We start from the raw sequence: 115343 nt of genomic DNA, 5'->3' as shown, positions 1-115343 counted from the left end.
TGGAGCGTTTAAGGATTATCCTTTAGGACCTGAAAAAGATCCACTTGTGATAAAAATTGCAGGTAAAATATTCGCTCTTTTTTACGAGGAAAAAGGATACTTGAACCTAAAATGCAACCCAGTGATGGCGGACAATTTGAGAGAGCAGCATGAGGACATTCGACCGGGGTATCATATGAACAAACAGCATTGGAATACAATTATACTCGGGGGTTCTTTAGCAGAGTCGGCGATCTTTGAAATGATCGACCATTCTTACGATTTGGTTGTTAAAAGCCTTCCTAAGATTATTCGGGAGTCTATTTAGATGCTAGATATCAATATCATCGACGCCATTTTTTCCTTACCTGCGTGACTACGAACATAATCGGGATATATCCATAAATAAAATAAAGTCCGACGTCTGAATAACACTCGGAAATCCATAGAAATATGCTGTGATCCTTCAGAAAATACTCTAATATCAAAAATCCGACCAGAAAAGTAAGCAAACTCGCACGCGGTTTGATCTGAAAAATGGTTTTCATTCCACGGCATGCACACCATAATCTTAAAGATATGCCTGATAGATTTTTTAGCAACCACAATGAAATCGCTAGATATTCTACTCTCTGGAACACAGGTCCCTCAATGATCTTGAGCATATTAAGCGTTGGCCAAGAGATTTCACGAAGCTGCCCTTCGCTAAAATACATAAACGTTATGATGATGATCATCAAATACATTAATGTAACAAAAAGTACCATCAAATGTGCCCATTTTTGAGACTTTGCCGGTGATTTAATGAATGGGTAAAAGAGCAGCAGTGCTTCAAATCCCAGGAATTGAAATAGCATGCTTTTAGAAGAGAGCAATATATCCGTTATTGAATGGTTAAAAAGAGGCATCAAGTTTAACGGATGCGTATACGGCAAAACTGACAAATTCTCTGGAATAATAAATATAAGTGTCATTAGTAATCCAAAAAAACTTAGTCCGGTAACGGACCGAAACCCGCCTGATACGGTATAGTATATAAACGACACTAAAATGGCGCTGATGGGTAAAATTTTTATTGACGGAAACACCCAGATTTGAATAACTTCAATATAGGCATAAAATTCAATATAAGCTGCGAAAAAAAAATAAAGAACGATTGCGAAATTGAGTATGTTCCCTACAATTTTCCCGAAACATGTAATGTTGATTGCAGTAACATCTACACCTTCTTGATTAGAACTTAAAATTTTATAAATCATCCATAAAATTAAATGAATGCTAATCCCTACTAACACAACAGAAATATAAGCATTATATCCGGCGAGTTCGGCCATTTCATGTTGGAAATTTAGCACTCCGACCCCGACCATACTGACATACATGAGAGGAACAATTAAGAAGGGAGATATTAAGTATTTTTCGTCAACAGCATTTTTCATATGCGAACCACCTCACTCACTAAACTGAACTTCCAGGCACATCTCAAGAACTACCTGTATTGGGGATTTCAACCTGAACACTTACTGTTGTTTTTATTTCTTGATACACTTTTTCGAAATCTGGAGCACTCCATTCCTTTGACCGACTTCTTACTAAGTCGCCAAGGCCGACTGGATCAACCTTATTTTCTTTCAATAGTGAAAGTAATTTTTCAATTTCCTTTTTTAAATAAGAACCCATCGTTTTTTCAAGTTGTGTAAGCTGCTCTTTTGAACTCAAATCCATCCAACTCGGTATATCCTGAAGTTCTGTCACCAATTTCAACCGAATTGAAATGGAAGGGACTGGTTTAACTTTGTTCACAGTATAGTGTGCCTTTGAATACATGCTTCTCAATGAAATAATATCATCGCCCTGTTTGTCAGATGTCCTTCCTGTAACTGGAACCTTGTAGGTTCCATTCTTTGAGTTCTGAATAAGCATTTTTAATAAGAAAGCATCCTTCATGCTAATTTCGGTTATGTTTTGATCACTTCTAAATAAAGCCAAACCATCGATTTTTACTTCTCCGTGATCTATTTTAAAATATGGTAAAAACATGTCTCGTCCTGCACCATAATAATTAAACAAGGATACATGTAGGTTCATCATCGGTAAATTTCCGTTTTTTATGTTTTGCTCAATCATATCCGATAAAAAAAACGGTTCGTGAGATTTTTTGGTGACTTCCAACAGTTCCGAAGTGTCCCGATTCACGACTCCAAGTTGAAGCCTTGATGAAATTTTAGGATCACGAAGTAAATTATGGATTTCAGTCCCGATCCCTTTTTCTGCAAGCGTTTTTCCGAATAACACCATCCTTAGCTGTCCCTTTTCAAGGAGACGATTTGTCCGCGTATTTAGTCGTGGCTGAATGCCATTATTAGAGTTGGATTCCGTATGTAAAATTTGGAGTTCTGTTTTTTCCTGTTCTTTATAGTGAGCAATTAGAGCAGCGCTTTCTATGCCATTCGCAACAGTATCAAAGCTAATTACATGGACAAGACAAATCTCATTCACAATTTTTGGATCAGCACAAGCCGATAAAACTGCGCACAAAATGATAACCGGAACAATTTTCCTCCCCATCATAATATCTCTCTTTCCTAATTTATTCTTCATCAAGGTCATTTTTCTGTTTAACTGATTTAGGCAAATACCTAACTGAAGATTTTGGTCTTAAATGTTGAGGTCTTTTATTCAGAATTTGAAAAGATGAACGGATAAAACCATCTTTAAAAGACATAATCCTTAATGGAAAAATCGGAACAATGTAAGGAGAGCCTAGTGATTTTAAACGAATAATATGGACAAACAGAAAGCCCAAACCGATAAATATACCAATTCCCCCCCATAACGCGGCTAGAATGATGATAGGAAATCGTAAAAATCGTATCGCATTTGACATCTTATATATCGGTGTCGTAAATGAGGCTAAAGCCGATAGCGCGACAAGAATTAGCAAAATGTTACTTGTTAAAGCTGCTTCAACTGCAGCTTGACCGATTACAATTCCTCCAACAATACCTAAGGTTTGACCAATTTTTGTTGGTAATCTGGCCCCAGCTTCTCGGAGAAACTCAATGGTTATTTCTAAAAAAAGCACCTCAAAGAAGGGCGGAAATGGAACATTCATTCTGGAAAAAATGAGGGGGCTTAGCAAATCTTTTGGAATGACTTCATAATGATAAGTGGTTATCGCAACATACATTGACGTGGTAAACAGTGAAAAAATGACACCAAAGATACGAATCAATCGAAAAAAAGAACCTAGTATCCATGGCAAATAATAATCCTCCGGGGAAATAAAAAAATCAAACAATGTAGAAGGCCCAAGCACAAAATAAGGTGATCCGTCGCTAATGATCGCAACTTGCCCATTAATAAGTGAATACACCACTCGGTCTCTGCGTTCCGTGGATACAAACAATGGAAATGGCGTCAATGAATTGTCAGATATCATTTGGTCCAGGACGGACGAATCAAATACGACATCGTGGTCAATGCCAGAGAGCCTTTGCTCAACTGTTTGTACATTTTGTTCATTTGTCACGCCATCGATATAAATAACTGCGACTTTTGTTTTTGAAGTTGTTCCAACAATAATTTCTTTTATAATCAAGTTTGGTATATTGATTATTGTTCTTAACAACCCGATGTTTGTATCCAGATCCTCTATGAAACCGACTTTAGGGCCGACTACGCTAAACTCGTTTTCTGTATCATTATTTTTTCGCAATCCATGATTGTCAGCTAAATTAACCAAGACACACTTTTGTTCGTTACCATGAAGTTGAACGATCGCATATCCCTTCAGCAGTTTGGATTGAATTTTCGTTAAATCGTCTGTAATATCGATATCATTAATAGGAATCCAAGCTTTAATATCCTCGATATCCTTGATTTCAGAATCCAATGCGCGATTCTGCACCACATGAATCAAATGTTGCTGCATCCACTTCGCATCGATTAAGGTACTATAATAAAAAATACTCACTTCTTGTTTACCAAGTACAATCGTTGTTGTCTTAAAGTCACTCGATTTACTGGATAATTGTAATAATTGATCGAGGCTTTTAAACTCTGTTTTCATTGTGAATAAAATCCTTCCTGGCTGGAGTTCCCAAATGGCCTTATGGTAACCATCTAATTTTTTGTAACAAACTCCATTTTTATACATTATTTGCTTCGCGAGAGAAGAACTTGGCACTCCGGCATACCCTGACGGCTTCACCGCTTCTCTTTGCCGCAAACTCTCTTACGTGATGCTCTGCTGTCTTAGCTCTTCATGCGATCGCATCGCTTTCCTCTCTCCTTTTGGTTCGGGCCTTCCGTTTCCGGCGTCCCGTCTCCCCCAGATAAGAACGTCATCTTTCTGCCCGCAACCACTGAGGGCTACAAGTCCAGCTCTTGGCTAACGGTAAGCGTTCGCCAGCCTCCGTTCGGGGCTTTCACCCTAGAGATGACGCTCATGCTGGGCGTACAACAACAGGAAGAGCTAGGATCCACGTGGATCCTAGCTCTTCTCATTCGTGTCCTCATTCGGCGCCAAGTCGGTGCGGAGCCTTACCGTGACAGTCGTCCCGGCGCCAGGCTCCGAATAGATCGCAATGCCGTAATCATCGCCTGCATACAGTTTGATCCGCTCGTTGACGTTGTACAGTCCGTAGGAGCTGCCGTTCTCGAAGACTGCCGACTTGGTTTCAGACGGAGCCGTCGTGAGAAGCTTGTTCGCCAATTCCTCATTCATGCCGATGCCGTCATCGGAGACGGTCAATAGCAGATCTCCCCGATCCTTGCAAACCGAGATGACGATCGTGCCCCGATTGTCCTTCGACTTGCGAATCCCATGCAGAAGCGCATTCTCGACGATCGGCTGCAAGGTCAGCTTTGGCATCCGGCAGTCTTCCAGTCCCGGCTCAATGTCCAGCCGGAATTCGAACGTATTCGGGAAGCGGGTCTGCTGAATCTCCAAATAAACCTGCACCAATCGCAGTTCGTCCTCCACGCTGACGATGCTCTGGCCCTTGTTCAGACTAAGCCGGAAATACTTCGCTAGACGTTTGATCATCTTACTGATGTCCGCGGCACCTTTGCTGATCGCGATCCAGTTGATCGTATCCAGCGTATTGTACAGAAAATGCGGATTGATTTGCGCCTGCAACGCTTGCAGCAGGGCTTCGCGCTCGTGAAGCTCAGCTTTGTACTTTTCTTCCACCAGCGTGCGCACGCGCAGAACCAGCTGATCAACACTGCGCTCCAGCATATGAAAGTCCCCGTTCACAGGCGGCAACTCGTGCAGCCCTTCCATTCCCTCCCGCTGGATAACGGTGTTGACCTGATTCACCCGCCGGTTCACCCCTCGCACAATGATGGCGAGAAGGGCGAACGGCAGCACGAGAAACAGCGCGACGTATTCAAGCAGCGAAGTCAGCTCCGACCGCTGGGTCAGCTTCGCGGCATGCTGCGACAGCTGTGATTCGGTGCCCTGCGCCACCAGCCTCCAGCCGGTCGGATGCAGAGTCGTGAACATAACATCATTCCCATCCCGCTTGAAGGAGCCGCTGCCCTCCTCCCCTTTCTTCAGCACGCCCAACAAGTCGGCGTCGGCCTGCGTACCGATCAGCGACCGGTCGGGATGGTAAACGATGATGCCTTTGGCGTCCACCAGATAGACCTGCGTTCCCGGCGACAGCTGCAGCGCCGACAAGATGTCGATCACAAGTTTCTCCTGCACGTCGATCATGAGCACACCCGACACCTGGTCGTAATGAAATGGGTCGCGCAGCATCCGAGTAGCCGAAAATATATTCACACTACCGGCGTCCAGATACGTCTCCTGGTAATCGTTCGTCCACACGATGCTGCCATTCGCTTGGATGATCGAAGAATACAAGGGGCGGTCCTTCAGGCTTTCGAGCGAGAAAAAATTGATCCGCTCCGCCGCATACAGCTTCGACTTGTCGACGAATAGACGGACTCGGTACACGTCGTTATTCGACTGAACCGTATCGACCAAGTAGCGCAGCTCCTTTATCACGTCCATCTGGATGCCGATCGACCTGTCGTCCGGCCCGACAGACAAATACGCTTGCAGCTTGGGATTCATGAAGGCTACGTTGCTGATGTCCTCGATATGCTCCAGCCGATAGGATAGGTTGCTGCCAGCCTGTTTCAGCGTCTGCTGCGTCGTGCGGATGATTTCGTCGTGCAGAATCGATGCGGAACGCTCGTAATAGCCGTACAGGAAGACGCCCGCCGGCACGACGATCAGCAGCAGATATGTGAGCAGCCACTGCCTGGGGATTGAGAAGCGGCGGACGAAGCGGCGAAAGCGCCCGGCACCGGAAGATGCGGCAGGAGCGGTGGACTTGGCCCTGTTACGCATAGTTGTCACGGTAGGCACTTGGCGTCATTCCCGTCGCTTTCTTGAACAGCTTCGTGAAGTAGCTCGGGTCCGTGTAGCCGATCGCATGGCAGATGTCGTAGAACTTGTGGTACGGATCGCGCAGCAGCTCCTTCGCCCGCTCCACCCGCACCTGCGTCAAATACTCATTGATTGTCTGACCGGTTTCCTGTTTGAAAAGCAGGCTGACATAAGTCGGTGTCAAATACACCGCCTTGCCGATATCGGCCGCGGTTAGACCGCTCTCTGCATACCGTTCGTCGATAACCGCCCGCACCCGTTCAACCAGATTCGCGAGCTTCCCCGTCCGCTTCTTGCCGATGCGTTCGCACGCCACCGACAAGTGCGATTCGATCATCTGACGCATCTCGCCCAGCGTCTCTCGCTCGAACAGCGAATCCCACAATACAGATTCCTCCGCGTCCCACTCCGGCGACTGTGCGTTCAATTCGAGAAGCAGCCGGGAAGCCGCAAGCACGATCTGCAGGCAGACGTTGCGGCCATACTTCAGCCCGTCTCGGCGGTTGCGGTTCAGATCGGCGAAGATTCGGTCCAGCACTTCGCCAAGCTGGTCCCCATCGGCGGCCTTGAGCGCGGAGAGCAGTTGCTCGTTTAGCGCCGGATCGAAGGTGCTGTGCTGGCCACTTTCGGTCTCGGGCGTCTCAAGACTGTCCATCGTAATAATTCGGTTCTTGCCCAAATACCATTTGTGATCGGCGGCTTCGCGCGCTTGCCGGTACGAGTGGCGCAGGCTGGTCAACCACTCAACCTGGTCACCAATGCCGATCGTCACGCCGATCTTCAGCCACCGCTCCAAATTGTCCCGGATATCCGCGGCCAGCGTGATCAACGTCTCCACCGATTCCTCGGCGCCGCCCGATCCGGCTGTCCGCAGAATGCCGACGAATTCGCCGCTGCGATGCTCGAACACGTAGCCGACCATATAGCGCTCCGTCAGCTCCTGGCAGATGTTCAACACCGAGTAAGAGAGCAGTTGCCAGTCTCGCTCCGACCGGTTGGCCAGCACCTCGGCCAGATCGTCGACGGAGATGACCATCACCCAGTAGGCGGCGTCCGTAGGCAAATCCAGCCCAAGGAAGGCGATCCGGTCGCGCAGCCCAGTCGGCTCCCTATCGCCGATGAGAGACAGCAGAAACTTCTCGCGAAGCAGCGGCATGCCTTCCTTTAATTTGACCTGCAATTCCTCCGTCATCCGTCGCTCTGCCCGTTCAGCGTCCAGTTCCGCGACGACGCGGGCCATGACGCCGCGCAGCTCATCCAGATCGACCGGCTTGAAAATATAGTCGACCGCGCTGACCTTAAGCGCGGACTTCAAATAATTGACCTCATCATGGCCGCTCACAAAAATAATTTTGGACTCCGGATAACGCTCCGACAGATGCCGCGACAGCGAGATACCATCCATCTTCGGCATGCGGACGTCAGTCAGCACCAGATCGGGGCGCTCCCGCTCGATCATGCTCAGTGCCACGTCTCCGTCGTCAGCCTCTCCCATCACCTCGACGCCGAAGGAGGACCAATCGAAGTAGGATTTCAATCCGGATCTCACTGTCGGCTCGTCGTCCACGATCAGTAATTTGTACACAGCTATTTCCTCCCTTTCCACCGCCCAGGACCGATCCGTCAGTCAGCGGCTGATAAACCTCACACCTTGATTTTCCAATACTGCATACAGATTGTCCATAGGTATATTATGCATCGACAGCTCGTCTTTGAGAGACAGGGTGGCTGCGATTCCTGCGAGACGATGACCGCCATGAATGCGCCCTACCTTGCCAATCGACCCGACGAATTCACAGTGGTAGAAGACCTGCACCTGATCCTTCTTCATTTTCTCGTTCAAGTATTGACCAAGCAGAAACGGTGAAAATTGTAGCGTGAGACATATCGTAATCGGGCGGTGTAGATGCGTTTAAACTTCAAGATGAGAGGAATACTGCACTTGGTTTATAATCATCGTACCTCCAATGCAAATGAAGCGGCAGGCTCGTGAACGAGCTGCCGCGGCTTTCTTTGCTATTTTTTAGTCTTTGCGTACCAGTCGTTGACTTCCTTCATGCTGTCCTCCGCTCCTGCCGCCTTGTACTTCGCCTGGAAGTCCGCGATTCCAGATAGTTGCTCCGCACCTGCGATGAGTTTTATCGTATATTCGCTCACCATCGCTTCCAACGGTCCATTGTTCTTGGAATAATTTGGAAGATACGGCGCAAGTCCCAGCGGATTCGCGATCTTCACGGCATCCGGCTGCTTGTTATTCAGGAGATCGAACTGCTGGAACAAGGCAGGATCCTTACGAACGCGGGCTTGCCAATACTGCGGATAGTTCGCTTCGTCCATTCCCGACATGTAGTTGTTTGCCGGGGCGCGCTCGTCGTTGAAGATCGGCAAGATTGGCATATAGGCGCCGTTCTCGACTTTATAATGCTTGCCTTCTTCTCCAATAGACAGTCCCTTGAATGTCACCGGATCCAGCGTGGCGTTGATCCACTTGATCGCATCTTCCGGGTGCTTAGACGCCTTTGGAATAAAGGTTAGCCTGTCGAAACCCGTATTGGCCGATAAGCCCGCCTCCCCGTTCGGCCCCTTCAACGCGCCGAGAAATTCGAACTTGGCGTTCGGATCGGTCTTCTGCAACGCTTCGTTAATCTTCGGAATGTCCGCCCAGTGGGCGATCATCGCGCCGGCTTTGCCGCTGGTGAACTTCTCCATGGTCGTGGCGGCTTTGTTGACGACGAATTGATTGTCCAGCAAACCTCCCTTGTACAGATCCGACACATAGGTGACATAATCCTTGAAAGACGGGTCAAGTGCCCGAGGAACGAGTTTTCCTTCCACGTCGTTCCAGGCGCTCGCCAATCCGAAAGCGCCCACGATGTCATCGAGCATCGCCTTGTCGCCGCTGATCGTCAGCGGAACGTCCTGGTCGCCGTGGCCGCCCGGATCCTTGTCCTTGAAAGCCTTCAAGACGGCCTTCAATTCTTCCGTCGTCGTCGGCATCTGCATGCCGACCTTCTCCACCCAGTCCTTGCGGATCAGAATGCTGGAGCCGATCTTGTACGACTGAATTGAAGGAAGCGCATACACTTTGCCGTCGATCTTCACCGCGTCCAGCGACTGCTGCGAGATAGCCTTCTTGATATTCGGTCCGTACTTGTCGATAAGCGGTGTCAGATCCGTCAGCGCACCTTGATGAGCATAATCCGAATATAGCGCCAAAGCTGCTGTATCCGCATAATATTGAACGGTGTCGTAATCTTCGCCCGATGCCATCAGTAGATTGAGTTTTTCAGGCGCCTTGTCCTTCGGAAGCGTATCGTACTGCACTTTGTAGCCCGTCTTATCCTCCAGAAATTTCGCCACCGGATGCGCGTTCATGTCTTCAGTTGAATAAATACCAAGCCGTTTCAATGTCGGCTTGTTCACTTCGGAAGCCGGGGCAGAAGCGCTGACGTTTGCGTCGTTTGCTTCGCCGTTCGACCCGCAGGCTGCGAGCGTCATGGCGAGGAGCGAAACAGCCGCCGTCGCTTGGAACACTTTCATGCTTTTTCTCATTGTTTGACCCTCCTGAATGTAGTATATATCATTAAACTCCTGGGTTAACCCAGGAGAATTAATGCAACACCGGGCTTACCCTTTGACCGAACCGATAAGCACTCCTTTAATAAAATACTTTTGTAGAAAAGGGTATACGAGCAGGATCGGAATGGCGGACGCGATCACCGTCGCTGAACGAACGCCTTCCGCCGGAACGTTCAACAGGTCGTCACCGCTTTTTTCCATCGAGGACGTGTCGGCGTTCACAATGATGTCCTGCAAATACAATTGAAGCGTCTTGAGCGATGTGCTGTTGATGTAGATCATCGGTCCAAAGTAGTCGTTCCAATAATGAACAGCGTAGAATAGTCCAATGGTAGCCAGCACGGGGCCGCTCAGCGGAAGAATGATGCGGAACAGAATTGTCATATTGCGCGCGCCTTCCAGCTTCGCGGATTCCTCAAGACCCTCCGGGAGCGTCTCGAAGTAACTTTTGATGATCAACATATTAAACACGCTGACCAGTGCCGGAAGGATGAGCGCTCCGAGGTGATCGAGCAGGTTGAGTTTCCGAAGAAGCAGGTAGTTCGGAATAGTGCCCCCATGGAACATTATCGTGAAAATAAATAGCACAATTATCACGCCCATGCCAGGCAGATGCCGCTTTGACAGCGGGTAGGCTGTCAAAGCGGTCACCAACAGGGATGCCAATGATCCAATAACAGTCACGAGCACTGAGATGTACAGCGAGTGCAGGAATTGATGGTTGGTGACGACGTAGCGCATCGTATCCAACTGAAACCCGATAGGGAAGATCCCGACCTTCCCTGCCACGATTGCCCATTCCTCGCTGAACGACTTGGACAGCACGTTGACGAAAGGGAGCAGCGTAATGAGCCCCATGAAGACCAGAACGACGTAGATGACGGTATCGAGCGCGCGGTCTCCGATTGTTTTACTTTGCATAACTTTTCAACCCCTTACCAAATGCTTCGCTTGAGAAATTTGCGACTTACCATGTTTCCGATGATGATGAGCAGAAAGCCGATCACGGAATTGAACAGCCCGACCGCCGTGCTGAAGCTGTAATCCTGCTGCCCCAACCCAATGCGGTACACATAAGTGCCGATGACGTCGCCACTCTTGTAGACAAGCGGGTTGTACATCGTCATGATTTGTTCCGTCCCGGCCTCAAGCAGACTGCCGATGCGCAGGATAAACATAAGCACAATTGTACCCATGATGCCCGGAAGCGTAATCGAGAGCATCTGCCGGATGCGACCCGCGCCGTCGATCGCCGCAGCCTCGTATTGCTCCTGATCGATGCCCGCCACGGCTGCGATGAAGACGATGGCGTTCCAGCCAGCTTCCTTCCAACCAGCCGTGAAGACGATCACACTGCGGAACAGATGATTGTCAGTCAGAAACGAGATCGGTTGACCGCCCAGTGCTTTAATCACCTCGTTCACAATCCCACTCGTCGGCGACAGTATGTTAATGAACAGGCCGGAGATAATGACCCAGGATAAAAAATGCGGTAAATAAATGATCGTCTGAATCGTCCGTTTGAAGAACATTTTCCTAACTTCATTCAAAAATAGGGCAATAACAATTGGGACCGGGAACAGAATGACGATCTTGTACAGGCTGATAAGCAGCGTATTGACAAACACCTGGTAAAATTCGTCTGAGCGGAACAGCCTTGCAAATTGATCGAGCCCGACCCATTCGCTGCCTGAGATGCCGCTGAAAATATTGAAGTCCTGAAAGGCAATTACAACGCCGTACATAGGCGTGTACTTAAATAGCAACAGGAATACGATGCCCGGCAGCAGTAAGGCGTACATGTCCAGATTGCTTCGAATCAGCCGCCAACGGCGGCTCCCAGTCTTGGCGCCTATCGTCTCCGGCTTCTTGCCGATCAGGATGCCAGCTTCCTTCAACCTCATCACCTTCTCTTGTCTAGTGTGTTTTAATTATAAGATATCGCTTTTATCTGGTGTAGAAGACAATCCTTCAATTTCTGGTGATATTCAAAAAAATTGCAAAGAACCCGTAGTCGGGACGTATCTAAAGTGTCGGCCTGTGGGTTAAGTGGCTCATGGATCCGCAACAATAGGAGAATTCTTGCTTGTTTTTGATATATTACCCCATGTGTTACGTAGTTGAAGAGAAGGAAGGATCAGGAACAAAACAAAAAAAGACCCCCTAGCTCAGGGGCCTAAATGGAATACATAGCCTGTACCGTAAGGCAGACGACCACAAAGTATCTTGTTGCGTACATGCACGAGAATGGCATTCAAAGCAGAAATGTAAACTATCTGACGCGCGTAGGTGCACGGTACAGAATTGACTGTATCGTTAAAAATGCGCCAGGCAGTTGTCCATCATTAATAAAGCAAGTCAATACCGATTTTGTTCAGATCGAGCGCTCGACTTGAAGCAATTGAGGCTGCCCCGGTTGAATCGTGATTTCGATCAGTCCTTCGTTCTTCGATGTTATCCATTTTCCATCGGCTACATTTCTGACCCTCGTACCCTCTAGAGTTATCGTTTCGACTGTATCTCCGAAATTGGCGGCAAGCGCATAAATAGAGCCATCGGCGCCTTTCATAATAACGCCTCTGACACAACCTTCGGGATAGATGATTTGCGAAATGAAGCCATCCGTTTCCGCAGTTTTTTTCGTGCCAGTATGGTCCTCATCGGCCTGAATAACGAATCCGGCGTCGATCAGCTTCTTGCCGGCATTGACGACCTTCAGTCCCTGTTCGTACGGACCGCATAGTTCGTCCGCGTACAGACCGCCTTCCGTCCCGGCATTTACAAGATTCTCCCTCAGTCCGATCTGCCTGCGACCCGGCCGATAGATGGACAACTCCTCTGGCCCATACGCGGCGATAACGCCAAGACGGTCATCTACATTCAACCATACGGAGCCGGTGCGAATGAGCTCCTCGCCGCTTCCCTGTCCTTCCAACAAGCGATGCTCGTCTCCGTAAAAGTACGTTCGGCTGTTCCCATTGAATATGTCGTTCGGGATAAGCAGATGAAAACCCTTCACCTGCTTGACGTACGTGCTGTGCTCCAGCGCCTCGGCATGTTGAAGCACAATCATATGCTTGTCATCTGGCAAGGCGGCGCAGACAATCCGGTTTCGCGCAATGTTATGATTCGGCTGCCCTTCTGCCAGAAGCCCCTGCGTATGGATGAGAAGGCTCCCCCAAGTAACGAACCCGCCAGTGAAGACATTGCCATCGTGCTGTTCCAACCACTGTTCGTTCACCCGCCCGAGCCCGGTAATGCGGCCGGCCATGTTTTCTTTCCACTCCGCCATATCGCTGCAATCGGGCGGCAGGCAGATCCCCTGCGGCTTTTCCCCCGATTCCCAAACCCATGACGCGATCCGCCGCTTGCCCCGATGCAAATAGGCTCCATGGTACTCGTCATGCCACGACTGGCTGCCATCCGGCTCCGTCTGGACAATTGGCTGCAAAGGAGCTTGCTGTCCATTATCCCCAACTTTGGCGGTAAATTTCCCCCAAGCCAGCCCCATTGACAGAGCCGATGCCCGATCGGATTCAAGGCGAGTGTAATAAAGCGGAGACATTTCTTGCATCGAGTCGCACCGCCTCGAGAGGAATGAACCATCGTCGCCTGCGTCCATCTCGGTCTTGATTTGCTGCAGCCAGCCTTCTTCGAACCGGTCGCAATCCGGGTCGCCCAGCACGTCCTTCATCATATGCCATACGGGGATCACATAATCTTGACAGTACGTGTAGCGTATCCGAGTGTCTCCTCCGATCCTCAGCAGCCTACCGTCAGGAAAGGTGCATAACTTGACGACATCCCAAAGCTCACGCACGTGACGATACAGTTCTTCCGGGGCGTTCGTTCCTTGGCTGCGGTACATAAAATGAAGCATCGCCAGGTTTGACAAACAGATCACCATGTAACCCACGTTTAAGTATCCATGATGGTTAAGCGCCATCGATTCAAAAAAATTAGCGCCTGCGAACCGTTCCGATATTTTCTTCCCATTCATAATCGTTTCATCAAACGCATCCGAGGGAACCGATACTCCATTAATAAAAAATGTGCGCGCTTTCTCCAAGTACAACTCGGCCCCCGGACAATCGGGATACCACGCAGCCGTCCGAAACAGCAACGCCCCGTTCCAAATGTTGCTCTCGGGCTTATTCTTCCCGTCTTTGTTGTATAAGCCGCCTTCGATCTTATAATGATCGAGAAGCCAGTCGCTCTCGGAAATGAGCACCTTGCGAAGCAACGATTTATCCCCTTCTGTCAGGTAAGATTCTATCGCCTGAACACCGTGCATCATCCGTTCGATGCCAAGCGCACTGATCCAGGTATGGCCCCATTTGGTGCCGTCAGTACAATGGTAATCCCCCTCAATATGTGACTGAAGGGAAAATCTCAACAGTCTCAGCGCGAGCGCTTTTACACTCTCTTTGGAGAATGTCTCATCCTCTCGAAAGCGCGGATCGGCAGCCAGCATCGCGAAAGCAGCGAAGGCCTTTTGGTTCGTCTGGACCCCCCAACCGTTTTCTCCGGTGCCATAGTAAGACAAACCGGGCCGATCCGGACAGTCGTACAGATAAGGACTCGTGGATCTCGCCCATTGCTCTAGTAAATTTAAATAAGTGATACTACGATCACCATTAGACATGCAACTCACCCCGCGATTTCGTACAAATATAATGATTATTGTTTTTCATATAGAAACTTTATCAACTTTATTTTAAGAAAAACATGCATAATATCTTTAATAATTGTACGATAGTTAGATTTTTGATAAGATCTCTGTAAACACTTTCTTTTCAAGCGACACAAGCTTGGCAGAACGAAGTGTACCACTCGTCCAAGGAGGTAAAAGGCTGTGATTCATGTCGTAAACGTGAAAGAGATGAACTACCCCAAGAATTGGGAGGGCTACAAGTCGATAAGCGATATCCCACATCATCTGCTGATGTTTGTCGAAAAGGGTGAGTGCTCTTATTGGATTAACGACACTCACATTACAGTCAAACAGGGGGAGGTTCTGTTTATTGGGGAGCAGTTGTCCCGACAGGCAGAACCTGTCAAGCATGCGCATACCAAGCTTTCGATTCATTGGACGGGTGACGGCCTCTTTCAGCATTTCTCCCATTTGCAAGGACAGGCATTATTGTTTCGGACCGCATCCTTGTACAACTATTTGAAGCAGACATACGCCCAAATGTTTCATATTTGGACCAAGAAGGATATGTACTACAAAACGCTGTGCGAAAGTATGCTGCTCGAGGTAGCTGTGCGTGTTCATCAGGAGCATTGGATTATGCAGAGCACAGGCAAACAGGCACGCGTCGTTCAACAGGTCCGCGATTATATCATGGAATATTTCCGCGAGCCATTATCCATCGAGGAGTTAGCCCAGCTTGTGCAGCGTAATCCCAGCTATCTTATTACAAGTTTCAAGTCGTACTATGGCATGGCCCCCATTGAATATATGCACCGTGCCCGGATCACGAAGGCCGAGGAACTACTTCTGACGACAGAAACTAACGTCGAAACGATCGCAATTGAGCTCGGCTACTGTGATGTCTCTTACTTCAACCGGATGTTCAAAAAACTAACCGGCATGACGCCTTCTTCCTATCGAAGGCAGCTGTGACATAGTTTGATTATCCCATCCACTATTCAATCAAGCCTGTAATGCCAGACCGAAACAGCCTGATCCTCAATTTTTAGCAACATAGTGTTTTCCTGCTCCCCTGCTTCAGGCTCTCCACCCTGCCCAGCAGCCGGATTCCTTCCTGCAGACGCCCTCCTCCGAATACTTTCCGAATTGATTTTGCCATTTACGTCCTTCATGCCTGTTAATCCGTTCGCAATCACCAGGCCGCCTTGCTGCACCGGTACGAACATGTCTGAAAAGAGGAGGTAGGCGCCCGTCATTGCGTCCGCGTACATATTCCGGTTTCGCGGATTGGACGGATCATTCCCCTCCCCTTCTACTTGTCCGAGTGCCTACCTCTTTTACGTATCTAAAGTTATCTACACAGACACCTGTACCCATCGTCCAGACTCATGACTTTTTAGGATCGCCTCCGTAATACACATAGAGTAATGCCCTTCAGCAAACGTGGCGAAGTTGGGTTTATCCCTCAATGGCTTTTTCCCGTCCCTGATGTAACTGTAAAATGCAAGCATCATATTCTTAAGGGCGTCTGGCCAGCCTTCATTATGTCCCCCAGGGTGATGGATGCTTGCGCGTGCTGCCTCCGAGAACAAGGACGGATCGGCTATCAGAATTTCATTCGCTTTATCCCGATAACCCATCCATAGCTTCTCCGGTTCCTCTTGATTCCAGCTTGCTGATTTTAGACTGCCGTTCAATTCGAAGCTAAGTCTGTTCTTACGACCTGCGCTTACCTGGGAAACCGTGAACACTCCCTTAGTCCCATCGTCAAAACGTAAAAGAACCGAAGCATAATCTTCCGTATTTATGCATACTTCCTCAAAAACTGGGCTAGCTTGAATCTCACTTCCATATGAAGAAGTATGATGTACCGGCCTTTTTCGAACGGGTATTACTGTTGCCAGATCTGCAAAAACCTCAACTATTTTTTTCCCGGTCACAAACTGAACGGTGTCGCACCAATGGGAACCAATATCCGCTATCGTCCTTGATTTCCCGCTTACCTCCGATAAAAGCCGCCAATTAAAATCGGTTTCATAGAGAAGCCAGTCCTGCAAATAGCTTCCATGAACATGATTCATTTTCCCGAGTTCACCATTCCGTATCCTAGTAGCCAGTTCTTGCAAAATTGGAAACTGTCTGTAGTTAAAGTTCACGCCGTGAACGATTCCATGCTGTTCAGCCAGTCTTAGCAGTTCGGCAGATTGGTCACTGTTAATAGACAATGGTTTTTCGGATAAAATATGTTTACCTGACAAAATAACGGACTTATTTATCTCATAATGGAGATGGTTGGGTGTGCAGTTATGAATCACTTGAATATCGGGATTCCGAAGCATCTCCTGGTAGTTGCCATATGCTATAGGAATGCCCAGCTTCGCCGCTTTCCTCTCCGCTGCCTCCTGATTGGATTCAGCCACAGCCACTACCTCGGCATATCCAATACGACGAATAGCTTCAATATGTGTTGGACCTATAAAACCGGTCCCGATAATTCCGACTTTGATTGTTTTCAAAACATGTCCTCCTCTAACACCGTATTATGCGTGTCGTTGGACGGCATCCATGATCATTTTGAAAACGGCTAAATCTTGTTTAAAATCTTCAGGTGTAGTTTTAGGCTCTAGATCTTGGGTAATTACATCGTATAAGTATTTAAGTTCCAGTGTGTAAGGGTCTGTAAAGGTTGGTCTTATCACGGATTCCGTAAATTTTTCTCCAACCGTTTCGCTGATGTGCAGCTCAGTGGGAAGATGTCTAATATAAGGCGTATTATATTGTACCTTTACGGATTTATGGCTCGAATAGACCTCCACATGGGCGTCGAATCTCCCTTGTTGGTCCGTACCGGTTTCAAATGTTACCGAAAATTGGTCATAGTCAAAGATCACGCTTAGGAAAGTGCTTCCGTTATTCGTTACCTTTGCACCGACAACGCCTTTAGGCATGCCAATCGCCTCCCGCATAACAGAGAGATCGTGACTGGACAGTCCACAAAGCAATCGATATAAACTAAAGTAAGGGGAGTTCGCATCCAGGCCTGTTGCTTCTGTAACCAGTTTTGCCGCTCGATTTCGTTTATCCGCCTTTAACTCCTCGGGTATATCGTCAAAGCTGACTACGTGGCTTGTAGATTTGACGAAAAAGCTGTTGGGCCCGATAATATCCCGGACTCTGGCATATTGAATATTACCTATACCACCAATCTCCTCCACTGCTTGCACAAAGGAAGCGGCATAACGTCTCATATAACCAACCATAATTTTCACATTATTTCGCCTCTGGGCATCAATGATGGCATCCGCTTCTTGTTCCGTGAGACACATAGGTTTTTCGATTAACACATGTTTTTTCTGATTGGCTGCCGCAATAGCGCACTCTGCATGATATTCATCGCTGTTCAAAATGAAAATAACGTCGAGGTCGGATTGCTTCACGATTTCGGTTGCGTCCGTATATTGATTTTTAATGTTATATTTTTCACCTACATAGGACACAAGCTTAGGGGATATATCGCATATTGCCCCAATACAATAATGATCCGGAAGCGAATCCAATACCGGCAAATGAATAACCTGGGCTACTTCTCCAAGACCAATTATGCCTACATTAAGAATTTTTTGTTCCATTGTGCATTCTCCTCACCAGTAAGGTTTCCAGTTTCTTAACAGCCGGACAAGCGCTTCCAAATAGAAATAGTCTCCCCAAATACAGCATTCGTCCACACCGTCATTAATCGGCTTGGAGTAAACCCCGTGAAGAAGAATTCCGTTCGACTCGGGCGTATCTTTTGTTGTATAACCCTCAACCAAAGATCCGAGAATGCCTATAGCTGCGACCTCATACAATCGTCTCATTCCGTCTGTTAGCGGAAGCTGGGCTGCAGTATCAATCATACCGCACACTGCGATGGCTGCAGCAGAACTGTCTTTCTCCTCAGCTCCGGAGGTAAAAATTAAATCCCAATGACAGACCAGATCTTCTGGGAGTCGGTTTAGGAAATAATGGATGAGTTTCTTATTAAGATCGAGCAACGACTGGTCTTTGGTATACCTGTAACTTATAGGAAATCCATATATCCCCCAAGCTTGTCCTCTCGCCCAGCAGGAGCTGTCTGAGAAACCCTGTCCAGTCTTGCCGAATAGTGGGTTACCTGTTTCTACATCGAAATAATAGGTATGATAGGTGGAAGCGTCATCCCGGACGATGTAACGAGCCGCCTGCTCGACGTGCTGCTTGGCAATCTCGTAATACTTTGGATCGCCGGTTACTTCGGATGCCCAGTATAATAAGCCCAGATTCATGTTGCAATCAATGATCATCCGCCCTTGTTGGTGGCTGGCAACGTTCAAATCCCCCCATGCCTGAATCATCCCAGCAACCTTCACAAAGCGCGTAGTAAGGTGTTCTGCCGCCATAATCGCTGTCTGCTTGGCTGTTTCATTGCCAGTCAGCTTGTAGGCAGCAATACAGGATAAGCTATAAAGAAATCCCATGTCATGATGATCCACATTCAGCTTGCGCTCGATCCTCTCCTGGTAGCCGGGTAGTTGACTTTCGGCAGCAGATGCATATTTGGCATCGCCAGTTATCTCGTAAGCCAACCATAGCATCCCCGTCCAAAATCCGTTTGTCCAATCCATATTGTCGATGACCGGATAAACAAGGTTTTTACTTGCCGCTGCCGGAAAACGTCCATTAAAAGCCTTTAAATTCTCATCAATCTTGTAAAGAACATGCTCCATCGCATGTTCAAAAAATGCTTTATTGTAAATCAATTTGTCCGAAAATCGTTCCGGTTGCCTAATGCCTTCATCCTTAACTCTTGACGTTTGCATAGTCCAGCTCTCCTCTCTCTTCTTGAATTCTTAAAATGTTTATAGATTATTTCGCACAAATATAATGATAATTGTTTTTCATATGGATACTTTATCAGCTTTATTCAAAGAAAAACATGCATAATATTTTCGTTAATTGTACGATAATTAGGTTTTTGATGATTCTAGCAAAAAAACATCGTCTTTAAAAAGACGATGTCCTTCAGCATCCGCTTTTACTTCGGATAGCGCGACCTACTTATCTCTAATATAACTGTTCCTTTTACAATTCATGCGTCCCCACATCCTCATTTTAAGCTTGCTCTGCTAGCAAGTTTCCGGCGTCTCTTAGCAAATATTCGGCCGCTTCCCTTGAAATGTGCTTGCCGCTCTGCGCCTTCACGTGGTCCGCAAACGCTGCCAGTGCACCCGCAGCCAATTGGCTGCGCAGGCTCGTTGTGATGCCGGCGTTATCGATTAATTTCATCTCCGTGAAGCGCTGTACCAGCTCATCGAGCGCCATCATGCTCGCCGTCGTCTCGAACCGGATTGTTTGGATGCTCGTATTCCCCGCCTGATCACTCGCCGCTACTGTTATCGAATGCGGGCCGAGTGGCAGCGTATAGAGAGGAATCTTGGTGCCGGATTGAAAGCCGTATGTATCCAAGGTGAGCGTCGTATTGCTTTCGTTGATTCCTGACATATCGTCGTTTACCACAATGCCAGGCGTCACATCCCCTGCGTCATTGAAAATGTCACCGTCATTGATCCCACTTACAGCGATCTCCGGGGCAGTCGCGTCCAGATCAATACTGATCGCTTTCGGAATTTCCATATTGCCTGCATGATCTCTCGAACGATATTGGATCGTATATTTGCCGTCCTTGTCGATCATGATCGGATCCTGATAGGGAAGCCATGTCGTCCCGCTGTCAAAACTGTACGTCGTTTCGGCAATACCAGACAAGTCGTCATCAGCGTTCAGACGGACTTCGACAGGATGGGTGTACCATCCGTTCTGTCCATCCGGCACTTCCGGCTGCATCACTGCCGTCGTGGTCGGCGTAGTAGCAGTCAATTTTACATAGTCTATTCTAACAGCATATGACTTCGATGGAGCAGTCGTTCCCGTTACATTAAACCGGAATGTCTGAGAACCCGTAGTACTGATCGTTATAGAACCCAGATCCACTTCAAATACCGATGCAGAACTTGCATAGGTATTTATCGGCAACCCAAAATTCGTTCCCCCGATATTCGTCTGAAAAATACCTCCGCTGCTACTTCTAATGATTCCAACCTTAACATTATACGCACCTTGATTGATATTCTGACTAAACAGCCCATAATCACCTGCTCCATTAGCATGGATTAATCTGTATTTTCCACCACTTGAACCTGTGAATGTCAAAGATTCTGTTTTAATTGATGAAGTCCATGATTGACTTTCGCCTTCAAACAGTCCCGGTGTCGGTGTTGGTGTAGGCGTTGGTGTAGGTGTCGGTATCGGTGTTACTGGAGGCCAGATGCCACTCATAAAACTAAGATAATTGGTTCCCCAATTTAAGTTACCATTATTGTTAGGATTTCCTGCATCATCGAAGAGGGAGTTTTTATCTGTTGTCTTTTTTTGCCATACCCAGGCCGTAACGCTGCTTCCCTTATTCATTGCGGCATTAAGAAATGGTAAGGTATCACTTACAGTATTTGCATTATTAGGTCCTACTTCACCAAATATGACCGGCAGGCCTGCATCCTTAACTGTTTGGATTCTTGTCTCAATCACACTTTGCGTATCAACATGCCATTGTTCATACGCATGCAAATCAAAAAGGATATTGGAACGACCGTTCAACAACGTCTGACCTTTTGTTAACAGAACACTCTCCGACTGCCCCCATCTGCTTCCCGGAACAAGAATGATACCGGTAAATCCAGTGTTTCTTATATTATCGACCATATCCTGCATATCACTTAACCATTCATCATCCGTATAGGCTGTATCGTTATATGGTTCATTCCACACTTCAAGCCATACGTCGGATCGGCCTATGAATTTAGTGGCCCATTCCGCCATTTTGGCTTTATAATCGGCGTAATAGGATGTCTTTGACGGATGTTTGCCTGAAAGATAAGTTGGCTGATTGCCATCCCAGTAAAAAGGAGTGAATATCGTCACCAGTCCTGCATTCGCATTATTATTTGCAATCAGTTCCAAGGGTCTAAGCCATTTCCCATGACTATCCTGTACAGGAGTGGTTCCGTTTACGGGTGTTTCCGCCATGTTTTCAATGAACTCTCTTACAATTCTTCCTCCAGCCGTATATATTGGACTTGGATCTCCGCCGTCAAAAACATGCATTGCATTCACACCGCGCAATGTAATTGGTGTACCGTTTTTTAATATATCCGTTCCCGAGATACTGTACGTATCTGTTGCCGCATAAGAACTTTTAAAGCTAAATACGGGTAGGATAAGAATTAAAGCGAGCATCCATGTAAAAATTTTAAAACTTCTTTTCCTTGAATACATACTTTATGCACTCCTTTTCCAATTAGAGTCTGTCTTCAAATTATGAACAAAGCAAAGATAATGGTAATGCCCATTCAACGATGATAACGCTTTCTTTTAATTGAAAATTTTATTGCCCCCCTCATTGTCGCACATGAATCGGATGAATTCTCCGATTGACTTCGGCTTTACCGACTTAAATGAAACTATGTTTATTAAGTTTAGAAATATCTGACAACGTTATTCTAACAACAACCCACAGAGATAAACATATATAATATTTCTTATTTAGTACGATGTTTAGGTTTCCGTCTTTACAAATATCCTTTTATTTTTATTTTATCCTGTGCTTTTCGAGTGGAAGAAACGGAAGAAGATTCACTAGAGATGACGCCCCTGCTGGGCATACAACAAACAAGCCGGCGAGGAAAAATTCCCCTGCCGGCTTATGCTCTCAATTACACGATTATGGCAGACGATAGTTCAAATCGTCTCTGCCCATCCCGCTTTCATTCGCTTTCGTTTATGGAATCGTCCTTTGCAAAGAAGGCCCGTGTATCCTTACGAATCTGCACAGGCAAAACACGATCCAACTCCTCCTCCAGCCAAGATAATTTCTTAGTGCGCAAATAATTCTGCATTAGCTCTTCGGCTTCGAGCATAACAAGGTTAATTGAGCAGGAACCTGTAGAAACCGTACAGTCAGAACAGTCGCGAGTGCGATATAGATAGCCCTTATCCTTAATATTCTGGCATTGGAAAATCGGCTTCTTACCCTCAACTGCCTCGACCACATCCCAGAAGGAAATTTCGTCCGGATCCCGTGCAAGCATAAATCCACCTTTGACACCAGGAACCGATGAAATGATCCCCGCTTTAGCAAGCTTTGTAAATATTTTAGATAAGTAAGTCTCCGGAATACCTTGAAAAAATGCAAGCTCCTTAATACCAATCTTTGAACCAGTTGGAATTAAATAAACTAGACAATGCAGTGCATACTCGACTCCGATACTATACTGCATAATAAATCCTCCCATTGTATTATGCGTAAATACTTATAAATTAATGATAACCGCGCCAATTGTCAACTATAGATCCTACCATAAAAATGGATTTGACTTCATATACAGATTACAGTATATTGGAGTCAATTATTATCGGCGATTAATATTGTCGCCAATTTAGAGCATTAAGGAGTGGTAAAATGGAAAAATTACTTGTTATCAATGCGCATGCCAATGTGGAATTCGCTGATTCCGTTAGTCTTGAAGTCGGCAAATATTTTATTGAAAACTACCGTAAAATTAATCCGGACGAAATAATTGAGCAAATTGATCTTTATGACGAAGACATTCCGGAAATAAACAGCACCGTTCTAAAAGCTTGGGAGAAATTGGCGTCGGGCGGAGAGTTAACGGAAGAAGAGAAACGAGTTACCAATAAAATGAACGAAATTTTGCAGCAATTTAAAAGTGCTAAAAAATACGTGATCATCATGCCGCTTCATAATTTCAATATCCCCTCCCGGCTTAAGAATTACATGGATAACATCTTGATCGCCCGTGAAACCTTCAAGTATACAAAAAGTGGATCAGTTGGTCTACTAACTGACGGACGTAGTCTACTCTTGATTCAAGGTAGCGGCGCTATCTACACGAATAACGACTGGTACACAGATAACGAATTCTCACACAAATACCTCAAATCTATGTTTAACTTCCTAGGCGTTGAAGATTACCAAATTATTCGTGCTCAAGGTACAAGCAGGCTTGACAAGGTAGACGTTTTGGGTAAAGCAAAAAAAGAGGCCCTTGAAGCCGCAGAGCGACTGGCAAAGAAAGTAACAGTCTAGCCTAGAAGATAAAATAAAGCGATCGTTTCCCAAAGGAAATGATCGCTTCCTCTTAGTCCTAGAAGCCGCTAAGTACTTGCAAATCCCTCTTTTTCCTGTACGGATTTTAAATTATTTATTGCAATTAATAACATACCAACAATCGTCATGAGTCCCCCAAGCATCTGTGACATCTCCAAAGCATGCCCCAGGATAACTGAGATCATAGCTGTAAAGACAGGAATTAGATTCATCGTTATGCCGGCTTTGCCCGCACCTAGTATCTTAACTCCTTGATTCCAAAATATAAACGAACAGACTGATGGGAACACTCCCATATAAATAACCCCAATGATCCCCAGTGAAGTTATTTTGTAGAAGTGAATCGGCTGGAAAAATAAAAAAGGAATCATCAGAACAGCACCGACCAGTGCAATCATCGCAACCAACGTCACAGGTGGAATGCCTTTAGCTTTTTTTAAAAGCAATGAATAAGCTGCCCAACATAAGATGGCCAAAAGCATGATCGCATCGCCCTCGTTATACTTAGTATGAAACAACTGCAGCATGTTGCCTTTCGTTAACACAATCAAAACACCAATAAAGGAGGTAATTAATCCAATGAACTGAATGGCACTTACATTCTCACTCAGGAAAATTAACGAAAATAGCATAATCAAGCCTGGCGTTAGGGTAGTAAAAAGAGCGTTGTTTGTCGCGGAAGTGAACTTTAATGAAGCATACGATAGATAGGTGTAGAGGACAATGGATAAAACAGCTAGCAAAATGATCAACAGCCAGTTATTCCTCCATATTTGATTCCATGAGGGCTTTTCAATAAACTGCGCAATAGGAATAAGAAGAATCAGACCAACAACCCACCTTAGAAAGACAGTCCATTCTGCAGGTAATTCAGTTACAATCAATTTTCCAAAAATAATATTACCGGCCCAGAACAGATTAGCCCCGATCAAAAATGTCCATGCTTTATATTTCACCATAATTGTTCACCTTCGCTTTTCTGGAAATATCATATTTAAAGAAAAGAGACTGTCGTTGAGACAGCCTCAATCTTAAGCTTATTTAAAAACTTTTATACGTTCTTGTATCGGATTAAACTTCTTTTCACCTGCAGCTGCTGATGGTTTGCCGAACGGCATTTGAGCAATCAGTTTCCAGCTTTCCGGCAAATTCCATTCCGCTCTTACCCGTTCGTCAATTAATGGATTGTAATGTTGTAGGTTTACACCCAGCCCCTCAGCCTCCAGCGCCATCCAGATCACTAATTGGTGCATTCCGTTTGTTTGCTGTGACCAAATCGGGAAGTGTTCTTCGTATGACGGGAATTGTTTCATGAAACCTTCTACAATTGACTGATCTTCAAAGAAAAGTACTGTACCGTATCCGTTCCGAAATCCATTCATTTTTTCCTGAGTAGAAGAAAATTGTTCAGCAGGAACGATTGTTTGGAGAACCTCGGTCGTAATATCCCATAATTTGTTATGTTGTTCACCCAAGAGTAGAACAATCCGGGTAGTTTGATTGTTAAACGCCGATGGTGTATGTTTAATGGTTTCCTCGATGATTTCTTGGATACGTTGATCTGAAATCGGTGATCCTTTACTAATTCCGTAAATGGAACGCCGTTCGCGTAATGCGGTGAATAAATCTTTCTTCAAGGTTTCCATGATACCTCTCCTTACTATTTTTTGATTGAACCGGAAAATATCAATTAAAATTTATTTGACCCACTTCACAACTTCTTCAAACGAAAGGCGTATTCTCGGTCCCGGCTCTTTTTTCCGATAACCGAATGCAATCATAACTGAGATCGTAAAGTGTCCGTCCTCCAGCAGCCCCTCCTCGTCCAACAGTTGATTCATTTTATCAATATCGAACCCTTCGATTGGACATGAGTCAATACCAATTAGCGCTGCAGCCGTCATCATATTAGCAAGCGCTATATATGTCTGCTTGATGGCCCAGTCGGTTAGAAAGCGCTCATGATCCAGGAGTTTGAAATCATTTCTCTGGAACTCTTCAAAGATTTCAAGATGCCTTGCCAGTCGCTCCTTCGGAACAGCTTTAGACTGCTGCTCCTTCTGGAAGGCGGAGTCGTATCTCATATCCAACGGGGTCCGAGACAGAATAATAACGAAATGACTGGCTTCCGGTAGTTTGCTGGCCGCTCCGTACGAAACTTTTTTTATTTTGCTTAGCAGTTGTTCGTTTTGAACAACAACAAATTTCCACGGCTCAGAGCTAAACGAACTGGGCGAGAGCCGGCCCGTTTCCAAAATAAATTCAAAATCGTCATCTGAAATGATTTGGTTAGGATCAAATTCTTTCGTTGCATGCCGAAAATGATGAGCTTTTAATATTTCTTCTTTGGTTATTGTCATGATATATTCTCCCCTTTATAACAAAAATTGATTTATAATGCTTACAAATAAATGATGCAAAAACGTTACAACTTTCTTAACTCCCGCAAAATTTCCTCGGGACTTTGACGCTGCATGAAGTTTGGATTGACATAAGCCGAGCGGATAATGGCACTCTCATCGATCATGAATGTTGCCGGAACCGGCAAAATCCATTTCGAAGTATTGTTGTACTCTGCAAGATCGAGTCCGACACCTTCCATGATTTCCTTTACTCCCTGCGGAACATCGAAGAGCAACTTGTACTTGGCCGTTACCAAGCCATTCGGATCACTAAGGACTTGAAATTTCAAGCCTTCTTTCTCCTGAATGGATAACGAATGATCCGGTTTTTGCGGGCTAATGGCTATAAGTTGCGCTCCTAACTCCTGTATTTCCGGCAGTATCTGCTGGTAAGCCTTTAATTGCATGTTGCAAAACGGACACCATCCGCCGCGATAGTAGACCAGCACAACCGGACCTTTCGCGAGCTCTTCATATAAAACGACATCTTGGCCGAGTGCGTTTGTTAATTGAAAGTCCGCTGCCTTCTCACCTGGCTGCTTCCCGGAAGCGACCCCTGATTTCTGAAGATCCTCGATCATTTGACTGAGTTTGATTTGCGCTTCAAAGGGTGAATTGGCTTTAAACTGCTGTGCGGCTGCCTCCAGCTGTTCGGTTAAATTTGGGTTGCTCATTGTCTATAACCTCCACTATCGATTGATAGCTTGATTATATTCCTAAAAAAATCAGAGTTCTGTAATGTAAATGACAGATGCCGGTTCAACTACCGCGTTAATCTTTAAACTAAAGCATCGACTATTGAGTTATCACTCTTTACTTTGTCCTGGATGGAAAGTGAAAATTCGTTCGATTAATAAAGTAAAAATTCAAACGTGATAGGAGAGAATATCAATGAGGATACTCGTTTTAGGAGGAACAGCGTTTTTCGGTCGTCGCTTAGTCAAATTATTGCTTGCGGAAGGTCATGATGTGACCATTGCAACAAGAGGTCAGACACCGGATGATTTTGGCAACGCCGTGACCCGATTAAAGGTAGATCGGACCAATCAGAGTGCTATGAATGAAACGTTCGTCAATTGTTTTTACGATGCTGTTTACGATCAGATCTGCTTTAATCCACAAGATGCCAAAATAGCCTTAGAAGCATTTGGCGATCGCGTTGGGCGATACATTTTAACCTCGAGCATGGCTGTTTATCATAGTAAAGATACCGAAATCACCGAAGACGATTTCATTCCGGAACAATACAGTTATGATTTAGACGCTCAGACATATGACTATGCGGAGGGAAAACGCCAAGCTGAAGCCTTCTTCTTCCGGAATGCGCCATTTCCTGTCGTTGCGGTTCGCGTAGCCATGGTCGTATCGGGAAGTGATGATCACACAGGCCGTTTTGATTACTATGTGACCCATGTGGCTGAGCAAAAATCTATCGGCGTGTTGGAATCCGAACACCCGATTTCTTATGTGACTGCGTGGGATGTAGCCGAATTCCTTCATTTTATTGGAGCCAAATCCAATTTTGTCGGACCCATCAATGCGGCGAATAGCGGTTACTTAAGCATCCAGGAACTCTGTAATGAGATAGGGGAATGCTTGAATACGCCCCCACTGTTTCATGTCGGCCGACATGAAGAACAAACATTATCCCCCTACGCCATGTTTCCTTACACTTGGAAAATATTGAATGCTAGAGCAGCATCTATAGGATTTGAATTTCCGCCAATTCAAAAATCGATTTCACTTATGGTCCAGGACAGTGTTTTTAAACGGGAACGAAGCTTACAGGATGAACTTGATACATTTCAGGCTCAAAACCAGATGTCGCCAGATGCCGCGGCGACATTTGCCAGATTACTTCAGTACCTTCGAGATCAAGGTGCAGGCAAAGGACTGAATATCGGAGATAAGGCTCCAGATTTTACCCTGAAGGATGCTACGGGCAAGGCCGTCTCATTATCTGAAGAACTAGCCAAAGGTCCTATCATTCTCGTGTTCTATCGGGGTGAATGGTGTCCATATTGCAATCTTCAGTTAAAGGCCTATGAGCGTATCATGAATGAGATTAAAGCTGCTGGTGCACAATTGATTGCGATTAGCCCACAAACACCGGATCATTCGCTTTCGATGAAAGAAAAACATGAACTGAGTTTCTTCGTCCTTAGCGATGCCAACAACAAAACAGCGGAAAACTATAATCTTAAATACAAGCTACCTGACTTTATGCAAGACATTCAGAAAAGTTCCGGTTTTAATTTACATCAATATAACGGTGACCATACATTTGAGCTTCCTATCACAGCCACATATATTATCGATAAAGAAGGAACCATCATAGCCGGTGCTTCAGATTTAAACCATAGAACGCGGATGGAACCGTCCGAAGCCTTAAAAAAAGTTCGCTCGTTACATTCATGTTATTGCAGCGAACGCCAATGACTTTGCTAATCTATTTGGGAGGCCCGATATACCCGATGAACAAGCTTTGGTATTTATCGCAAATAAGTATTTTTGAAGAAATGTCACGAGAAGAAATTAGAGAAATCGATCAGCTAGATACCATCCATCATTTCAATTGGATCGCAAAAGACACATTGGTGCAAACCCCGGAGTCAACGCGTGAGGGACTTTATTTTGTCAAAGAGGGAAAGCTTAGGCTTTACAAACTGAACGAAAACGGCAAACAGTTCACGCTTGGCATTCTCACAAGAGGAAATATATTCGGAGTGCTAAATTCATTCTCGTTCGGAACTAATGGGATTTATATTGAAACGATGGAATCTTCGCTTATTTGTACCATGTCCGAGCCTCAGTTCGAACGTCTGATGATTAATCGGCCTCAACTTGCGCTCAAATTCCTTAAGGCCCTCAGTGACCGGTTAAAGGAGCGAGAGGAACAATTGGAGCAACTTGCGCTTCATGGTCTTAGACAACGTTTGCTCCATCTCCTTTCCACACTTAGCGCAAAATTCGGTGTCATTCAAGACGGATATGCACTGATCGATCTGCCTCTTTCACATCAAGAAATTGCCAATATGCTCGGAGCTAGCCGAGAAGCGGTAAGTGGCGTGATGAGCGAGCTTGCCAAGGAAGGTGTCATTAAGACATCACGCTTGTCTGTTCAACTTGCTGTTACAATACTTGAAGAACATGTTTCTCGGAACACTGCACATTAAAAAGCAAGACCATCGGAAATCCGGTGGTCTTTGCCTTTAATGAAATGATATTGCCATCCTGTGTCGTAATACTGACTAAAATGCCTTACGTTCTTTGGGTGATTCCGAGTACTTATGAAGAAAGGATTCGAGAATGTTTGTGTAATATCTATTGAACTGATTATCGTAGTGAAGCAAATACTCAATAATCTCTTTGTCGCTTAGACAATTTGAGCGGTATATTCGTGGCAACCTGAATGCTGAATAGATATCGGAGATCGCCGCAATACACCCGATTTCACTTTGCTTCGTGGTACCATGAGGATAGCCGCTGCCATCAAGTCTCTCATGGTGTGAGCAGCAAAATTGGAGGATATCCGAACCAAAGTCAAGATCTTTTAAAACGTCATGCCCAACTTTCACATGTTCCACAACCAGCATTCTTTCATCAATGCTCAGACCCTGTGAAGATTTCAAAATGCTATCGGGCATTGACAATTTTCCTATGTCATGTAGCAAACCAGCGAGAAACATCCGTTCTGCATAACGGCTTGTGAGATGAATGCTTATATTTATGTGGTAGGCCATATATGCAACAACCAGAGAATGATCAGCGGTTTCCTGATCACGGCAATTCATGGCTACGAACAGCGCCTTACCTTTCTCCCACTCAGGATCACCTTTGTATTTTCTGAACAACTGAAAAAACAAAGATTGAGAATCTAGCAACACATCATCCATGTGGCACCTCCTAGCAAAAAATTATAGAAATATTCTGCTGCAGCTTAAGAAGAAACATGGTTACAAAACAGGAGATTTTCCCAATGATCCGTTTGATTCTGAGACAATGATACAACACATCAAATCGTTTATAAAATGATTATTAATTATAGGAGCATACCAACATTGATATGAATAGAGGACTAATGCAATTATTTGTTAAGATATCCGATACGAAGAACTTCACAAAAGCAGGAAAAGAGCTCTATATGACGCAGCCTGCAGTCAGCCGAGCAGTCGCAGCACTTGAAGCAGAGTTGGGTGTAAAGCTTATTGCCCGCGATCGTCGTTGTGGAGTTTATTTCACAGATATCGGGGAACGTATTCTTGGATTATTCAAAGAGATATTGACCTACTTTGAGCGGATTGATCAAGAAGTTGCTCGAGAAAAAGGACGAGATACGGGCATTGTGAGGATTGGTGTTTTTCCCTCAGCCTCCTCATTCTTCATTCCCAAAATCATAAGCAGCGTAGCTGAGAATTATCCGAAAATTGAATTCATACTTCATGAGGGGACCATTGATGAAATAAAGGAAAGGCTTACTTCAAGAGAGGTTGATGTTGGACTTATCGTACCTTCCGGTCGTGATGAACTTATAACATTCCCTTTGTACCGTGAAGAAATATACACGGTATTAAATGAGAATCATGCTCTTGCTGCAAAGTCCGTTATTCAGGCTGGCGATCTCATGGACCAACCGTTAATTATTTGCAAATATGATTATAAGCCTCCCGTGAGGGATTGGTTTAAGCATTCAGGAATACAACCTCAATTTAAATATGTTCTCAATAATTACATGACAACATTAAATATGGTCCAAGAAGGATTAGGTATTGGACTAATGTCTGAACTATCTACAATAAATCTACCGAATAAAGTCATCATACGTAAATTGGATCCGAAATGGTATCGTGAAATTCATCTTGCCGTATCCTCATTAACAGATTCATCGATCGCTTCGCAGGTATTTATTAGAACGGCGCTTCATCTATTCGAAAGTCGATCAAACCTTGAAAATTCTCTAGTCAAAAAGCTGGGTCATCAAATAGTCCCAAGAGACGATTTTAGGCACATATAAAAAGCCTACGCGTTCCTATTTTTGATACAGAGATGAAGATATGATTTTAGTATCAATGAGTGGAATTGTATAAAAACCCTTTTGATAACTGATAATTGTACATATTAGAGGGCTTTTCATGTCGTTGTACTGCGGCAAGTACATACATACAACGACAAAAAAGCACCTAGTTTAGCGACAAGAAAATGCCTTCCTAATGTGCTGAGAATGTAGTTGTTCACACCATATTACCTATGTTAGGAGCTAACTAAATAGATAAACCAAATGCCGCAATATACGCGGCACTTAATTACAAGAATTTTATCCGTTTTTACTTTGTAAGCTCCCGGAGCCAGCCTTCTTCTCAGCCGCTTCCATGGCTGCTTCAACCAGTAGCCTGAGCGACGCGCCTCCCATTTCATACACGTCATGCATGGCAATGGCATACCGGCTCTCCCCAGTCCAGCAGCCGATGGCAGAAAACGATCCGTCCGCCGATTCAAGCCATACATCCGTCCGCCGATTCATCCTGCCTTGGGGCGGCCCCGTGCAGACATATCCGGGCGTGGTCCAGCATTTTTCGCTGACATGTAATAAAGGGCCGATCTGTGTTGGGGAATGCCGTTTGATCTGTGCATATACTTGCTCCAGTATGGCCGTAAAACCAATTTCCGATCCGGCAAGGCCTTCCGGCGAGCTGACGATCGCCAAGACAGAACATTCCTCGTTCCTAAATGCCGGATGGATCTCACAGTCCACATGCGCACCGTCCAAATCGAATGAAAACCGTTCCTGTTCCAGCCTTGGCGTTCCCATGTTGTGCAAACCCTGGTCGCCTTCTTCTGTGATAAGATCTGGCCGAAGCACTGTCATAGTCCATAAAGCGTGTCTATCAGCAGGATCGACCGATCTCATATCCAGCAGCTCACGGGCAAGTACGGCCGTTTCGGTGCAATCCGCAACCGTTGCGCTCTCAATAATCCGAATTCCTTCCCGTGTGGCCAACCGAACCCCCACAACCCGGCTGCCGTCTCCCTCTCCTTTGAGAACCAGCCCGGCAGGGAAAGCCTCGAAGAGAACATCGACGCCTCGCTCTGCGGCAAATTGGTCAGCTAGAAGCTGGGTCCAGACTGGCTCCATACGGTCCCCCATTAAGGCTCCGCAATGGGCCAATCCTTCCAGCCACGAATGTACCAGGGGAAATCGGGAACCCAGTTCCCGTATACCCTTCACCGGCATGCGGGTTAGTCCGATCTCATGGGCAAGGGAAGTGCCGCTGCAAGCCAGCGCAACGCTGTGTCCCTGTTCGGCCAAGGCGCACGCATGAAACACGGCGGCCACCCCACCGCCGACAACTACAGCATCATATCGGGTCCGTTTCACAGCGCATCTCCTCCTTCCGCGCATTTTGCAGGTTCTCCCGAATGATCCTCTATCTGCCGCAATGCCGCCTCCGCCGCCCACCTGACAGGCAAACGTTCATCCTTAAGCCAAGACTCACACAGCTCGCGCCCTTGCTTCATGCCCAACCTTGTCAAGACCATGCCGATGCGGATGTGCATATTCCATCGGACGGACAGCTGGACTTCGGCCTTATCCGGCATGTAATTGGCGCCGGTTTCTGGCCGCGCCGCCCATTGGAGCAAGCTGTCCGCCAGCTTCTCCCGCTCCTGTGGATCCGTTTTGTCGCAAACCGTCGCCAGATACTGAAGCAGGATACTGTTAATGCCTGTATCATAGTTAGACTCAATCAGAGCATCCGCAATTTCGAGAGCGGTTACTGCGCCGCTGCGCATAAGCCGGAGCGACGCAAGGGCGGCGATCCATTCCGGATAGGAAGCATGGGCTGTTCTACCGTTTATTCTTGAACGGAACATCCTGAGTAATACGGGTTCCGCTTCCGGCCGACCGATTAGAGCCAGCGCCAATGCCGCCGTCCGGCATGCGGGGGACGGCGCTTCCGATGCAAGCTGTCTGTCGATAATCTTCAACAGCGCCTTTGCCGCGTAATCATCCAGCAGTTGCAACCACCAGACCGCCGCCGCTTGTTCTTCCGTGCCCAAATACATGACCAGAAGCTCCGCCAGACAGGCTGCTTCCTGTGGCAACAAATTCCGCACATACTCGGGAGATAGCGGCCGCTGCGAAAGCTCACCCGAATGGAATTGCAGATTGGTGGTATCTGTATCCGTACGGCTTAGGTCCTGCGATTTCAAGATGCCCAGCTCCGTCAGCCTGCTCTGAAGCGCCGCAACGGACAGCAGCCTGGGAACCGTCGCCAGGCGCACTGCCATTGCCGCGGCAACGCCTGCTGCTTCGCCAATCTTTTGAATATCGCGCTGCATACGGACGGCCATCGACACGTCCCGGTCTACGGAAAAGGCCCGGCTTGCTACAAGCAAGCCGTCGATTCCGCGAGGCAGCAGGCTGCGGTACGGAATGTCGCACCAATATCCATCTTTCTCCATCCTATCCAGGATGACGAGCCAGATCTGCGCAAAATCCGATTCATTCCCGAGATCGCGCGCATGGGTGTCATAGTAGGAATATGCTCTGGAAATTACATCTTCAAAGCGGCGGTCGTGCAAAAAATCGTTTATCGTCAGCACGTAGTCTCCGACAATGTGCCGGCCTTCTCTTATCCCGAGTTTCGGTGCGAGAGACACCATATGAATATCCGCTTCCTTGCGCTCCAAGAGGTTAAGAATATGCCGTCTGCCCTCCCGATACGCACGGCTTACATCCTCTACGCTGGGAGAATGGACCCAGCCTGCATCGAAGTTTTTTAAATGAATCCGCAGTTTGCCGCTTTTTGGATTGAACAGCATAATACGGGGGCACAGGGAATAGGAGTGTGAAACCCGATCGAATGTCCTTCCAACCGAATAGAAGGCGCCCGCCATCGCTGAAACATCGCCTTCCGCCGTGCAGTCTACCGTAACTTTGGCGCGGATTTCCTTTAATCCGTCCAAGCCGGCTGCTAGCACGCCAACGACAGCCCCCTCCTCCACTAGCACGTCATAGATCAGGTGGCCAAGCAATACGTGAACTCCACCGTCCCGGAGCAGTTCACTGTATACCGAGCGCTTTGCCTCCGGATGTGAAAGCTCCTCTCTGCCTCCGAAGAGCTTCTGTCTGGACATCACCCGCCGGTCCACCTCGTTCTGGATGCCGCCACGGGACCCGAAATGATAGACGCAGACGTTTGCGCGAACGGCAACGCCGCCAACTCCGTCGTCCATTTCCAAGAGTACCGTGCGCGCGCCGTCCCTGGCGGCGGCAAGGGCTGCATTGCAGCCCGATGTTCCCCCGCCGGCAATCAGCACATCGGCGGTTATAACCTCCATGATTGCGCTCATTTACTTTTCATCTTCACAATGTATTCATTCATTTGCTTCACATAGTCGTTTCCGCCGTTTTTGTACCAGCCGTCCAGCAATTTGTCAAATTCGCTTATCGGCTTATCGCCCATAATGATTTGCAAAATCGTTTGCTGCCACGTTTTGGTGTAATCCATATAATCCGGTTTTTTGGCCGCGGCGGGAATAAAAGCATTGTCTTTTGCCGGTACCACCGTCTTAATGGATTTCTCCAGCCACGGCACGATTTTGTTGCGCTGCTCGTCTGTCAGACTGACTGTCAGGAAGAATGAGATATCGTTAGCCCGCCGCATGGTGGACTTGCGGAATTCCGCCTCAACGGCCGGAGGATCGGTTGGCGCCTTTTTGCCGTTTGCTACGATATAATCAAGGCCCTCGTACCCGGCAGCCGTCTTCCCCCACATTTCGTCGGAAATCCAGGAATTTAGCACATCAACGATCTTTTGCGGATTTTTCGCGGTGGACGTAATCCCCCAGAATCCCCACAGCCCCGTGGACGAAGCCTCAAGCGACCCGCCTTTTACTTCCCCCTGTTCATTCTTGACAAACAGATAAGTCAATTCCGCAGCGGAGGTTGTTTTCTTCAGATCGTTGATCAACCGGTCGTAATGCCCGGAGAAGCCCGGGAATACTCCGGTAAGTCCTTTGACGAAGCGCTCGCGCTGCTTGTTGTAATCGTTGGTTGCCGAATCCGGATCAAAATAGCCGCTTGTATACATTTTAGCGCTGAATTCTAGCGCTTTTTTGAAATTATTGCTGTTTCGATCATAGATCGGGTTCATGTAGTCATATTCGCCACCGGCCGATGTTTGCCAACCCGTCAGGTTAAAGGCGCCTGGAACAATCGGATCGAGAACCTTGTTGCCATTGTAGGCGCCGCCGTAACCGTAAGTATCGTTCTTGCCGTTGCCGTCGGGATCGCCGGTTGTAAATTTCTCAAGGATCTGGGCAAATTCATCAAGCGTAATCTCGAAATTGTCCGGTACCTTAAAGCCGATGTGGTCCAGCCAATCTTTGCGGAAGAAATGGGCGTCGTTGCGGACAACGGATGTGCGCGGAATACCGTAAATCTTATCGTCTTGATTGATTTTCAATTGATCCCACGATGCCTGATAGGTATACTTTTGCAAATTTTCGGAGTTTTTGATGTATTCGTTCACCGGTATAATAATGCCGTCCCTGACGGCGTTTTGAAAGCTCTGATTGGACGTGCCGGGAAACATGACCACATCCGGGTACGTACCGGAAGCCAGCATCAGCTGCAGCCGCTCGCTGTATCCCGTGGCCGGCGGAACTTCAAATACAAGCTTCACATTATTCAGCTTCTCGATTTCCTCAATAAACTTCTTATCGCTTTCCGTTTGATTCGGCTTCGTATAGTTGGCCATAATTTTGATTTCGACCGGCGCTTCGTTGCCCGCCGCTTTGCCGGACGGTGCTCCGCTAGGACCCGATGAGTTCGCCGGAGCGGCGCCATTACCGGAACATGCCGCAATTACAGACATGGCGGTCAACAGCGCGGCCAGACTAGATTTTTTTCTCCATTGCATAGTGAACCCCTCCAATAGAATATGGTTTACAATACCTTTGCCGGCTTCCGCAATCACCCTTTTACGGAGCCAAGCATGATGCCTTTGACAAAATACCTTTGCAGAAACGGATAGACGCACAGGATCGGAACCATGACGAGCACCAGCGTGGCGTATTTGATCGTTTCGCTTGTCATCATTTCCGCTCCCATCTCGGCTGCGTTGGCCGAGCGCGCCATCGTGCTTGCTCCTTCTATCACCTCCCGCAAATACAGCATCAGCGGCCAGTTGTCCGTGCTGCGAATGTAGACAACGGCGTTGAAGAAATTATTCCAATAACCCACCGCCGAGAACAGGCACAGTGTCGCAATGATAGGTTTGGATAATGGAACTACGATTCGGAACAAAATATAAGGATCGGATGCTCCATCGATGCGGGCGGCTTCCTCGATCTCTTCGGGAAGAGACTCGAAAAAACTTTTCATCAGAATCAGATTGAATCCGGTTACCAACGCCGGCAAAACAAGGGAGGCAAGCGTGTCTAACAAGCCCAGTGAACGCATCAGGTAATAGTTCGGAATCAGTCCCCCGTTGAACAGCATCGTAAATATGATCAGCAGCATCAGCGTTTTGCGTCCCTTCAATACCTTCTTGGACAAGGGATAGGCGGTTAAAATATACAGCAGAATGCCGACACCGACGCCGCAGACCGTGACGGCTATCGTATTCACATAGCTTCGCCACAGCATTCCGTTCTTCATGATTTCTTTATAGGCCCCAATTGTAAAGTCTTTCGGCCAAACCATCATCGGATTATGCACATAGGCGCTGTAAGTGCTTAAAGAAACGGAAATAACGTTGAGGAATGGGTACAGCATTAGGGCACATACGAGCGTAATGAGAATGTAAATCACGACGTCCAGCATTTCCAGCTTTTTCCGGGACAACATCGATCACCTACCATAATTGATTTCCGAAAACTCGGGCCACACGATTCGCGATCAGCACCATGACCAAACCGACAGCAGCCTTAAACAAGCCTACGGCCGCCGCAAAGGACATACGGCCGTCAATCAGGCCAATCCGGTACGTGTACGTTTCAATGACATCCGCCACCCCATAGGTTGCCGGATTGTACAACAGGAATACTTGCTCGAACCCGTTGTCGAGCACATGTCCCATTTGTAGCACCAACAATACGGTAATGGTCGAGGCAATGCCTGGCAATGTAATATACCGGATTTGCTGAATGCGCGATGCTCCGTCCAGCTTGGCGGATTCGTAAAGCGAAGAATCGATGCCGGTTATGGCCGCCAAATAAATAATCGTGCCCCAGCCCGCCCCTTTCCAGATCTCCGCCGACACCAGAATCGAGCGAAAGTATTCAGGCTTCAGTAAGAACGGAACCGCTTCACCCCCCAATTGCTTGATCACGAAATTGACCGGCCCGGTGGAGGGCGAGAGGAAGTTGATGACCATCCCTGACAGCACCACCCACGAAATGAAGTGGGGCAGGTATAGAAGGGTCTGGCTGATCCGTTTGAACACCAAGTTGCGGATTTCGTTTAGCATAAGTGCCAGGATGATCGGCGCGGGAAACCCGAACACAAGATGGTAGAAGCTCAATATTAGGGAATTGCGCAGCACATGGTAAAAATCGGAGGAACGGAGCAGGTATTCGAAATTCTCGAATCCGATCCATGGGCTTGCCCAAATTCCCCGAACAAGACTGAAATCTTTGAATGCGATTATAATGCCGAACATCGGTATATATTTGAATACCAACAAATACAGACAACCAGGAACCAGGAAAAGATACAGCCATTTGTATTGGATCATATGCTTGGCGAAGAGCACGTAGCGGCTTGACGGGCTGATCTCCATGGTACTGGATGGCGCAGTTTTTTCTATATGCGGCACGTTGGCGCCTCCTTTCGTATTGTGTCTGATCACCGTCCTGTGCTTTCTATGATATTTTTGATTGCGTTTTCAAACAATCCCTTCCACTTTACATTTAAGACCGTTTATTTAGCTGCAAATGAAATCCTTTCATTCCCATGTATAAAAGAAAAAACGGAGGCAATCAGCCTCCGCCGTTCAGTCTATGTGCAATTCGGGCAGCGTCATTTCCACAATCGTCCCCACATTCGGCTTGCTTCGGACGTTCAAGCCGTACTTTTCGCCAAAAGCGAGTCTGATCCTTTGGTTCACATTTCGGAGGCCGATATGCTCGTTCTCCTGCAAATGGTCCTTGCGCAAGCTTTCATTCAACGCCAAAAGCACATGCGGCGGTATGCCCACACCGTTGTCCCGCACGCGGACCGTAATGACATCTCTTCTTGAAAAAATGCGGACGTTGATGACGCCTTTATGCTCACTTTGCTTGACGCCGTAATAGATGGCATTTTCCACAAGCGGCTGCAGAACCAGCTTGACAATGCGACTCTCCATCAATCTCTCTTCCGCAACACATTCGAAAGATATGTCCTTATATCTCAATTTTTGCATCTCCATATACAGCTTGACATGCTCAAGCTCCTGACGGATAGGCACCAGATCTTCCTCGGTTTCCAGCGTAAGTCGCAACAAAAATGAGAGGGAGCGGATCATTTGCGAGGCTTCATTTTTCCCATTAGTCAGCCTCATGACTTTCCAGTTGATCGAATCGAGCGTATTGTATAGAAAATGCGGATTGATCTGAGCCTGCAGCGCAACCGCCTGGGCTTTGCGAAGTAGCTTATATTTCTCCTGCAGCTGTTCTTCTTTACTGTGGCTTTGGTCAAAGGAAGCGGACAGGTTGGTCAGAATATACCCCGTTTCGTTCCAGTCCGGGCGCTCGGACTTACCGAGCATCACGAAAGGATTTCCTTTATTTTCGATCAACGACAGGATTTCATGGATCGGCCGATAGCTGCGGAAGGCGATTACAAACGCCAATATGATTGCGGTGCAGGCGCTTACCGTCAACAAAACCGCCATCAGATGAACCATCCTCGACCGTTCGCGATGGTAGCTCTCGAGCGAAGTGACGGATACATAGCTCCAGTCGTGAACCGCCTTGGATGGCAGCTTGACGAGAACTTGGCTATTCCCGTTCAGCTTCGCGATGTGGGACACCGTATCGCCCTGCAAATACTCCGCCAGCACGGGGGCTGTCTCTTTAAAGGTCCGGTTCAGCAAGGAAACATTGCCGCTATACATCATTTTGCCGCCATCGTCCAGCATATACATGTGCTTCTGCTCATTGCCGCCAAGCAAGTCGCCAAGACTGTCCAGATTCATATTTATGGCAACAGTGCCCTCGTCTCCGCTTCCCGAAAGGGTTCCTTGCACCCGGTTGACAAAGCTGAGCAGTGGTTTCCGGCTTTCGTCCCCCACGTCAGCCGCCCAGAAATGATGATGCTCCTGCATGCTACGAATATGAGGCCAGCGGGCATAATAATCGTCTGTTTGCGTTGAGCTAAAGCCTGCGGTCAACAAAAAATCGTTCAGCTCTGAATAGATAAAAATCGAGTCCAGATAAGAGTTGGTCAGCTTCACGGTTTGCAGCATCTGCTGAATTCGCAAAATTCTTTGCGCATCCGTATAGCTGAGCGGAGAAGACAGTTTTCTTGTCAACAGAATCGCAACATCCGGATCCACCTTAATCCGGACGGACAACTGCTCCGCGTCGGACAGAATCAAATCCAGAGACTCCCTGATCTGCGCCAGCTCGCTATGAGCGGAGTTTTCAATTTCCGCCCTCATATTGGCATCGTTATGGGAGTAGACATAAACACTTATGCCAACCAGCGGAACAATAATCAGCGTCATAATGAGCACGAGGTTTCTCAAGAGGATGCTGTTGAATTTATAGTGGCGGATGTAGCGCCAATAATTGATGTCCAGTTTCTTCATAGCCGGTCTCTGTATTCCGACGGTGTATGGCCGGTATGCCGCTTGAACAGCTTGTGGAAGTATTTCGTATTTTTATACCCGATCAGAAACCCAATTTCATACACCTTGTATTTGGGATCCTTCAAGTACTGCATCGCCCTCTTCATTCTGATGTCGATGCAATAGTCCGAATAGGTTTGCCCCGTCTCCTGCTTGAACAATCTGCTGAAATAAACCGGATTCAATCCCACGTACCCGGCCACCTCGGTCATGGAAGGGTCGGCTTTGAAATGCTCCTCGAAATAGCGCTTGGCCTGTCGGATGATCATGCGCTCATCCTCCTGCGGTTCATCTGCTACGGTTTCCCCGGTAACTCCGGAGGTTTGCGCAACCGCAGCATCTCTTCTTTTCCGCTCGATCAGCTCGGACAGGCTGGGATAAAGCTCCGCGTGCTCAAGCTTGACAGACAGTCCCAATAGAGAAGACAAGGCGCCTTGTATATACAAAAAGTATTGCTCAGATCTCTTCTGCAGAAGTTCCTCCGTCATGTCAGTCAAGGCGTTGCCGATGATCGTAAACCGCCTATCGTCCAAATGAATGCATGAATATTGAATCTGTTCCCGCTCCTTGGTCACCGTGACGCTTATGGCTTGACAGCGGTCCTGGCTGCTCTTGCCGCCAGTTTCGGATGCTTCGGACCATTCGGCGCCAAACAGGCAGCATCTGTTGGCTGGGGCATCGGCCGGCAAACCAAGCAAATGCAGTTGTTTCTTCCAATCATCTCCGCCCCGAACAGTGTCTCCTCCACGCAGTAATTGGGAAAAGAACTGCTCCATCAGGAGAGGACGCAGCATTTTGACATGTTGACGTTCCCTCTGCTCCTGTTCCCGGTAAAGCTTGTCTTGGTCCAACTCTTCGCTTATTTTGCGGAAGACCTCCGACACTTCTTCAATGTCTGTAGGCTTCAGCAAATAGTGCGACACATTATAGCGAATGGCTTCCCTTGCCAGCTGAAACTCCCGAAAACCGCTTAAGATCACTACCTTGACAGGCAGCTTTTGGCTGTACACATATTCCGCCAAATCGATTCCACTGGCATAGGTCATCTTGATATCCGTCAATACCACATCCACCTCATGCTCCTGCAAATAACGGATGGCGTCCTTCCCATCTCGGAACATACTGACCACCTCAAAGCCGAGATCCGGCCAATCGATCAGATCGCGCAGCCCTTCCCTGATCTCCTCTTCGTCATCGACAATAATCAGCCTGTACATGTGTCCCCTCCCTAGCAGAAATGGCAGTATTGCGGAAGCGCTATCAATCTTCCTTTCATTATAAGATTGCCACTTTCTGCACGACAAGACAACAAATTTTACTTTTAGGGATTCAAATTCAACCTATATTAAACAGGCCGTCCGGTCAAACCGGAGGCCTGTTTAAGCTTTGGAAATTTTATATATTCTTATCAGGCAGCTGGGACGCCAGGCAAACGAAGTATTCTGACAAGAACAGCTGTAGCTTCAGCGCGGGTAGCTGGCTGTTCGGGACGGAAGCTGCCGTCGGGATACCCGCCGATGATTCCGCTCTCCGCCGCTGCAGACACGGCCTCACGGGCCCACGGAGCAACGCTGTCCATATCGCCAAAAGTTGCGGATCTATTGTAGGTTGCCAGCAGTTGAACGGCCCGTGTCAGAAAGACCGTCATCTGTTCGCGTGTGATCCATGCATCAGGGGAGAAACTGCCCTCGCTTGTTCCGTCAATCCATCCCAGACGACGGGCAGCGTCTACCTCCGGACTTGCCCAATGCCCTGTCATATCAGCAAATTCTGCATTTTCTCCCGGTTCAACTCCGAGCACCCGAACCAGCAAAGATATGAATTCAGCCCTCGTCATGCTTTGATCCGGCCGCATGCTGCCGTCGGGATAGCCGCGGATAATTCCTTTAGCCGCCAGCTCTTTGATCACGGCTTCTGACCAATGTCCCGCTACATCGGTGAATACCAGAGCTTTGCTGGTCTCTGCAAGTTCCTCGACATCGGCGGGTTTCCCGTCAACAGACTCCTTATCTTCCCCTTTGCCTCCATTCCCTTCCGGTTCAGGGACTTCCATATCTTCCGGCGAAGAAACGGGAGGAGTTTCGATATCCGGAGTGTACAGTCGGAAGCGGTTCGAACGCATGACGGTTTCATTTCCCGCCGAATCGGTGGCGTGGACAAACAAGTACCAATCCCCTTCTGCGCCATGCAAGGCAATCTCATCGGAAATGCCGAAATTCTTCCATTCAGCATCGTTTCCGGGCTCCGCCTCCGCGGCCATCCATACATAGGCCAAGCTGGCCTCATCCACTCCAGATCCATCATCGCGGACCAAAATCCTGGTGGATGCAGTGGTTCCTTCAGCTTCCGCTCCATCCGGCTGGAATTCAATGATCGGAGAAATCATATCCAACCGAATTTCAAACGGCTCTGCAAGCCACTCTCCCGTTTCATCCTCCACACGGAACCATAAAGTAGAGATGCCTTCCCTGGCGATGAGCAGAGGAGTCTCATAAGTATGCCAGATGTCCTGACCGTCAATCACATAAGTAACGGAAGTGACCGTCGATCCAAACCTGTTTTCCGCATATACGCTTGCCGTGACCGGCAGTCTGCTCCATTCCCCAGGGACGTAGGCTGATCCGTTGTCAGCGGTCAGCGAGGCGGTCAACTTCAGCCCGCTTTTGCTTATTCTGACCGTGCGCCGCACTTCCGTCATGTTGCCGAGTTCATCGGAGGCCCGGAACAGCAGTGGATAATAACCGCTCTCCTCCAAAGGAAAGATGCCTTCGTTGTCGAGGGTTAACCAGCTTTCCCCGCCATCCTCCGATACCTGGATGGAGGTCAGCCCGCTTGCCCCATCGGTGGCATATACGCTGGCAACAACTGTGTGGGCCGTCCATTCGCCGCCGTACACCTCCCCGTTGTCAAGGAGCGTATCCACCGTGAGGTCCGGCGGCGTATTGTCCAGCCGGAAAGGCTGCGAACGTTTGTGATACCGCAAACCCGCCGCATCCTCTGCGCGTACGTGCAAGTACCAGATGCCGTCCGCTCCGGCAAGCTCGAATTGCTCTCCCGGGGAGAGAACCGTCCATTCTTCGCTGTCTCCCGGCGTCTCTTCCGTTTGCGACCAGACTCCCGCGATAGCCGTACCTCCGTTTGCAGCCGTCACATCAACCGTTGCCGTCTTAGTCCATCTCTCCATGCCGTCCGGCTGCAATATGGGCTCTACCGGCAGAATTACAGTGAAAGGATATTGATGTATCTCCGCATGCTGCTCGGCCGTGGAACCCGGATAACCGTAAATCGTCAATCCCGCCGCATTCAGAGCGAATGGCATACGGTCAAACGCCGTTTCCATCCCCGCCACCACAACATGCTCCAGCTTATTATAGCGGAAGCTGGCGTCGTCAAGCCGTTCCACACCGGCCGGAATGGTCACATCAGTCAGCTGATTGCCGCGAAATGCTGAATGGCCGACTGTTGCGACACTGTCGGGAATGGACACACTTTTGATCTCTTTGTTCTGGAAGGCTGACGCGCCGATGGCGGTTACCGGGTATCCGGCGAGTGTGTCCGGAATGACAACGTTGCCCAGCCCCGTATAGCCGACAATCGTTGCCGCATCCTTCGCCGCATTAAGCTCATATTTCCAGTCGCCGCTGCGCCCGGCCTTCTGATTCCACGCGCCGGCAACATGGGGATACACCGTCAGCGTGATTTCATAATCGGCCACCTTGTACTCCTTGAGTGGCACAGTAGAAGTGGGGGGAATGACAAGTATGGTCCTGTTGCCGCTGGCCGCTTCCGTATCCAGGATAAAGCTGTTCAAGCCAAGCACTTCTCCGGTGCTCCGGTTGCGGATTTCTCCGGCTACACGTAAGCCGTTCAGACTGTCATTGGCCGGATCAAATGGCAGTTCTGCATTTGGCACCACAAGCCGGAGCACCTTCTGCGAAGGGCTCATGCCTGCTTGGGACACGGTTGCGTCAACCGGCTCATTGATCGGAAGCGGACTCCAGAATGCCGGATATTCGACGGCAATGTCGAAATCATAGTACTTGTATTCCTTCAGCGGCACTTCCGGCGTTGGTTCAACCACCAGCACGGTAGTCCCGTTGGAACGGATTTCGTTGCCTCTGATAACGGAGTCCAGCTGCAGGACAGACTGATCCGACTGACTCGTTAACGTTCCGCTGATTTTCAGACCGCTTAACTGGTTTTCCGTCAACGGCTGCGGGAAATCGGACTGGGACACCACCAGCCGGATTTCGTTCCGGCTGGAAGCCATACCGGCCAATGTTACTGTAACCGGAAGCGGATTGTAGGCCAGCACCCGGTTGCCGGGAACGGTGACGGCCAGTCTCACGTCATGATCGGTGTATGCTGCCAACGGCACGGACACGGTAGGTTTGACGACCAGTGTCAGTGTCCCCGTATCGACACCGGCATTGACTTCGCTGGACACAATTTCACTGATCAGCCGCTTGACCGAGCCATCCGTCTTATTCGTCAGCGTTCCCGTTATGTTCATCCCTTTCAGTCCGTCCGCTGCAGGGAGCATCGGGTAAAAGTCCTCTACGGGCACAACAAACCGGAGCGTTCCGGTTGAAGGACTCATGCCGCTGCGCAGCGCCTTGGTATCCAACTCCAGATTGGGCCCAAGCTCTTTCGCTTTTTCCGTGATTCCCGGATGGGCAAAATCATAGGGCTTCAATTCCCCTCCGCCCAACGCCTCTATGGAGCCGCTGGTTTTCTCGGCTGATATCTCGTAACGGAATATCTCGCCGGGATTGTCCACCTTGATCAAAAATTCATAAGGGTAACCGACCTTCTCCTTTGTATAAGACACATCGCCGATCGTATAGTTCAGCGTAACCTTTTGGGTCGTGCTGTTCATATCTGATACATACACATAAGCGTAATAATGATCGGGGGCAACCTGAATCACATGCCCTTTTCCGCGTATATGCTCGCTGGTATTGCCCTCCGTATAATTGGAGTAATCAAAATCCGGGTTCGCAAATGCCGGCGTGCGCACACCTGTCAGTTGCTTGATGACAACGGATTTGATTCCTTTTGCCGGTATGTCGATCAGGAAGGAGCCGTTGACAATGCTGACGGTTGACGTGCTGCCGTCCGCGTCATAAACGGTGGCCATCCCCGTATAATCGGGATTGGCCTTATGGCCCAGGTGAACCGAGGTTTGAAGCGGCTCGTTGCCCTCGTTCATGAGCGCAAGACCCAGGACGCCGTCTTTGCGGGCGGCGATGTAATTGATTTCCTTCGAATCCGGCACGATAATGTCCCGGTCAAGCCACAGCCACATTCCCTCCTCATCGTAGAAGGTTCCTGGCGCATGGCCGTACTGGTTGGACGCAAAATAGGCATACCCCGATTGATACAGCGACGGGAATGAAATGTGCTGCTCCGATTTGACCCAGGTGCTGTTGATCAGAAAGTCCTCCAGCATGCTGATAAAGATCGGGATATGGTGCCAGTAGATCGATGTATAGTCAGGTCCGGTATACGGGTAATTCTCCTTCATCTGATGAAAAATGATGCGGTCCTGGTAGTAACCGGGATAGTTGCCGAAGCGGCCGATCATCGCATTGCGCGCCATCGTGTAGAAGAAGGGATCGCCGGTATAGGCGGAAAGCTTGGATAACATGCCGGCCCAGTTGTTCATCGTGATGACATTGCCGTGTCCCGGAGTTACCATATGCTCGGTGCCCATTCCGACCCGTGCCCCCAGCCAGCCGGGAGCCGTTTCCGTCTCCAGCGGAAGGTCCAGCTCCTGGGCCGGCTTGGCTTCGCCGTCCACATTGCCGAGACGCCACTGTTTGTCGCCGTGCCACCAGAATGAATATTTCTCGGCATTCAGCAGGCGTGGACCTGTCTTCTCCTGGGTAACCGTATAATCCGTTTCCGCGTATTGATCGTGATAGCCGGTGTTCCAAAGCCCGGTCAGCAGCAGTTGGGCACTTTGCTCGGCCGCATCCAGATAACGCTGTTCTCCCGTCGCCTCATAGGCGGCAATAAACGCTGTCACCATCAAAGTATAATCGCTGAATATGAAACTACCTAGAAACTGGGTTTCGCGGTTGACACCCGTATTCGGATTATTGGCCAGATAGCGATCAGCAAGCTCTACGAGATTATCCAGATATTGCGGATCGTCGGTGTATTTGTATAGGCTGGCCTGATCCGCAATCCCTGTCAGGTTGGCCTGCTGGGAGGAGACATCCAGCGCATGGTCCAGCAGAAACGGCATTCTCCCCTGAGTCATCTCGTACAATCCGCCGTACACATGGGCCGGATAGAACTGGACAGGTCCGCCGATGGGCGTAGGCAGTACGCTGGAATAGCTGGCGCCACCCTTGCTGTCGGTTATTTTGAAATGCTGCTTCAGACGGCTCAGCATAAAGGCAAGCGTAGGCACGGCGCGTCGTTCCAATATGCTCTCGTCCTCCGTCAGCAAATACCGCTGCAAGGCCGACATGCCGTTAGATAAGGTGGTCATATCCTGCTCTTCCATATTGTAATGGGCCATGTTGACCGGATCCCAGCCTCCGTAATCGTCATCCATCATCAGGTCAGTGGCGTTATAAATCGCTTCGTTCAACGAGTGAAAATAATTGGTCCGCAAATCCCTTACCTGGAACAAATCTTCACTGACATGTCGGAAGGTATCATACCAGGAGCCTTGTTTATATAGAATCCGATACGATACCGCATAGCGGTCTCCCGCTTCAAACAGACTGTGCTCCGTGCCGAACATCGGTGCTGTAAACTGGGGTCTTACGTTGCCCTCCGGCCCCCGCAGAACCAATCCGAACGACGAGGTATCCGGGTATGCAAAATCCTGCGGCACGGATGTTGGGTCCATCACAATCCCCGCCGTCATTTCTTTTCCCTGAAACCGTTCGTTTCCTTCCGCATAATGAAGCGTCCCCATCGGCGTGAACAGATAAGCTTCCGGAATAACCGCCGGAGACTCGGGAACCGTCTTTTTGACATAGAGCAGCGGAGCAGTTACGGTTTCATAGTCCTCATATGCCGTCTCATTGCCGTTAAACAGCAGGAAGGAGTACGCGCCGTCCTCTTCAAATTCCGCATCCAGGGTCACCTTGGGATCGTCGCTTAAATCGTCGAATTCGATGCTCACCTTCAAGTCGGCCTCCGTATTCGGGAATTGGAGGTCAATTCTGCTTGGACTCGCCTGTTCGAAGCCGCTCGGTATGAACCATACCGGCATGCCTGTGCGGAAAAAGTCATCCACCACCATATTGACCGTATCTTCACCCACCTTCAATTCCTGCTTGAACTGGGCAAACTCTCCGGTTTGCCCGACAAGCTCGCTGCCGGATGCGGCCATCATCAGAAACCCTAACTCCTCCGTCCTGGTTTTGACCTGTACCCACTGCCCCTCCTCATGAATAAAAATTTCATTCTGCACCAGGGGCCCGTTTTCCCCCTGTCCGCGGTAAAATACAATTTTAAACTTTTCATTTTCGATCACAGCCGTCTCTTCGGCCGCCATGTCTGCCGCTAACGCCCACTGCGGAAAGTTGGCGTCAGGCAGAAAGGAAAACGGATCTTCGGGCTCAGCCAACTGCCTCAGTTCGTCCAGGTTTTCAGGCGGCACAAGCGAAAGATCCTTGGTTAAGAAGAAGCCTTCACATCTGGCGTAGAAGCCGGATGTATCATGAAGGGCCAATTCATGCATACCGGCATCCAACGAAAATACTCCTCCGTCGCTCCAGCGAAAACCTTCCTGCCCATGAGCGCCGAATGTACGGCTCAACCGCTGGCCGTCCACACTTGTCTGAAAAGTTCTTGTACCTGGCTGATTGGTGGCATAATCCCGATCCCGCACCCACAGCCTGTATTGGCCGCCGGATTGAATGTTCACCTTGGCCACCGCCGGTTCCCCTTCATCTCCGTTCCCCTTCATCTCCGTTCCCCTCTCCCGGCATGGACGCCGTCGCCCGTCCGGTCACATACTCTCCAGTCAACGTCCACGAGCCAAAAGAAATAAAGTTGCGCGGAATAATGTAATAATGCTGTTTTTCACTGTCCACATCGCCAGGCGCCGCCTCAGCAACAGACATCCCCGGTTGCCCAAACGGCCACAGCCCAATCAACATAGCTGCAACCAGCCCAAATGCCAGCCCCTTTTTCAACATCGTCCTCTCCTGCCTCCGCAATGAAATTGTCAGGCGGCACCAGCAAACACCAATGAAAGCGATTGCAGTCAAGCCTGCCCTTTCATTCTAGGGATGAAAGAAGTTTCAAACCATCCCGTAATCACTACATTTACGGGTTCATATTTAGCTTCTTACCACATTTTACTGGTACATTCTTGTCGCGACTTTGCGTACGCATTCCTACTCACAACGCAGAATAAGCTGGCCCCTGTTTTGTGCAGGATACCAGCTTATTTGTTGCAGCAGACTATAGGAAATTATTTTTTATTCAAAGCATTGACGTCATCCCCGAAAGCCTGACTGTACTGCTTGAACAAACCTGTATCGAATGCATATTTCTTGTCCTTGGCTTGGGGCTTGTTGTCCTTGAGTTGCTTGTACAACTTGTCCGTCTCACTCGATAATTTGGTCCATACTGGCTTAATCGTATCGTATTTTGCATCCAGTCCCTTCATATACGTATCATACTCCGCCTTCTTCTCCATGGCTTTGCCCAGACGATCGATGATCAGATCGATATCAATCTTTTCGCCAGTGCTGCCGGTACCCTCGCCTGTATACCAACTGATGTTGACAAAACCTTCGTTCCAAAAGTTTACCGTCATAAACGAGTTGATTTGACTTAACTTGGACTCCACCGTCTCTTGTTTGGCAGGAGCATTCGACTGTTGGGCCGCATTCTCCATGACATTTTTAAAAGCTTCTGCCAACTTTTCTTCGTCTGTTTTTTCTTTTCCGCACCCCGTAGCGACGAGCAACAAAACAACAGACAATCCAATCCATCCAACGATTTTCTTCCGATTCAACATGCCTTTAACCCCTCTCTTTTTTAAGGAACATTTTGGATTTACATATGTTTCCTCTCCCCTATATCGGTTCTTTAGAAAAGTTTTCAATAGCTAGCACAATTTGTATGTCAAACCGCTTGTATCTCTTAGGAGAGGCCTCATTTTGATGGCTCCACGAACAAATAAGCGTGGTTCACCACCTCGATTTGGACATTCCGTGAGGAAATGCATCCAATAAAAGTAGTTAACCACGCTTATATTTTATGAGCTGGAATTTCTTCAGTTCAGCTGCTGGCCTATGCCTTCACCTTCGGCTGAATCGTTTCGAGCGGCTTGTGGTTGCCGTATATCGGTACTTCGCGCTTCGTCGGTGCCGCCCAGTGCACAGCATTCGAGATCACGCGGCGGATTTGCGGATTGTAGTAGGTCGGATACGTCTCGTGACCCGGACGGAAATAGAAGATTTTGCCGTTGCCGCGGTGGAACGTGCAGCCGCTGCGGAACACTTCGCCGCCCTCGAACCAGGAGACCATGACCAGCTCATCCGGCTGTGGAATGTCAAAATGCTCCCCGTACATCTCTTCCTCTTCAAGCTGGATGTACTCGCCAATGCCTTCCACGATCGGATGGCCAGGCGCCACAACCCAGAGGCGTTCCTTCTCATCGGCTTCACGCCATTTCAAATCACAGGACGTGCCCATGAGCGTCTTGAACACTTTCGAAAAATGCCCCGAATGCAGCACGATGAGGCCCATGCCTTGCCATACACGTTTTTGCACGCGTGTGACGATCTCGTCCTGTACTTCGCCATGCGCCTTGTGTCCCCACCAGATCAGCACATCGGTGTTATTCAGCACTTCCTCGCTCAGACCGTGCTCAGGATCGTCCAATGTCGCATAAGTCACTTCAACATCCCCGTTGATGCCTTCCCCGATGGCCGTGTGGATGCCTTGCGGATATGCCGCGCGCACTTTCTCGTTTTCTTTTTCATGCCGATATTCGTTCCAGACCGTAACTTTCAGCTTCTGACTCATTGATTGATTCCCTCCATTGGCAGCGCATTCAGATGCGTGGTATTAATTCTGAGTATAGTGGCTCGGTCCCTTGAAATAAAGGCGAGATCCTGTCTATTTCTTATCCAAAAGTGTCTATCCCTCTCAAACAATGATATACTGGGTGGAGTATTTTCCTTATAAACCGCAATTTCATTCTTATACAAATTTGCCCTACTCTACGATACAGCGAGGTGATCGAGCGATGCATATGCCGCTCCCTTTAGCGCCGCTTGCCCCGATTCGCAATGAAGAAGTCATCTATCAGAACCCGCTCCTTTTTCTAAAAATTTGGGAAATCACCCACGACAACGCCCATTATGGCTTTCCGGATCCTTGGCATTGGCACTCCCATAAGCAGGTTGAGTTCCTAATTGTCTGCCAGGGAGAGCTGGGCATCCAAACGAAGTCCGCCTACACCGTCATGAAAGCCGGCGACGTTCTCATGCTCGGCTCCTCGCAGCCGCACCGTACGCACAAAAATTCGCCCGTACCCCTGCGGCAAATCGTTTTTCAAATTGATCTTACGCAGCATTTTGACGTGAGCACGCTGTCGTATTTGCACTTTTTCTCAGAGCTGACCCATTCGCTGGAGCCCTTCAACGAGCTGTTTCGGGCCAAGCCTGACGTACGCAAAGCGGCCTACGACCTTGTCATCCAGATCTACGAGGAATCGCAGGCTAAAACGTTCGGCTACGAACTCGCGATCAGCGCCGCGATCAAACAACTGCTCCTGCTCTTGCTGCGCAACGACACGCGCGATCTCTCCCAACTGACGGAGGACGAGAGCATCACCCGGCTGCGTCCCGCCCTGACCTACATTGACGAGCATCTCGCCGACCGCATCACCGTAGACGAAGTCTGCACCTTGATGAATCTGAGCTATCATTATTTCATTAAGTATTTTAAGAAAATTATGGGGATGTCATTCATTGATTACGTAAATTATAAACGGATTAAAAAAGCCGAGCGCCTCCTGCTTACAAGAGACCTCAGCATTATGGAAGTCAGTTACGAAGTTGGGATTACGAATATCGCCCAATTCTACAAGCTGTTCAAGCGTCATAACCAGTGCTCGCCAAAAGAGTTCAAGCAGCGGCTTCGCGACCGGTTGAATGTGGCGCCGCCAATCCACTAAGTGGAGGGTGCCAGGTCCGTGTAGCCGTCTTTTTTGTGAAACACGTACCTTTCGTTTTCACTCTGACCGACTTTCAAATAATAGTACGTCTCGTCTTCCTTTTCAAGGATCACGCTCCTGCCAAATTCGGTCTTCGCCGCCTCAATCGCTTCTTCTCGACTAAAGCCGTTTAACAACGTAGAGACATGAAGCGCATCGATGATCCAATCTCCGTTTCCTCCCCGGACTAAGGTATAATCGACTTGGTGGGCGCGGGTGTACGAGATGTTACCGAATGTCTTAAAATGCAGCAGCACCTTGCTGTCAGATTGAGGTTCGACGGTAAAACTGGACGCCAGCATCGCATGCTCGCCTGCAAAAACAAGCCCCTGCGGCTCCATAATCCAGCCCGGGTCTTTCTCGTACATCGTCTCCCAATGCTGAAGCGCCTGCTCGCTGTTGTAGTTCAGCAGCTCCCCCTTCAGCTGGGCAAAGGTCGGCGCTGGCTGCTTCAAGGCCTTTTGCTCGGCGACGGCCATGATTTCGAGATTCGTTCGCTCCAGCTTACGGATAATCGCCAGAAACTGCGCTCGGTCGGGCAGCGTTGTTGATGAGGCGGAGCTGGTGGGAGCAGTCCCAGGCGATGCACTCGCTGCAGCGGGCGAAGGCTCCGACACCGCTGGCGATGCACCGCCAGAGGCTTTTGGACCCGCCGTCGGTTGCGGCGTCGGTGACGTGCCAGGCGTGCTCGTCGGCGACACGCTTGCGGTTTGCGCCGCGGGCGTACCGCTAGGCTTTGGCGCCCCTTCTTCCGACGGCGCATCGCCGCACGCCGCGAGCAAAAGCATCAATGCAAAAATGGACAAACTCGCGGAATAAAGATCGCTCGATTTTCGGATGGGAACCATCCCCTTTACCTGTGGTCGTGATAACCAATTGACGTATGAAGGCGGGGGAAAGTTGTGTGAGGGGTTGAATTTGGGCTCATCCAAAATCATGCTGCAAGTTGCGATCGCGATTTCCGAACGGATCAAAAATCTGCCCAAGCCGTGAAGAAAGCCGCCGTGCATCCAAGATTAACAGTTGCCATAGCGCTTATTCTAGCGAAAAAGCCGATTTCCAGCTTGTAACGGTTGCGATAGCGGCTATATTGCCCAAACGAGGTCGATTCGCTGAAATTTAGGCAAATAGGCTCTGTGACGACCGTTACGTTTCGAAATGACTCAATTAGACCTAAATAGCCGCTATGGCCAACCGTTACGGAAGGAAGCCCGCCTGACTCACAAACACCCGCTCCTGCGGAAAATGCCGCAGGAGCTGTTCGTATACGCGCCGATACGCCTCCCGACTGTACCAGTCGGACAGCCCCATCGCATCGTAGATCGCCCGCACGCCGATGCGCTCCGTGCGTCTACCCCCGCTGCCATCGCCCATGAAATAGTCGTCGATGCATACCCGATCCACGATGCCGGCCAGCCGCTCGGCGAAATCAGCCGAGCTGGGCAGCACAGGCGCAATCGTGGCCTGCACGGGAATGCCGCGAGCCGTCAGCTCGCGGAGGGCCCGGAGCCGCGCCTGCACAGGCGGCGCGGCCGGGGTAAACGCGCGGCGGACGTCCTCGCGGTCCGTCTCCACCGTGAGGCTCACGCGCACGCGGTCGCCGAGCCTCGCCAGCAGATCCGCATCCCGCGTCACGAGCGGGCTGCGGGTCTGCAAGAACAAAAAGTCCGGCTGCAGAGCGGGATCGCCGGACATGACTTCAAGGAGCGAACGGGTAATTCGCTCCTTGGCTTCCGCCGGCTGGTACGGATCCGTCGCCGACGAACAAAAAATCGTCACAGGCCCGCGCCGTTTCGCCCGAACCAGCTCTTTCTCCAGCAGCTCGGGGGCGTTCGACTTCACGTCGACCCAGCTGCCCCACGCCTCGCCGCTGTGAAACAGTGCGACCGGCATCTGCCGCACGTAGCAGTACGAGCAGGCGAAACTGCAGCCCGAATACGGATTCAGCGTATGCGTGTACCCTTCCAAAAAGCCGCTGGCTTTGGTCAGCACGGATTTCGCTTCCTTTTGCCTGACATGTACGTGCATGAACGCACCTCCTCCTGAAGCTTCGTCTTCCCGAACTCGTCGTTGCTCGTCAGCCGTTCACTCCGACCGCCGCCCCCTCCAGCCGGAGCAGCTTCGCTTTGTTTGCCAGTCCGCCGCGATAACCGGTGAGCGAGCCGTCCTTCCCGACGACCCGGTGGCAGGGCACCGCGATGAGCACGGGGTTGGCGCCGATTGCCGTGCCTACAGCACGTACAGCGCTCGTTCGGTCGAGCTTTGCAGCCACATCCGAATAGGTCGCCGTAACGCCGTAGGGGATCGCTTGCAGCGCCTGCCAGACCTTCATCTGAAAAGCCGTTCCGCGCATGTCGAGCGGCAGCGTGAACACCCCTCGCCCTCCGCCGCCATACGCTTCAAGCTCATCCAAATACGGCTTCAATTGGCTGGGATCGTGATGCCAGACGGGTTCGTTCAGCTTGCTTTGCCCCCACGCCTTCAGGGCGGACAGCGCCTCTTCCTCGCTGGCTTTCATTTCCTTTTGCTGCAGATACTGTACGTAACAAAGGCCTTGCTCCGTTGCCGCCACCATCAGCTGCTCGTCCCCTAAACGTCCCAGGCTCCAATACACGGTCGTCATCCCCGGTCGCCTCCTCTTTCTTGCATCCCCGCGATCGATCGCGTATCGTTAGGGTGCGTGTTTGATCGATATTCTGTCGGCGTAACGCCTGTTTTCTTATGAAAAACGGTGGCAAAATGAGCCGCATTCGCCATCCCCACCTGCGCCCCGACCCGGTTCACAGGCATATCTGCCGCCAGCAGCGCCCTTTTGGCCGCCTCCACCCGCACGTCCTGCAGGTAGAGGAGCGGCGAGATGCCTTTGATCTTTTTGAACGTGCGCTGCAGGTGCGAGGGGCTCGCGTAAAAGCGTTCCGCCAACACCCCCAGCGTCAGCGGCTCCGCATAGTGCTCGTCGATGTACCGCGCCAGCTCCGCCGCCCATTCCTCATCCGGCAGCCGGAGGCCGTCAGGCCGGCACCGTTTGCAGGGGCGGAACTCCGCCGCCAACGCGCTCTGCCGATCGGAGAAAAACCGGACATGCTCCCGCTTCGGCACTCTGGACTTACAGGACGGCCGGCAGAAAATGCCGGTCGTCGTCACCGCGTAATAAAACGTCCCGTCATAGGATGCGTCATTATTTTCAACCGCTTGCCAGTATTGCTCCTGCATACCGCTTGCCCCTCTCCGCGTCATCATTCTGTACGCACAGTATACCCAAATTCGGGAGCCGGCGTAAGCCCTGCAAGATGAGAAAGCAAGATTACAAAAGCCTTACTCTGTCATAATGGAACCATTCTACTTAATAAAAAGGAGCGCTGTTCATGCTTCACTTTCAACCGCTTCCGTCCGAGCAGCTCGTGTGGCGCGAAGCCGAGCGCATGCTGATCGTACCGCTTCCCCAACCGTTTCGCTACGCGCATAATCTGGACTACTTGCAGCGTTCCACGAACGAGTGCCTGTATCACATCCAGGACGGCGCGATTTACAAGCTGCTGCCTGTGGCGGGGCAGAACGTCCTGATCGCCTTGGAAACCGCCGCCGATGATACCGCTCTACACATCCGCCTCATCGAGCCGTCCGAAGGAGCGCAATCCGCGGAAACTCGCGCAGCGATCGCCCACTACGTGTGGGCGTGGTTCGATCTCGGCACCGACTTGTCGCCGTTCTATGCTATGGCAGCACGCGATCCGATTCTGGAGCCTGTGGCCGATTCCTTCCATGGCCTTCGGCTCATGGGTATTCCCGATCTTTTCGAGGCGCTGAGCTGGGGCATCATCGGGCAGCAGATCAACCTGCCCTTCGCCTATACGCTCAAAAGGCGGCTGGTCGAGCAATTCGGCACCTCGCTGACCTGGGAGGGCCGCACGTTCTGGGCGTTCCCGACGCCGGAGCGCATCGCTGCGCTGGCACCGGAAGACCTGACGGCTTTGCAGTTTACCCGCTCCAAAGCCGATTACCTGATCGGCGTCGCCGCCCTGATGGCGGATGGCGCGCTAAGCAAAGAGCATCTGCTGTCGCTGCGCGACTACCCGCAGATGGAACAGACCCTGCTGCGCATACGAGGCATTGGCCCGTGGACGGCCAATTACGTGCTGATGCGCTGTCTGCGCTGGCCGTCCGCGTTTCCGCTCGCGGACGTCGGCCTCCACAACGCGCTGAAGCATGTGCTGCAGCGCAGCGAAAAGCCCACCCTCCCCGAGATCCGCCGGATGGCGGAGGGGTGGGCGGGCTGGGAGGCCTACGCCACGTTTTACCTGTGGCGGGTGTTGTATTAACCAAAAACGCCCTCACTCGGAAAGGAGTGAAGGCGTTTTGATTTAATTCACAGGCCAGTTGGCATTCTGCAACAGCCTGTTCAACAACAGGGCCGTTTCCCCACGGGTCGTCGGGGCTGATTTTTCAAAAGCAAATCCAAGATTAGCGCTCAGAATACTTCTTTTTAGCGCCAGCACCACGGATTCCGTCGCCCAGTCGTCGACAATGAGGGATAGCTCCTGCATTCTTGGCAGGTAGCGTTCAGTATCCGCCGCGTCCACCTGATTCACGGCGTTCACTGCTTTCAGCGCATTGCTCACCATCGTTATCGCTTCTTGGTGCGTAATGCTTTGCGCAGGCCGGAACGTGCCGTCTTCGTAGCCGCTGAGCAGGCCGTTTTGCACCGCTGTATACACGGACGGACTGAACCAGTCATGGGATGCGACATCAGAGAAGACGTCAGCCGTGCTGCCCGCTGTTTTCAAGCCGAGCCCACGAACTAGCATAGCAGCGAACTCGGCGCGTGTTACACTTGCATCCGCCCGGAATGTGCCATCCTCAAAACCTTGAATGATTCGGCTGGACGCCAGCGATTCAACATCCGCTTTCGCAAAGTAATCCTCCGCCACATCGCTAAACTGCTTCTTCGCCGTATACAGCGTGTAGATCGAGTTTCCTTTTCTCCATAAAGTTGCAGAAGCTGGCTTTCCGTCCTTGGCTGGGGTAAACGTCAACGGTACGGAAACGAGTTCTTTCGTCGCAGGATCCCATACAGCACCGCTTAGCTTCTCACCTTCCGGAAGCTTGAAATCCTTCGGCAGTACAATCGTATGCCCCACATACTGTGTAAACGTATCTACGTCCTTCACTGTCTTATCCCCCTGAACGAGAGATAGTTCGTAAGTAAGAGCTTTACCTATATTTGTTCCGCCATTAAGCTTTATCGCTTGTTCCACATCGGTTTGCACACCGACAGGCACTTGATTGATTGTAACCTTCACATTCATTTGATACGTTCCGTCATTTGCCTTCACGGCGCCTTGAAGGACCGAAACAGGAATGCTGGCAGTTCCTAGCGGGGTATTCACAACCAGAACAGTGTCCGCAGATTTGTCCTTCAAATCCCGGATAAAACCGGCGTTGATTTGGAAATCGTAGCCATCCGCGTTTGTAGTCAGATCTACCTGCAGATCTTTTTTGCCGGCTTTGACTTGATCCTCCGCCAGCTTCTTAAACTGATCTTCTGTCATTTCCGAGGCGATTCGGATGGAACCGTTTTGGTTGACGATGTTCCATTTGAAGGATTCCGGTGCGCCCATCGGTCCGCCACCGCCTCCTCCTCCACCCCCGCCTCCACCGGAAGCTTCCTTGTCGTACGTTTTGGATGTTTTTAGGCTTTCCACCGTATTTCCACGCCCCAGCGTAAAATAAAGTGTTCCTTGATCTGTACCAAGTTGATCCACACTAAGAGACAGACTTGTTCCACCATCTTGTACAATACCGGAAATAAATGGACGAAGTGATCCAGCATCACGATAAACGCCAATATAGTCATAGGACTGCAGGCCAGAAATGACAATCGTATCGGCGGTGCCTGACTTATTATTCGTGATGCTAATTTGATCTGCGCGCAAGGACGGACTGTAGACACGGTCCCCAATATCCACGACAGCAGGCAAACTCTCTCCTGTTGCTCCGACGCTGTACACAGCAAGCTTGGTTGCACCGGTTGGAATTTTCGTATTCATTGGAATATTGAGGTTATAGATCCCCCTATTATAAGGGACTCTTAAAATAGGTTGGATCTTTTGCAATTGATCATTTACAAAATAAACTTCATAACGTGAAACCGATGAACTAACTGTGGCCATGTAATCTTGAGTCACCATAAAATAGCCACTGCCGATTTCACCTGCGTCTCCATCGAAATCTTGATACATAATTTGGATGACTTTTGGAATTTGCTGATCTACAGTAAGCATTGCTGCCGGTTCACCCAAGATATTGTCGGCAATTGTAAAATTGTGAATTTCTAAAATAGGCCCATCATCATTAGGATGAATGCCAGGCTGTTCGGCATAGATCCTAATCAATTTCGCCTCGGCAGGGATCTGATCTTCACTCATGGCTAGATTGTACGTACCTCCACCTTTCGGTACGTAGGCAAAATCATCACCAATTTGCTCAAGACTGCTGTCAAGAAGCTTAACTTTGTACCCCATAATATTACTTTCGTTAACCGTTGGCGACCAACTTAGTTGTCCGTTAATATGATCTGCGCGATTGTCTGTGTCTGTGAACTGCGTATCCATCACCGTTCCAGACGTCACATCCCACAAATCGATGAAACTACCTTGACTGCTTTCCCCTTGTGCATTTTTACCGAATACACCAATTCTCTGTGCGCCAATTGGCATAACAGTTCCAGCAGGCAACGTAACTTGATAGCTAGGAAGGTTAAACCCTTGATAGAGTAGTGTAAGGTTCTGCTTTGGAATTTCTGCTATAGGTTTCAACTTTTGATTATTCTTATCGACAAAATAAAGACTGTAGGAAGTAGCAGGAGATGCATTGGTGGACGCATCGTACCATACGATACTGCCAGTGATACTGCCTAGTACAGTGTCTTGATCTGTAAAATTTGCATGACTGAGCGCAGGCGCAGGAATACTGGCATTTCCTGATGTATCGACTGTGCTGCCGCTTGTCGAATCAACGACTTGCGAACGCCACAACTCGGAGCCTATCTGACCTGAAGCGTCTTTAGGGAAAACATCCACATAAACTGCACCTTGCGGCAATTGGCCGCTGGAGAGATCCAATTCATATTTTTGATACTGAGCCTCGTTTTTGTTTACGTTGGTTGGTGCTCCAACCTGCGCTCCTTTAATATCAGAGAAAGCAACAACGTATCCGGTATAATTGTTAATTGGACTCGTATACCACGATACTTTTGGATCGATTTGCCCTCGGACCGGATTCTGATCCTCAAACTGGACACTGTAAAGACTTCCGCCGCAGCTGGCTCCAGACGAACCGCTAGAAACATTAATTGTGAAGGTATCTGTATATCCATTTGAAATGATGACGAATGCGGCTTGACCAATATTCAATGCTTTAATTTTTTTCGTCACAGGATCGAAAGATATGGCTTTTTGAGCCGGATTTGAATAAGTCATTGCTAGAATGTCATAATCCTCGATTTCTTTCGTAGAGCCATCCATGTATCGATTAAGCAGCTTGAATTCTGACTCTTGTCCAATAAACATGATAGACGGAGTAGCAATTACCGCAGGATTAGCGCCAATAAAAACATTCTCAAAATCCGCTTCACTTCGTCCTTCAAAAGAATTGCGAGTGCCGTCTTGAACAATGCCGCCTAGAATAATTTTAAATGAATACGTACCTTCCACGGGTAATTTGATTTCATTACCACTGCTGTTAGACGAAAGAATGATCTCGTATTGATGGCCCGCAATAAAGGCTTGCGAAGATTCCAACGTAATCACTCTGTTCAGATAACTCATCGGTTGCTGTGCAAGATTGGCATATCCCTCTTCTTTATTCAGTGAGGCTAAACTTACTTCTGTACCGCCTGTGACATCTTTTAGTACAAAATCGGATAATGCCAGCTTACTGAAGTCGATCGGTGAATTGTTATCAACTTCGGGTAAGTACAGCTGTAGCGCATCGGAATTACTTATTGCTGGAACAAAACTGACAAGCTTCTTATTAGTCCGCAGAAATGATCCGGCAGAAACTGAAGATATGTATTCTTTCGCTTCAATCCGATAATAACCCAGTTTCATATCGTCGCTAAAATACCTGACGTTCCCCTCTTGATCTGTTTCCGATCGAAAAGTCTGTATATGCGAACCATCTGAGGCAACAATCGACTTAGGAGCCGGACCAGGGGGAAAGTCAACCCCGTTAAAGTTAACATCCTTAAACTGTGTATTGGTAACATCATAACCCCAATACCCGAATTCAGATATGCGAAGCTTGTCCTTAACCGCCCCATAAGTAATCTTCGTTACCGATCCGCCGTTGCTCGTAATATCAACCGACACTTGCGTCGGATCCTTCACATAGACATAGCCCCTTAATTTCCCATCATCGGCCGTATACATAAAAAATCCGGGAAATGCATACGAAATCGTCGGCAACAAAATTTGAAGCATCATTACCACAATTAACCCAAGTCCGATTTTGCGGAAAACATGTTTCCGTGCGTGCATGCTCCTGAGCCCCCCCTTTTAGTTAATGCTGTTAAATATCCAGATGTCATTATAGCACCCTTTGATAAAGAAACAATAAAATATATATTACATTTTGAAAGACTTGCGTAATTCAATTTCTAACGTTCGATAGAGTTCTTCTTGAGGGACTCTGCTTACAGCCTGTTCGATTTGTATAAGCGCGCTCTGATACTGGCTCGGATCCTTGGTTTGATTTCCTAACTGTACATAAATCTTAGCCATGTCGTAATACGTGGAAGCTGCCCATGGCATCATTTTCTGAGCCTTAGCTGTATGATGCAGGGCTGTTTCCAGTTCTCCTGCTGCAGCTTCATTCTGAGCTTTGGTTTGCATGGCTTTTCCAACAGCCAGCCAGCCTGTACATGCAAGCAGCACGACCAATCCCGCTGACAGCAGGCTTGTTGCGATTGCCTTAAACTTGACAGGCCATATCTTTTCAACAGGAGTCTCTGCCATCACACGTTCGATCAACAGCCATAGCAGCGCAATAACAAGCACGAAGCTGAAATCAAAATCAAACCCGGCATGCAGCAGCATTACCGTGCCTATGAGCATCAGCCCTTTCGGCCAAAAGTCAGCCCATGCGGAGGCAGTGGGCTTTGTTGACAGCAGCCAACGGCTGCTTTTTACATAAAATAAAAGTACGATGCCCCCAAACAACAGGGCACCCGGCAGACCGACATCAACAGCAAGCTGCAAGTAATGGTTATGAACGAACCGGACATAGTACGGCTCCGATTGATAGTATGCCTGCAAAACACTCCATCCGCCGCCTCCAGCGCCAAGCCATAGATGATCGATCAGCATCGCCAATGCATCTTTCCAATATACGAGCCTCAACCGAAACTCCGAGGTTGTCGGTTGAATCGTTTGCAAGCGCGACCAGAAGAAGAGGAAATTCCCTTTCACTATAGCCGCTAACAAATAGCCTGTTAGATGAGCCGCGCCTATTTTCAACAATAGCCCCTTGCTTCTGAATTCTTTGATGAACAGCAGGCAGCCTAGCGACAAAGCCCAGAGCACCCAGACCGACCGCGATAACGTCAGCAGCAGTCCCGCCGATTGGATGATCATACATACGAAATCACGCTTACGGCCTTCACTGACATAAAATAGCAGCGTCATCAGTAAACAGACTAGCAGGCAGACAGCAAGTGCATTCGCATAACCGATTGTAGATTCCAGACGCCCTTGCCTGTAAAGGCCGCCAGCAATCCCGACTCCAGCAACGACAGCCCCTGCATACGGAAACCAGCGAAATATCCGCTGCATCTGATCTTTGGAAAGTGTAGTGCTGATCAATGCAAAAGGTAACATTGCTGTCATTCTCACAGCTTCAAGAACAGCTTTCTCCTTATCGACAGCGACAAGCAGGCTGAGCCAATACAAAAGAACAAGCCCTCCAAGCAAGAAATGGCCAAGATGAAGACGCAACTGCCGCTGCTTCAAAGTTAGCACCACTGCAGCAGCAAGCAGCCCCATACCGGCGAACAAATAATTTAGTTCATATAAGTAACCTTGGGTGAACATACCGAGGCCTAGAAATAGAACCGTAATCATATAGGCAAAATTCCGCAACTTACCCCTCCACAATCGCCACCGGGCGGGCCCAGCCGGCGCTTGCTTTTTCTACTTTGACCGGGAAGCATGCGACTTTGAAGCCGAACGGCTGAGGGATTTGATCCAGGTTCGCCAGCTTCTCGATCTGGCAGTATTCCCGATCCTTGCCAACGTAGTGTGCAGCCCAGAGGACGCCGTCTTTCGGGTCTTTTTTATACGCCTCAGCCTGCAAGTTCAGTGGGATGTCCCAGCCCCAGCCGTCAGTACCGACGACTTTGATGCCCTGATCGAGCAGCCACACGGTCGCCTCGGCGGAAACGCCAACATGGAGGAAGGCGTAGTGCTCGTGGTAGAGCCTTTTATCCGCGTCGCTTCGGATCAGTACGATGTCCAGCGGCTTGAGCGTGTACCCGATCCGAGCCAGCTCCCTTTGCAAATCCGCAGTAGTCAGCTCATAGCCCGGCGGCTTTCCGCTGAAATCCAGCACAACGCCATCCGAGTAAAACCACTCGAGCGGCATCTCGTCGATCGTTCTCGCAGGCTGGCCCTCCGAAGTCGGCCAATAGTGATACGGCGCATCAACATGCGTCCCCGCATGCGTGTTCAGCGTAACGCTCTCGGTCGCCCACGCCTTGCTCTCCGGAAAATCCTCTGCCTTCAAGCCCAGCACTTGCGCCGCTTGCCGCGCCCCGTCCTCGTGGGATAAATACTCAATCTTCGCCGGCAGCGGCTCGCGGATACGCGGGCTGAGCGGCACGCTCAGGTCGATCAGTTTCATGGTGGTGCTCCTTTCGGTGGATTCCTTTTAATGGTTTCGATGTTTTCTTCGAGAACATATCGCACACTAAAATGCACGACTAACTACGTGTCCTTGTTGGTATTCCAGTGCATCCAAAGCCCTTCTTCGTTGAACCTCGCTCAATTCCGATAATGGCATCCATTTATATTCAGAGTGTTCAAAACTAAGCTTAATTTCTGCAGCCTCAGGAATCGAACAGCGAAATATGGCGACTTGTGCATTTTGTTTGCTATGATAATAAAACCCTGTTAACACTGCTTCTTGAACCTCTATACCGAGTTCTTCACGACATTCTCGATACAGTGCCTCATGAATGGTTTCTCCCGGTTCGACACTTCCGCCAGGAAGGCCCCACCCTTTATCGCCGTATGTCCGCTTGAGCAGCAGCACTTGATCTTCGGAATTAAATAGGATTGCATGAGCCCCGAACCTAAAAGTATCGTGAAGAGTCATCCATATCGCCTCACATTTTTAATAATCTGCATCGTACATAAAGATTATTTCACAAAAATGGAAATTAGACGAATATAAATTGGCTGATAATGACTTATACTTTTTATTGAACAAATATTATTTTTTAAACATCCTTCTCTTGACTCTCTCGATAAAGGTAGGCTTTACCACGCAAGTTTCCGGGTCGGGAAGCGGATTAGAATGTCTGGCTTTATATTCGGAAAACAGTTCGAGTCCCTTTTCGTATACTTCCTTCATTCCCTCAGCAGCTGTTGCTTTTCTTGCTAGCAGCTCTTGAAGGCATGTCTCATACTCGACAGTTGAAAAGTCGATACTTAGAGTTGCGCAATGAGTATCAAAACACATGAACGCAGCTTGGAAAAAATCATCCAAATATACCGTGCCCGTTGATCTAATCAAGCTCTTCGCTAAAGCAGGGTAATTGCGATAAATTCCCCAGGCTTCCTTCGAGTACTGCGCTTCTGCAACTACAAGATCTTTTAATAAAACACCACAAACTCCCTCGTATTGATTCGCTTCGATGTATTGGATAACTTCACGTCTGAATGCTAGGTTGTCATCTATGAAATCATTTGCATGCTTGCCATTCCATTTAAAACAAATGAACTCTGCCTGTTCAGCTCGGTAGCCATTCGCAAATAACGCTGCTTCCATTCATCATCCCACTCCTTCCTTTCGATTCTACCAAATCATGGCACCCCTTTGAAACAAAAAGAGACCCGCAGCAACGGGCCACGGGTCCAAGGTCTATATATATTAAAAGGGGGTCGAGATTTATTATAGGGCTCTTGTATGAAGACAAGATGAAAATAAGATGTGTAAAATATTAATTTTCTTCGCATTTTGGCGGCAACTTGGATATAATTGTGAGCAATGAGACGAGGAACGTCCCTATTCATCCCAGGATGAGTACGGGGCGTTTTTTGTTTTTAGCGATAAGGAGGCGTTGAGAAGTGAAAGCTCTGCAATTCGAGGACTCGTATCAACAATTTATGGAGGGGCACATCGCCCGCCGCAAAGGAGAACGCCGAAGCAGGCTCGAACGCGGCCCGTTCCATGCGGAGAAGCTGTTTTTGCAGCAGGTCTGGTTCCCTTTAATGGGAAATTTGCAGGATCTGCACCCGGAGTATGAAGTGATGGATTGGCGGGGGCGGTCGTATTTCGGGGATTTTGCGTATTTGCCGGGGCTGGCTGAAGTGAAGTTTATGGTGGAAATCAAAGGGTACGGGCCACACGTTCAAGAACTCGATCGAAAAGGATACTGCGATGAGTTGAACCGTGAAACGTTTCTTCAGGCGCTGGGGTTCCGTGTCGTATCGTTCGCTTATGATGACGTGGCTTATCGGCCTGGACTATGTATGAACCTGCTGCAAATGCTGCTCGGCCGCTTTCACACCGCTGCCTCTCCTGTCGATCGGGCGGTGCTGGCTGAGAAGGAAATTTTGCGCCTTCTCCATCAGCAGGCTGCGCCGCTTAGGCCAGTGGATGTGGAGCGGCATTTTGGGATCAATCACCGGACAGCGCTGCGACTTCTGCAATCGCTCTGCGCCAAAGGGTGGCTACATCCGATTTCGCGAACGCCCGGTGGCAAGGTGGTCCAGTATGGCTTGTTGCGCGGGGTGCTGCAGTATGTGGATTGATGGGGAGTCACACCCCATGAAAGGGCGTACTCAAGGGGCCGTTGCGGTCAGAACATGTAAAATGTACATCAAAATACGCCATATCCCACCGAAACGCACATATAACCTGCACTATGTACAGCAAGTTTTCGGGTAATCGCCGCTTTTGGCGATAAATTGAGCCTCCCAGCGTGATTTAGCTGTAGGAAATGCAGGAAAATGCTGCAATTTTAGAAATTCCGGGCATTTTGCTGTATAAAATGCAGGTGCACCTCGGCCGCGCAGCACAAAAACACCCCCACCTCCCACTATAAAGTGGAGATGGGGGTGCTTCGGCTTCGGCTGCGCCTAAGCCCCGGCCTGCGGCGCCGCGGTGCCCGCCGGCGTGCCGATATGGCCGCGCGGCGCCTTAAACGGCTTGCCGCCGTGCTGCGGCGGCGTGGTCGGCTTGTCGCCGCCTTTGCGTTCGACGAAGCTCTTGAGCTGCGCCGTCATGCTGTCTTTGAGCTTCGCGATGAGCTCGTCTTCGCTGATGCCTTTGGCCTGCGCAATCTCCGCAAGCGATTTGCCTGCTTTGCGCTCGGCGGCCAGTTCCTCGTCCGTCATGCCAAGGATCGTCGCCAGCTCATGCGGGTCGCCCCATGTGCCGAAGCCCGCCATGCTGCCGCCCTTGCCAAACGCAGGCGCAGGCCCCTTGCGGCCGTCCACTGTGCCGGGCTTCGCTTCTACAAGCTTTTTCCACCGGTCGGCGATGCCGGTTTTCATTTTATCCGCTTGCTCTTGTTTAAGCTTCCCTGCCGCGACGGCGTCATCCAGCTTCTTCGTCTCCGCCTCGGTCAGTTTGGCCACAAGCGTGTCTTCGCTGACGCCTTTCGCCTGCGCAATCTCCGCAAGCGACTTGCCCGCTTTACGCTCCGCCGTCAGCTCTTCCTGCGTCATGCCGAGCAGCGTCGCGAGCTCATTCGAGTCGCCCCCTATGCCAAATCCGGGTATGCCGCCACCTTTGCCGAACGCAGGCGCGCGATGGTCGCCGAAGCCGCGTCCCTCTTGGTTCCCCTTGAACCCCTCAGGGAAACCGTGTTTCTTCACCGCAGGCGACGAAGTTGGTGCTCCAGGCGAAGCCGATTCATCTGCAAATGCCTGGTTGTGCTGCAGCAAGAGTCCCCCGCCGATAAGCAAACCGGCTGCAAGCATGCCGGCGACCCAAGTTTTATGTATGCGCTTCAATTTTATTCCCCACCTTTTGCTCTAAATGGTCAGATCTTTTTCCAGTGTAGCGCACAATTGTGAAAAAAGTGTGAACATCCAATGAATTCGCGAATAAACGCAACGTAGCAGAACGACGGTTGGCGAGACTAGTTTAGCGGAAGTGGCAGTTGCAGGAGAGTAGCTAGCTGGGCGAAGAGTGGCAGGTTTCGAAAAATAGTTAGTTGGGCGAAGAATGGCAGGTTTCCAAGAGTAGCTAGCTGGGCGAAGAATGGCAGGTTTCCAAGAGTAGCTAGCTGGGCGAAAGGTGGCAGGTTTCGAAGAGTAGTTAGTTTTTCTCAAACGGCCATTGAGAGTCTAGATTATGTAAGCGTATGCAAACCCTCTTATTTTGCGCCAATGCCGAGTAATCTCTAAATTAAGGGTGGTAAACCACCCTTAATTGTTCACGAAAGCCCGAAAAAGGCCGGCTGTGGATGAAATAAGAGTGGCTAGCCACTCTTATTTCAAGCTAATGCGTCTAAAACCCCAAAATAAGAGGGTTTTCCCCCTCTTATCTTCCAGCGCTTCACCGGCGCAGTCACCTCCACACAGGCAGCCGCCTGTACGCCAGCCAGGCGCTGCTTCATACGGCCGCGCGTTGCCCGCTGCAGCACTTCTCCCGCAGCGCCCACTCCGCTGCGCGCCAAAAAGCGCCCACACCCGCGGTTCCCCGCACGCATCGGCGCCACACACTTACCGCTTGCTCCGCGCAAGCGTAAAAAAACAAACAATCGCCCCGAGCTCCAGCACGGCGATCATCACACCCAGCGGCACCGCGGTGCCGCTGCCGCCGAGGCCGACAAGCGGCGCCACAAGGCCGCCGATGACGAACGTCATCAGGCCGAGCAGCGCCGCGGCACTGCCTGCCACCTCGCCCTGCTCCTGCAGCGCGAGTGAAGAGGTCGAGACCGAGACGGGGCCCACGCTCGCCACGATCAGGAAAAAAGCCGGCAGGATCAGCGTCAAGCCCCCGCCGAACAGCACAGCCGCGAGCAGCAGCACGCCGCCGCTGGCCGCTATGGCAAGACCGCCGCCGAGCAGGCGGACGCTGCTCAATCGACCGGCGAGCCGCCCGGTCAGCTGTCCTGAAAGAATGATACCTGCGCCATTCACGGCAAACACAAGACTGAACTGCTGCGGCGACAGGCCGAACAATTCCTGCAAAACAAACGGCGAACCCGAAATATAAGCGAACATCGCCGCAAAAACGAGCCCCTGCGTTAACGCATACCCCATAAACAGGCGGTGCGTCAATAATCCGCGGAACACGCGAAGCGTATTCCCAAGCCCGCTTTGGGTCCGGCGCTCGGGCGGGTGGGTTTCTTTGAGCCCGAGCACCACCGCCATCAGCATCACGACACCGAACACGCTCAGCACGCCGAACATGTCGCGCCAGTCTCCGAATTCCAGCAACTGCCCTCCGATAATCGGAGCCAGGATCGGCGCCGCCCCGTTGACCAGCATGAGCAGGGCGATGAATTTGGTCAACGCCACGCCTTCGTACAGATCCCGCACAATGGCGCGGGAGATCACAATGCCGGCAGCCCCAGCCAGCCCCTGAATGAAGCGCAAGAGCAGAAACGCCCCGATGGTCGGCGCCCAGATACAAAGCGCGGAGGACACGCCGTACACGGCTAGCCCGATCAGCAGCGGAACCCGTCTGCCTCGCACATCGCTAATCGCGCCTGCGACCAACTGCCCGAGCGACAGCCCCAGCATGCAGGCGGTTAAGCTCATTTGCGCAAGCGAGGTTGTCGTCTCCAGATCCCCTGCAATCACCGGCAGCGCAGGCAGGTACATATCGAGCGACAGCGGCCCGAACGATGCGAGCAAGCCGAGCACCAGCACGAGCCAGAGCCGATTTTTCCCGCGCGCGGCTGCCGCCGTATCGGTCATCATTTTAGCCATCCCATCACAAACTTTCTTCCGTAGTCAAATCACCCATGTAGTAAGCGAACACCGTGTTAATCGGTTTAAAATACAAATGCCCATCCTCCCATGGCTGAAAATGCAAATCCATCCGGGCGTCGTTCCAGTTCTCCGGCGTTCCCTTCGTCTGCAAGCGGCCCGGAAGCACCGGATCTTCGATCACCTTCGGAAATTCCTGATAACCGAACAGCAGATTCTCGTGCATCGCGATAATTTCATATTTGTCTCCTAGAAACGCACGTTCTTCTTGAAGTTGGTAATGATAGTAAATGTAACTGCTGATCATCTCCGGCTTGAGATGGGCCACCCGCCCTACCCGTTTCTCCACAGGCTGCTTGCGCATCCAATGTTCGGGACTAGCCGGTTCGTTAAAATGAAACACATCGACCATCCCAATCCACTTCCGCGGCTCCGGCTGACCAGGCCACTCCTGCAAATAGGGCAGCGCCGCACCGGCAACGTCATCCGGCTCGACATGGCGGTCGACGCACTCGTAATATAGAAACAGCTGCCCGCGCCACTCGTAAGCCGCCGCTGTCATCAAGATGCCTTGCCGCACCAGCTTCTCGGCCTCCCTGCTGCCTGTCAGCGCCCTAATCCCTGCCGGCGCTTCGCCCTGCTTCCAGGCCGCGCGGAAAATCATTCTTTTCATCCTATATGCCCCTCTTCTAATTTACATGATTAATCATTTTATGATTGTATGGAAAGACGCGAATGCCCCTAAAGCTGCTTTAATTTTAACAAGATTTCAGACATCCTTCTACATGAATATGGTAAAATAAATGTCGTTCGACAAAACCCTGAAGTCAGATGGAGATCGAAATGAGTCTACAACTGGATTTGAAAACAATGCTGACGACCCTGATCATCGGGAACCTGTTTACAGCCGTGTTAATTACCGCCTATTGGCGTCATCATAAGCAGCAAGTCGGAATTCGGAGCTTTTTTTATGCAAAAGGCCTCCAAGCCGCAGCCTGGCTCATCCTGCTCCTGCGCGGCGGCTCGGCCGACCCGCTTACGTTATCGCTGGTGAACACCGCGCTATTTATCGGGTATGCATTCGAAATTGTCGCTGTCCTGCAAACGCAAAATCTACAAAAAAAGTCTGATTCGCGTTATTTTATTGCATTAACGATATGTACTCTGGTCGTTTTCCATCTGATTCTGCTTTTTCACAACTGGGAAGAGTTCCGCGTGGCGATCGCGTCCTTCGGACTCGCTGCGGGCATTATCATACCGGCCATCCGGATGGTTCGCCAAAAAGCCGCTTCCACCGTCTCCTGTATCATGGGTTATGTCTATTCGGCTATTGTGATCATCCTGCTGCTTCGGGGCATATTCGCGGTATCCTTTGTTGCGACGCTCAGTTATTTTCATGTCAAAACCGGCAACCAATCCTTCATGCTCGTCGGGCAGTACCTGATCATGATTTCGACCAATACGGGCTTTCTTCTCTTAATGAAGGAGCAGGCGGACAAGGCGCTGCTGCATCTGGCAAGCAATGACGACCTGACAGGCGCTCTGAACCGCAGGACGTTCATTGCCCGCACGAACGACCACCTACGGACGCTTGCTCGGAAGAAAAAGCCGGTTTCGCTGCTTCTTTTTGACATTGATGAATTTAAAGGCATTAACGATACGTTCGGTCATGATATCGGGGATCGGGCGCTGGTCGATCTCACCGCTCGCATTCAGCGGAATTTGGGGGAAGAGGATTTGCTGGCGCGGTACGGCGGGGACGAATTTGCCATTTTGCTGCCCGGCAGGGATGAAGAGGCTTCCGCTGCCATTGCCGAGCACCTCCGCCAAACAGCGGAACATGCCGGCATTCCCGGCACTTCGCGAACCTATACGATCAGTATGGGCGTACTAACGGTTATCCCCGACGACAGGACGCAGCTCGAAATGCTCTACTCCACCTGCGATAAAGCGCTTTATCAGGCCAAACGAAGAGGCAAAAACGGCGTTGCCCGCGGGCACCTCGGCGCACAGCCTTCACAAGCATAGTTGTACTCGAAAATCAGGGATTTAACAATAAATCAACATTGGTCGTTCTGCATTCGTGATAATATAATATCGAATTTCAATAATGGACGATAATTTGCAGAAAAAGGTGTTGACCATTGGAAAAGGAAAAGAGCTCCCTATTTGAAATTTTGAAAGTATCCACAAAACTTGGATTAACTTCATTCGGCGGTCCTATTGCGCATTTAGGGTATTTCCGAGATGAATATGTTAAACGCAGAAAGTGGCTGGATGAGAAAAGCTATGCTGACTTGATCGCTCTATGTCAGTTCCTGCCGGGACCCGCAAGCAGCCAAGTCGGAATTTCCATTGGAATGTTGCGCGGCGGATTGTTAGGCGGGATTGCATCTTGGTGTGGATTTACATTACCATCTGCTTTGGCATTGATGATTTTCGCTTATGTGTTACAAAACTACGATGTGGGCAATGCCGGTTGGCTTCATGGCTTGATAATTGCAGCTGTCGCCGTAGTTGCACAGGCAGTCTGGGGAATGGCGCGCTCTCTTGCACCTGATCGTACTCGAGGGACCATTGCTATCTTAACTGCCATAATGACCTTACTATGGTCCTCTGCTTATGGGCAACTGATTCTCATCACGGTTGCAGGCCTATTCGGCAGATTCTTTTTAGCAAAGTCCGAGATTCCCGAAACTCCCCGGCTCCCAATCTCCATCAGCCAACGTGCAGCAGTTTTTGCTTGGGTCTTATTTTTTGGATTGCTGATCGGACTACCGCTGGTAAGGCATGTCGTTCATTCGCATTTCCTGGCTGTGTTTGATAGCTTTTTTCGCGTTGGTTCGCTGGTCTTTGGCGGCGGGCATGTGGTACTGCCTATGCTTCAATCCGAAATCGTACCGGCCGGGTGGCTGACAGACTCCCAATTTCTTGCGGGTTACGGAGCAACCCAAGCCGTGCCAGGTCCATTGTTTACCTTCTCCTCCTACCTAGGGACCGTAATGAACGGGTGGCAAGGAGGGTTTATTGCACTAATCGCTATGTTTTTGCCGTCCTTCTTATTGGTTATCGGCTCTTTGCCGTTCTGGGATGCGATTCGCCGTCGCCCAAATTTTCAATCCACGCTAAAAGGTATTAACGCAGCCGTGGTAGGCATCTTGCTTGCTGCTTTGTTTAATCCGGTATGGACAAGTGCAGTTCATACGCCTCTCGACTTTTGCCTTGCCATTGCTGCATTTGGATTACTTATGCTTTGGAAGCTTCCTCCTTGGGTAGTTGTTCTATTTTCTGCATTCGGTGGTGCGCTGATCCCTTTATTTTCTTAGTCTAACGAAGGCCGTTCCTTTGGTGTATTGAGGGAGGGCCTTATTCGTGCCCAAGCGAAACTTCCCAAGCCGTCTATGCGTAAAAGATGACCAAGGGTGTCGATTTCCATTTTGCACAGAAATGAGGGATTGCGATGACAGAGACATGGCACGACTCGCTCGAAATAGCCAAAGAGCGCATGTACCGCTATCAGCGCGCGCAGCGGAGACGGGAAGAACTGCAGCAGCGCGTGAACGACCACGAGCGGCGCATCGTCAAGCTGGAGCTCGAGCTGGAAGCCGAGCAGGCCGACGTGGAGCGTCTGACAAAGCTGACGCTTGCGAATCTTTTTCATACGATTCTGCGCAGCAAGGAGGAGCAGCTTCAGCTGGAGCGCCAGCAGGTGCTGAACGCAGTGCTCGCTTTGCAGACCGCCCGCCAGGCGCTGGAGGATACGAAGGCCGACCTGCATCAGGTGGGCGACGATTTGGCGCTCTACCAATTTGCAGAAGCCGAGTACACCGCGCTCATGGCGAAAAAGGAAGCGTCGCTGCGCAGCGAGGCGGCGCTATCCCCGGTGCTGCACGAGATGGAGGAGCAGATCGCGGAGCAATCTCTCCTCGTCAAGGAGCTCTCGGAGGCTTGGCGCGCCGGCAAAGGCGTCATGAGCTCCCTCGAAGCCGCCTCGGAGAAGCTGGAGAAAGCGGAAAGCTGGGGCAAATGGGACACGTGGGGCGGCGGCGGAATGATTAGCACGCATAAGAAGCACAGCTATGTGGACGAAGCGAAGACGTTCATCCAAAATGCCAATCATCAACTCCGCAATTTCCGCGAAGAATTGAAGGATTTGCAGCGCAGCATCGACATTCAGATTGACATTAGCGATACGTTGAAAATGGCCGATTACTGGTTTGACGGCCTTATCACCGACTGGATCGTCCAGGGGCGCATCCAGAGCTCGCAAGAGCAGACATTGCGCGCCCTCCATCAGGTGCGGACCGTCGTTCGCCAGCTTCAGTCGGAGCACGCGGCGGCGGATTCCACACTTGCCGGCTTGCGGGCGAAGCGCACCGCGTGGATTGAGGAAACGCAGGTGGAGTGAAAGAGGCAGCCCGCGAAGGGCTGCTTCTTTTTTTGCGTTCGCTGTTTGCCCCAGTTGCCTGGGAGAAAAGTTCCTTGTATACTAATACCTAGATATTCGATGCATCGAAATAAAAGGCATATCATGAGAAAGGAGCTGGTCTTGGGATGAAACCTAATAAAGAACTGATGAAAGGCAGCACGGTTATTTTGATTCTGACCCTTTTAAACCGCAGTGATATGTACGGTTATGAGATGACGAAGGAAATGGAGACCGCCTCCGACGGCATTTTCACGTTAAAGGAAGGAACGCTCTACCCGATTCTGCATGCGTTGGAATCCGAGCGTTTCGTCGAGTCCTACTGGGATGAGAAAGACGGCCGCAAGCGGAAATATTACCGCATTACCAAGCAAGGCAAGGCCGAGCTTCAAGTCAAAAAGGAAGAATGGCAGCTGTTCCGCAATACAGTAGATCGTGTTCTTGGGGAGGGCCGTGTATGAGCGGTTATCGGAATCACGAAGAAATTCGGCTTTTTCTCAAGCAGGTGTGCCGGGAAATTCGGGCGAGAGAAGTCCATCAGGGCGTATGCCGGGAACTGGAGAGCCATCTGGAGGAGCTGATTGAAGACAGGTTGGCGCAAGGGGACGATATGGATACGGCGGTGAGCGAAGCGGTTCGGCGCATGGGATCGCCCGAAATCATTGGGGAGCAGCTTAATCGTGCACACCGGCCTCGCGTCGACTGGGGCATGCTCGGTTTAATTGCTTTGCTTATGCTGGTCGGACTGGTTGCTGTGTTTTCTGCATATCAAGCAATGGATGGTCGCGCCCGTCTGGGGGCATTTCATATGAAGCAAATTTTTTACTTCACCGTTGGCGGATGTCTGATGCTGGGGATTGGGTTCAGCAACTACACCAAATGGGCGAAGTATGCTTGGGGGATGTATGTTGGGATGCTTGTGGTGCTTGTTTATGGGCTAATAGCCAGTAACAAGGTATCTGGATTAAAAGGCATCATCACTTGGGGACATGTCTCTCTGAACACTTCATTCGTCGCCCCTTATGTCTTCCTCATTGCGTTAGCCGGGATTTGGTCAAAGCCATTACCTCCCGACACTGGAGAACCTTTCAGGAACAGAGCGATTCGTCATGTGTGGCTCACCGCAGGCGTTTTGTGGGTGCCCGCTATCCTGCTGCTCTACGCCCACTCCATCATGAATTTCGTGTTGCTTCTCATCGGCGGAATGACATTGGTTGTGATTTTGAAGAAGTCTGTGGCGGTTATTGCTGCCCATCTTAGCGTAATTATACTGGCTGTCGGCATTTTCCTCGTGAAGCTTGCTGCCCAAGCCAATGCCAGACAAAACTTTCTAGCGTGGATTAGACCGAATACAGACCCTAATGGAGAGAATTATATGATCACGCAATCCAAGCTTGCAATTCATTCCGCTGGCTGGCAAGGACACGGGTTTGGCGCCCAACTCTCCACCCTGCCCTATTTGCAGGAAAGTATGATGTTTCCTTTTCTCATCTACTGCTTCGGCTGGCTGGCGGGTATCTGCCTGGTGCTGATGATCCTGATGTTTATCCAACGCTGCATCCGGGTTGCAAGGACTGTGAAGGACGACTACGGCAAAGCGCTGGTCTCCGCGCTCCTCACCATCATCGCCGTGCAGTACCTTTGGAACATGCTTATGTCCGTGGGGCTTGCTCCGCTTAGCTCGTTTTCGCTGCCTTTTGTCAGCTTCAACGGTTCCCTAGTGGTCATGCAGTTCATTGCAATCGGTCTTGCCCTGAGTGTGTACCGCCGCAAAGATATTGTTCGGTGGAGCCGAACGCCGGAAATGGACTGAAATATATAGCACGCTGCGCCCCTCTCTATGACGGCTGTCCCTTACCAATGCGGCAGGTGGACATATACTTAAGAGAGAACCTGTCAGGGAGGTCCATCCAGATGAAAGATGATCGTGTCACGATTATTATTCAAAAAGGCCGCAAGCGCATCATCACGCACGCACCGATTACCGGCGTCGACCGGCTCGTCTTCGTCGTCAACCATCAGTACACCAACGCGCCCAACACGACCCAGATCGCCAGCGGTGCAGGCCGCAGCAGCGCAGCTGGCAGCAACGCCGCGATCAAATCGCCGTACACGCAGCAGCAGCAAAGCGTCGGCGCCGACGGAAAAGCGAAGAACATCCTGCTCAAAAGCTTCAAAGGCGGCCCCGTCTCCGGCACGTCGATCCAGGGCGCGCACCGGCACGGCAAGGAAATTATCGTTGTGCTGAACGACCAGATCGTGAAGCTGCCGAAGCGTGCCAAAGGGGCCTCCGCCACCCAGATCGCAAGCGGTGCAGGCCGTTATAGCACGGGCGGGACGAACTCCGCCATTGAAAGCCCCGGCACTAAGCAGCAGCATGCCGTCGGCGGCGGCGGCAAGGCTTTGAATAAACTCTCCGGCAAGCGGAGAAAACGGTGATTGCGATTGCGGCGTGGGAGTGAGAGTGGAAGTGAGTGGCTGCGCACGGGCTGCTGTAAAAACTACAGCAAATTTCCCGAAAGCATCCTGAAATCCCCAATCACCTGCAAAAAATACAGCAAATTTGCGGGATTCCCTCTATTTGAAGCTCAGATAGGGGGATTCGTGCAGATTTACCTGTATGAAATGCAGGATTCTGCCACAAATCGCCCCTTTCGACCGGAATTACATGTACTTTTTGCAGGTGCGGCAGCCGGCGGGGAGGGGGTGCTGGTGCGACAGGCGACCGGCGGCGGGCGCTCGTCACCCCAGGTTAAACTGCAGTGAGCTGAATAAGCACTCGAAGCGTGCGTATTCAGGCACTAAGCGCCGGATTTCGTTCATTACGCACTCGACGAGTGCTTATGTCACACTGCTACGCCACTTAGAGACGAATTACAACGCCATAGCCAATCGAATCATGTCCCGGCACCACAAACCGTTCTCGTAAATGGCCTCTGGGTAGTGCCGGACGAAAAAATCCGGCTCCACCCCAACGATCCGAAAACCGCATTTCTGATACAGCGCGAGCTGACTTAGGCTTGAATTGCCGGTGCCGATCTCGAGCTGCGCGCAGCCCCGCTCCCGCGCCGTCTCCACCGCGTGCCGGACAAGCTGCTTCCCAATGCCCTGCCCTTGCAGCTCCTCTGCAACAGCGATGTTCATAATCTCCGCCGTCCCCGGCCTTGTCGGGACAAGCACATAGACGCCGATGACCCGTCCCTCCAACTCCGCTACATAGCACTCGCCGCGAGCCAGGTACGCCTCCACCATCGCCAATGACGGATCCGCCGAGAGCAGGAGAGGCACTGGATGCGGTTCGTCCCTGCGCTTAGGTCGAATAAGCAGCTCGCTCAACCCTCCGCCACATCCGCCATCAGGTCGCTGGCGACTTCCAGCATTTTGGGAATGACCGCTTCATTCGTGCCGGAGACGTAGAGATCGCCCTGGTAATGGCGAAACGGGATTTGCACGCCGTCTACACTCCACATGAAGAAGTCCCCCTCGATCGACATCGTCGTCTCGCCACGCACCGTAAACACCGGGGTATACGTGAAATCCGTTTTATCCGCAAAATACTGCTTGCACTCCTCCAGCGAGATCGCCGGACTGTTTTCCTGAAAAGACCGCGTAATGCGGTAACGTTGACTCATCTTGGCTTGCCTCCAGTATTATCAAATACTTTTACAATACCATGCTCAGGATGGTTTTGCATCTGAACAGCGGGCGATAGGTCTCTCGTACAAATGTGCAGCCCAGCCCTGACCGTCATACCGACCACAGAAGGTAAAGTCCTGACGTACATAGTACCGATTAAGCGCAGGATTATCGCCCATGCAATCGAGGCGCAGCCGAGTTTTGCCCTGCTCACCCACGTACCCCTCCGCCCAGTTGATAAGCCTGGTGCCAATGCCCATGCTTTGGCATTCACGGGAAACCGCAAACTTGTGGAAATACCCGGCTTCTTCACTGTTCTGCTCTCCCCAAATTTCTTCATATCCCCATTGAATGGCGAAACATCCCACCGTCCGACCGCCTAGCGATGCCACGAACATCTCGGATTTCCCCATCCATTCCGCTACATACGTCTCCGAAAACCGTTCCTCCCGCCATTGCATAAGACCGACTTCTTGCCGGATCCACTGCGCCGCACCGACCAAAAGCCCGCGTATCGCCCCCACGTCCTCCGTCCCGGCTCTGCGAATATCCAGCTTGGCATGCCAAGCATACTCCAGCCGTGAAGCGACCTCCGTCGCTCGCGCTTCACCGCACAGTCGGGCCACGACATGCAGCGCAGCGTCGAACCCCGCAGTCACGCCGCCGGACGTCACGATCCGGCCGTTATCCACATACCGGACATCCTCGACGACCGTGGTTTCCTGCGGCGAAACCATGCTCCGCAATAACCCATACGCCGTGCGGTTCGTCGTCACCCGCAGCCCCTCCAGCAATCCCGCTTGCGCCAGCAGCAGCGCACCGGTGCACACGAACAGCACCAGCTCCGCCTTGGCCGCCGCTTCGCGAATCCAGGCGATCAACCGCTCATTGGCGATTTCCGTCCGCGATCCCAGTCCTCCGGGCACAATGAGAATATCCGCCGTCGGGCATTGCTCGATGCCATACCGGGGCGTAATGGTGATGCCGCTGACGGTCGTCACTGGAGTTCCTTTTTCCGATACCGTCCCCACACGAAAATCCCCGCCCAAATAACCGGCAACCCCAAAAACATCATGCGGCCCTGTAAAATCCAGCGTATCCACCTTATCGTACAGCACCACGACAACTTGTCTTACCCTCTTCATCGCAATCCCTCCCTGAAATAAAAAGAGCATCTGACCCATTGGATCAAACGCTCTGCCCAGGCGATCGGCTGTATGACGCATGTGCTCCCCCGTAGTCCTCTACGTTTCGCCAGTTACACATACCAGAAATTCCCTTCATTATACATCGGCTAAAAAGGAAACGTCTAGATGCAAGCGCTAATTCTTCACCGCCGCCAACAAAAGAAAAATCGGACGCCTCGCCTCGTCCCGCATCTCGGCTGACACCGCCATCGCTTCCTCCGTCGGCTGCGGCTCCGCCACCTGCGTGATGCGGAAGCCGGCTCCGATCAGCGCGTTCATGTACGTCGCCACCGTACGGTGGTACTTCACAACGTCGCTGCCCAGAAACCGCGCGTTGCGCAGCCCCTCCTGCTGGTAGTCGTCGACCGGCCAGTGCAGCCGTTCGCCGCCAGTGCCGTAGTGCCAGTCCTGCGCAGCGCGCGACGTGAACACCGGATGCTCGACGGACAGCACAAAAGTGCCTCCCACCGAAAGGGCTTGATGGACTTTGCGACATACCAGGCCGAAGTCCTCTACATAGTGCAACGCCAGCGAGCTGAGCACGACGTCGAACTCGCCTGCAGCGAAAGAACTGTCTTCGATGGCAAGCCTACGGTACTCGATTGAAGGCCCGCTGTGGTGCTCGCGAGCGTAACTCAGCATCTTCTCCGATAGGTCGATCCCTAGCACTGCCTCGGCCCCCTGCTCGCTCGTATACTGGCAGTGCCATCCGTAGCCGCAGCCAAGATCCAGCACCCGCTTGCCCCTAAGCTCCGGCAGCATCGCGCGCAGCACCGGCCATTCCCCCGCTGCTTGCAGCCCGCCGACCGAGCGCGGCATTTCGCTGTATTTTTCAAAAAACGCCTGATCATCATATTTGTTCTGCTTCATTTCGTTACCGCTCCTTCTCACATCTAACTACTCTCTTCAGTTTACCAACAAATGCACCCAATCCCGAATGGAAAGTTTCTGTATAATGAATTCCTCCCGCGTACTTGGCTGCCCACAGGCTGCATACATTGGCTATGACAATCCCAGAGGGGGGCTTTGTCATGACCTATCCGTACGATCCGTCCAACTGCTTCGTCCGGTTCATCGGCCCGAATCCAGCGACAAGCTTTCAACCGGAGTTGGCGGTGCCGCATATCGATTCATCTGCTTTTGTCGGGGCGTTCACAAGCATCATCGGCGCCGGAAGCAACCTGCAGGACGGTGTCATTCTGCACGGCCTCAATGTCTACATCGCAACCAACGCGACGGTCACCGGCAATGTGATGATTGCCGATCATCGCTTCGTGCCGCCCGATGCGGTGATCGACACCCAGGCGAAAGCGGATCTGCTGGGGCCCATCCCGCGCGACAAGAAAGAATTCGCCGAAGAGGTTCAGCGCGTCAACCGAGAGTTCTCCGAGAGCTACTCAATGATGTTAGGTTCCAAACGCTGCTCTTGCGGCATGGCTTATGAGTAGCGGGATTTCGCAGGGAAGGCACTGGCTCAACGCTAAGAGGGGTAAACCACCCTTATCCGTTGAATTTGGCTAAAAATGAGGAAAATAGAAGGGGCAGACCCCTTCTAAGTGAGCAGAAACGCCGCTTTTTGGCAGAATTCCGCGGAGTTAAGAGGGGGTTTGCCCTTCTATTTCGGGGAATTTGGAGATACCGCGTTGAATAAGTGGGATTGCAATCGCTTACATCAGCCGGATGCGCAAGAAACTGGCTCAGCTTCTCTTAATCAGAAAAAAGGGAAGCCTCAGCTAAGCCTCGGCTTCCCCTTCTTTATTCCGGCGTCTCACCCGCGAGCCGCCATACGTCCAGACTCTCCAGCAGGCATGCGCCGCCGCTGGCAAACAGCTTCACGCCGAGACTGTCCGGCGCGGGATAAATGCGGTTGGTGACGGTGCGCACGCCGTCACCAACGAACAGCTCGACCGAGGAACGGTCGAGGAAAAGATGCAGCTTGAGCCGCCCATCCGGCAGCGGCTCAAGCTGCACTTCGCACACGCCGGCCTCTCCGGCGCCGGCGTGCGTGCGGTCGACACGAAGGGTGCGGTCCGCCATGGCGTACGCAACCTTCGTGTGCTCTGCGCCGTCTGCGGAGCAGCGCAGCTTCAGACCAAACTCGGCAGCGCCGCCGGCTTGCCGCGTATCGAACACGGCGATGAGCTCCAGCGCATCGCCGTGAACCCCCGGCAGGCTGACGTCGCCGCCTGCCGCCAGATGCACGCCGGCGAAGCCGCGGTGCTCACCGCGCAAAGCGCGGAGCTCCGCCGCCGGCGTCATGCGCAGCGTGCCGTCCGCCGCCAGCGTCAGCTCGCGCGGCAGCGTGAACGCGCCCATCCAGCCGTGCGCCTGCTCCGGCATGCGCGCGCCCCAGATGTTCATCCACCCCAGCAGGAGGCGGCGGCCGTTGCCGTCGATGAACGTCTGCGGGGCGTAGAAGTCGAACCCGTAATCGAGTCGCTCTGCAAAGCGGGGCTCGAACCGGCCGTTCTCATGATCGAGCTTGCCGATCATGTAGAGCGTCTTCGTTGCGCCCATATTCATCGGCGAGCAGATCAGCACGTGGTCATCTGAGCGGCCAAGTGGAAACACATCGGGACATTCCCACATGTCCCCCATCGTGCCGTCGCTCTCCGCAGCGACACCCAAATAGCGCCACTCGCGCAAGTCCGGCGAGGTGTACATCAGCGCCTGACCGTTGCCGTCTTTGCCATAGCCGATGACCATATACCAGGCTCCCTCATGCTGCCACACCTTCGGGTCACGGAACCCGAAGCCGCCTTCCTGCGGCGGCCCGGCGATCACCGGGTTGTTCTCCGCCTTACGGAACGTCACCCCGTCCGTGCTCGTCGCGAGGCACTGCACCTCCATCGGCGTGCGCCCATCGACATGCCCGGTGTAAATAAGCGTTAGCACGCCGTCATCGTCGACTGCACTGCCCGACCAGCAGCCGTAGCCGCCGCTTTCGCCGGCATCATACGACTCCGATGGCGCCAGCGCAACCGGGAGGTGCTCCCAGTGCACCAGATCACGGCTGACCGCATGTCCCCAGTGCATCGGCCCCCAGGTTGGCTCATACGGATAATGCTGATAAAAAGCGTGATACGCCCCCTGATAATAAATAAGTCCGTTCGGGTCATTCATCCACCCCGCCGGCGGCATCAAATGATAGCGCAGTCGGTACGGGGTGTCTTGTACAGCTCCAGCCTTCTCCGCCAACGCCGCATTCGCCTGACGAATCAGCTCCTCGTGTTTCTCATGTCCATTCTCCTGAAGTTTGCTCATTCCACGGCCTCCTCTTGCATCAAATTATGAATCTCCTCCACTGTCGCCAGCGCCGGAATCGCGCCTTTGCGCGTCGTTGCCAACGCGCCCGCCGCATTCGCGAAGCGGAGCGCAGCCCGCAGCCGGTCTTCCCCCCAGCCTCGCAAGCGTGCGGAAGGGGATAAGCTCTCTAAGCCTTGGGAGGGTTCCATGGATTCTGGGGTTTCCGGGGTTTCCGGGGTTTCCGGGGTTTCCGGGGTTTCCGGGGTTTCCGGGGTTTCCGGGGTTTCCGGGGTTTCCGGGGTTTCCGGGGCTTCCAAGGATTCCAGAGTCTCCGGGGTTCCCGGGGTTGCCAGGTTTTCCGGGGTTGCCGAGATCTCCAGGTTTGCCCAATCCTGCACCAAGCCCCCCAACAAAGCCCCAAAAAAACCATCCCCCGCTCCCGTCGTATCTACCGTACGAACGGCCAAACTCGGCACGTGCCCCCACTTGCCATCAAGCAAGTAGTACGCGCCCTCTCCGCCAGCCGTCACCAGCAGCAGCGTGATCGCATGCCGCTCCGCCAGCCCGCGGGCAGCCGGTTCCAACTCCTGCTCCCCCGTCAGGAAGCGCAGCTCCTCCTCCGACACCTTCACGATGTCGGCCAGCGCCAGACCTGCCGCAATCGCCTTTTTCCCCGCTTCCGCATCCCGCCACAGCGACTCGCGCCAGTTCGGATCATACGAGATCAGCGCACCATGTGCTCGCGCCCGCTGCACAGCAGCCACCGTCGCTGAGTACGCCGGCTCCGCCGTCATCGAGATCGAGCCGAAGTGGCAGATGCGCGCCGCGTCCAGCATCGCCGTGTTCAGTTCCTCCCCGCGCAGCAGGAGATCCGCTCCCGGCTGGCGGGCAAAATGAAACGACCGCTCGCCCCTGCCGTCCAGCTGCACGAACGCCATCGTCGTGTGCGCCTCGTCCGAGACGACCAGGCCGCTGTCCGACACGCCGTGCTCCACCAGCGCTTCGCGCAAGTATGCGCCGAACGGGTCTGTGCCGACTTTTCCGATAAATCCGCTCCTGCCTCCGAGCTTCGCTACCGCCACCGCCACATTGACCGGCGCCCCTCCCGGATTGCGCTCGAACAACGGCTGACCGGCTTCCGACACCCCATACGGCGTAAAATCAATCAAATACTCGCCGATCGCCACCACATCATATTTCATGGATAACTCTCCTTCGCCACAATTTCTCTCCACCGCGAGCCGCCGTTATATCTACTACAGAATTTCGCGCCTCCACCCACTTGCAAGCCGCCCTCCAATGAACTGGAATTTCTACAGTTTATTTTGGCATTTCCGCCCGAATCGGGGTGCTGAACTGGAATTCTTCCAGCTCATTTGCCCTTTTGGCAGCAATCCGCTTCAAACTGCGGAAATGAAATGGAGATTTTCCAGCTCAGTTAGCATGGAGGCCATTTCTGGGGGAAAAAACTGGAGGTTTTCCAGTTCATGACCACACAAAGCCGCTCAACTGGCTTGACGTAGGGGCGCTCCTTTTGTGTCAGTTCAGGCGGAATAGCTTTTCACCTTATCTTGACAGCATTGCGCCTACCCTTTAATCCCCGACATCGTAATTCCCTGAATGTAATACCGCTGAAGGAACAGGAACAGTAGCAAAATCGGCACCGTCGACAACGTATTGGCCGCCAGCACCTTCGACCAGTCCGTCCCTTCATTGGAGGAAAAGGTGGAGATGCCAACCTGGATCATTTGCATTTTTTGCTCATTGATGACAATGAGCGGCCATAGATACGAGTCCCAGTTACCGAGGAACGTCATCAGCCCCAGCGTAATCAGCGCCGGCACCGCCGCTGGGAGCACAATCGCGGCATACGTACGGGGCAGACTCGCCCCATCCATCCGGGCCGCCTCCATCATCTCGTTCGGTACCTCGGCAAAAAACTGCCGCAGCATAAAAATCCCGAACACCGACAACATCGACGGAACGATCAGCGCTTTATACGAGTTCAGCCAGCCGAGATCGTGCATCAGCAAATAGTTCGGCACCAGCGTCACCTCGCCGGGAATGATCATCGCGGACATAAACAGGGCGAACACCGCCGTTTTGAAGCGGAACCGGATTTTTGCAAAAGCAAAGGCCGCCATCGAGTTAATGATCAGCACCAGCGCCGTGACAACCGAAGCGACAAACAGCGTGTTCCAGATATAACGCAGGAACGGGTTCCGCGCGTTGTAAATGACGTTATGGAAATTTTTCCACGTCCACTCCACCGGAACAATAAGATGCCAGTCCAGCGTCGTATATTTAAAAAGCTCTTGATACGGACGAAACGCCCCCGCCACCATCCACACAATCGGCGCAACGGAAATAAGCGCAAGAATCGCCATGACCACCAGCCTGAGCATGCTCCACAATTTATTCATTACGTTCCCTCCCCTATTCGTCCGCGTTCCGACTGAACAGCTTCATCTGAATGAGCGAGATCGTCAGCACGATGGCAAAAAGCACAAACGCCGCCGCCGTCGCGTACCCCATTCTCATTTGCGTGAACGCCTGCTTATAGATGTAAAAGACCACCGTCTCCGTCGACCCGTTCGGTCCGCCGTTCGTCAGCACGAACACCAGCCCCGACAGCTTGATCGCATCGATCGTCGTCATAATCACGACAAAAGCCGTCGTACGATTAAGCAGCGGCAGCGTAATCCGCGCAAACTGCTGCAACCGCGAAGCCCCGTCCACCCGGGCCGCCTCGTACAGATCCGGCGAGATGTTATTCAAACCCGCGAGAAAAATAATCATGAAAAAACCTGCGCCCTTCCAAATGCCCAGCACGATAATCCCGTTCATCGCCGTATGCGGATCGGACAGAAAGCTCGTCGTCGGCAGATGCAGCGCCTTAAGCATGGAATTCAGCAGCCCGAACTCTTTATTGTAAATGAGCTTAAATACCGTAGCCGCGACCGCCGTCGAAATAATGACCGGGATAAAATACAGCGTCCTGAACAGCCCGCTTGTCCTGGAGGGCTTCTGCACCAGCAGCGCTAGCCCGAGCGCAATGCTCGTCTGAATCGGAATCACAATGATGGCAAAATAAAACGAATGCCGCAGACTCCCCCAGAACGCGCGATCCTTCATCAAATGCGTATAGTTATCCAAGCCGACGAAAACGTCGCCTGCGCCGACTAAGGAGTAATTTTTGAAGCTGATCAGAAACGCCTGCAGCATCGGGTAAAAGACGAAGACGAGAAGCAGCGCCATCGCCGGCATAATGAACCCTAACGCCGTCCGCTGCTCGTGCCTCCGATAACTGCTTGCTCTGCGCCTGCGCAGAACGTTCTCTCCTCCTGCTGTCTCTTGGTTGTTTACCGCAGTTTCCATACGAGTCTCCCCTTCCCCTATGGAGCTTTCCGAAATTACCAACGGTAATCTATTTCGGAAAGTCTCCTTAACTACTTCGTTTCATAAACAAAAATATTCATACTCGCCGCCACCCGGCCGTCGCTCGTTTGTGCACGGATCGCCGTCGATCCGCTGCCCATGCCCGTCACCACCGCGCCGCCTTCCGCAGACGCGCTCACCTTGGCAATCGCCTCGTCCTCCGACCGCCACGTTAGCCCTTGCGGGGCGCGGTATGGCAGCACGTCCGCGGCGACCGCCTGACTGCCCCCGACCGGTACGTCTGCCGATGGCCTGCTGAGCACGATCCGCTGCGGGGTATCGCTATTCACGTCCTCCTGCCGCCACACCGTCTGCAGCGGATACAAGCTCGCGCGCTCCAGCACCGCGCCGCCCTGCACGGCCTCGACCGACAGCCCGCTGCTCGTCGGGTCCGGGAACATAATCGACGAAATGACTGTCTCCCCGTCATTTGCAAACACCTCCAAGCTGGCGCTGTCGACGTACAAGCGGAGCTTCAGCTTGCCATCCCGCAGCTTCAGCGGTGCCGACACCTTCTCGGCGAAGCCCTTCTCGAAGGTGCTGACGCCCGCGTGCGTGCGGTCCACGCTGAGCACGCCGGCTGCGGCATCATAGCTGACGACCGTCGCTTGCGCGCCGTCCGCGCTCCGCCGCAGCGCCAAAGCGACCTGCGCATCCGGCTGCACCGTCAGCTCCGTCTCCAATTCATACGACGTCCCCTTCAGGCCGTCGAACGGATTCAAACCGCCGCCCGCTGCGAGCGGCGTCCTGCCCACCACCGCCGCCTGCCCACGCAGCGCGGCCAGCTCCTTCACCGGCTGCTGTACAAGCCGCAGCCCTTGCCCCGACACATCCCGCAGCGTCAACTCGCGCGGGATGGACATGCTGCCCTTCCACGCGCCGGTCGGCATCGCGAACGGGTACCGCCAGTTCGACATCCAGCCGAGCCAGATGCGGCGGCCGTCCTTCGCCGGGATGTCCGAATAGGACACCGCGGCATAAAAATCTTTGCCATAATCCGTCCACAGCACATCGGATGGGGCGTTGTCGTTCTTGAACGTGCGACCGTCGAACGTTCCGACAAAATACTGCGCCGTCGACCCCTTCGTCGCCGTATTGTTGCCGATGCTGACCGTCAGCACCCATCGCTTCTCTTTCGAGCCCTCCACCGGCAGCTCGAACAAATCCGGGCATTCCCAAACCGCCGCGTGCGAGCCCTGGTCGCTGCCGAACTCGCTCGTCATCGTCCATGTCTTGAGATCCGGCGACGTGTAGAAACGCACCCGATTGTCCACGGACACGACCATCACCCACGATTTTGTCGGCGCGTACCAGATCACTTTCGGATCGCGAAAATCCTTCAGCCCCGGATTCGGAATGACCGGATTCCCTTCATATTTCGTCCACGTGCGCCCCTTGTCCGAGCTGTACGCAATGCTCTGCGATTGCAAGCCGCCTTTAAAATGCGTAAAAATCGCAACCAGCCCCGCCTTGCCCCCGAAAAAGCCGCTCGTATCCTTCTCATCCACCACCGCACTGCCCGACCAGATCTCGCCCAGAGAGTCCCGCGCCAGCGCCACAGGCAGATGCTCCCAATGGAGCAAATCTGTGCTCACCGCGTGGCCCCATTGCCCGCTATTTTGATAGAACTGGTGATACTCGCCCTCAACATACACCATCCCGTTCGGGTCGCTCATATTGCCGCTTTCCGGCGACAAATGATACTGCGGACGAAACGTCTCCGTATAGTAATTGGGATCACTCGAGTAATGGAATCCTGCCGGCTCTCCTGTCGCTGTTTTCCCTTCTGTGTTCTGCCCTGCCGTTGCCGCACCACGTCCGCCAGCTCCCGCAGCAGCTTCCATCCCTGCAACTTGCCCTCCGGTTCCCGAGACAGCTCCCGTTGCTGCATCTTGCCCGTTCGCGCTCACAGCCGCCTCCGATCCCTGTCCCGCTCCTCTCATCTCCTCGCTATGACTCAGCAACGCTACCGCCCCCCATCCCAGCAGCACCGCCGCTGCTGCGCCGATCGTCCACATGCCTGCTGCCTTTTGCATACGTTCTCCTCCTGCACCATCCCAAATTTTCCGTATCGCTATTGTACCGGGCTGGACTGCGGAAAGATTTCAATATGCTCGGGTGTGAGCTTTCAATTTGCTCATTTACCTCCTGCTCTCCCTCACAGACACCCTGCTCTCCCCCTACCAAAGCCTGCTAAAATGCAGGAATCTCTCCACCATCCACCTTGATGTCAGGTGAAGCCTGCGATTTGGCAGGAATTTTCGACGAATGTACACGATTTCCGAGAAATCAAAGGAAAAAACTGCCTATTCGCAGGCATTCATCCCAATTCCGCTACAAACAGAAAAAATGCCTGCTCACTCGCAGGCATTTCGTTCCGTACCTCTACATTCCCCTCACGACCGCTTCCCCCGCTCCTCCCGATACTCCTTCGGCCCTTTGCCATACCACTTCTTGAACGCCGTGCTAAAATAGCTCGCGCTGGAGTACCCCACCAGCGTGGCGATGTCTGTCAGCTTGAGCTCGCCTTCCTCCAGCAGCGTGGCTGCTTTGGTGAGCCGCAGCTTGGTCACGTAGTCGCTAAAGGTGCTGCCGACGCTTTGCTTGAACAACCCAGACAAGTACGTCTCGTTGAGGTGGAACATCTCCGCGAGCGAAGCCAGCGACAGCTCGTACGTGTAGTTTTCGTCCACATACTTGCGGATCGCCTCCAGCATTTGCTGGCCGCTGGAGAAGCGCGTCTTCCGCACCTCGTCCATGACGAGCTGCGCCATTTCCAGCAGGAGCTCCAGCACCTGCTCCCGGGACGAATAGTCCCGCACCGCCAGCTGACAGTTCCACAGGTAGCTTTGCAGCGAGGCGTCGCCGAGCTCGAACTTCTTCGCAATCGCGTGGAACAGCAGGATGATGCGCAGCGTCAGGAACGTAAAGACGAACATCGGCGTGTCCCCCCGCTCCGCCGCAAAAATCCCCTGCAGCTGCTTCGCAAACGCCGCCATATCCACGCCCTCGATGGCCTGCATCAGCTTGCGTTCGACCTCCGGCGAGAAGGCGTGCGTCAGCGCCAGCAGCTGCGCGCTGGGCTGCGCTCCGCCGCCCTCCGTCGTCGCCTGGCTCCACGCCAGCAGGCTGGACGCGTACCCGTCCTTGAGCTGCCGCAGGCCGGACGTTGTCTCGCCGACGCCGATGACGCAGGCTACGCGGAGATAGCTTTGCAGATCGCGCCGCAGCCTGCGCACGAAGTCGTCCATCAGACGCGAATGCCCCGCCTCGTCCGCGACGAGCACGAGAAAATGCATCAGCGCCGGATGGCTGCTCGCATGAAACGGATACACGTGTGCCAGCTTTTCCGCGGACTCCCGGCACATCAGCTGAAAAGCGAGGTAGAGCAGATCCTTCCGCTCGCTCCAGTCGTCCAGACGCCCCGGCGGAATGCGCATCTCGACGGTCACGAACTGGGCGCGAACATCATCCTTAGCCAGCGCCCCCAGTTCGAGCTGCGTCATCCGCTCTTTCATCGTCGCGACGCTGAACCACTCGTCCTTCACAAGCTGCCAGATCAACTGCTCTCGCATGACCCCAAGCAGCTCTGTATGTTTGCGCTCCTCCTGCTCCTGCTCAAGCAACCGGCTCCGATCCGCCTCCAGCTCCTCCGCCAATCGGCCCAGCAAAGCCGTGAGCTCGCTGCGTACAACAGGCTTGAGCAAATAATCCTTCACCCCGTATTGAATCGCCGCCTTCATATATTCAAAATCCGAATAGCCCGACAACACGATCATTCGCAGCTCGGGGTATGCCTCTTTACACGCCTTGACGAACGCCATCCCGTCCATCTGCGGCATGCGTACATCCGTGATCACGACGTCAGGCAGCGGTCCTTCCTGCAACAATTGCATGGCAGCCAGCCCATTGTCCGCCTCCTGCACGATCATGAAACCGGCAGCGTTCCAGTCGATTTTTGCCTTGATGCTATTGCGTACGCCAATCTCGTCATCCACCAACATGATACGGTACATGGCGCTCGTCACCTCCTTTCACGGGTACAAACAGTACAATCTCCGTCCCCTCACCAACCTGGGAATCGATCTCGACCTTGAACGCTTCCCCATAGGCGAGCCGGCACCGCGACAGCACATTGCGCAGCCCGATGCTCTGGCCTTCACTGCTGAGAATAGCGACGGACTCCCCGCCGCGAAGCTCGGCCTGCAGGTCGGCCACCAGTTCAGGGGGCATGCCGACGCCGTTGTCGCGAATCACAAGGCGAACGCGCTCTTCTTCCGCCTGCGTCCGAATCTCAACCCGCGCCGTGCCTGCCTTCTCCAGCGAATATTTCACGGCATTTTCCACCAGAGGCTGGATAATAAATTTGGTAATCAGCACCTGCGACGCCGCGGGATCCTCTTCGATCGCCACGTGCAGCCGCTCCCCATGCCGCAGCCTCAGCAGCAAAACATAATCGCGAATATAAGCCATCTCTTCCGCAACTGTCACCCAATCCCGGTTCAGATTGAGCGAGTATCGCATCATTTTGCCCATCGCTTCCGTTGCGTCCATAACCAGATCCTCCCGCTTCATAGCAGCCAGCCCGGAGATAATTTCCAACGTATTATTGTAAAAATGCGGATTAATCTGGAGCAGTAATGCCTTGTACTCCGCGTTTTTGCGGCGCAGATTCGTGGCGAATTCCGTCTCGATCAGCTCGCGCAGCCGATACGTCATCCCCTCGAACACGCCGATGACATAGTCGACTTCGCTGTGGCCCTCCCTGACCTTCGGCATGACCTGAAGCGCCTGCCCGAACTCGCCGCGCTGCACATACTTCATCGCCCGCCCCATATGGCTGAGCGGCTTCGTGATACCCGCGGACAGCCACAGCGCCGCCAGCATGGCGAGCAGCAGAAGCAATCCGGTCACGACTACGATTGTTCTGCGGATTTGCGTAATTTTCTGGTACAGCTCGCCTTCCGGCACCATGCCGACAATGATCCATTCTTGTGCCGGCAGCTTGCGGAAGAAGATCAGATTTTCTCCCCCGTCCTCCTGCATGGGAAAAATCCCACTCGTCTCTTCCCCTGACTCCGCCGCAATGTGCGCGAGGCCGCGCTGCACGAGCTCTTTTTGCTCGCCGAGCGGCTGATCCAGCACGCTTTCGCCGTCCTTGGTCAGCAGCACGACTCTGCCGGTGCGGCCGATTCGGATTTTATCAATCGCGTCTCTAAGCAGGGTTGTCGGGTAGTTCACCTTAATAAAACCGACGTTGCGCAGCGATTGCAGCTGCACCAGCGGGAACAGGTACGCATTCACCGACCGCGTCCGCAAATACTCATCCGACTGGTCGGGATCCTTGTGCGCCGTCGTCCAGCGCTTTCCCGCCTCCATAAAATTGAGGAACCACGCGCTGCTCCGGTACGTCGTATCCTGCGTCCACAAGCCCCCTGCATCCTCGGCGAACGCGCTGATCGACACGCCATTCGACGTATTCACCGCGTACGAGGACAAATACTCCCGCAGCCGCTGCTTCGTCAACACCCGCTCTTGAATCGTATTGTCCGCATTCAGATGGACGTTCAGCCACTCCTGCGTCGTTCGCGAGCTCACGACCTGATTGCCCGTATCCTCCACCTGCGTCAGCAGCGTCACGACGTGGGAGGCGAATTGCTCGATGGTCTGCGCCGCGCCAGACTCGATCGACGCCTTGATCGTCTTCGTCGCTTCCTCGCTCACAATATACGCCAGCGCCGCAAACGGGATAATAAGCAGCACCGAGAACACCGCCATCAATCGGCTCCGCAATGAAAAAAACATAATCTCCCCCCTTTTTCCTCCGTTATGAAAAACGACAACAAAGAGACGATCATAGGTATGATTCGTCTCTTTGCGTGAAGCCGCGCTATTTCTGCTGCGCCTTCATGTCGGCATACGCTTTGTCAATCGTGGCGATGGCTTCAGCAATGGAAGCATCCACGTTTCGCTTGCCGATGGTCACATCTTCAAACATTTTGTTCACCGCGTCAGACATTTGCGGGAAAATCGGCGTAATCGGACGCGGACGGCCGTACTTCTGATTTTGCACCACGAAAATGTTCTTCGGATACTCGTTCAGCTCCGGGAACTCCTTCGCCGCGGAGTAACGGGACGGAATGTCCTTCGTCATGCTCGCGTACGTCATTTGCCCGTCGTGGCCGGTCACCCAGTTAACGAACTTCCACGCTTCGTCCGGATGCTTGCTTTTGGCGGAAATGCCGAGCGCCCAGCTGCCGTTCGCGACGGCTTGCTGCGTGCCTTTTGGCAGCGGTGCAATGTCGTAGTCTTCCCCGAGCTTGAAGTTCGGGAACTTGTCCTTCAGGTTCGCAAGCGACCAGGAGCCGTCAATCGTAATCGCCAGCTTGCCGTTCGGGAACGGATCCGGCGGATACTCCAGCGCGGACACTTTATCCTTGTTGTACAAGTCGGAGAAGAACTGGACCGCTTTCTTCGTGCTAGCGGAGTCCAGGAAGCCTTTGGACGTCGTGCCTTCCGGGTTCATAATTTCGCCGCCGAACTGCCAGATGATCGGGTACTTGAAGTACGCCGTCGCACCGGCATTACCGAAGCCCTGCGCCGGATCGATACCGAAGACGCCTGCGGCCGGATCGTTCAGCTTTTTCGCCGCGTCGAGCACTTGATCCCAGGTCCATGGTTCATCCGGGTTTTTGGACGGGAGTGGAATGCCCTTGGCTTGGAACATTTTTTTATTGTAGAACATCGCGATGGAAGATTCCGTCAGCGGGGCCATGTAGATTTCATTTTGATACGTGTAGGTGGCCAGCGTCGATTTCGGCACATCGTCCATATTGCCATCCGCTTTAAAATACGCCGTTAACGGCTTAAGCGCACCCGCATTGGCATAAGAGCCGACGGTCGGCGCATCGAGCGCCATAATATCCGGCGGGGAGCCGGACGCGATGGACACGCGCAGCTTTGTATCATAATCCGAATACGGGATCGGCGTCATTTCCACGGAAATATTCGGGTACTTCTCCATAAAAGACGCGACGAGCTTATCATAAGCCGCATTCTCCGTATCGTTCCCGGAGTTTCTCCAGAACGTGAGTTTGACTTTTTCTTCTTTTTTAACGGCGGTATCTGTTGATTTCGGTGCTGCGGAGGTTGTCGAAGCTTGATCGTCCTGAGTGGAACACCCTGCTAATAGCCCCCCGATTACGAGAGCGCTTACGACAGTTTGGCTTAGCTTTTTCAAGGTTACTGCCCCTTTCATGTTCTCTATTGTTGATGACGACTCCATCTTATCAAAGGGGGCGTTCAAAACAATTCAAAATGCTCTGCTCTTCACTTCTAAAATTATCACAGTCGGAGGAAATGTCAAAAGAATAGCAACCGGCCCGCAGGTGAAACGTATTGGAGAGAAAAGGAGAGGTTGTTTGATATGGAATCGACCGAAGAACTGCGCCTAGCGCTTCAGGATATTGAACGATGGGAGCAAGATCAGAAGGACCTCTGGTTTTGGGAAAAAATTGGACGCCTGCCGTTTCAACTGCTGGATCGATTTACACCCAAAGCGCTCAGCAGCAAAATCGGCGAGGCGCTCGACGAGCTCGGGCACTACGTGCAGGCCGGCGGGAAATATCTCGTTTCGGAGCAGGGGACCTTGCAGCAGCTGAAGGCGGCTGCCGGGTGGAAGCCGCGCGAGGACGAGGAAGCCCGCGAGCTGACTATCGGGGACGTGGGCGATTTCCCGCTTCGCGTGATGGAACAGGTGGCCGACGAGCTCATCCGTTCGCGCTCCAATCTCGCCACCCTGCAGGGGGCGACGACCGGTATTGGCGGCCTTTTGACGCTGGCCATCGACATTCCCGCCGTCCTGGGACTCTCGCTCAAAACGATCCAAGAGATCGCCATCTGCTACGGCTACGATCCGAATGAGAAGCAGGAACGCATTTTCACGATAAAATGCTTGCAGTTCGCCTCCTCGGACATCGTCGGCAAGAAGGCGATTCTCGACGAGCTCGCTGCTTACGCCACCGTGGACAAGGCGAATCGCCAAATGATGTCGCAGCTCCAAGGCTGGCGCGAGGTATTCGCCACGTACCGCGACAACTGGGGCTGGAAAAAGCTGTTCCAGCTCATCCCCGTGGCCGGCATGCTGTTCGGCGCCTGGATCAACCGCGGTACGCTGAATGATGTGGGTGAAGCCGCCCACATGCTGTACCGCAAACGGCGCATTCTTGAGCGGCTGAGCGCCCAAACCGAGGGCTAAGTGAAACCACATGGGGCTGCCTCTCGTAAAGGTTAGTAAATCAATGCACTTTCCTCCCGGACGGTGCAATCCAACCAAAGGAGGCAGACATCATGTTCAAGCATATGTTCCATAAGCTTCTCGGGTCCGTCCTTCATTCCAAGCATAAGCAAGGCGGATACTACCGCCACAGCAGCTCCCACCGCCATACGCCAATGCAGCGCCGTTATTCCTCAGATGACCGCGGTGGTTACGGCTACCATAATCAGCAAGGGCATCAGTATTATAAAAATCGGCGTGGAAGCTCGAGCTAACTGGCCGCAAACGAAGTCTCAGCTCCAGCCCTCCCTTCTCACGATGGCCCTAGTTGCCGCACGCAGCCGCGGAACTTCCTGTATTTTGTACATGTAATCAGCAGAAATTAGGCTAAATCGCGAGAAATCCTGCAAAAAGTACAGTTAAATTTCGCCAAATGCGCTCTCGTGGTGCTTTTTCAGCGAAAATAGTCGGATTTTGCTGTACATTCTGCATCTCTTTGCAGCAAAGGCAGCGTACTCGGCACATTTACCTGTACAAATGCAGGTGTGTGCGACACAATTCCGATTAGCTCTGCTGCTTCCAGACAACATCGAAGATCAAGTGCTTCGCCGTCCTCGACGGGACGGGAACGTTCCCTGATGGCCTAGAGACACTTCGAGGAAACACGTTCCGATACGCAAAGAAAACCGCCTACCCCAGGCGGTTTTCTTCATGTTGCAACAGCTTATCCAATGCCAGCGCACATGCCCGCACATCCGGATACGGCGGATCGAGCTGCAGCAGCTTTCGCAGCATCGCCTTGGTCGCCGGCGAGACGTCGAGCTCCTGCTCCCAGCCGGAGAGAGGGGGCCCACTAGCGTGCTTGCCGTTCTCGCAGCTGCTGCCTCGCTCCCCAGCGCACCTGCCTCCCTCGCTACTCCCGCTGCGCTCCCCTGCACACTCACCTCGCGCATTGCGCTCCCCTTCCTGCGGCGTCTCGAACGCCGAATACAGCATAAACAACAGGAAATGGCCGATCGCATACAAATCCGACGTCACGGCGACCGTTCTTTTGCGAATGAACTCCTCGTCTGCATCAGCCGGAAGTCTCGCCGGTTCCCCGAGCCGGGCCGCGAGACCGAAGTCGATAAGGCTCATCCGCTCCCCGTCCAGCAGCACGTTGGGGATGCGGATGTCCAGATGCACGATGCCCTGTGCGTGCACATCGCCCACGATGTCCAGCAGACGGCGGACGAGCTGCAGGGCTTCCTTTTCGCCAAATCGCTGCCCCCGTTCGAAAATCAAATCCTCCACCGTCCGCCCTCGGCGATACTCCAGGAGAAGAAATTCTCGCCCAGCGCTCTGAAACAGCTCATAAGCGCGAGGGATCGCCGGATGCGTGAGCTGCTGCAGCAGCGCCTGCTCGCGGCGGAGCAGGTCGCGGCCAAGCCGCTTTTTACTCGGCTTCGCCTGCTTGAGGACGATGTCCGTGCCACTTTCCATATCCCGGCATAAGTAGGTGAGGCCGTAGCTGCCTATACCCAGAAAACGGTCGATCCGATACCGGCCCTGAAGCACTTTTCCCTTCGGCAGCGGATAGTCGCGCCAGGCTTCCACGACACGTTTCAAGTAAGCGAACACGGCTCACACCTCCTTTTTACCCCTGCGCCCCAAGCCTTCGATCGAGCTTGCCCTGCACGAACCAGGCGTATACGCCGAATCCAGTTAACAGCGCAAGCCCCGTCAATACGAACGGAAGCGCATAATGATTGCCTGCCAGCAAATATCCCGCCCAATAGGAAGCGATCGTATTCCCGATGCTTCGCGATACGGTTCGCATGCCTGCAAACAAGTTGCGGTCCTCCTCGGCAACGGCTGACATGCATTCGCTGTCCATCAAGTTATTCAGCATCGTGAAGCCTGCGCCGCGAATCAGCAGCAGCCCCGCAAAAACGGAGGCCGGCATCGACACCGCCATCAGCGCCACGACCAGCGCGTTATACGCGAACAGGATAAAGAACGTCCGGCGGCTGCCCCAGCGCTCCAACACATACGGCATGAGCAGCGATCCGGCGAAAAAGAAGAAGCCCGACAAGGCCAGCAGCCCGGAAATTTGGCCATCCTCCATGCCGAACCGGAATTTCAGGATGACATTCAGGAACGGGTTCAGCATGCAGAAGGTGAAGCCGGAATTGAAAATCAGCACCGAGAGCAGCACAAGGAACGAAAGTGCGTGCTTGCTCTTGGCTTTGGCTTTGGTCGGCGCTTCCGCCGTGGAAGCCCCGGGTTGGGCTTTGTCCGGCGCGATTGGCAGCAGCACGCCACGCAGCAGACCGGACAGCCCCAGACAGCCGCCGGCCACAAAGAAGGCGTACTGGTAAACCGTGCTGTGCCCTGGCAGCCAAAGCGGCAAATACCCGCCAAGCCACGTGCCGATGCCGGTGAACAGCGTAAAAATCGCGAAGAGCAGCGAGTAGGCGCTGGTTTCTTCTTTTTTCGAGCGGCAGTACTCAAAAATAAGCTGAATTTCCGAGTTGACGATCGCGGTAATGCTGAGCGACCATACGACCTGCGCGGCGGTTATCGTGCCGATCCCGGTGCCAAGCCCGAACAGGATGAGCGCCAGAAAAGCGAGCAGCATGCCGCCGACGAGCATCGTTTTGCGGCCGATGTATTTGACGGCGAAGCCCGCGGGCAAGCTCGCCAGCCCCATGATCAAGGCGCCGAGCGAGGTGATTCGGCCAATATCCCCTTTGGAGATGCCGAGGTCTAACAAATGTAAATTTAAAATGAGATTAAAGATGCCCGAACCGATGCCAAACAAGCTCTCCGTCGCAATAAACCTTCTGACGCCCGGCGAGAGATCGCGAAATTGCTGTACTGTATAGGCCCACATAGCTGTACCTTTCCTCTTGCTGTATGCTTTCATCTTACATGGCAGAGGCTGGGGATTCAACAGGGGCAGGGTACCAGCTTGGGGCCGGGAGCCTCCGCCACCTAACCTAGATCCGGCTTATCGGACAGCTCTACGCTGCCGTTCTCCGTACCGTGCAGCTCGAACACGATAATCTCGTTCGCCCCTTGCTTGAGCAGCGGAGCCGGGACATAGAGTGCACGCTGCGGCCCTTGTTCCCAGTAACGTCCAAGGTTCCAGCCGTTCACCCATACGACGCCTTTTTTCCAGCCATCTGTGCGCAGGAACGTATCGCCCTTCTCCGCGACCTGAAATTCACCGCGATAAAAGGCCGGCTTGCTGGCGTTCGCGTCCTGACTCGACGTCGATACGTCATTAAACGTTAATGCCCCTAAATTGTCCATCGGGAGTGGATATATCGTCCAGTCAAAAAGAAACTGATTATTCATCCGCACGCCGGTCGTGATGCCTTTCGGATCGTGCAGCCGGTGCCCGTAGTTGACGCGCCCCATATTCTCGACGAGAATGTCGAGCTTAGCGCCGCCGACTGGAATGTCCATTGGCAGTGGACGGTTATCCCAGCGCTCCACCGTGCCTTGGTAAACGCCGTCCAGGAAGACAAGCGCACGGTCATGCACGTCTTGAATGCGCAGCTGTTCGCCCGTGCGCGGTCCTGAAACGTTCGTCGAGTACACGATGAACCCGTAATCCTGGCCGATCTGCTCCATCGGCAGCGGTGTGCGGTTGCGTACAGCGGCGGAAAGGTGCGACAGCTGGCTGAAGAGGTCCGCTTTGTGAGTCAGAGCTACCGTACCGTAGCTTTTCTTAAGGATCGGCGCCGGCAGTGGCGGCAACTGGTCGGCGGTTTGGCCGGTGTGCGCGAGGATGGCGTCCCGTACGGCCACATATTTGTCCGTGATGTCCCCGCACTCGGATAACGGCGAGTCGTAATCGTAGCTCGTGATGGTCGCTTCGTATTTTTCCTGATCGTTCGCGCCGTTCCAGAACCCGAAGTTCGTACCGCCATGGAACATGTAAAAATTGACCGAAGCGCCAGCCTTTAGCATGCGCGCGAACACGTCCGCCACGTCAGCGGCATCTCGCGTGTGGTGCGGCTTCAGCCAGTGGTCGAACCAGCCGTTCCAGTACTCCATGCACATGAGCGGGTCCTCCCCGCGGTACTCCCGGAACTTGGCGAAAGCTTCCTCCGGCTTCGAGCCAAAATTCACCGTGGCCAGCGTACCCGGCACCGTGCCGCCCTGCAGCATGCCATCCTCCGGCCCGTCGGACGTGAACAGCAGCACATCGACGCCGCGCCCTAGGAGGCCATCTTTTAAGTACGTTAAATATTCGGTATCGGTGCCGTAGCTGCCGTACTCATTCTCAATCTGCATCGCGATGATCGGTCCGCCGTGCGTGCTTTGCAGCGGAACGAGGCGCGGGATGAGCTCGTCGTAGTAGCGGTCTACCTTTTGCAAGTACGTGTCGTTCATGCAGCGCAGCTTGATGTCCGGATAGCGCAGCAGCCACGCCGGAAAACCGCCGAACTCCCACTCCGCGCAGATATACGGGCTCGGTCTCACGATTACATGCAGCCCCAGACTCCCCGCTAGTCGGCAAAACGCCTCCACATCCGCCAACCCGCTGAAGTTGAACTCGTTCTCCTTCGGCTCGTGGAGGTTCCACGGCAGGTACGTCTCGACGGTGTTGAAGCCGCAGGCTTTCAGCTTAAGCAGCCGGTCTTCCCAATACTCGGGCACGACCCGGAAGTAATGGATGGCGCCGGATAACAGTTGAATGGGCTCGCCGTCCAGTAGAAATTGTTGGTTTTGTGCTTGTAAAGTTGCCATGGAAGTCCCTCCATAAATGATGTGATTGTACCTCCATCATCGCTTATATAGGGGAGTTCCTACAATCGCCAAATGGGTTGATTTCTATACCAAATGTGCTGACTTGGATGTGGGCGTGGTATGATGGGGGAATAAGGAGGAGCTTCCATGGAACAATCGTACCGCTTTCCGAATATCGTGCAGACCTTGCAGGTCATCGGCTGTCACTTTGGGGTTCAGCCCCCGGGCTGGACGTACCCGCTGCACCATCACCATTTGTTCGAGCTGTTGTACTGCCTCGAAGGTGAAGTGGTGCAAGACGTGCAGCGCAGCACGATCACCCTGCGCGCCGGCGACTGGCTGCTCATCAAGAGCGGCGTCCGGCATAGAACGGCCAATCCGTTCGTTGGGGCGTACCGGTATTTTAACGTCCATTTTGATCTGGACGATCCGGAGGTTCGCAGCCTCCTTGCCGCCGAGCCGTACCGGCTCATCACGGCCGAGGAAGCGGCCTCGCGGAATCTGCGGCACTATGTCGGCGAGCTGGAGCAGGTGTCGGAGCGAAATCCGGAGCTGGGAGGCGCAGGCGCGGGTGCAGCCATGGAGTACAGCACCAACGGAGATGGGCGGAAATATGAGCGGAGGGTCGATGCGGGGCGGGCGGAAGATCGCGGGCGGGAGCAGCCGCAGCATGCCCCTGTCTCGCTGCGCTTCGAAGACAAGCTGCTCGTGCAGTCGTATACGCTGCTCATCATTCATGATGTGCTGGCGTATGTTCGCGAGCATCCCGGCGCGAGCGGGCCAGGAGGGCGGCGGCGGCACAAGGCGGCGAGCGAAGCAGTGGCCCCCGCCGGCGACGCGTCCTTGTTCGCAACCGAGGTTGCGCACCTGATTGAGGAGAAGCTGGCGCTGGGGTTGTCAGGCGACGGCGAGGCGACCATCGCCGGCATCGCCAAAGAGCTGAACATGAGCCGCAGCCAGTGCAGCAAGCTTTTTTCCCGGGTGTACGGCCTGTCACCCCGGCAGTACATGAGCCAGCAAAAGCTCAAGCTGGCGAAAGAACTGCTCGTCACCACGCACCTGCCGGTGGCGGACATCGCGGAGCGGCTGGGGTTCCAGTCAGCCAGCCACTTCTCGAGGCAGTTCCGGCGTTGGACGGGACAATCGCCGAGCGAATTCAAGCCGAAGCATCGTGGCGAGGGGCGGGAATAGCCTGGGAGTAGCCTGGGAGTAGCCTGGGAGTAGCCTGGGTCCAGCCTCCTGGCGGGCGGGCGAGCGTTCCCGGTGTGCGAACCTGTAAAAAATACATGTAATTCTGCATTAACATGCGAAAGAATCATTAATCCTGCAAAAAGTACATGTATTTTTCAAAAATAGGTTGTATTCCCCCCATTTTACGGTAAAATCAACCGAATTTACTGTATGAAATGCAAGTCTTTGAAATTTTTCGCGCTGAAAACAGAAATTTGCTGTAGAAAATACAGGTGCGTACGGCCTCAACGTGTCATTAGGTTGGCGGCGAACGCGGTTGGTCAAGCCTCTAGCGGATTTAGAGACAACGCCCTCAGATGCCCAAAACCTGTACTCGCACCCACAACTGCCCCTACCCGATAGATCGGGACTGGTGCGTCTACCTCGGGTGCACGCCGCACCAAAAAAGAGACCCGACGCTTCATCGTCAGGTCCCTCTTTTTGTTACCTCGCGGTTACCCCGCTTAGCTTAGTGCGTTACCGTCACTGTCAGCTTCTCGCTGGACGTGACGCCGGCTGCGTTCACGAGCTCGCAGCGGTACTCGTACACGCCGATGGCTTTGCCGGTGACCGCGGTCACCGCGCTTTGCGCGCCAGGCGTTGCCGCCGTCAGGCTCTTCGTGTCGATGAGCACGCCGTTCTCATAGAGACGGTACTCGGTGGCGTTCGTGCCCCACCACATGTTCATAGACACTTTATAGCTGCCGTCACCTTCCCAGTTGTCTGCCGCCAGCACCGGCTTGCCTGGCGCCGCATCCGTTACTTTCACGACAAGCGGTTTGCTCACGGTTTTGCCTGCCGAATTGATCAATTCCCCTACATACGTATAAGTGCCGTTTGATTTGCCTTTTACCGTCCAAACTGCGGTTTGCGCAGCAGGCGATGCTTTCGTCAATGCCGTCGTGCTCACGAGCACGCCATTTTCATACAATTTGAACTCGGATCCGTTCAGTCCCCACCACATGTTCATTGTGACGGTGTAGTTGCCGTCCTGCAAGCCATACGCATAGCCACTGTTCGACGAAAGCACGGGAACACCTGGTACACCAGCGTCGACTACAGGTGCGTTCTTCACTTGGAAAAGAGCCGAAGCCTCTGTCACGTTGCCGGCCACATCCACTACGCGGTAAGCAACCGTGTGTGCGCCAACCGCCAGGCTGCCCGCAGGGATCGCTTGGCCGCTCACTATCGCAGCGCCATCCAGCGTCAAAGCTTGCTCCGCCACGCCGGATACTGTGTCCGTACCAGCCAATTCAAACGTCACCGGCGCATCCACCGTAACGTCGCCTACAGCGTGCCCCGATTGGGTCAGCACCGCAGTAGGCGCTGTTTTATCCAAACGAACGTCCAGCGACTTCACAGCTTCGCTATTGCCTGCCGCGTCCGTCGAGGAATAACGAAGGATCGTTACACCTTCCGTCTGCATCGGAATCGGTGCGCTGTACACGGTGGAAGCCCCACCATTCACATCGTAGTTTGTAACAATCTCGCCCGCACGATCATCGGTTGCCGACAGTGTCACTGTCGCATCTGCATTCAGCCAGCCCGCAGCGTTTGGCGTGCCGGACACAACCGCTGTCGTCACGGGAGCCGTCGTATCTGCCGCCTGCGCAAAATCGCCAAGCCCGCGCGGTTTCAGTTGGAATACCCCTTTGAAAATCGCCGCAACCCCTTGAATCGTCACGGTATCCCCTTCCTGATAAGGGAACGCGCTCTGCGAGAGACCTGTACGCGTATCGACGCGAACGTGGTTGCTGACGCCGTCTTTTACCGCATCAAACTCAAACGAGCCTGCAGGTGTCGCAGAAATGATATTAGAGATCGTCACATCGCTCAGGCGAACCAATTGCCCTTGATTGTCCGCGGTCACCGCGGTCACATCGGAAGCGGCCGGCAAAACGGAAGTGCCTGTTTTGGCAATTGCCACCGGATCCGAAAGCTCGAATTCCGTGTTATACAAAGCGGTCGACGCCGTCACCTTCACGACATCCCCTTGGTGGAAGCCGCTCAAGGCTTGGAATACGTAGGATCCGCCCGTTGCATCCTGCAAGTAAAACGCCTGCCCGCCAAAAGCGCCCGGCTCCGTCGTCACGACGCCTTCCACCGTAACGAGCGTACCGGCCGCCTTCGTCCGCGCCTCAGCGACTGAAATCTTAGCCGGAATTGGATCTTCCTCACCCGGAAGTTCCTCGACCGGCACATTGCCGAGCGTCACCGCTTCGGTTTTGAGGTTTGTGCCGTTCTGGCGCAAGCGCAGGTTCGATGCGTCCGTCGTGCCCGGCAGTACCCGCACCAGCAGATCCTTCGTTGCGTGGCCGTTGATGTCCGACGTCAAGGAGAACGCCGAGCTGTAGCCGTACGCGGTCGGCCATGTGCCGTCGGCATTTTGCACTTTGGCGATTTGCGCGCCGCCGCTGACTTTGTAAATGCCGAGGGAGAAGCCCGTCACCGTCGTATTCGCCGGCAGGTTGTCGATCACGACGCGGATCGGGAAGTCCGCGTTATTCGGCAGCACCGCCTGGTGCACGAAGCTGTACGCCGCTGCAGCCGTAGCTGTCGGGCCGCCGTAGGAGCCCGCTTTGAACGTGCTGCGGTCATACCATTTGTAGCCGGCGTTCGGCGCCGCCCATGGCTCAGGCTGCGGCTCAGTCGATACCGCCGGTGTCTCAAACGGCAGCAGCTGCGTCGGCTGATCAAGCTGCAGGCCGCTGACGTCGGAGAAGCTCGTGTAGCTTTCTTTGGTCGCGAGCCAGTTCACCATGTTCACGAGCAGCGTGCCGTCGTCGACTTCTTTGAAGCCGTCGTAGGTCGTCTTTTTCGCGCCCGTATCTTCGCGCACATATTTCGGCGTCGCATCCTCAACCGGTGAGGAGTCGCCGATAAAGCCCGCTTTGCCTGCGCCTGACTTCGCAACCGCGACAAACGGCCCCTCGGCTACGCCGCCGCCGTTGTACACGCCTTGATCCACCGCGCTCGCCCAAGCTTCGTTCGTTTGCGGGAGATACACGATCCCTTTCGCCTTGGTCGGGTCGATGATCGCGAGCGTCGAGCCCGCGTGCATCGCGACGCTGGACACGCCTGTTGTAATGCCGAACGCCTGCGCAGGCGCTACGACGTTGTTTGCGTTAATATCGCCGAGCGCGTTATACCGGAAGCGCACGCCGAAGTTCGTCGCCAGCCAATCCGAGCTTGCGACGTCCTGCATCGCGGAAGAAGCCGCTTCTTCCGCGCTCATGCCGCTCGCCGGGTTCGCCCATGCGCCCCTGCGGTAGCCGTTGAACACCTCAGAACCGTCCCAGCGGTTCTTGTTCCGGTCGGCATTGTAGTGATCGCCAATGAAGAAAATGCTGCCGCCCGCCTGCACGTATTGCGCCATGGCCGCTTGCTCGCTTGTTTTATACGGAACGTTGGATTCCGCTACTACAAAAACATCATAACCGCTCAAATCCGCCAAAGTAATCGGCGTCGTTTTGCGCAATTCTTTTACATAATAGCCGTTGTTCGCCAGCGCATTCCCAAAATCCGAAAACCCGCCGTCTATGACCCAATCTGCGGCCCCCGCCGTCTGGGCGTGTGCGTTGTCGAACAGTACTTTTTTGCCTGCGTTGCCGTTCACGACCTTCGCATCGATATACGGCGCGGGATCGCTCGGCCCCTCCGCCATGACCGCCTGCACGGTCAACACCTGTAACGGAAGCGCCATCGACAGCGCAAGTCCGGCTTTCAGGAGCTTCCTTTTCCATCCTCGAAGCTTACTCATTCCACTTTTCCTCCTCGGCATGAATAAATGCTGGGCTCGTCCCCCTGGGCGGCCCGTGAAGCCCCCTTATTTTACCATGGTTCAAAAGGAAGTGGTGATAAAAATTTGTAAAGTATAGGAAATTTGTACGAGGTTCCAATGGCAGGGGGCCATTCTGCCCATGGGGCTGCTGGAATTCCCCATCAGGATTGCGTTTGCCCTTTTCTCCTTTTAGACGGCTTAAAATCCTGTTTTAATTTCCTCTTTTTACCTTTCCTCTTTGGAATTCCTTTGGATTGCGAGGAAGATGTTTGACCTTTTAATTCTTGAATCATCATTTTTAATCTCAGAATCTCTTGATCTTTTTCCACCGTGCTGCGCTCTAATTCAGCATTAAGCTGTTTTAATTTTTTTATTTCAATTTCGTCACCCTCCGCTCTCGTGCCAAGTTCGTCGGTCAGCACTTCCAAATTGTTGATAGTTTGCTCATCTTCTCGTACCCGAAGTGTTAAATCATCATTTAACTGGTCGATCTGTTGAAGTGTCTCCTGATCTTCCATCAATCGAAGCGATATTGCTTCGTTTGCCTGCTCCAATTCGGCGATGTCGTCATTCAGATTTTGAATAATAGCTGTGTAAGATTGCGTAAGTTCTTTCATCTCCTTCTTTAAAAGGGCCAATTCGCCGTTTTTATTCCCCATTTGTATGTCATGCCCGGCATTTGAATCCGCCAATTCTTTCTGCAACTGGATGATTCGGGCGTCTTTGTTCTTGAGTTCCCTCAAGGTTTCAAGAACAGGGACAAAGCGATTCATAATAACTCTGACCTCTCTCGTATTGTTCAACACGATGTCGCCCTTAGCGATTTCTGTTTTTGCTTTATTGTGTATATGTGTACTTTTATATGTGTCCCATCCGTTTTTAACTTTCACTCTTCTCTTTCTTTCATGCTTCAATCCTTTTTCTATCGTGGCTTTAACTCTCTTTTTATCTTTTTTCGCACTTTTCAGAGGCGAGTCGATCGCAATGCTATCCTCATGCTGATAGCCAAATTGCTTGCCCTCGACATCCAGGCTGAACCATTTTGCTGTAAGTTTGGAGGCATAGGTGACTTCTACCGTCGCTGTTCCCTCATCGTCGGTTTCAACCTCTATTCCTTTTGGCGCCCCCCCTGCGGTGGCTTTATTATATTTTTTTATATTTTTGGCGTCTTCTTCAAACTCTTTTTTGTCCGTGCTGTAATCTACATCGATGATGTATTTATACCATCTGCCTTGTATATTTACTTTGTTCTTGATGCCTTCCTCAATATGTGCGCTATGCAGGCTGTTAGCTCCCGAAGGAATCGCTGTCAAGTTCAAGGAACTCCTGCCCGATCCGCCCAAATTATCATTCAGTAAATGTCCCGCGATGTAAGTGTCGCCGGATAAAGCTTTCAGCGCATTGACGCGACTGGCCACAGCCTGATTATCCGGCGGACCGCCTAGCAGGTGATCGGGCCCAAGCGTCGCTGTAACGCTGGTTCCTTCCCCGGTTTTGGGGTGCGCGGCTCCCCATTCGATCTCGGTTTGCATGTCCTTGCTGTTGTGTCCAGCGGAATTGACCTTGGCCCCCCTTCCAGTTGAATGGCCTTTAAGCGTTTGCTTGTCTTTTGCAATTCTTTGTTTAAAAGCGTCCCAGGAATACCCCTTTCCCTTTTTCTTTTTGCTGCGCTCAATATCATCGACAGTCACGAGCGCGCGTTGAATCGGCTTGTCCGATGCAGAGGACATTTGCGAGATGGAAGAGGCATTGGTCGAACTTGGGGATAGCCGGTTTCTAGACCAAGCGCGTGATGGCACCGCTCCGCCAGGTCCTGCATGAGACGCCAACATCCTGCCAACCGCTTGGTTGCCGATCGTTTGGTGCAGCGTGGTCATGTTGGATGCGAGCAGCGACATTCGCGACAAGGTTGTTCCGGCGCTTGCCGGAGCAGGCTTTACAGACGGTGGTACGTTGGTTTTGGCAGCATACGTTTCCGAGCGCATACAATAGAGTCCTCCTAAAAAGTAACTCGATCCCGAAATCATCGGCTTACGACGAAGATCCCTGCATCATCGAAATGACTCAGGGATCTCTTTCGTTCCTCGCTTGTTTCTGCCGGACCGGCTTATTGGATATTGCTTATACGCTCCGGTATGACGACATCAGTCTGTCATCCCAAGCGCTTGCAAGGTTCGGATCAACCCCGCCGTCGCTTGCGCGCGCGTGACTTCACCCTGCGGATCGAACGTATCGTCCGAGGTCCCTGTCATAATCTGCAACTGAACCATCAGCCGAATGTCGTCCAGGTAGGCGCCAGCTACGCCTTCCAAATCGTGGTAGTTGTCCAAATCCCCCCCTTCGGCCGTCACCGACGGCTGGTAGCGATCAACGGCCGCCGCCAGCATGCTTGCCATTTCCATGCGGCTGAGCGGTCGATCGGGCTGGAAGCTCATCCCGCTTGCCCAGTCCAGCAGCCCCAGCGCCTTCGCCTGTGCGACAGCGTCAAAGTACCAATCATCCGGCTTCACATCCACGTACGCCGCAGATGCAGAAGCGCCCGCTGCCGCAGACCCGCGTCCGACCGCCCGCACCAGCAGGGTGGCAAACTCCGCGCGGGTAACGCCGCGATCAGGGGCGAATTCCCCGCCGCCAACGCCCTCCACAAGCCCTTTCGCTGCCGCAAGCGTCACAAGCGGACGGCTCCAATGCGTCTCCGTGTCAGAAAAGCTGACTGCCTGAGACATCGCAATATACACGCTGTTCGTGTAGGAGCGAATGGCGATATACCACGCGCCGTTCTGATTCAGCTTCTGTGCCGGGACAAACTCCGGCTTTCTCTCCGCTTCGTTATAGCGGAACGCGCCCCACGGATCAGATGCGCCCGCCACCGCCTGCGGAATCGGAATGAATCGCGTGATCGTTTGATTGAATTGATCCACGTCGCCGATGCTCAGTCCCGTATTCGTATGAAGAATCTCGATATGAAAATCTACGGTTGCGCCCAGCTTTTTCCCAGTCGGCACCGCACGGGCGATCGCCGCTTGCAGTTGTTTATCGCCGGATCGGTCAGTCAGCGTAATCTTGAAGCTGACGTCCTCCGCTTTGAGCTGGTGCTTTGCCAGCAAGTCGTCAAACTTCGGAATACGCGCAGCCAGATTGACCGGCACTTGATAAAGTCCATACGGCGCCTCAATCGCCAGATAAAAGTCCGCATTGCTCTTAGCCAACGCCGTTAAAATACTCGCCGGCACGCTCACATAAGCGACGCCGTCTTGCGGCGTCACGTCCAGCGTAACGAACGGCTTCGTCGTGTCGATGCTGGCAGGGTCCAACTGCTGACCATTCACATCAATGGCAGGCCCGCTCACGGATGGTGCGCCGCCGCCGCCCCCTCCACCACCACCGCCAGAGGGAGGTGTAACAGGCGCTTTGCGCGTAATGGCCACCTTGTACGTCTTGGTCGATCCGTCCTGCGCCGTCACAATCACCGAAATCGCATTGCTCCCCACGCTCAGCGAAAGCGCAAAGTCTGCCGTGCCGCTCGTCATGGCGAAAGGTCCGCCGATCAGCTCACCGCCGCTGTTATAGACACTCACCGTTGTCGTATCCTTGTCGGCATCCGCCACGTTCATCGCCATATTGACGCTGCCGACGTTATTTTCCACACTTGCCGTATAGTTGGTCGTTGCCGGTTCAAACACCGGGCTCAGCGTGCCGCTCGACAACGACAGCCCGCTCAGGTCTGCATGGTTGCTTGCCGCGCGCGTGACCGTGATCGTGTACGTCCTGATCGATCCGTCCTGCGCCGTCACGAGAATCGAAATCACATTATTCCCTACGTTCAGCGGCAATGAAGGGGAAGCTGCTCCGCTCGTCAATACGTGCGGGCCGCTTACGCGTGCGCCGCCGCTATCATAGACGCTTGCGGTTACGGAAGCATTGGCGGCATCCGACAGCGTCGGCGTGACCGTCAAGCTGCTCACCGCATAGCCTACGCTCGCCGTGTACGTGCCTGCGAACGCCGGGACCAGCGTCCCGTCCGATAGGGTCAAATTGCTCAAATCCGCATTGCTGCTCGCGCCTCGCGTCACCGTCACCGTGTACGTCTTCGTCGTTCCGTCCTGCGCAGTGACCATCACTGTAATCGTGTTGCTGCCTACACCAAGCGGCAATGAGGATGATGGCGCGCCGCTCGCCACCGGCAACGGTCCCGTTACGAGCGCTCCGCCGCTTGTGTAGAGACTGACCTCAACCTGAGCATATACAACATCCGATACCGTCGGCGTAACTGTGACGCTGCTCACACCATACCCCACGCTCGACTTAAAGGTGCCTGGCACGAACCAGGGAATCAGTGTGCCGCTCGACATTGTCAAATCAACCAAATCTGCATTGCTGCTCTCCGCTCGCGTGACCGTGATCGTATAGCTCTTGTGCGAGCCATTCTCGGCCGTGACCGCCACCTTAATTGTATTGCTGCCCACGGCGAGCGGCAGCGTTGCGGATGCAGTCCCGCTTGCTACCGGTACGTCATTCACTGTCACTGTAGCGGTTCGGTCTGCGACCGTCGGCGTGACGATCAGGCTGCTTACGCTATTCCCAACGTTCACCGCATAGCCGGTCGTGGCCGCTCCGAACGCCGGGCTCAGCGTACCATTTGACAGCGATAGCTCGCTCAAATCCGCATTCGTGCTCAGCGCTCGCGTGACATGGATCGTGTACGTCTTCGTTGTTCCATTCTGCGCTGTCACCTCGACGGTAATATCGGTAGTGCCCACGTCCAGCGGAATCGGCAGCGATGCCGTGCCGCTCGTCACCGATGTCCCGCTCACCTTCACTGTCGCCAAGGAGTCCGCCAACGTCGGCGTCACTGTGGTCTCACTCTGGCTTGCATTCACGGCATAGCTCGTTGTATTCGAGCCGAATACCGGACTCAATGCGCCGCTCGACAAGGTTAAATTGTTCAAATTGGCATTGCTGCTTGCGCTTCGCGTTACCGTCAACGTGTACGTCTGCGTCGTCGTACCGTCTTCGGCCCTGGCTACCACAGTAATCGTGTTCTCGCCCACATCCAGATTGATGTCGCCGGACTGGTTACCGCTTTCCACCTCCTCGCCGTTCACTTCCACTGTGTTGAAGGGGCTCGCCGTCGGCGTCACGCGAAGCGTACTCAATCCATTCACGACACTCGCTGTGTAGCTGGTCTGCAGGGATGAGAACGCCGGGCTTAACGTGCCGTTCGATAGCGTGATATTGCTTAAACTCGCACTGTTCGAAGGGAGGTAAGGCGTTAATTTGCGTATCCGGTAATTGAAATAATCCGCGATGTACAGATTGCCGTCGATGTCCAGCGCAACGCCGCTTGGGCCATCTACTGTCACTGTGCTGCCAAGTACATCATCCCCCGAAAAGCCCCCACTCCCGGTTCCCGCTATCGTGGAAATTCGGCCATTCGTCGTCACTTTCCGAATTCGATTATTGTCTGTATCGGCAATGTACAGATTGCCGCTGGCGTCTACCGCTACGCCTTCCGGTTCATTCAACTTGGCGCTGACCGCCGGTCCCCCGTCTCCGGAATAGCCATCCATCGACGAAGAACCGGCTACGGTGTCGATTATTCCGGTTGTTGTATCCACTTTCCGTATCCGGTTGTTCTTGGTATCGGCAATATAGAGGTTCCCCGCGCTGTCAAAGGCTACCGCTTGCGGTTCATTTAATTCAGCATCAATGGCAGGCCCCCCATCGTCGCTCGCGACATAGGTGCCATACGTTGTTTTTCCCGCTATCTTGGTCACACTGCTGCTGTCCGGGGCTGCTTTTAAAATCCGGCTATTTCCTGTATCGGCAATATACAGATTGCCAAGACTATCCAGCGCTATGCCGGTTGGACTCGAGAGATCATCAGAATCTCCCGTTCCCACAATCGTGGAAATGTTGCCGTCCGTCCCCACTTTGCGAATCCGATTGTTATATTGGTCAGCGATATACACATTGCCGGCAGCATCTACGGCCACGCCTGCCGGAGTGCGCAGTTCTGCGTTTGTGGCGAGCCCGCCATCTCCGAAGTAGCCATACACCCCTGTTCCTGCTATGGTGCTGATTTTCTTGCTAATCGCATCTACTTTCCTGATCTTGTTATTGTCGCTATCCGCGATATACAAATTCCCGCTGCTGTCTATCGCTACTGCGAGCGGGTTAGATAGTTCAGCCGCGACAGCCAGCGCTCCATCTCCCCCTTCACCGTAATCTCCCGATCCTGCTACGGTAGAGATCTCTCCACCGGTTCCCGCGTAGGCGCGGTCATAATGAAATGGCATCACTTGCGTCATAAGTGCAAAAATCACAAAGAATATGGTTACAAAAGCCAGCCTGCGATGAAATTTCATCCCTATTTTCGTCCTTTCCTTTTCAAGTTGCATCCCCTAGCTAAGCGATTGAATAGTCAAAGTGAAAGCAATCCATACTTTCATCCATTTCGAAATTATATCAATCATTCATTCTCGCAATTCTTAATGTAATCTTAAAAGGTTTCAAAGTACCGGCATCCGAATGACAAATACCAGGCTAGACATGCTATGATTTAATTAATCTCTAAAATCATTTTGGTGGTGCTGCTAAGTAGATGGAACGAATACTCATAGTTGATGACGATCCGCAAATTCGCGAAGTGATCCGTACCCATATCGAACAATCCGGCATGCATGCGCTGGAAGCCGAGTCTGGCCGACAAGCGATTGAACGGCTGGAAGCAGAGCAGGTGGACGTGACTATTCTTGATCTCATGATGGATGATCATGACGGTTTTGAGGTGCTGAGGTACTTGCGCAATCGCGGATTAGATACCATGACAATTGTGGTCAGCGCAAGAAGACAAGAACAAGATAAGATCTCCACGCTTGGACTTGGGGCTGACGATTATATGACGAAGCCCTTTAGTCCCATGGAATTAATGGCCCGTATTCAAGCCATTTTGCGCAGACGGTACCCCATCGCTGGCCGCTCCTCGTTGGTCATTCGATTAAATCCTTTGATTCTGGATGTGGATAACTACACGCTGCTCATTTATAACGAAAAACTGACCTTAACGATGATCGAATGCGGAATGATGCAGGTCTTCATGCAAAATCCCGACCGTGTCATGACGAAGCTGGAGATCTATCAGCAGGTCTGGCAGCATGAGCGGTACGATGATAATAACCTGAGCGTATATATCAGCAGGCTGCGCAAACTGTTGGAACAAGCGCGATCCTCTTGGGAAATTCAAACGGTGCGCGGCGTTGGTTACAGGTTGACAGGAGCTGAACTATGAAATTACGCACAAAATTGTGGCTATCCCTTGTGATCAGCGCGGCATTGAGTATGGTTCTGTTCGGCTATACGACAGTCTGGATCGGAAAGGCAGCGAACAAAGGATACGCGCTGCTTGAGTTAAATCCGCTTGCGCAGTCCGTTGTCGATGCGGTTGAGGAACACCCCGAATTCCAACTAGACGCACTAAAGCAAACCCTGGATCGCGCGCACGCCGATCACCCCGCCATTCGTTGGGTGTGGCTGGACGATCAAGGACATTCCATCTATGATACAGCGGGGATGAATCCGACGTTTACCTTCCATGACTTGGCCATGCTGATGCGGAAAATGCCCGAGCGATATTTGAAGGATAATGAGGTTCCGATCCTCACGCCGGCAACCAAGAACGGGCAAACGTATTTCCTGCTCATGAGCGTACCAGCCTCCGCAATGAAGCAAGGTGAGGTTTATTTTCTCATTCGCAAGCTGTCCTCTTTACTCACCTTGGTTTTGCCGCTGATTCTGTCGTTTTCAGTCCCCTTTGTAGTGGCCTTATGGTTGTTCTCAACCCTAAATAAAAGGATTCGCAAACTGAACCTTGCCCTGAATCAACTGAATATCCAAAGCGACTCGCCCCTTGTAGAGCTGGTCGATACCTCCAAGGACGAGCTCGGCCAGCTTTCGCAGCATTATAATTCCATGGCGCATCGCATCCGATCACAGTTTGCGGAGATTCAGCAGTTCGAGAACAAGCGCAGACTCTTGCTGTCCAATCTGTCTCATGATCTGCGAACACCTCTGACGACAATGCTGGGTTGTGCCGAAATGATTCGCTCCGGCAATTATGAGGATCAGAAAGAACTTCAGACCAGGGCCAAAATCATTCTTCAACGCTGCAGATATATGGACAAACTGCTGGATCAGATGCTGGACATCTCCCGCCATGATGCGGGCAACTTGACCATTCGCCTGGAAAACCATAATTTCTCCGAAATCGTTCGCAAAATTGCGGCTGAATATATTATGGTTCTCGACGGCGACCAGATTCATCTTGATGTCGAGATCCCGGATGAGGACATTCATCTTCCTATCGACGCGCCTCTTATGGAAAGGGTGCTGCGCAATATTTTGGATAATGCGATCCGATATGGGAAGGATGGACGGTACCTTGGCATCCAATTGTTTGCGGAAGAGCATGCCGTCAATATGATCGTAAGGGATAAAGGAAAAGGGATTCCTCCTGAACATCAGGCGCATATTTTTGAACGCTTTTATCGGGTGGATAGCGGAAGACAGGGAGAAGGATTGGGGATTGGTCTGGCCATTGTCAAGGACATCGTAGAAGCCCACGATGGCAGCATAGAGATGAGCAGTATGCCGAATGTGGAAACGGTGTTTCGGATTAGGGTGCCTCGTTAATGTATTGAGTTGAGCGGTTCCGCCGTCCATGAAAGGACGGCAGCGTTTACGGAAGACATGGAGCCGCTTCGAGCTTCCCCCCTCCGTAAAAGCACGCCATCGATGAACGTGGCACACCTTCTGTTTTAAGTGATAAGGCAATCATGTAAGCCACCGGCAGTAAAAACAACCCCACCAACGCCACAACCGTATTCATATTTACGCGATAGTATCGAGATTCGGTTAACGTGCTTAAGGTGATTAATTTTTTATGCATGAGCAACCCCTCCCATGTGATCGTGTGTGTTTCCTTCACATCCTGATCATAAGGGAGGGCGTGGTGGCATTTTCGTGGGATTAGGGAGATGAAGTCGCGGAGACCCATTTGTTATTTGGGGTTATCTACATTATAATCATTCATATATTCAAAGATTTGAATGTTTGTTTTGTTGTGTGAAGGGTGGTTAGCGAGTGCCTATCTTGAATTCTAATGACCAATTACGGACCTGTTCGCAGTCCATGCACGAATTAACTTCAGAAATAAAGAACATGAACAGACAGACGGTCATCAAGATGGGGATTGATGCCTTGCATGAGATCGGATCTGATTTAATTTGCAAGGTTTGTATCAAAAATGGGGGATCCTGTTGCTATGGTTGTCGTCATCTTTTAAATGGAATTGGATGTAAAAAACTGAATACAAGTTGTACGGCATGGTTATGCGGATTTCTCAAATACCTTTTGTATGCGACAGGACTCCTGAGGGAGTGGGATGATTTTTGGAGACAGGTTCCAGGGCAAGCCTTTCGCGAGGATTTCACGCCAGAGCTTTTTTTCGTAGAGAAGCCATTGCACATGCACAGAATTCGGAATCTTAGTGAGGCATTGTCGACCGACCTGCAGGAGTTGACGACAACGGACCTACCGATAGGATTCATTTTTACGCTCCGGGAAAAAATAGATAAAAACATTGACAGATTGCATGATGGCAACAATGATCCTAAAAAGCAAATTAAAACTGAAAGAAATATCAAAGTTCTTTCCAGTCATTTTCATCGTTTTCAAAAGGAACTGCGTGAGTATCATCTGAATAACCCCAACACGTGATAGGCTTGAAATCATAATCGTACAGCTCGAATTGAAAAGGAGAGAATAAATGATGGCGGAATTTCCAAATTGTCCTCAATGTAGCTCGGCGTATACCTATGAAGACAGAGGTTTATTTATTTGCCCGGAATGCAGTCATGAGTGGTCGAATGAATCGAAAAATGAAAAGAGTGAAGGTCATTCGATTATCAAAGATTCTAATGGAAATGTATTAAGTGACGGCGATACCGTGACCATAATCAAGGATCTTAAAGTTAAAGGAAGTTCATCCGTTTTGAAAATAGGCACGAAAGTAAAGAATATACGGCTCGTTGAAGGGGATCATGATATCGATTGCAAGATTGATGGTTTTGGTGCGATGAAATTAAAATCCGAGTTTGTAAAAAAAGTATAACCTTGATCTCATCCCTAACTATGAATGGCACCCTATCGGGTGCCAAATAAAGCTGGGCCTCCGTCACTCCCCTGCTCCCGATACACCTGCGGCGTCCGCTCCGTCATCGCACAGAACACTCGATTAAAGTGCCTCAAATTCACAAAGTCCACGTACTGCACGATCTGGTCGCGCGGGTCCACGTCGACCGCGGACTTTAAACTAGCTACTCTCTCGCTCTCGCCCCTGACATACCTCACTTGCTGCCCCCGTACCCCCGCCCCCCCTCGTTTACCTGCATTTTGTACATCTAATCCCACGAAATTGGCGATTCTGAAGCGATTACCTGCATTACCTACAGTTAATTCTTTGACAATCGCCCAGAATCACTCCAAAAAGGCGCTTTTCCCAAAAATTAGATGTAGGTTTTACAGGTAAACCACCACGGATTGCCCATTTCTACAAAATTACCTGTAGTTTTTGCAGGTGATGGGTGCGAGGGTTCGGGGAAGGTGGGGATTACTCCCCAATTTCATTAAGAATGTATGCTGCACACGACAACTCTCCAACGGCCAGTCACGCTTGCTGGGTTACCGAGTAGACTTAAAACCACCTAGACTGTATGACTGTCAGACGCGCAAACAAAAAACCGTCCACGTCGGACGGTTCTAAGCTCATTAATGGATCGGTCTCTTCGTACTTTCTTCTTTCAAAAAGGCAATGAAACGTAAAGCTTCCTGCTCCGATAATCGCTGTCCGTTCTTGGTAAAGGCGAACTCCTTCAGCAGTACATGTGCGTCTTGACCTAGTCGATCGATCAATAATTGAACGTCTGCATCTACCGTTTTTACCATGTCCCTTTACCTCCGGATCTTGTTTATAACTAGACTATAGCAGGCAACTATTTAGAAATTATTAGCAAACTTCTAGTAAAATATTTATTTCAAAGCAGCCAATAACTCATAGGAACGAAGCCGCTTCTCATAGTCAGGAACAGGAGACACGATCAGGTATTCATCGGCATGACAAATGCGCCCAAGCGACTCCAACTGCACGCGCAGACTGTCAGGCGTTCCCGTCAACAGCCGCCCCGACCCCTGCGGCATGTTCTGCTCCGATGGGAGCCGGAACCACGATTGGCTTTCTGCCGCCAAGCGCTTCGCCTCCTCTTCCGTCTCCGCGCATATTGCAGCTATCGCCAGCATCGCCTTCGGCTCGGCCATGTGCGCGGCCGGCTGGAACTGCTCGCGGTAGGCAGCTATCGTCTCGGCACCGTCCGCGTCGCTCATAAAATGGCCGAACACGTAGCCGGCGCCATGCTGCGCTGCAAAAGCGGCGCTTTTCGTGTTCGTGCCGAGCAGCCACACCTGCGGTGGCTCAGCCGGCAGCGGCCTTGCGGTCACAGGCTGATCTTCATAGGTATAACGTTGATGCAGAAAATCCATCAACGCTTGCAGCGTCTCTGGCATCCGGCTCACATTGCCCAGGAAATTGCCGCTGAGCGCAATTGCCGCATGGGCGGAGCCGCCGGGTGCCCGGCCGATGCCGAGATCAATCCGGCCCGGATACAGCGTCGCGAGCATATGGAATGACTCCGCGACTTTCATCGGCTTGTAGTGCGGGAGCAGCAGCGCTCCCGAACCAAGCCGGATCCGCTGCGTGCGCGCCCCGATATGCGCAAGCAGCACTTCAGGCGCGGTGCAAGCAAGCCCGGGCATATCGTGATGCTCGGCGACCCAGTAGCGCGCGTAGCCGAGCCGTTCCGCCGTCTGCGCCAAAACGGCCGCCTGCTCCAGCGCTGCCGCCGGGTCTGCCGGCGCGATGACAGGGGCAAGATCCAATACACTAAGCTTCATTCGCAGTTACCTCCCTTTTTTAAGTTAAAGAAAAAATAAAGCCATCGGCTGATGGCTGTTAATAACTAGCATGATGTTGTACTGTAGGAGTCAAATCAAAACCCACAATAAAGTAATTCACCGTATGCTGGCTGGGTGGGGTGGATTACTTTTTTGCTTTCCGATCAATGATACGCACAATCGGGTGAACAAACGTGCCCAGCCATGTATTTGTGCTTGTCCTACATGTATTCTAGCATACGAAACGAGCTCAGGTAACCTACTTTTTATGCTCTCAGACTCCTCACTGCACTCAACTGGAATTCCTCCCGTTCATACTCCATATTCTCGCTAAAATGGCCAGTTGAACTGGAATTTCTCCATCTCATTTAGGCTTGTGTGGCCCCATATCCCCTAAACGCACGAGATGAACTGGAGGTTTTCCAGTTCATCTCGCAAACTACTTAATTTGTTTAAAATAAACTGGAGAAATTCCAGTTGAAGCCCTCGCTAGCCTGCCACTCTCGTCCAAACTCGCTATATAACCTGCCAACGTGCGCACATCAACCCTCTCCCCTGCCTAAGCTCGATTCCATACAAAATCGATCAAGCTACTTTTCGCCGCTAAGCAGCCAGACGGGCCTGTTCGGGGAGCGCGAAGGGTGCCAAGCCTGCAGAAAAGCAGGAATTTGCCTCGTTCCCGACCTGCTTCGATGAAATGCCTGCAATTCGGCAGGCATTTAGGGCGAGAAGCACCTTAGGGGAGCGAATTCGGCCAAAAAACTGCTTTATCGCAGGTTTGTTAGTAAGAACGAATTTTTTTAGAGAATTTCCTGCCTATTCGCAGGAATTCACCTCTCCAGCTCAACTCCCGCCTTATCGCCCTCATACCCCGCCCGGCTTCGCCTGCCCGCGATATGCGTTCGGCACGAAGCCGGTGTGCGCCTTGAACAGCTTGCCGAAGTAGTTCTTGTTCTCGTAGCCGAGCATGTCCGCGATCTGCTCGACGCTCTTGTCCGTGATCTCGAGCAGCTCGCGGGCTTTTTCCATTTTCATCCGCGTGACGTATTCGATGAACCCCTCGCCGGTTTCGCGCTTGAACAGCCGGCTCAAATAGCTCGGATGCAGGTGAAGATGCTCCGCGGCGTCTTCGAGCGAGATTTTCGTGTCGAGATGGCTCTGCACGAAACGCTGGCACTCCAGAATCTCGCGATTGTGCGACTCGCGGTACACTTTGCCGGCCCATTCGATCGCCTGCTGCAAGTAGCTCCCCAGCCACGTTTCCAGCTCGCGGATGGAGGACAGCTCGTGCACGTCATGGTGCAGCAGCTCGGACGAGAACGTCGACTGGTAGTGCTGGAGCGATTTGAGCCGCATGCGCACGTCCAAAATCATTTTCAGCAGCCAGTCCTTCACTTCGAGCGGCCGGAACCGGTTGTACGCAATGTAGTCGACCCATTTGGAGACGAAGGCGCCCACCTCGTCCGTACGCTCGTCGAACACGACGCTGCGGAACTCATCCAGCGCCTGTGCGTACTGCGCCAGCAGCTCGCCGCCGTCTCCGAAGCTTTCCCGCACCTGGTCAAGCTTCAAGATCGACGCCTCCGGCAAGTAGAACCGCGATGGCTTTGTCTCCACGAGCCGCATGAGGAGATCCTTCAGCGCGCGCACATCTTTCACGGGGCTGCCGACGACGAAGGAGAACGAGATTTTCACGAACTTCTGCAGGCACGATTGCAGGTTGCGCAGTGTTGCTTCCATTTTCTGCGTATTGTTGATATGCAGATTCGAAATGTGCGGGAACAGCAGCACGATTTCTCCGGTATCGTAAGTAAACAGCGTAATGTCGCCCTGCTCGCCGATCAGTTCTTCCACAATATTTTCGATCGTATATTCAAAAAGATCCTTCGACTGAAACCGGCCCGTCGCCTCCTTCAGCCGATTCGCATAGCCCAGCACCG

The 115343-nt window shown here is 51.8% G+C and carries 91 protein-coding genes and 1 riboswitch (2 of these 92 only partly in view); of the genes, 23 read left to right on the top strand and 68 right to left on the bottom strand.

Annotated elements, in window-relative coordinates:
• On the top strand, window positions 1-307 hold the 3' portion of the coding sequence (locus tag ABE504_RS22055; RefSeq protein WP_430092691.1) for an MmcQ/YjbR family DNA-binding protein. It extends 38 nt beyond the left edge of the window; only the last 307 of its 345 coding nucleotides appear in the window; its start codon lies off the left edge, out of view; it ends in the stop codon at window positions 305-307.
• Between the two features lie 16 nt (window positions 308-323).
• Here ABE504_RS22055 and ABE504_RS22050 read toward each other — a convergent pair whose 3' ends face one another.
• The 10 genes from ABE504_RS22050 to ABE504_RS22005 form a co-directional block, all read right to left on the bottom strand.
• Complete coding sequence (locus ABE504_RS22050) at window positions 324-1418, bottom strand: GerAB/ArcD/ProY family transporter (protein ID WP_430092689.1); 1095 nt, start codon at window positions 1416-1418, stop codon at window positions 324-326.
• Window positions 1419-1461: 43 nt separating this feature from the next.
• The gene (locus ABE504_RS22045) at window positions 1462-2580 is read right to left on the bottom strand and encodes a Ger(x)C family spore germination protein (RefSeq protein ID WP_430092686.1); all 1119 of its coding nucleotides are present in this window, start codon (window positions 2578-2580) and stop codon (window positions 1462-1464) included.
• Window positions 2570-4051: a spore germination protein gene (locus ABE504_RS22040; protein WP_430092684.1), complete on the bottom strand. Its 1482-nt coding sequence runs from the start codon at window positions 4049-4051 to the stop codon at window positions 2570-2572. The genes ABE504_RS22045 and ABE504_RS22040 overlap by 11 nt, the downstream gene beginning before the upstream one ends.
• Window positions 4052-4474: 423 nt before the next feature.
• Entirely contained in the window at window positions 4475-6346 is a 1872-nt protein-coding gene (locus ABE504_RS22035; protein WP_430092796.1) for a cache domain-containing sensor histidine kinase, read from the bottom strand.
• On the bottom strand, window positions 6339-7970 hold the full coding sequence (locus ABE504_RS22030; protein WP_430092681.1) for a response regulator: 1632 nt from the start codon (window positions 7968-7970) through the stop codon (window positions 6339-6341). The genes ABE504_RS22035 and ABE504_RS22030 overlap by 8 nt, the downstream gene beginning before the upstream one ends.
• Window positions 7971-8012: 42 nt before the next feature.
• A complete protein-coding gene (locus ABE504_RS22025) occupies window positions 8013-8216 on the bottom strand; it encodes a hypothetical protein (RefSeq protein WP_430092680.1) in 204 nt (67 codons plus the stop codon).
• A 185-nt stretch (window positions 8217-8401) separates the two neighbouring features.
• Entirely contained in the window at window positions 8402-9937 is a 1536-nt protein-coding gene (locus ABE504_RS22020) for an extracellular solute-binding protein (protein WP_430092678.1), read from the bottom strand.
• Window positions 9938-10012: 75 nt separating this feature from the next.
• A complete protein-coding gene (locus ABE504_RS22015; RefSeq protein ID WP_430092675.1) occupies window positions 10013-10885 on the bottom strand; it encodes a carbohydrate ABC transporter permease in 873 nt (290 codons plus the stop codon).
• Between the two features lie 14 nt (window positions 10886-10899).
• The gene (locus ABE504_RS22010; RefSeq protein WP_430092673.1) at window positions 10900-11868 is read right to left on the bottom strand and encodes an ABC transporter permease; all 969 of its coding nucleotides are present in this window, start codon (window positions 11866-11868) and stop codon (window positions 10900-10902) included.
• Window positions 11869-12338: 470 nt separating this feature from the next.
• A complete protein-coding gene (locus ABE504_RS22005; RefSeq protein WP_430092670.1) occupies window positions 12339-14609 on the bottom strand; it encodes a hypothetical protein in 2271 nt (756 codons plus the stop codon).
• A gap of 210 nt (window positions 14610-14819) precedes the next feature.
• Between ABE504_RS22005 and ABE504_RS22000 the strand changes: the two genes are divergently transcribed.
• A complete protein-coding gene (locus ABE504_RS22000; RefSeq protein ID WP_430092668.1) occupies window positions 14820-15593 on the top strand; it encodes a helix-turn-helix transcriptional regulator in 774 nt (257 codons plus the stop codon).
• A gap of 26 nt (window positions 15594-15619) precedes the next feature.
• Here the strand turns inward: ABE504_RS22000 and ABE504_RS21995 are convergent, their stop codons facing one another.
• The 6 genes from ABE504_RS21995 to ABE504_RS21970 form a co-directional block, all read right to left on the bottom strand.
• The gene (locus tag ABE504_RS21995; RefSeq protein WP_430092666.1) at window positions 15620-15877 is read right to left on the bottom strand and encodes a hypothetical protein; all 258 of its coding nucleotides are present in this window, start codon (window positions 15875-15877) and stop codon (window positions 15620-15622) included.
• 99 nt (window positions 15878-15976) lie between these two features.
• Window positions 15977-17137: a Gfo/Idh/MocA family protein gene (locus tag ABE504_RS21990; protein WP_430092664.1), complete on the bottom strand. Its 1161-nt coding sequence runs from the start codon at window positions 17135-17137 to the stop codon at window positions 15977-15979.
• 24 nt (window positions 17138-17161) lie between these two features.
• On the bottom strand, window positions 17162-18250 hold the full coding sequence (locus tag ABE504_RS21985) for a Gfo/Idh/MocA family protein (protein WP_430092662.1): 1089 nt from the start codon (window positions 18248-18250) through the stop codon (window positions 17162-17164).
• Between the two features lie 12 nt (window positions 18251-18262).
• Entirely contained in the window at window positions 18263-19459 is a 1197-nt protein-coding gene (locus tag ABE504_RS21980) for a glycoside hydrolase family 88 protein (RefSeq protein WP_430092660.1), read from the bottom strand.
• A 292-nt stretch (window positions 19460-19751) separates the two neighbouring features.
• Window positions 19752-21971 (bottom strand): OmpL47-type beta-barrel domain-containing protein, encoded by a 2220-nt coding sequence (locus ABE504_RS21975; protein WP_430092658.1) that lies wholly within the window; start codon window positions 21969-21971, stop codon window positions 19752-19754.
• Window positions 21972-22459: 488 nt separating this feature from the next.
• On the bottom strand, window positions 22460-22972 hold the full coding sequence (locus tag ABE504_RS21970; protein ID WP_430092655.1) for an Rrf2 family transcriptional regulator: 513 nt from the start codon (window positions 22970-22972) through the stop codon (window positions 22460-22462).
• A 182-nt stretch (window positions 22973-23154) separates the two neighbouring features.
• Here ABE504_RS21970 and ABE504_RS21965 point away from each other — a divergent pair, with 182 nt between their 5' ends.
• The gene (locus ABE504_RS21965; RefSeq protein ID WP_430092653.1) at window positions 23155-23802 is read left to right on the top strand and encodes an FMN-dependent NADH-azoreductase; all 648 of its coding nucleotides are present in this window, start codon (window positions 23155-23157) and stop codon (window positions 23800-23802) included.
• Window positions 23803-23870: 68 nt separating this feature from the next.
• On the opposite strand, the gene ABE504_RS21960 is transcribed toward ABE504_RS21965, so the two are convergent.
• From ABE504_RS21960 to ABE504_RS21945, 4 genes are all read right to left on the bottom strand, one after another.
• On the bottom strand, window positions 23871-24782 hold the full coding sequence (locus ABE504_RS21960; RefSeq protein WP_430092651.1) for a DMT family transporter: 912 nt from the start codon (window positions 24780-24782) through the stop codon (window positions 23871-23873).
• 78 nt (window positions 24783-24860) lie between these two features.
• Window positions 24861-25460, bottom strand: coding sequence for a nitroreductase family protein (locus ABE504_RS21955; protein WP_430092794.1), 600 nt, complete (start codon window positions 25458-25460; stop codon window positions 24861-24863).
• Between the two features lie 60 nt (window positions 25461-25520).
• Window positions 25521-26183 (bottom strand): NAD(P)H-dependent oxidoreductase, encoded by a 663-nt coding sequence (locus ABE504_RS21950; protein WP_430092649.1) that lies wholly within the window; start codon window positions 26181-26183, stop codon window positions 25521-25523.
• Between the two features lie 65 nt (window positions 26184-26248).
• A complete protein-coding gene (locus ABE504_RS21945) occupies window positions 26249-26899 on the bottom strand; it encodes a peroxiredoxin-like family protein (RefSeq protein ID WP_430092647.1) in 651 nt (216 codons plus the stop codon).
• A gap of 217 nt (window positions 26900-27116) precedes the next feature.
• On the opposite strand from ABE504_RS21945, the gene ABE504_RS21940 reads away from it, so the two are divergent.
• Window positions 27117-28664 carry a redoxin domain-containing protein gene (locus ABE504_RS21940; protein ID WP_430092644.1) on the top strand — a complete coding sequence of 516 codons (1548 nt, stop codon included), beginning with the start codon at window positions 27117-27119 and terminating at the stop codon, window positions 28662-28664.
• 35 nt (window positions 28665-28699) lie between these two features.
• On the top strand, window positions 28700-29401 hold the full coding sequence (locus ABE504_RS21935) for a Crp/Fnr family transcriptional regulator (RefSeq protein WP_430092642.1): 702 nt from the start codon (window positions 28700-28702) through the stop codon (window positions 29399-29401).
• Between the two features lie 75 nt (window positions 29402-29476).
• On the opposite strand, the gene ABE504_RS21930 is transcribed toward ABE504_RS21935, so the two are convergent.
• Window positions 29477-30121 carry an HD-GYP domain-containing protein gene (locus ABE504_RS21930; protein ID WP_430092639.1) on the bottom strand — a complete coding sequence of 215 codons (645 nt, stop codon included), beginning with the start codon at window positions 30119-30121 and terminating at the stop codon, window positions 29477-29479.
• A gap of 170 nt (window positions 30122-30291) precedes the next feature.
• On the opposite strand from ABE504_RS21930, the gene ABE504_RS21925 reads away from it, so the two are divergent.
• Complete coding sequence (locus ABE504_RS21925) at window positions 30292-31239, top strand: LysR family transcriptional regulator (RefSeq protein WP_430092637.1); 948 nt, start codon at window positions 30292-30294, stop codon at window positions 31237-31239.
• Window positions 31240-31539: 300 nt separating this feature from the next.
• Here ABE504_RS21925 and ABE504_RS21920 read toward each other — a convergent pair whose 3' ends face one another.
• The 11 genes from ABE504_RS21920 to ABE504_RS21870 all read right to left on the bottom strand — a co-directional run bounded on the left by ABE504_RS21920 (window position 31540) and on the right by ABE504_RS21870 (window position 50074).
• On the bottom strand, window positions 31540-32601 hold the full coding sequence (locus ABE504_RS21920; protein WP_430092636.1) for an FAD-dependent oxidoreductase: 1062 nt from the start codon (window positions 32599-32601) through the stop codon (window positions 31540-31542).
• The gene (locus ABE504_RS21915; protein ID WP_430092634.1) at window positions 32598-34577 is read right to left on the bottom strand and encodes an FAD-dependent oxidoreductase; all 1980 of its coding nucleotides are present in this window, start codon (window positions 34575-34577) and stop codon (window positions 32598-32600) included. The genes ABE504_RS21920 and ABE504_RS21915 overlap by 4 nt, the downstream gene beginning before the upstream one ends.
• Window positions 34574-36148 (bottom strand): extracellular solute-binding protein, encoded by a 1575-nt coding sequence (locus tag ABE504_RS21910; RefSeq protein WP_430092632.1) that lies wholly within the window; start codon window positions 36146-36148, stop codon window positions 34574-34576. Before ABE504_RS21910 ends, ABE504_RS21915 begins: the two co-directional genes overlap by 4 nt.
• 53 nt (window positions 36149-36201) lie before the next feature.
• Entirely contained in the window at window positions 36202-37077 is an 876-nt protein-coding gene (locus tag ABE504_RS21905; protein ID WP_430092630.1) for a carbohydrate ABC transporter permease, read from the bottom strand.
• 7 nt (window positions 37078-37084) lie between these two features.
• A complete protein-coding gene (locus ABE504_RS21900) occupies window positions 37085-38047 on the bottom strand; it encodes an ABC transporter permease (RefSeq protein ID WP_430092628.1) in 963 nt (320 codons plus the stop codon).
• A gap of 177 nt (window positions 38048-38224) precedes the next feature.
• A complete protein-coding gene (locus ABE504_RS21895) occupies window positions 38225-40024 on the bottom strand; it encodes a cache domain-containing sensor histidine kinase (RefSeq protein WP_430092625.1) in 1800 nt (599 codons plus the stop codon).
• A complete protein-coding gene (locus ABE504_RS21890; RefSeq protein WP_430092622.1) occupies window positions 40021-41280 on the bottom strand; it encodes a response regulator transcription factor in 1260 nt (419 codons plus the stop codon). Before ABE504_RS21890 ends, ABE504_RS21895 begins: the two co-directional genes overlap by 4 nt.
• 191 nt (window positions 41281-41471) lie before the next feature.
• Complete coding sequence (locus ABE504_RS21885; RefSeq protein ID WP_430092620.1) at window positions 41472-47999, bottom strand: S-layer homology domain-containing protein; 6528 nt, start codon at window positions 47997-47999, stop codon at window positions 41472-41474.
• Entirely contained in the window at window positions 47980-48231 is a 252-nt protein-coding gene (locus ABE504_RS21880) for a hypothetical protein (RefSeq protein ID WP_430092618.1), read from the bottom strand. Before ABE504_RS21880 ends, ABE504_RS21885 begins: the two co-directional genes overlap by 20 nt.
• A gap of 278 nt (window positions 48232-48509) precedes the next feature.
• Entirely contained in the window at window positions 48510-49061 is a 552-nt protein-coding gene (locus ABE504_RS21875; RefSeq protein WP_430092616.1) for a hypothetical protein, read from the bottom strand.
• A 275-nt stretch (window positions 49062-49336) separates the two neighbouring features.
• Window positions 49337-50074 (bottom strand): ThuA domain-containing protein, encoded by a 738-nt coding sequence (locus ABE504_RS21870; protein WP_430092614.1) that lies wholly within the window; start codon window positions 50072-50074, stop codon window positions 49337-49339.
• A gap of 229 nt (window positions 50075-50303) precedes the next feature.
• On the opposite strand from ABE504_RS21870, the gene ABE504_RS21865 reads away from it, so the two are divergent.
• Window positions 50304-51230 (top strand): helix-turn-helix domain-containing protein, encoded by a 927-nt coding sequence (locus tag ABE504_RS21865; RefSeq protein ID WP_430092792.1) that lies wholly within the window; start codon window positions 50304-50306, stop codon window positions 51228-51230.
• Here the strand turns inward: ABE504_RS21865 and ABE504_RS21860 are convergent.
• The 4 genes from ABE504_RS21860 to ABE504_RS21845 form a co-directional block, all read right to left on the bottom strand.
• Window positions 51227-52117, bottom strand: a complete 891-nt coding sequence (locus tag ABE504_RS21860; RefSeq protein WP_430092613.1) for a hypothetical protein — start codon at window positions 52115-52117, stop codon at window positions 51227-51229. The two genes, ABE504_RS21865 and ABE504_RS21860, sit on opposite strands and share 4 nt — an antisense overlap.
• A 349-nt stretch (window positions 52118-52466) precedes the next feature.
• Window positions 52467-53297, bottom strand: coding sequence for an SPL family radical SAM protein (locus ABE504_RS21855; RefSeq protein ID WP_430092611.1), 831 nt, complete (start codon window positions 53295-53297; stop codon window positions 52467-52469).
• A gap of 49 nt (window positions 53298-53346) precedes the next feature.
• Window positions 53347-53892 (bottom strand): methylated-DNA--[protein]-cysteine S-methyltransferase, encoded by a 546-nt coding sequence (locus ABE504_RS21850; RefSeq protein WP_430092609.1) that lies wholly within the window; start codon window positions 53890-53892, stop codon window positions 53347-53349.
• A complete protein-coding gene (locus ABE504_RS21845) occupies window positions 53889-54482 on the bottom strand; it encodes a bifunctional transcriptional activator/DNA repair enzyme AdaA (protein WP_430092607.1) in 594 nt (197 codons plus the stop codon). The genes ABE504_RS21850 and ABE504_RS21845 overlap by 4 nt, the downstream gene beginning before the upstream one ends.
• Before the next feature lie 188 nt (window positions 54483-54670).
• Between ABE504_RS21845 and ABE504_RS21840 the strand changes: the two genes are divergently transcribed.
• Entirely contained in the window at window positions 54671-55588 is a 918-nt protein-coding gene (locus ABE504_RS21840) for a DNA-3-methyladenine glycosylase family protein (RefSeq protein WP_430092790.1), read from the top strand.
• A 42-nt stretch (window positions 55589-55630) separates the two neighbouring features.
• Here the strand turns inward: ABE504_RS21840 and ABE504_RS21835 are convergent, their stop codons facing one another.
• The 5 genes from ABE504_RS21835 to ABE504_RS21815 form a co-directional block, all read right to left on the bottom strand.
• Window positions 55631-59806, bottom strand: a complete 4176-nt coding sequence (locus ABE504_RS21835) for an S-layer homology domain-containing protein (protein WP_430092606.1) — start codon at window positions 59804-59806, stop codon at window positions 55631-55633.
• Between the two features lie 87 nt (window positions 59807-59893).
• On the bottom strand, window positions 59894-61405 hold the full coding sequence (locus ABE504_RS21830; RefSeq protein WP_430092604.1) for an O-antigen ligase family protein: 1512 nt from the start codon (window positions 61403-61405) through the stop codon (window positions 59894-59896).
• 1 nt (window position 61406) lies between these two features.
• The gene (locus ABE504_RS21825) at window positions 61407-62165 is read right to left on the bottom strand and encodes a cyclase family protein (RefSeq protein ID WP_430092602.1); all 759 of its coding nucleotides are present in this window, start codon (window positions 62163-62165) and stop codon (window positions 61407-61409) included.
• Between the two features lie 66 nt (window positions 62166-62231).
• The gene (locus tag ABE504_RS21820; protein WP_430092600.1) at window positions 62232-62639 is read right to left on the bottom strand and encodes an NUDIX hydrolase; all 408 of its coding nucleotides are present in this window, start codon (window positions 62637-62639) and stop codon (window positions 62232-62234) included.
• Window positions 62640-62756: 117 nt separating this feature from the next.
• A complete protein-coding gene (locus ABE504_RS21815; protein WP_430092598.1) occupies window positions 62757-63314 on the bottom strand; it encodes a hypothetical protein in 558 nt (185 codons plus the stop codon).
• Between the two features lie 299 nt (window positions 63315-63613).
• Here ABE504_RS21815 and ABE504_RS21810 point away from each other — a divergent pair, with 299 nt between their 5' ends.
• Window positions 63614-64300: a hypothetical protein gene (locus tag ABE504_RS21810; protein WP_430092596.1), complete on the top strand. Its 687-nt coding sequence runs from the start codon at window positions 63614-63616 to the stop codon at window positions 64298-64300.
• A gap of 327 nt (window positions 64301-64627) precedes the next feature.
• Here the strand turns inward: ABE504_RS21810 and ABE504_RS21805 are convergent, their stop codons facing one another.
• From ABE504_RS21805 to ABE504_RS21790, 4 genes are all read right to left on the bottom strand, one after another.
• Window positions 64628-65506: a hypothetical protein gene (locus ABE504_RS21805; protein ID WP_430092593.1), complete on the bottom strand. Its 879-nt coding sequence runs from the start codon at window positions 65504-65506 to the stop codon at window positions 64628-64630.
• Window positions 65507-65991: 485 nt separating this feature from the next.
• Window positions 65992-66174, bottom strand: a complete 183-nt coding sequence (locus ABE504_RS21800; protein ID WP_430092591.1) for a hypothetical protein — start codon at window positions 66172-66174, stop codon at window positions 65992-65994.
• A gap of 46 nt (window positions 66175-66220) precedes the next feature.
• Window positions 66221-67426, bottom strand: coding sequence for a multidrug effflux MFS transporter (locus ABE504_RS21795; RefSeq protein ID WP_430092589.1), 1206 nt, complete (start codon window positions 67424-67426; stop codon window positions 66221-66223).
• A 13-nt stretch (window positions 67427-67439) separates the two neighbouring features.
• On the bottom strand, window positions 67440-68108 hold the full coding sequence (locus ABE504_RS21790; protein ID WP_430092586.1) for a hypothetical protein: 669 nt from the start codon (window positions 68106-68108) through the stop codon (window positions 67440-67442).
• Window positions 68109-68278: 170 nt separating this feature from the next.
• On the opposite strand from ABE504_RS21790, the gene ABE504_RS21785 reads away from it, so the two are divergent.
• The 6 genes from ABE504_RS21785 (at window position 68279) to ABE504_RS21760 (ending at window position 74300) form a co-directional block, all read left to right on the top strand.
• Window positions 68279-69463, top strand: coding sequence for a GGDEF domain-containing protein (locus ABE504_RS21785; protein WP_430092584.1), 1185 nt, complete (start codon window positions 68279-68281; stop codon window positions 69461-69463).
• Between the two features lie 116 nt (window positions 69464-69579).
• Window positions 69580-70761, top strand: coding sequence for a chromate transporter (locus ABE504_RS21780; protein WP_430092582.1), 1182 nt, complete (start codon window positions 69580-69582; stop codon window positions 70759-70761).
• A 134-nt stretch (window positions 70762-70895) separates the two neighbouring features.
• Window positions 70896-71843 carry a hypothetical protein gene (locus tag ABE504_RS21775; RefSeq protein ID WP_430092579.1) on the top strand — a complete coding sequence of 316 codons (948 nt, stop codon included), beginning with the start codon at window positions 70896-70898 and terminating at the stop codon, window positions 71841-71843.
• A gap of 146 nt (window positions 71844-71989) precedes the next feature.
• Window positions 71990-72322: a PadR family transcriptional regulator gene (locus ABE504_RS21770; RefSeq protein WP_430092577.1), complete on the top strand. Its 333-nt coding sequence runs from the start codon at window positions 71990-71992 to the stop codon at window positions 72320-72322.
• Window positions 72319-73674, top strand: coding sequence for an FtsW/RodA/SpoVE family cell cycle protein (locus ABE504_RS21765; protein ID WP_430092575.1), 1356 nt, complete (start codon window positions 72319-72321; stop codon window positions 73672-73674). Before ABE504_RS21770 ends, ABE504_RS21765 begins: the two co-directional genes overlap by 4 nt.
• Before the next feature lie 101 nt (window positions 73675-73775).
• A complete protein-coding gene (locus ABE504_RS21760) occupies window positions 73776-74300 on the top strand; it encodes a hypothetical protein (protein ID WP_430092573.1) in 525 nt (174 codons plus the stop codon).
• Between the two features lie 435 nt (window positions 74301-74735).
• On the opposite strand, the gene ABE504_RS21755 is transcribed toward ABE504_RS21760, so the two are convergent.
• The 4 genes from ABE504_RS21755 to ABE504_RS21740 form a co-directional block, all read right to left on the bottom strand.
• The gene (locus ABE504_RS21755; protein WP_430092787.1) at window positions 74736-75188 is read right to left on the bottom strand and encodes a GNAT family N-acetyltransferase; all 453 of its coding nucleotides are present in this window, start codon (window positions 75186-75188) and stop codon (window positions 74736-74738) included.
• 5 nt (window positions 75189-75193) lie between these two features.
• A complete protein-coding gene (locus tag ABE504_RS21750) occupies window positions 75194-75493 on the bottom strand; it encodes a hypothetical protein (protein WP_430092571.1) in 300 nt (99 codons plus the stop codon).
• Window positions 75494-75538: 45 nt separating this feature from the next.
• The gene (locus ABE504_RS21745; protein ID WP_430092569.1) at window positions 75539-76642 is read right to left on the bottom strand and encodes a GNAT family N-acetyltransferase; all 1104 of its coding nucleotides are present in this window, start codon (window positions 76640-76642) and stop codon (window positions 75539-75541) included.
• A gap of 47 nt (window positions 76643-76689) precedes the next feature.
• Window positions 76690-76769, bottom strand: a riboswitch (ZMP/ZTP riboswitch).
• 50 nt (window positions 76770-76819) lie between these two features.
• A complete protein-coding gene (locus tag ABE504_RS21740; RefSeq protein WP_430092785.1) occupies window positions 76820-77554 on the bottom strand; it encodes a class I SAM-dependent methyltransferase in 735 nt (244 codons plus the stop codon).
• Window positions 77555-77688: 134 nt separating this feature from the next.
• Between ABE504_RS21740 and ABE504_RS21735 the strand changes: the two genes are divergently transcribed.
• Window positions 77689-78132 (top strand): hypothetical protein, encoded by a 444-nt coding sequence (locus tag ABE504_RS21735; protein WP_430092567.1) that lies wholly within the window; start codon window positions 77689-77691, stop codon window positions 78130-78132.
• A gap of 307 nt (window positions 78133-78439) precedes the next feature.
• Here the strand turns inward: ABE504_RS21735 and ABE504_RS21730 are convergent, their stop codons facing one another.
• From ABE504_RS21730 to ABE504_RS21695, 8 genes are all read right to left on the bottom strand, one after another.
• Entirely contained in the window at window positions 78440-79948 is a 1509-nt protein-coding gene (locus tag ABE504_RS21730) for a glycoside hydrolase family 32 protein (RefSeq protein WP_430092564.1), read from the bottom strand.
• Window positions 79945-81132, bottom strand: a complete 1188-nt coding sequence (locus tag ABE504_RS21725; RefSeq protein WP_430092562.1) for a PfkB family carbohydrate kinase — start codon at window positions 81130-81132, stop codon at window positions 79945-79947. Before ABE504_RS21725 ends, ABE504_RS21730 begins: the two co-directional genes overlap by 4 nt.
• 384 nt (window positions 81133-81516) lie before the next feature.
• Complete coding sequence (locus ABE504_RS21720) at window positions 81517-82353, bottom strand: carbohydrate ABC transporter permease (RefSeq protein WP_430092560.1); 837 nt, start codon at window positions 82351-82353, stop codon at window positions 81517-81519.
• Window positions 82354-82366: 13 nt separating this feature from the next.
• Window positions 82367-83308, bottom strand: coding sequence for a carbohydrate ABC transporter permease (locus ABE504_RS21715; protein WP_430092558.1), 942 nt, complete (start codon window positions 83306-83308; stop codon window positions 82367-82369).
• Between the two features lie 71 nt (window positions 83309-83379).
• Window positions 83380-85404, bottom strand: a complete 2025-nt coding sequence (locus tag ABE504_RS21710) for a GH32 C-terminal domain-containing protein (protein WP_430092557.1) — start codon at window positions 85402-85404, stop codon at window positions 83380-83382.
• 360 nt (window positions 85405-85764) lie between these two features.
• Window positions 85765-87384, bottom strand: coding sequence for a response regulator transcription factor (locus tag ABE504_RS21705; RefSeq protein ID WP_430092556.1), 1620 nt, complete (start codon window positions 87382-87384; stop codon window positions 85765-85767).
• Complete coding sequence (locus tag ABE504_RS21700) at window positions 87359-89173, bottom strand: cache domain-containing sensor histidine kinase (RefSeq protein WP_430092553.1); 1815 nt, start codon at window positions 89171-89173, stop codon at window positions 87359-87361. The genes ABE504_RS21705 and ABE504_RS21700 overlap by 26 nt, the downstream gene beginning before the upstream one ends.
• A gap of 85 nt (window positions 89174-89258) precedes the next feature.
• Window positions 89259-90608, bottom strand: coding sequence for an ABC transporter substrate-binding protein (locus ABE504_RS21695; RefSeq protein ID WP_430092551.1), 1350 nt, complete (start codon window positions 90606-90608; stop codon window positions 89259-89261).
• 186 nt (window positions 90609-90794) lie between these two features.
• Between ABE504_RS21695 and ABE504_RS21690 the strand changes: the two genes are divergently transcribed.
• A complete protein-coding gene (locus ABE504_RS21690) occupies window positions 90795-91625 on the top strand; it encodes an EcsC family protein (protein ID WP_430092548.1) in 831 nt (276 codons plus the stop codon).
• A 92-nt stretch (window positions 91626-91717) separates the two neighbouring features.
• Window positions 91718-91918, top strand: coding sequence for a hypothetical protein (locus tag ABE504_RS21685; protein ID WP_430092546.1), 201 nt, complete (start codon window positions 91718-91720; stop codon window positions 91916-91918).
• 415 nt (window positions 91919-92333) lie between these two features.
• On the opposite strand, the gene ABE504_RS21680 is transcribed toward ABE504_RS21685, so the two are convergent.
• From ABE504_RS21680 to ABE504_RS21670, 3 genes are all read right to left on the bottom strand, one after another.
• Window positions 92334-93263, bottom strand: a complete 930-nt coding sequence (locus ABE504_RS21680) for a serine/threonine protein kinase (RefSeq protein ID WP_430092544.1) — start codon at window positions 93261-93263, stop codon at window positions 92334-92336.
• Window positions 93264-93279: 16 nt separating this feature from the next.
• On the bottom strand, window positions 93280-94518 hold the full coding sequence (locus tag ABE504_RS21675; protein WP_430092542.1) for an MFS transporter: 1239 nt from the start codon (window positions 94516-94518) through the stop codon (window positions 93280-93282).
• Window positions 94519-94619: 101 nt separating this feature from the next.
• Entirely contained in the window at window positions 94620-96386 is a 1767-nt protein-coding gene (locus ABE504_RS21670) for a beta-galactosidase (protein WP_430092539.1), read from the bottom strand.
• Window positions 96387-96533: 147 nt separating this feature from the next.
• On the opposite strand from ABE504_RS21670, the gene ABE504_RS21665 reads away from it, so the two are divergent.
• Window positions 96534-97577, top strand: a complete 1044-nt coding sequence (locus ABE504_RS21665; protein WP_430092537.1) for an AraC family transcriptional regulator — start codon at window positions 96534-96536, stop codon at window positions 97575-97577.
• A gap of 508 nt (window positions 97578-98085) precedes the next feature.
• Here ABE504_RS21665 and ABE504_RS21660 read toward each other — a convergent pair.
• From ABE504_RS21660 to ABE504_RS21650, 3 genes are all read right to left on the bottom strand, one after another.
• A complete protein-coding gene (locus ABE504_RS21660; RefSeq protein WP_430092535.1) occupies window positions 98086-101376 on the bottom strand; it encodes an OmpL47-type beta-barrel domain-containing protein in 3291 nt (1096 codons plus the stop codon).
• Window positions 101377-101558: 182 nt separating this feature from the next.
• A complete protein-coding gene (locus ABE504_RS21655) occupies window positions 101559-103382 on the bottom strand; it encodes a hypothetical protein (RefSeq protein ID WP_430092533.1) in 1824 nt (607 codons plus the stop codon).
• Between the two features lie 159 nt (window positions 103383-103541).
• Entirely contained in the window at window positions 103542-107765 is a 4224-nt protein-coding gene (locus ABE504_RS21650; protein ID WP_430092531.1) for a cadherin-like beta sandwich domain-containing protein, read from the bottom strand.
• A 236-nt stretch (window positions 107766-108001) separates the two neighbouring features.
• Here ABE504_RS21650 and ABE504_RS21645 point away from each other — a divergent pair, with 236 nt between their 5' ends.
• The gene (locus ABE504_RS21645; RefSeq protein WP_430092528.1) at window positions 108002-108688 is read left to right on the top strand and encodes a response regulator transcription factor; all 687 of its coding nucleotides are present in this window, start codon (window positions 108002-108004) and stop codon (window positions 108686-108688) included.
• A complete protein-coding gene (locus tag ABE504_RS21640; RefSeq protein ID WP_430092526.1) occupies window positions 108685-110088 on the top strand; it encodes a sensor histidine kinase in 1404 nt (467 codons plus the stop codon). Before ABE504_RS21645 ends, ABE504_RS21640 begins: the two co-directional genes overlap by 4 nt.
• A 46-nt stretch (window positions 110089-110134) precedes the next feature.
• On the opposite strand, the gene ABE504_RS21635 is transcribed toward ABE504_RS21640, so the two are convergent.
• Window positions 110135-110344: a hypothetical protein gene (locus ABE504_RS21635; protein WP_430092523.1), complete on the bottom strand. Its 210-nt coding sequence runs from the start codon at window positions 110342-110344 to the stop codon at window positions 110135-110137.
• Between the two features lie 272 nt (window positions 110345-110616).
• Between ABE504_RS21635 and ABE504_RS21630 the strand changes: the two genes are divergently transcribed.
• Together ABE504_RS21630 and ABE504_RS21625 are read left to right on the top strand one after the other, a co-directional pair.
• On the top strand, window positions 110617-111174 hold the full coding sequence (locus ABE504_RS21630) for a hypothetical protein (RefSeq protein WP_430092521.1): 558 nt from the start codon (window positions 110617-110619) through the stop codon (window positions 111172-111174).
• Between the two features lie 52 nt (window positions 111175-111226).
• A complete protein-coding gene (locus tag ABE504_RS21625; protein WP_430092782.1) occupies window positions 111227-111568 on the top strand; it encodes a zinc ribbon domain-containing protein YjdM in 342 nt (113 codons plus the stop codon).
• A 32-nt stretch (window positions 111569-111600) separates the two neighbouring features.
• On the opposite strand, the gene ABE504_RS21620 is transcribed toward ABE504_RS21625, so the two are convergent.
• The 4 genes from ABE504_RS21620 to ABE504_RS21605 form a co-directional block, all read right to left on the bottom strand.
• Window positions 111601-111807, bottom strand: a complete 207-nt coding sequence (locus ABE504_RS21620; protein ID WP_430092519.1) for a hypothetical protein — start codon at window positions 111805-111807, stop codon at window positions 111601-111603.
• A 417-nt stretch (window positions 111808-112224) separates the two neighbouring features.
• Window positions 112225-112401 (bottom strand): hypothetical protein, encoded by a 177-nt coding sequence (locus tag ABE504_RS21615; RefSeq protein WP_430092516.1) that lies wholly within the window; start codon window positions 112399-112401, stop codon window positions 112225-112227.
• Window positions 112402-112485: 84 nt separating this feature from the next.
• Window positions 112486-113403 carry an LLM class flavin-dependent oxidoreductase gene (locus ABE504_RS21610; protein ID WP_430092514.1) on the bottom strand — a complete coding sequence of 306 codons (918 nt, stop codon included), beginning with the start codon at window positions 113401-113403 and terminating at the stop codon, window positions 112486-112488.
• An 864-nt stretch (window positions 113404-114267) separates the two neighbouring features.
• Window positions 114268-115343: the 3' portion of a response regulator transcription factor gene (locus ABE504_RS21605; protein ID WP_430092512.1), read on the bottom strand. It continues 553 nt past the right edge of the window; only the last 1076 of its 1629 coding nucleotides appear in the window; its start codon lies beyond the right edge, outside the window; its stop codon occupies window positions 114268-114270.

It is taken from the genome of Paenibacillus oryzisoli (genome assembly GCF_050467285.1).
Taxonomy (GTDB): Bacteria; Bacillota; Bacilli; order Paenibacillales; family NBRC-103111; genus Paenibacillus_E; species Paenibacillus_E oryzisoli_A.
Note: the sequence above shows the minus strand (reverse complement) of the source record. Positions and strands in the feature narration are given on the sequence as shown.

Bases quoted from the DNA above. Each gene is read 5' to 3' on its own strand.
- ABE504_RS22050 (WP_430092689.1), bottom strand. From the start codon at position 1,418: ATGAAAAATGCTGTTGACGAAAAATACTTAATATCTCCCTTCTTAATT.
- ABE504_RS22045 (WP_430092686.1), bottom strand. From the start codon at position 2,580: ATGAAGAATAAATTAGGAAAGAGAGATATTATGATGGGGAGGAAAATT.
- ABE504_RS22040 (WP_430092684.1), bottom strand. From the start codon at position 4,051: ATGAAAACAGAGTTTAAAAGCCTCGATCAATTATTACAATTATCCAGT.
- ABE504_RS22035 (WP_430092796.1), bottom strand. From the start codon at position 6,346: ATGCGTAACAGGGCCAAGTCCACCGCTCCTGCCGCATCTTCCGGTGCC.
- ABE504_RS22025 (WP_430092680.1), bottom strand. From the start codon at position 8,216: ATGAAGAAGGATCAGGTGCAGGTCTTCTACCACTGTGAATTCGTCGGG.
- ABE504_RS22020 (WP_430092678.1), bottom strand. From the start codon at position 9,937: ATGAGAAAAAGCATGAAAGTGTTCCAAGCGACGGCGGCTGTTTCGCTC.
- ABE504_RS22015 (WP_430092675.1), bottom strand. From the start codon at position 10,885: ATGCAAAGTAAAACAATCGGAGACCGCGCGCTCGATACCGTCATCTAC.
- ABE504_RS22010 (WP_430092673.1), bottom strand. From the start codon at position 11,868: ATGAGGTTGAAGGAAGCTGGCATCCTGATCGGCAAGAAGCCGGAGACG.
- ABE504_RS22005 (WP_430092670.1), bottom strand. From the start codon at position 14,609: ATGTCTAATGGTGATCGTAGTATCACTTATTTAAATTTACTAGAGCAA.
- ABE504_RS21995 (WP_430092666.1), bottom strand. From the start codon at position 15,877: ATGACGGGCGCCTACCTCCTCTTTTCAGACATGTTCGTACCGGTGCAG.
- ABE504_RS21985 (WP_430092662.1), bottom strand. From the start codon at position 18,250: ATGGAACAAAAAATTCTTAATGTAGGCATAATTGGTCTTGGAGAAGTA.
- ABE504_RS21980 (WP_430092660.1), bottom strand. From the start codon at position 19,459: ATGCAAACGTCAAGAGTTAAGGATGAAGGCATTAGGCAACCGGAACGA.
- ABE504_RS21975 (WP_430092658.1), bottom strand. From the start codon at position 21,971: ATGTATTCAAGGAAAAGAAGTTTTAAAATTTTTACATGGATGCTCGCT.
- ABE504_RS21970 (WP_430092655.1), bottom strand. From the start codon at position 22,972: ATGCAGTATAGTATCGGAGTCGAGTATGCACTGCATTGTCTAGTTTAT.
- ABE504_RS21965 (WP_430092653.1), top strand. From the start codon at position 23,155: ATGGAAAAATTACTTGTTATCAATGCGCATGCCAATGTGGAATTCGCT.
- ABE504_RS21960 (WP_430092651.1), bottom strand. From the start codon at position 24,782: ATGGTGAAATATAAAGCATGGACATTTTTGATCGGGGCTAATCTGTTC.
- ABE504_RS21950 (WP_430092649.1), bottom strand. From the start codon at position 26,183: ATGACAATAACCAAAGAAGAAATATTAAAAGCTCATCATTTTCGGCAT.
- ABE504_RS21945 (WP_430092647.1), bottom strand. From the start codon at position 26,899: ATGAGCAACCCAAATTTAACCGAACAGCTGGAGGCAGCCGCACAGCAG.
- ABE504_RS21940 (WP_430092644.1), top strand. From the start codon at position 27,117: ATGAGGATACTCGTTTTAGGAGGAACAGCGTTTTTCGGTCGTCGCTTA.
- ABE504_RS21935 (WP_430092642.1), top strand. From the start codon at position 28,700: ATGAACAAGCTTTGGTATTTATCGCAAATAAGTATTTTTGAAGAAATG.
- ABE504_RS21930 (WP_430092639.1), bottom strand. From the start codon at position 30,121: ATGGATGATGTGTTGCTAGATTCTCAATCTTTGTTTTTTCAGTTGTTC.
- ABE504_RS21925 (WP_430092637.1), top strand. From the start codon at position 30,292: ATGAATAGAGGACTAATGCAATTATTTGTTAAGATATCCGATACGAAG.
- ABE504_RS21915 (WP_430092634.1), bottom strand. From the start codon at position 34,577: ATGAGCGCAATCATGGAGGTTATAACCGCCGATGTGCTGATTGCCGGC.
- ABE504_RS21910 (WP_430092632.1), bottom strand. From the start codon at position 36,148: ATGCAATGGAGAAAAAAATCTAGTCTGGCCGCGCTGTTGACCGCCATG.
- ABE504_RS21905 (WP_430092630.1), bottom strand. From the start codon at position 37,077: ATGTTGTCCCGGAAAAAGCTGGAAATGCTGGACGTCGTGATTTACATT.
- ABE504_RS21895 (WP_430092625.1), bottom strand. From the start codon at position 40,024: ATGAAGAAACTGGACATCAATTATTGGCGCTACATCCGCCACTATAAA.
- ABE504_RS21890 (WP_430092622.1), bottom strand. From the start codon at position 41,280: ATGTACAGGCTGATTATTGTCGATGACGAAGAGGAGATCAGGGAAGGG.
- ABE504_RS21885 (WP_430092620.1), bottom strand. From the start codon at position 47,999: ATGAAGGGGAACGGAGATGAAGGGGAACCGGCGGTGGCCAAGGTGAAC.
- ABE504_RS21880 (WP_430092618.1), bottom strand. From the start codon at position 48,231: ATGTTGAAAAAGGGGCTGGCATTTGGGCTGGTTGCAGCTATGTTGATT.
- ABE504_RS21875 (WP_430092616.1), bottom strand. From the start codon at position 49,061: ATGTTGAATCGGAAGAAAATCGTTGGATGGATTGGATTGTCTGTTGTT.
- ABE504_RS21870 (WP_430092614.1), bottom strand. From the start codon at position 50,074: ATGAGTCAGAAGCTGAAAGTTACGGTCTGGAACGAATATCGGCATGAA.
- ABE504_RS21865 (WP_430092792.1), top strand. From the start codon at position 50,304: ATGCCGCTCCCTTTAGCGCCGCTTGCCCCGATTCGCAATGAAGAAGTC.
- ABE504_RS21860 (WP_430092613.1), bottom strand. From the start codon at position 52,117: ATGGTTCCCATCCGAAAATCGAGCGATCTTTATTCCGCGAGTTTGTCC.
- ABE504_RS21855 (WP_430092611.1), bottom strand. From the start codon at position 53,297: ATGCACGTACATGTCAGGCAAAAGGAAGCGAAATCCGTGCTGACCAAA.
- ABE504_RS21850 (WP_430092609.1), bottom strand. From the start codon at position 53,892: ATGACGACCGTGTATTGGAGCCTGGGACGTTTAGGGGACGAGCAGCTG.
- ABE504_RS21845 (WP_430092607.1), bottom strand. From the start codon at position 54,482: ATGCAGGAGCAATACTGGCAAGCGGTTGAAAATAATGACGCATCCTAT.
- ABE504_RS21835 (WP_430092606.1), bottom strand. From the start codon at position 59,806: ATGCACGCACGGAAACATGTTTTCCGCAAAATCGGACTTGGGTTAATT.
- ABE504_RS21825 (WP_430092602.1), bottom strand. From the start codon at position 62,165: ATGAAACTGATCGACCTGAGCGTGCCGCTCAGCCCGCGTATCCGCGAG.
- ABE504_RS21820 (WP_430092600.1), bottom strand. From the start codon at position 62,639: ATGACTCTTCACGATACTTTTAGGTTCGGGGCTCATGCAATCCTATTT.
- ABE504_RS21815 (WP_430092598.1), bottom strand. From the start codon at position 63,314: ATGGAAGCAGCGTTATTTGCGAATGGCTACCGAGCTGAACAGGCAGAG.
- ABE504_RS21795 (WP_430092589.1), bottom strand. From the start codon at position 67,426: ATGATGACCGATACGGCGGCAGCCGCGCGCGGGAAAAATCGGCTCTGG.
- ABE504_RS21790 (WP_430092586.1), bottom strand. From the start codon at position 68,108: ATGAAAAGAATGATTTTCCGCGCGGCCTGGAAGCAGGGCGAAGCGCCG.
- ABE504_RS21785 (WP_430092584.1), top strand. From the start codon at position 68,279: ATGAGTCTACAACTGGATTTGAAAACAATGCTGACGACCCTGATCATC.
- ABE504_RS21775 (WP_430092579.1), top strand. From the start codon at position 70,896: ATGACAGAGACATGGCACGACTCGCTCGAAATAGCCAAAGAGCGCATG.
- ABE504_RS21770 (WP_430092577.1), top strand. From the start codon at position 71,990: ATGAAACCTAATAAAGAACTGATGAAAGGCAGCACGGTTATTTTGATT.
- ABE504_RS21765 (WP_430092575.1), top strand. From the start codon at position 72,319: ATGAGCGGTTATCGGAATCACGAAGAAATTCGGCTTTTTCTCAAGCAG.
- ABE504_RS21760 (WP_430092573.1), top strand. From the start codon at position 73,776: ATGAAAGATGATCGTGTCACGATTATTATTCAAAAAGGCCGCAAGCGC.
- ABE504_RS21750 (WP_430092571.1), bottom strand. From the start codon at position 75,493: ATGAGTCAACGTTACCGCATTACGCGGTCTTTTCAGGAAAACAGTCCG.
- ABE504_RS21745 (WP_430092569.1), bottom strand. From the start codon at position 76,642: ATGAAGAGGGTAAGACAAGTTGTCGTGGTGCTGTACGATAAGGTGGAT.
- ABE504_RS21740 (WP_430092785.1), bottom strand. From the start codon at position 77,554: ATGAAGCAGAACAAATATGATGATCAGGCGTTTTTTGAAAAATACAGC.
- ABE504_RS21735 (WP_430092567.1), top strand. From the start codon at position 77,689: ATGACAATCCCAGAGGGGGGCTTTGTCATGACCTATCCGTACGATCCG.
- ABE504_RS21730 (WP_430092564.1), bottom strand. From the start codon at position 79,948: ATGAGCAAACTTCAGGAGAATGGACATGAGAAACACGAGGAGCTGATT.
- ABE504_RS21725 (WP_430092562.1), bottom strand. From the start codon at position 81,132: ATGAAATATGATGTGGTGGCGATCGGCGAGTATTTGATTGATTTTACG.
- ABE504_RS21720 (WP_430092560.1), bottom strand. From the start codon at position 82,353: ATGAATAAATTGTGGAGCATGCTCAGGCTGGTGGTCATGGCGATTCTT.
- ABE504_RS21715 (WP_430092558.1), bottom strand. From the start codon at position 83,308: ATGGAAACTGCGGTAAACAACCAAGAGACAGCAGGAGGAGAGAACGTT.
- ABE504_RS21710 (WP_430092557.1), bottom strand. From the start codon at position 85,404: ATGCAAAAGGCAGCAGGCATGTGGACGATCGGCGCAGCAGCGGCGGTG.
- ABE504_RS21705 (WP_430092556.1), bottom strand. From the start codon at position 87,384: ATGTACCGTATCATGTTGGTGGATGACGAGATTGGCGTACGCAATAGC.
- ABE504_RS21700 (WP_430092553.1), bottom strand. From the start codon at position 89,173: ATGTTTTTTTCATTGCGGAGCCGATTGATGGCGGTGTTCTCGGTGCTG.
- ABE504_RS21690 (WP_430092548.1), top strand. From the start codon at position 90,795: ATGGAATCGACCGAAGAACTGCGCCTAGCGCTTCAGGATATTGAACGA.
- ABE504_RS21685 (WP_430092546.1), top strand. From the start codon at position 91,718: ATGTTCAAGCATATGTTCCATAAGCTTCTCGGGTCCGTCCTTCATTCC.
- ABE504_RS21675 (WP_430092542.1), bottom strand. From the start codon at position 94,518: ATGTGGGCCTATACAGTACAGCAATTTCGCGATCTCTCGCCGGGCGTC.
- ABE504_RS21670 (WP_430092539.1), bottom strand. From the start codon at position 96,386: ATGGCAACTTTACAAGCACAAAACCAACAATTTCTACTGGACGGCGAG.
- ABE504_RS21665 (WP_430092537.1), top strand. From the start codon at position 96,534: ATGGAACAATCGTACCGCTTTCCGAATATCGTGCAGACCTTGCAGGTC.
- ABE504_RS21660 (WP_430092535.1), bottom strand. From the start codon at position 101,376: ATGAGTAAGCTTCGAGGATGGAAAAGGAAGCTCCTGAAAGCCGGACTT.
- ABE504_RS21655 (WP_430092533.1), bottom strand. From the start codon at position 103,382: ATGCGCTCGGAAACGTATGCTGCCAAAACCAACGTACCACCGTCTGTA.
- ABE504_RS21650 (WP_430092531.1), bottom strand. From the start codon at position 107,765: ATGAAATTTCATCGCAGGCTGGCTTTTGTAACCATATTCTTTGTGATT.
- ABE504_RS21645 (WP_430092528.1), top strand. From the start codon at position 108,002: ATGGAACGAATACTCATAGTTGATGACGATCCGCAAATTCGCGAAGTG.
- ABE504_RS21640 (WP_430092526.1), top strand. From the start codon at position 108,685: ATGAAATTACGCACAAAATTGTGGCTATCCCTTGTGATCAGCGCGGCA.
- ABE504_RS21635 (WP_430092523.1), bottom strand. From the start codon at position 110,344: ATGCATAAAAAATTAATCACCTTAAGCACGTTAACCGAATCTCGATAC.
- ABE504_RS21630 (WP_430092521.1), top strand. From the start codon at position 110,617: ATGAACAGACAGACGGTCATCAAGATGGGGATTGATGCCTTGCATGAG.
- ABE504_RS21625 (WP_430092782.1), top strand. From the start codon at position 111,227: ATGGCGGAATTTCCAAATTGTCCTCAATGTAGCTCGGCGTATACCTAT.
- ABE504_RS21615 (WP_430092516.1), bottom strand. From the start codon at position 112,401: ATGGTAAAAACGGTAGATGCAGACGTTCAATTATTGATCGATCGACTA.
- ABE504_RS21610 (WP_430092514.1), bottom strand. From the start codon at position 113,403: ATGAAGCTTAGTGTATTGGATCTTGCCCCTGTCATCGCGCCGGCAGAC.